The sequence below is a fragment of the Streptomyces sp. NPDC048584 genome (genome assembly GCF_043199595.1).
GTDB lineage: Bacteria > Actinomycetota > Actinomycetes > Streptomycetales > Streptomycetaceae > Streptomyces > Streptomyces edwardsiae.
Map to the genome: position 1 here is coordinate 56,597 of NZ_JBICWF010000010.1, position 114,482 is coordinate 171,078.

Below are 114,482 nucleotides of genomic sequence, written 5' to 3' on the forward strand. Positions count from 1 at the left end.
GGTGGTCGATGCCACGTGTCCTCTGCCCTTAACTGACGAGCGCATCCGGCTTGCCCTTGCTGCGCGGCCGTTCCTCGACCATCTTTCCCCAGACGATCAAGCGGTATTTGCTGGTGAACTCCGGTGTGCACGTGGTCAGCGTGATGTAGCGGCCGGGTCCTTTGAACCCCGATCCCTTCGGCACGGGGTCGAGGACGCTCACATTGCTCGGCGGTGTCACCGGCAGCACCGACGCCATCTTGTAGACGAAGTACTCGTCCTGCGTCTCCACCACGATCGGGTCGCCCGGCTCCAGGCGGTTGATGTACCGGAACGGTTCCCCGTGTGTGTTGCGGTGGCCCGCCAGCCCGAAGTTGCCGGACTTCGCGTCCGGCATCGCCGTCTTCAGCGCGCCCTCCGCGTAATGCCCCACCATGCCCCGGTCGAGCACCTTCTTGCTGCTGATGCCCTCCGCGATCGGCACCACCACGTCCAGCTTGGGAATGTGCAGCAGCGCGAAACCCTGCCCGGGTTCGAACACCCCCGGCTTGCCCTCGCCGCTCGCCCAGTCGTTCTGGAGGTCGCTGGCCTCCTTGCCGGCCTGCGCGTGCGCCCGCACGTTCGTCCACCACAGCTGGTAGGTGACGAACAGCAGCATCAGCACACCGCAGGTGATGAACACCTCGCCGATCGCCCGGCTCGCGACGACCGCCGGACTCGCCTTGCGCGCCCGCGCCTGCCGACGCGCCTCCATCCGCGACAGCGGAGCCCGTGACGTGCCCTCAGAGACGTCGTCGGTTCCCTGGGCGTCCTGCGAGTCCTCCGCCGCCTTCTGAGAGCCTCCACGGCGCCCGTGGCGCTTCCTGGCGGCCTTCCTGCGAGCCGCCCGGCCTCCCGGCTCCGCCGCGGAAGCGGAATCCCGGCGAGCCGTCCGCACCGGGGGAGGCTCGGGAATCCGCAGCGCCACCGTCTCCTCGTCGACCGGCGGCAGATACGCGGTGCTGTCGGAGGCGCCGCCGTAGGAGTCGGACGCCGTGGGGCCGTACCAGCCGTCCTCGTGCGCACCCGTCGCCCCGTACGGCTGCCCGCCGTACGAGGTGCCCTGTCCGCCGGCGCCGTACGCGTCGGCACCGGACTCCCGCTCGGGGCGCAAGGCGGTCACGCCGAGGACCTGCCCACCACCGGGGCGAGCCCCGCCGACCTCGCCACCGCACCCGGGTCGCCGCACTCCGCCAGCCAGTTGGCCAGCATCCGGTGACCGTGCTCGGTCAGCACCGACTCGGGATGGAACTGGACGCCCTCCACCGGGAGTTCACGGTGCCTCAGTCCCATCACCATCCCGTCCGCCGTCCTGGCCGTGACCTCCAGCTCCGGCGGGACCGTGGCCGGTTCGGCGGCCAGCGAGTGATAGCGCGTCGCGGTGAACGGGGAGGGCAGGCCCGCGAAGACGCCCTTGCCCCCGTGCTCCACCGGCGACGTCTTGCCGTGCAGCAGCTCGGGCGCACGGCCCACCACACCGCCGTACGCCACCTGCATCGACTGCATGCCGAGGCAGACGCCGAACACCGGGACTCCGGTGGACGCGCAGTGCCGCACCATGTCCACGCAGACGCCGGCCTCCTCGGGAGTGCCGGGGCCGGGCGACAGCAGGACGCCGTCGAAACCGTCCTGGGCGTGCCCCGTCGACACCTCGTCGTTGCGCAGCACCTCGCACTCGGCGCCCAACTGGTACAGGTACTGGACCAGGTTGAAGACGAAGCTGTCGTAGTTGTCCACGACGAGAATGCGCGCGCTCACTGGTTGTCCACCGTCACATCGTTGAAGGGCAGCAGCGGCTCGGCCCACGGGAAGACGTACTGGAAGAGGACGTAGACCACGGCGGTGATCAGCACGAGTGAGAGGAGTGTCCGCACCCATCCGTTGCCCGGCAGATGCCGCCAGATCCAGCTGTACATGCCGTCCCTTCCGTCGTACCACGGCACCAGACCCACGCCGTACGGCAACAGACTAACGGCGCGACGCCTCCGTTTTCCCGGCCTCCACAGGCTGTGTGAGGTCCGTTCGGGCCCGGGCGCGTGTACTCATATGTACGCGGCGCAGCGCCGATTGCCTCGAAGTCCGTCGATGTTCCACGTGAAACATCGACGGAGGACCGCCGTCTCCTACTCCACCGGCTCCGCGTAGTGCAGGTCCACCGTGCCCGTGTAGCCGGGCAGGGTCACCGTCCCGTTGTCCTCGACCTGCCAGCCGAGCCCGTAGACGTTGACGTACACCATGTAGTTCTGGATCGCGGGCGCGGCAGCGAGCGCCTTCTTCAGCTTCTCCGGGTCCCCGACCGCCGTGATCTTGTACGGCGGTGAGTACACGCGGCCCTGGAGGATCAGGGTGTTGCCCACACAGCGCACGGCGCTGGTGGAGATCAGCCGCTGGTCCATGACCTTGATGCCCTCGGCGCCGCCCTCCCACATCGCGTTCACCACGGCCTGGAGATCCTGCTGGTGGATGACCAGGTAGTCGGGCTGCGGCTCGGGATATCCGGGGAGCTTGGCGGTGGCGTCCGGCGGCGCGTCGTTGAGCGTGACCGTGATCGCCTCGCCGTCGAGCTTCTGGGTGCCCGCACGCTGCTCCAGGTCGGCGAGCTTCTCGTCCTCCGCCTTGGTGCTGCCGTCGTCGCGCTCGGCGAGGGACTCCACGTCCTCTCGCAACGCGCCGTTGGACTCCTCCAGCTCGCCGTTCTTGCGGCTGCGGTCGTGGATCAGGTCGGAGAGCTTCAGCAGCGAGGCGTCCGTGCGGATGTTGGTGCCGTTGGCCGTGTCGAAGCTGGTGAAGAAGATGAGTCCCGCCAGTGCGAAGACACCCGCGGTGAGCACCCGCACGGGCCGGACACGGCGACGGCGGGCAGGACTGGATTCCCGCCCGGGGAAGTCGGCGGAATTGCTCAACGTACCCTTATCTCCTTCGGCGCCGTGGAAGCACTACGCTAACGGACGCCCGGGGAAGCGCTCAGAGTCCCCTTGTACGCTGCTCCGAGCCCGACCCAGAACCCTGCGCGGCCACGCAGCGCATCGACAGGAGAGACCCTCGTGCCGAAGTCACGTATCCGCAAGAAGGCCGACTACACGCCGCCGCCCGCGAAGCAGACGACCGCGCTCAAGCTGACGAACCGTGCCTGGGTCGCGCCGGTGATGCTGGCCATGTTCCTCATCGGGCTGGCCTGGATCGTCGTCTTCTACGTCACCGACGGTTCGCTGCCCATCGACGCCCTGGGCAACTGGAACATCGTGGTGGGCTTCGGGTTCATCGCCGCCGGATTCGGCGTCTCGACCCAGTGGAAGTAGCGCTAGCCGCACTCTGAGCACTTCTCTGCCCAGAGCTGTCCCACAGCTCTGGGCAGGGTTGTCCTCTGAGTTATCCACAGGGCTTGTCCACATGTGGATAGAGAACCCGATCTGTGGATAACCCCATGGACGTTGACGCTGGTGTGACAGAAACACCGGCAACCGAAAATGTGTTCGTCAGCTGCCTGACCTGCGTAAACAAGAGTTGACCAGGCGGTTCGAGGGCGCCTCCGCACCCTGTGCACAAGATCCACCACCGACTGTGGACAAACCTGGTGGTCAGGTTAGCTGCGCCGTCCTCACCACAGTCATCAGGACGACCACCGCCAGCACCAGCGCACAGGTGCCGTACTGCACCAGCGCCCGCCGCTCCCGCGGGGCGTGCACCATGGCGTACCCGATCACGACACCGGCGACCAGGCCCCCGATATGGGCCTGCCACGCGATGTTGCTCCAGCCGAAGGTGAAGATCAGGTTGATCACCAGCAGGGCGATGATCGGGCGCATGTCGTAGTTCAGCCGGCGCATCAGTACGGCGGTCGCGCCGAACAGACCGAAGATCGCGCCGGACGCGCCCAGCGAGGCCGAGGTCCCCGCGGCCAGCAGATACGTCAGCGCGCTGCCCGCCAGTCCGGAGATCAGATAGAGCGCGAGATAGCGGGCGCGGCCGAGGGCCTCCTCCAGCGGTCCGCCGAGCCACCACAGGCTGAGCATGTTGAAGCCGATGTGCCAGATCTCCTCGTGCGTGAACATCGAGGTGACCAGGCGGTACCACTCGCCGTCGGCCACTCCCTCGGTCGGCGTGAACGGCGCCGGCGGCCAGATACCGACCAGCACGAGGTGGTCCAGCAGAGACGACCGGGCCTGAACGGCGAGGAACACCGCCACATTGATCCCGAGCAGGATCTTGGTGACCAGCCGGGGGTCGGCGGCGACGGATCCGCCGGCGATCGTGCGGGGGAGGGCGGCCGAGGGCGCGTGTCCCGTGCCCGAGCCCTTGCGGACGCACTCCGGGCACTGGAACCCCACCGAGGCGTCGACCATGCACTCGGGGCAGATCGGCCGCTCGCAGCGCGTGCAGCGGACACCGGTCTCGCGGTCCGGATGGCGATAGCAGCCGGGGACGCGCTGGGCGTCCTGTGGGCTGCCGGCAGCCTGGTCGTCCATGGGTACCCCTAGGTCGTGTGGAAAAGCCCCGCCCCGCCCATCCTTACGGATGAGCGGGGCGATTGGTTCCCTTCGAGGGCTTTCGCGCTCCGGGGGACGAGGGGTCAGCCCTTGCTGATCTCGCCGAACTCGACCGACTCGATCACGACGTCGTTCACCGGGCGGTCGGTGCGCGGGTTGGTCTGCGCGGCCGCGATGGCGTCGACCACCTTCTGGCTGGCGGGGTCGGCGACCTCACCGAAGATGGTGTGCTTGCGGTTCAGCCAGGCCGTCGGGGCGACGGTGATGAAGAACTGCGAGCCGTTGGTGCCCGGGCCCGCGTTGGCCATCGCCAGCAGGTAGGGCTTGTCGAAGCGCAGGTCCGGGTGGAACTCGTCCTCGAACTGGTAGCCCGGGCCGCCGGTGCCGTTGCCCAGCGGGTCTCCGCCCTGGATCATGAAGCCGCTGATCACCCGGTGGAAGACCGTACCGTCGTAGAGCTTGTCCGTGGACTTCGCACCGGTCTGCGGGTGGGTCCACTCCCGCTCGCCCTTGGCGAGCTCGACGAAGTTCTTGACCGTGATCGGCGCCTGGTTCGGGAAGAGCCGGACCTGGATGTCGCCGTGATTGGTCTTCAGGGTGGCGTTGAGCTGCTCAGCCACGATGTGCCTTCCGTTGTCTTTCCGTGACTCCCTGATCCTCGCACGGACGGGGCACGCAGTCGCCCGCCGTCCCCGCACAGGTGGGCAACCGTGCCGTTCCGGTTGCGGAAAACGGGCTGAGCCGCCCCGCGCCGGGGGCGCATGGCGGGGATCCGTGGCATTGTCGACGGCAAACTCCCTGTTGACCCGAATTCATCCGCTCTCGCACGTGATATCGCGATCGACCGACGTCACCGGCACCCGGATGCCCGTCCGCGCATGCCGCACGACGACCCGACAGGCATGATCCGTAAAAGGGTGGAAAGTCGAAATACCGTACGCCACCGAGGAGGAGGAACCCGTGACCCGCATCGACAGCGTGCGCGCCGCGACCGGTTCGGCGAAGGACAGCGTGCTGCACGCCGCGGAGGCGGTGGCGCCCTACGCCGACACGGCCAAGGTCAGGGCCGCGCACTACGCACAGGAGGCCCGCGTACGGCTCGCGCCCGTGATGACGCAGGCGGCAGGCCAGGCCCGCGTCCAGTACGGCGCCCATGTGCAGCCGTATCTGGAACAGGCCCGGACGCATGTGCCGCCGAAGGTCGACCAGGCCGCCGCACGGACGCGCCAGGCCGCCAGGCAGGCGGCGGACTACTCCCGCCCGAGGATCGAGCAGGCGGTGGCCGCCGCCGGTCCCGCGACGGAGGAGGTTACGGCCCGTGGCGCGGCCGCGCTGGCCGCGCTCCGTGGCCAGGTTTCCGCGCAGCAGATCCAGAAGCTGGTCCGCAAGCAGCGACGGCGGGCGAGGGCCGGCCGTGCCGCCAAGGTGGTCCTGATCGTGGGCGCCGTAGCAGGCGGCGCCTTCGCCGCCTGGAAGTGGTGGGACAAGCAGGCCAACCCGGACTGGCTGGTGGAGCCGCCGGCCGCGACGGACGTGTCCGGGGCAACGAAGCTGACGTCGGTGGACGGCAGCGACGGAACGCCTCTCGACCCGGAGGTCGAGGCCAAGGCGGCCGAGGAGGAAGCCCGGCGCGACGACCAGCCCTGACGCACGACACGGCAACGGCGCGGTGGGGCAGAGGATTTGAAGGCCTTCTGCCCCACCGCGCCGTTTCACGTGAAACACGCGCACAAAAAGACCCCTCCCACCGCGTTTCCGCAGGTGGGAGGGGTCTGAGTGTGGAGCCTAGGGGAGTCGAACCCCTGACATCTGCCATGCAAAGACAGCGCTCTACCAACTGAGCTAAGGCCCCGGAGGGAGACGTCCACCCGTCGGAACCGGATCACGGTGGGCGCTCGGGACCAGAGTACCGGGTCCCCCCGGGGGTTCCGCAAAAAGATTGGGGGTCCCCGTGACCAACCACTCTCCGTAAGATGCTCGGACGTGGTTCGCTACAGCGAACCGCGGTTCTTGGGGAAGCGATGGGGAGACGCAATGGACGCCGCACAGCAGGAAGCCACCGCGAGAGCGCGGGAACTGCAGCGGAACTGGTACGGGGAGCCGCTGGGGGCGCTCTTCCGTAAGCTCATAGACGACCTGGGCCTCAACCAGGCTCGTCTCGCGGGGGTTCTGGGACTGTCCGCGCCGATGCTGTCGCAGCTGATGAGCGGCCAGCGGGCGAAGATCGGCAATCCCGCCGTGGTGCAGCGGGTGCAACTGCTGCAGGACCTGGCGGGGCAGGTGGCGGACGGCAGTGTGAGCGCGGCCGAGGCGACCGAGCGCATGGACGAGATCAAGAAGTCACAGGGGGGCTCGGTGCTCAGCAACACCACGCAGACGACGAGCAGTTCGGGGGCGCCCACGGTCAAGCGGGTGGTCCGTGAGATCCAGTCCCTGCTGCGCTCGGTGGCCGCCGCCGGCGACATCATCGACGCCGCCGACACCCTCGCCCCCACCCACCCCGAACTGGCAGAGTTCCTCCGGGTCTACGGCGCCGGCCGTACCTCGGACGCGGTCACGCACTACCAGTCCCACCAGAACTGATTCCCCGCCCGGCGGCCGACGGGGGTCCGCTGCCGGGCGTTTGCGCGACGGACGGGGGGCATCACAGGGGGAGGGCGACGCACAGCCATGGGTGAGGTCTTCGCCGGCCGGTACGAACTGGCCGATCCGATCGGACGCGGGGGCGTCGGTGCCGTCTGGCGGGCGTGGGACCATCGCCGCCGCCGGTACGTGGCCGCCAAGGTGCTGCTGCAGAGCGACGCCCACTCCCTGCTCCGTTTCGTGCGGGAGCAGGCGCTGCGGATCGACCATCCCCATGTCCTGGCGCCCACCAGCTGGGCCGCCGACGACGACAAGGTCCTGTTCACCATGGATCTGGTCGCCGGCGGTTCACTGGTCCACCTGGTCGGCGACTACGGTCCGCTGCCGCCGTTCTTCGTCTGCACCCTGCTCGACCAGTTACTGGCGGGGCTGGCCGCGGTACACGCGGAGGACGTCGTACACCGTGACATCAAGCCCGCCAACGTCCTCCTCGAGGCCACCGGTACCGGCAGGCCGCGGCTGCGGCTGTCGGACTTCGGCATCGCGATGCGGCTGGGCGAGCCCCGGCTGACCGAGACGAACCTGGTGGTGGGCACGCCGGGTTATCTCGCGCCGGAGCAGCTGATGGGCTCCGAACCCGACTTCCCCGCCGACCTGTTCGCCGTTGGACTGGTCGCGCTGTATCTGCTGGAGGGCGCCAAACCGGACGCCAAGGCCCTCATCCAGTACTTCGCCGACCACGGGACCCCAGGCGCCCCTCAGGGCATCCCCGAGCCGCTGTGGCAGGTGGTGGCCTCCCTCCTCCAGCCTGACCCCGAAGCACGGTTCCGTACGGCCACGGGGGCGCGGAAGGCTCTCGCGGCTGCCGCGGAGCTGCTGTCGGAGCCCGGACCGGACGACGAGCTCATCGAGATCTTCGACCAACTGGGGCCGCTGCCACCGGGTTTCACCCCGGACGGTCCGCTGAAGCGGGCGTCGGGCGTGGGCCCGGTCGGCGGGCGTCCCACCTCGGAGGTCCCCCGTGCCCCGGAGTCTCCGGTAGGGCGGCACGGACCGGAGGGGGAACCGGGCTTCCCGCTGCCCGGCGCCGAACCCGCCACAGGGGTCGGGGCCGGGGCTGGGACCGCCTGGGACCCGGGCGATGTGGACGTCTCCAGCGGCACGGCCAGCCCCGGATCCGTCCACCCGGGCTCTCCCGCAGGCGCCGGGACGGGCGCGGGCACGAGCGCCGGGACCGGCTCGGACGCGTTCGGTACGCACCACAGCCGGGGCACCGGCGGCGCCGTACCCACCGATCCGCGTCTGGGCACCGCCTCCGGTTCCTCCCCGCAACAGCCCGCCCCCTCGGACACCGGAAGCTTCCCGCTGCCGCCGCCTCGCGCCACGCCCGCCTCCTCCCCCGTCCCGGCCGCCCCCGCCGCGCCCCCGGTGCCCGAGCACACCCCACAGGCGCCGGCACAGGCCCAGTACGACGCTCAGCACCAGCCGGCCGGCGCCGCGCCGCACATCTCCCCCCACGACCCCACTCATGCTCTGCGCTCCCCCCTCCCACGGCCCGCCGTACATTCGGACGCCTCTACTGCTGAATACACCGCCCAAGGCTCGCGGGTTCCGCTTCCGGGCGGGGCAATGTCGCGGCACGCATCCACCACCCGCCGGACCCACCGCCGACGCGGCCGCCGCCCCGGCCCTCCGGCGAAGGTGGCCGTCCCCCTCCTGCTCCTGGCGCTGGCCTGCTACGCCGTGGGGTTCTGGGCCCTCACCCGGATCTGACCCCCGTTTCCCCCACCGCCCGCGGCCCTACGGCACGGCCCGCCGCCGAGCCGCCAGCGTCCACACACCGAGTCCCGCCAGCAGCGCGGTGCCGGTGCCGATGCCGCCCACCGCGAGTGCCTGGAACACGGCACCGTCGCCGTCGGTCCCGCCCTCGGCCGCCGCCTCCCGGTCCTGCCCGGTGACCGTGAAGACGTCCGCCGGCACGGGTTCCCCGGCGTATCCGGGCCCGTCCTGGACCGTGCCGTCCACCCGTACCCGCAGCGTCAGCGGAACGGGCCCGTCGCCGAAGGCGTCCGCCACCCCCGCCGACAGGTGCGCCACGAGGTAGTAGGAGCCGGCGAACCGCATCGCCCCGGTCCGACGGTCTACGGCGTGCCGGTTGACGTACTCGACCGGCGGGAGCGGCGCGAGGCTGCCCGCCTTCGAGCCGCCGTCGTAGTCGACGCCGACGTCCACGACGTGTCCGCGTACGGGGTTGTAGAGGTCGAGGTCCAGCGCGGCGGCGACATAGCCGCTGCCGGCCGTGCCGGAGGCGCCGAGTTCGGCGGTGACGTGGAGCTGCTGCCCCCAGTCGACGGGCACCTTGTAGAAGAGGGTCCGGCCGGGGCGGATGTCGTCCCGCCAGACTCCCTGGCCGACGGGCGTGGCCCGGGTGAAGCCCGCGCCGCCGGGGCGGCGTTCGGGGCTCCCGGCGAGGGGCTGGGGCGGGGCGGAGTTCCACTGTGTCGGCGCGCTCGTCGCACCTGCCTTCTCCGGCGCCGGTTCCGACACGGCGGTGAGCTCCATGTCCCAGGGATCGCGGGAGGAGCCCTCTCCGTCCGGGTCGACGCGCTCGACGCTCAGGTAGTACGTACCGGCCTCCTGGCAGAGGGATCTCCTGGGGGAGATCTCCCGCATGGCCCACGCGGCGACGGGGTGCCGGCTGCCCGCGGTGCCGAAGCTCGCCGTGTCGACGTCGCAGGTGCGGCCCTCGCCGTCCTGTACGGACACCTTGACGCCGTCGACGACGGAGGCGGTGCGGCCGGCCGGGGGGACGGCGGTGGCGGAGGCGTAGAGGTTCGTGCTGCCGTCGAGCCTCAGGCGGTAGTGGACCGGGCCGCGCGCCGGAAGGGTGCTCCGGTAGGTCCGGCCGGGCTCCAGCGGCACGGAGTCCGCGATGTTTCCGGCCCCGTCGATGCTCCGCGCGTCCTCGGCGAAGGCGTAGGCCGCGGCGTCGTCCGCGACGGCCTCCTGCCCCGGCAGCACACCGCCCAGCCCCAGCAACGTCGCGAGTGTCACCACGCCCGCGCGTGCGCCGTACCCCGCTCGTGCCGTACCCCGCCGTCCCCTCACGCGCCACCCCTCGTCGTCGCCCGGACGTCGCACCGCGGCCCATCCTGCCCCGCGGACCAGGGCCTGTCCGACGATTCGCGTCGTCGCCCGAAGGGCCGCCGAGAAGTCTCCGGACACACAAAACCCCGACCGCTCGGGCGGCCGGGGTCTGTTCAGCGTCGGATATCGGTACTCACGAACCCGTGGGCACGGAGTCAGTCGCCTCCGTCCACAGATCCTGCTCGGCGCGATCCGCCTGGATCTGGCGGTACACGAGGAGCCCGCCGATGGCGGCCAGTGCGACCAGGAGAAGCTTCTTCACCGCGCGACCTCGTCTTTCTTTGACGTAGGGGACCTCTGCCGCCCGACTATACACACCGGTCGATACCGATCGGTGACCTGCGTCGGCCCTTCCAACTGCCCTCCGGCACCCCGCAGTAGACGCGGAGTACGACCATCCGACCGGAGGGTGATCACATCCGCACGGACGGTCACTTTGACGGCTTCTCCGCCGTATCTGCATCTTTTCACCGCTTATGCGCCCATCCGTGTGGTGTTCATCTGAACATCGACGCGCCGCGGGCGTCGGTCCACCACTTCGCGAGCCACATACACATCATGAGGAAAGTACGCAAATCGCCCAACCCGAAAGTGAGGGGCCATGGCCCGGAACAAGGTCATGAAGCTGTGGAACGCGGTCGTCACCGCCTTCCTCGCACTGTGCACGGCGCTCGGACTCATCACCACGACCGCTTCCGCGGCCGTACCGCAGACGGACGGGACGCGCAACAGCGACAGCACCCCGAACGTGTCGGCGCCGACGACGCCCCTCTGGTCCTGGTCACTGATCAGGGCCCTGCCCCCCACGATGAAACAGCGCATCCACGCCGAGGCCCACGGCAAGTCCCCCAGCTGCCGGCACCGCCCCCTCTCGGACGCGGAACCGGACTCCGACGACTGCTCCGACGGCGCGGAATCCGCCCGCGCGGAGCCGGCCACCGGCCGCATCCCGCTCCAGCGCTGACTTCTCGCCGCCCCCGACCCTCTCGTGCCGTCCCTGCTCCCCGAAGTCCTGGCGAACTTGCGTACAGCACCACGGCACGAGCCGACACCAGAGGACCCCGGTCGACATCCGACCGGGGTCTTCCGCACTGCCCGCACCGGAAACCGCACACCACACGGCACCGCACAGCCGACACCACACCGCCCGGCACGGCACAGTCCCGTCACCGGGACCGTCACCCGGACCATGCATACGAAAGACCCTCAGCCGTTGCCGACTGAGGGTCTTCGTGCTGGTGGGGCTAACAGGATTTGAACCTGTGGCCTCATCCTTATCAGGGATGCGCTCTAACCAACTGAGCTATAGCCCCGCCGCGCTCTGCGGTGTATGTCCCGCGCGCTGACTCCTGAAGATTAGCGCACGACGGGGGCAGTCCCAAAATCGGTTGTCCCAGGGCTGTCACCGCAGGCCGGGCAAGCGGACTGAGCAGGTCACTCGTCCTCGGCGAGCGTCAGCTCGACACCACCCACGAAACCCGCGGAGAGGTTGTAGATGAACGCGCCGAGCGTCGCGAGCGCCGTCGCCAGGACGACGTCGATGACCGCGATGACCGTGGTGAACATCAGGACGTTGGGCAGCGACAGGAACGACTGCAGATCGAAGCCGTTCGAATCGGTGGAGCCGGTCGCCTCGGAGATCGTGCCGCCGACGGTGGAGAAGACGCCCATGGCGTCCATGACCATCCACAGCACCGCCGACGCGACGATCGTGCAGATGCCCAGCGCGATGGAGAGCAGGAAGCTGACCTTCATCACCGACCACGGGTCGGCCTTCGCCACGCGCAGGCGCGCCTTGCGCACGCGCGGGGTGGTGCGTGCCCCGGTGCGGGGACGTCGTACCGCGCCGGTCTGGCCGGCCGCCGTACCGGACTGCGCCGGGTAGGCCTGCGGCGGGTGGTACGGACCCGCCTGCTGCTGCGGCTGCCGTTCCCCCGGCAGCGGTGAGGCCGTCTGAGCGGCAGCGCCCTGCGCGGGCGCGGCCTGCTGCGGGCCTCGGGTGTCCGTCACGGTTCCCCCTTGGGATCCCTGTCTGTCGGACGAGGACGCGTCCGTGGCGGTCGGCTTGATCGCCTTGAGATTGGTCGTGTGCGGATCCGCCGCCCGCGCGGCGGAGCCACGGCTGCCGCCGTCCGTCCCCCTACTGGTACCGGCCGGTCCGGCGCCCGTGGCTCCGCTCACGCTGACTCACTCCTCGTGCTACTCGGACGAGGGCGCCTCACCCTCGTCCGTGCCGGCGGTCGCGGCCCCGTCGGCGGTCTCGTCCACGGCCACGTCGCCGTCGACTTCCTCCGCCTCGCGTCCAGCCTCGGCGTTACGGGCGATGCCGACCACGGCATCGCGCTTGCCCAGATTGATCAGTTGGACGCCCATGGTGTCACGGCCGGTCTCCCTGATCTCGTTGACTCGCGTACGAATCACACCACCCGACAGCGTGATGGCGAGGATCTCGTCGTGCTCCTCGACCACCAGCGCGCCGACCAGCGAACCGCGGTCCTCCACAATCTTGGCAGCCTTGATGCCGAGGCCGCCGCGACCCTGGACGCGGTACTCGTCGACAGCGGTCCGCTTCGCGTACCCGCCGTCTGTGGCAGTGAACACGAACGTACCGGGTCGAACAACATTCATCGAGAGCAGCTCGTCCCCCTCGCGGAAACTCATGCCCTTGACGCCCGAGGTCGCGCGGCCCATGGGACGGAGTGTGTCGTCCGTCGCCGTGAACCTGATCGACTGCGCCTTCCTGCTGATCAGCAGGAGATCGTCGTCGGCCGAGACGAGTTCGGCTCCGATCAGTTCGTCGTCGGCACCGTCCTCCTGCTCACGCAGGTTGATGGCGATCACGCCACCGGAGCGCGGGGAGTCGTAGTCCTTCAGCGACGTCTTCTTCACCAGGCCCGCCTTGGTGGCCAGGACCAGGTAGGGCATGGCCTCGTAGTCGCGGATCGCGCGGATCTGGGCAATCGTCTCGTCCGGCTGGAAGGCCAGCAGGTTCGCCACGTGCTGCCCGCGCGCGTCACGGCCGGCGTCGGGAAGCTCGTACGCCTTCACCCGGTACACGCGGCCCTTGTTGGTGAAGAACAGCAGCCAGTGGTGGGTGGTGGACACGAAGAAGTGGTTGACGATGTCGTCTTCCTTGAGCTTCGTGCCGCGAACGCCCTTGCCGCCGCGCTTCTGGGCCCGGTAGTCGTCGGTCTTGGTGCGCTTGATGTAGCCGCCGCGCGTGACCGTGACGACGATGTCCTCTTCGGCGATCAGGTCCTCGATGGACATGTCGCCCTCGTAGGGGATCAGCTTCGTCTTGCGGTCGTCGCCGTACTTCTCGACGATCGCGGCCAGTTCCTCGCTGACGATGCCTCGCTGACGGACCGGGGAGGAGAGGATCGCGTTGTACTCGCGGATCTTCGCCTGGAGTTCGTCGTGCTCCTGGACGATCTTCTGGCGCTCCAGGGCGGCCAGCCGGCGCAGCTGCATCTCCAGGATGGCGTTGGCCTGGATCTCGTCGATCTCCAGGAGGCCCATCAGGCCCCCGCGCGCGATCTCGACGGTGTCACTGCGCCGGATCAGTGCGATGACCTCGTCGATGGCGTCCAGGGCCTTCAGCAGGCCGCGCAGGATGTGCGCCCGCTCCTCGGCCTTGCGCAGCCGGAAGCGCGTACGGCGGACGATGACCTCGATCTGGTGCGTCACCCAGTGGCGGATGAACGCGTCCAGGGAGAGCGTGCGCGGCACGCCGTCGACCAGGGCCAGCATGTTGGCGCCGAAGTTGGACTGCAGGTCGGTGTGCTTGTACAGGTTGTTCAGGACGACCTTGGCGACCGCGTCCCGCTTCAGCACGATGACCAGGCGCTGACCCGTGCGGGACGACGTCTCGTCGCGCACGTCGGCGATGCCGCCGATCTTGCCGTCCTTCACCAGGTCGGCGATCTTCTGCGCGAGGTTGTCGGGGTTGGTCTGGTACGGCAGCTCCGTGACCACCAGGCACTGGCGGTTCTGGATCTCCTCGACCTCGACCACCGCGCGCATGGTGATGGAACCGCGGCCCGTGCGGTACGCCTCCTCGATGCCCTTGCGCCCCACCACGAGGGCGCCGGTCGGGAAGTCGGGGCCCTTGATGCGCTCGATCAGCGCGTCCAGGAGCTCCTCGTGGGACGCCTCGGGGTTCTCCAGGTACCACTGGGCGCCGGCCGCGACCTCGCGCAGGTTGTGCGGCGGGATGTTCGTCGCCATGCCGACCGCGATACCGGCCGAGCCGTTGATCAGCAGGTTCGGGAAGCGGGCCGGAAGGACGGTCGGCTCCTGGGAGCGGCCGTCGTAGTTGTCCGTGAAGTCGACGGTCTCCTCGTCGATGTCACGGACCATCTCCATCGACAGCGGCGCCATCTTGCATTCGGTGTAGCGCATGGCCGCCGCCGGGTCGTTGCCGGGGGAGCCGAAGTTGCCGTTGGAGTCGACGAGCGGCATCCGCATCGACCAGGGCTGGGCGAGGCGGACCAGGGCGTCGTAGATGGAGCTGTCGCCGTGCGGGTGGTAGTTGCCCATGACGTCGCCGACCACGCGCGCGCACTTGTAGAAGCCGCGCTCCGGGCGGTAGCCGCCGTCGTACATGGCGTAGAGCACGCGCCGATGGACGGGCTTGAGGCCGTCACGGACGTCGGGCAGCGCACGCGAGACGATGACGGACATCGCGTAGTCGAGGTACGAACGCTGCATCTCCGTCTCGAGCCCGACGGGCTCGACACGCATCGTCAGAGCGTCGCCCTCGGGCGTCACAGGAGTGTTCTCGTCGGTCATTGCTGGTGAAGGTCCTTCCTGGTGCGGTCAGCTGAGACCGACTCAGATGTCGAGGAAGCGGACGTCCTTGGCGTTGCGCTGGATGAACGCGCGGCGGGCCTCGACGTCCTCGCCCATCAGCACCGAGAACAGGTCGTCGGCCTGCGCGGCGTCGTCGAGCGTGACCTGGCCGAGCACACGGTGCTCCTGGTCCATGGTCGTGATGCGCAGCTCCTCGGCGTTCATCTCGCCGAGGCCCTTGAAGCGCTGTACGGAGTCCTCACGGATGCGCTTGCCCGCGTTGCGGCCCATCTCGATCAGCGCGTCGCGCTCGCGGTCGGAGTACGCGTACTCGAAGTCGTCCCGGCCCCACTTGATCTTGTACAGCGGCGGGCGGGACAGGTACACGTGCCCGGACTCGACGAGCGGCCGCATGAAGCGGAACAGGAAGGTCAGCAGCAGGGTGTTGATGTGCTGGCCGTCGACGTCGGCGTCCGCCATCAGAATGATCTTGTGATAGCGGAGCTTCTCGATGTCGAAGTCCTCGTGCACACCCGTGCCGAACGCGGAGATCATCGCCTGGATCTCCTGGTTCTGCAGGATCCGGTCGATGCGCGCCTTCTCGACGTTGAGGATCTTGCCGCGGATCGGGAGGATCGCCTGGTATTGCGGGTTGCGGCCGGACTTGGCCGAACCGCCGGCGGAGTCGCCCTCGACGATGAAGATCTCGCACTTGGTCGGATCGTTCGACTGGCAGTCGGACAGTTTGCCCGGCAGCGACGCCGACTCCAGTAGACCCTTGCGACGGGTGAGGTCACGGGCCTTGCGGGCCGCCACACGCGCGGTGGCCGCCTGGATGCCCTTGCGGATGATGTCCGCGGCCTCGTTCGGGTTGCGGTCGAGCCAGTCGGTGAGGTGCTCGTAGACGACCTTCTGGACGAAGGTCTTCACCTCGGTGTTGCCCAGCTTCGTCTTCGTCTGACCCTCGAACTGGGGCTCGCCCAGCTTCACCGAGATGATCGCGGTCAGACCCTCGCGGATGTCGTCACCCGTGAGGTTGTCGTCCTTCTCCCGCAGCAGCTTCTTGTCCCGCGCGTACTTGTTGATCAGCGAGGTGAGCGCCGCGCGGAAGCCCTCCTCGTGCGTACCGCCCTCGTGCGTGTGGATGATGTTGGCGAACGAGTACACACCCTCGGTGTAGCCGCCGTTCCACTGCATCGCCACCTCGAGGGACAGGCTCTTGTCCTTGTCCTCGGCCTCGAGGTCGATCACGCTGGGGTGCACCAGCTCTCCCTTGCGGGAGTTGAGGTACTTCACGAAGTCGACGATGCCGCCCTCGTAGTGGTACGAGACGGCCTTGACCTCGTTCTTCTCGTCCTCGCCCGCCTCGTCCGCGCCGGCGGTGGCCTTCGCCGACTCGCGCTCGTCGGTGAGGTTGATCTTCAGGCCCTTGTTGAGGAAGGCCATCTCCTGGAAGCGCCGGGACAGCGTCTCGAAGGAGTAGTCCGTGGTCTCGAAGATGTCGCCGTCGGCCCAGAAGGTGACCGCCGTGCCGGTCTCCTCGGTGGCCTCGTGCCGTGCGAGCGGCGCCGTGGGGACGCCCAGCTTGTACTCCTGCGTCCAGCGGTGGCCGTCGGTCCTGACCTCCACCGCGACCCTGGTGGACAGGGCGTTGACGACGGAGACGCCCACGCCGTGCAGACCACCGGAGACCGCGTAGCCGCCGCCGCCGAACTTGCCGCCCGCGTGCAGCACGGTCAGCACGACCTCGAGGGCCGGCTTCCCCTCGGAGGGGACGATGCCCACCGGGATGCCTCGGCCGTTGTCCACGACCCGGACGCCGCCGTCGGCGAGGATCGTGACGTCGATGGTGTCCGCGTGTCCGGCCAGCGCCTCGTCGACGGAGTTGTCCACGACCTCCTGCACCAGGTGGTGCAGTCCGCGTTCACCGGTCGAGCCGATGTACATACCGGGTCGCTTGCGGACCGCGTCCAGACCCTCGAGGACGGTGATGGCACTGGCGTCGTACGAGGCGGAACCCTCGCCGTGCGAGGTGCTCACCGCGTCGTTCACGCCGGTGTCGGTGGACGGATTGTTCTCGTTGGGGTTGCCGGAATCGGCCACGAAGCGCCCTTTCTGGCACAGCACGAGCCGGGCTCGTCGGCAGGTTGCCGGAGCGGCTGCGGCATGTTGCGTTGGTAAGCCTTGCTCAGCGTTGCTCAGCTAGTCCCGGACGGTCCCCACGTTCGGGGCGGGATTGTCTTCCAGTCTACCGGTAGCACTGACATCGATGGGGGTTTGCCGGTACCTGCGTTCGCATGTGCCGCCCTCAACCGGCCTCGTCCGACTCCCGATATAGGGAAGGGGGCTCCAAGAGCCCCACGAGGGCACTCAGCGCTTCCGGCCGTCAACCCTTGGCTACTTAGGAGTCAGGTGGCGATTCGCAACCGCGTGCGGCCTTGCGACGAAACGGGCACCGGCGGCACGACAGCACCGGTGAGAACCCCTGATGTGATGTCCATCACGTCTTACTGACGGGCCCGGAACGGCCGCCGGATCACCCGTACGTGTCCCCCGGACCCATGCTTCCGGGAGCGCGCAGAGGCCCGAACCGACGGGTGGGACCACCGGGACCGATGACCTTGATCAGCCGCACGGTGCCGTGCCCCAGATCCTCGTTCAGACGCGCGACCAGGGTCGGCGCGAGCAGCCGCAGATTCGTCGCCCACGCCGTGGAGTCACAGCGCACGACCAGCACCCGCTCGTCCTCGTCGTACCGCTCCGGCTCGCAGTGCTTGGCCACGTCCTCGCCGACGATCTCCGGCCAGCGCCCCATCACCCCGCCCACCGCGGCGGGCGCCTCCCAGCCGCGCTCGGCGAGCAGCCGGTTGATCGCGGGGCCGAGCGCCATCGGATCGCGCCGGTCGGCACGCGCGCCGGAACGCAGACCCCCGCGCCGGACCTGCTTCCGCTGCTGCGCCGCGTCCCCACGCGCGCGCGCCGCCTCCTTCGCCGCGCGCAACGCCACGCGCGCGAGGTCGACACCGGACGGCTCGGGGGCACTGCCGACACCGGTTCCGGGCGTGGACTGGTCGCTCATACGCGTTCCACCGTCCCCTCGGCCACGGTGAATCGGGTACCCGCCAGCACATGGGGTACGTCGTCGTCGACGGCCGCGGTCACCAGCACCTGCTCGCCGGGCGCCACCAGCTCCGCCAGCCGCTCCCGGCGCCGCGTGTCCAGTTCGGCGAAGACGTCGTCGAGCACCAGCACCGGCTCGTTGCCCTCCGCGCGCAGCAGGTCGTACGAGGCGAGACGCAGCGCCAGCGCGTACGACCAGGACTCACCGTGCGAGGCGTAGCCCTTGGCCGGCAACTGGCCCAGCTTCAGCAGCAGATCGTCACGGTGCGGGCCGACCAGGGTGACGCCCCGTTCGATCTCCTGCTTGCGCGCCTCCGTGAGGGCGCCCATCAGCTGCTCGTACAGATCCTCACGCGTGTGTGCCTCGCCGGGCGCGGACGGCCGGTACTCCAGGGCGACCGGGCCGCCGCCCGGCGCCAGCTGTTCGTACGCCTTGTCGGCCAGCGGCTGGAGCGCGCCGATCAGATCCAGCCGCCGCGCCAGCAGCTCGGCACCCGCCTGTGCGAGGTGCTGGTCCCATACGTCCAGGGTCGACAGATCCAGGGTGCGGCCGCCGTGCCGGCGGGCCAGCGCGGCCGACTTCAGCAGTGTGTTGCGCTGCTTGAGCACCCGGTCGTAGTCGGAGCGCACACCCGCCATGCGCGGGGAGCGCGCGGTGATCAGCTCGTCCAGGAACCGGCGCCGCTCGCCGGGGTCGCCCTTGATCAGGGCGAGGTCCTCGGGCGCGAACAGCACCGTACGGACGATCCCCAACACGTCCCGGGGCCTGACCTGCGAGGACCTGTTGATCCGAGCGCGGTTGGCGCGGCCCGGGTTCAGTTCCAGCTCGATCAGCTGCTGCCGCTCGCCCTGCCGGACCTGGGCGCGGATGATCGCCCGGTCGGCTCCCATGCGGACCAGCGGGGCGTCGGAGGAGACCCGGTGGCTGCCCAGGGTGGCGAGGTAGCCGACGGCCTCGACCAGGTTCGTCTTGCCCTGCCCGTTGGGCCCGACGAAGGCCGTCACCCCGGGGTCGAGCGGGACCTCGACCCCGGGGTAGGACCGGAAATCGGCCAGCGACAGATGCGTGACGTGCATGGTCGTTCCGCCGACCTCCCCGGCGTCGCGGACCGCGGAAGCGGTCCTGGATACGGTCCTGTGGATACGGGACGTGCCCTGTGGACTACTTCTTCTCGACCGCGTGGCCGCCGAACTGGTTGCGCAGCGCCGCGATCATCTTCATCTGCGGCGAGTCCTCCTGACGGGAGGCGAACCGCGCGAACAGCGAGGCGGTGATCGCCGGCAGCGGGACCGCGTTGTCGATGGCGGCCTCCACAGTCCAGCGTCCCTCACCGGAGTCCTGTGCATAACCCCGGAGCCCGTCCAGGTGCTGGTCCTCGTCGAGCGCGTTGACCGCGAGGTCGAGCAGCCAGGAGCGGATCACGGTGCCCTCCTGCCAGGAGCGGAACACCTCGCGGACGTTGTCGACGGAGTCGACCTTCTCCAGGAGTTCCCAGCCCTCGGCGTAGGCCTGCATCATGGCGTACTCGATGCCGTTGTGGACCATCTTCGCGAAGTGGCCCGCGCCGACCTTGCCCGCGTGCACCGCGCCGAGGTCGCCCTCCGGCTTGAGGGCGTCGAAGACCGGCTGCACCCTGGCGACGTTCTCCTCGTCGCCGCCGTACATCAGCGCGTAGCCGTTCTCCAGGCCCCAGACGCCGCCGGAGACGCCGCAGTCGACGAAGCCGATGCCCTTGGCCGCCAGCTCCTCCGCGTGCCTCTCGTCGTCCGTCCAGCGGGAGTTGCCGCCGTCCACGACGACGTCACCCGGCTCGAGCAGCTCCGCGAGCTCGTCGATCGTGGACTGGGTCGGCTCGCCGGCCGGAACCATCACCCACACCACACGGGGGCCGCTGAGCTTGCCCACAAGCTCCCGCAGGCTGCGGACGTCGGCGAGGTCCGGGTTGCGGTCGAATCCGAGGACGGTGTGACCCGCGCGGCGAATCCGCTCGCGCATGTTGCCGCCCATCTTGCCGAGGCCGACGAGACCGAGCTCCATCAGTTGTGATCCTTAGGTATGCGACGTGACGGCACGTACGTGCCGGCGTCCGAGCCTAAACCCGGACGCTCGCGCACATCTGTGGGCATACGCGCTCAAACGCTGCCCTCACCTGCGGCTTTGCCCGGTACGACGCTCAGCCGCCGCCGCATCGACATAGCCGCCGGTCCTGTGAGGGAGGCCCCCACAGGACCGGCGGCGGCAGGTCAGCCGCTGAGCCGCACCGGCATACTGCGGCCTTGTGGGGGCCGACCCCCACACCCCCAGCAGCCACCGCGGCGGGGGCAGGTCAGCCGCTGAGCCGCACCGGCATGATCAGGTACTTGTAGGCGTCGTCCGCCTCCGCGTCCACCGCCGGGCGGCCGCTGAGCAGCGCCGGCTTGGTCGACGTGGTGAAGGACAGCTGGGCGACCGGGGAGTCGATGGCGCTCAGGCCGTCCAGCAGGAACGTCGGGTTGAAGGCGATCGAGATGTCGTCGCCCTCCAACTGGGCGTCGACCCTTTCCACAGCCTGTGCGTCGTCGCTGGAACCGGCCTCCAGAATGAGCACACCCTGTTCGAAGCTCAGCCGCACCGGAGTGTTGCGCTCGGCGACCAGGGCGACGCGCTTGACGGCCTCCACGAAGGGCGCGGTCTCGATCACGGCAACGCTGTTGAACTCGGTCGGGAACAGCGTGCGGTACTTCGGGAGGTCGCCCTCCAGCAGCCGCGTGGTGGTACGGCGGCCGGCGCCCTCGAAACCGATCAGGCCCTCACCCGCCCCCGAGCCGGACAGCGCCAGGATCACCTGGTCACCACTGGTCAGCGCCTTGGCGGTGTCCTGGAGCGTCTTGGCGGGCACCAGGGCGACCGCGGAGACCTCCGGGTTCTCCGGCTTCCACAGGAACTCGCGGACCGCAAAGCGGTAGCGGTCGGTGGAGGCCAGCGTGACGGTGTCGCCCTCGATCTCGATGCGCACACCGGTGAGGACGGGCAGCGTGTCGTCACGGCCGGCCGCGATGGCGACCTGCTGCACGGCGGAGGCGAAGACCTCGCCGGGGACCGTACCCGTCGCGTTCGGCATCTGCGGCAGGGCCGGGTACTCCTCCACAGGCAGTGTGTGGAGGGTGAACCGCGAGGAGCCGCACACCACCGTCGCCCGTACACCGTCGGTGGAGATCTCCACCGGCCGGTTGGGGAGGGCGCGGGAGATGTCGGCCAGCAGCCGGCCCGAGACGAGGACGGTGCCCTCCTCCTCGACCTCCGCCTCCACCGACACCCGCGCGGAGACCTCGTAGTCGAAGCTGGACAGGCTCAGCTGGCCGTTCTCGGCCTTCAGGAGCAGGCCGGCGAGGACAGGGGCCGGCGGACGGGCCGGAAGGCTGCGAGCCGCCCAGGCCACTGCCTCCGCGAGTACGTCGCGTTCCACCCGGATCTTCACTGTTGCCGCCTCCTGCTGTTGCCGGCGCTTCTCGCCCTGCCTGGCTTCGTCGTCTGACTCGGTGTCGTCGGCCCTGTGGCGGGAAGGACACCGGGGACCAGTCTGACGCACCGCACTGACAGTAGGTGCCCCTCGGGGTCAAGTCGTGACGAGTGGCAGTCGGGGTCGAGACAGCGAGTTGTGCACAGGACCCGCTTCGAAACGAATTCCTCACTCTCTCTAGTTGGGAGTAGTAGTAGGGCCTGTGGATACCGTGGATAACCTCGTTTTCGCAGGTCAGGCCATAGATTTTGTCCACCGGCCCTGTGGGCGGAGCCCGTGGAAAACCGGGCGTCTCTGTGGAGAACAGAAAGTTCTGCACATGCCGTGCACAGGGAGGGCCGAGTTCTCCCCAGCTCCGTCCCCAGGTATGCGAGGTTTTCCCACAGGCCCCAGAGGCAGCTTGGTGTGACGCCTTTCACTCGCGACGGTGAGAGGGCGCGTCACGTTGCCGAACAGTGGACAGGCATGTGGAGAAGTGGCCGATCGCTGGGGACAACCGGCCCCAGCCTGTGGGTTGCCCGTGGACAACTTGATGCACAGCCTGTGGATCTCCGGATTGTCCACAGGCTGTGGAGATCGTTCGTCCACGTTTCCACAGTCGGTTGACCTGGCCAGATGGTTCCTCGACAGCCTGCCCTGTGGACAGGATCGGGACAACTTCCCGATCCCCAGGATGTGGACGCGAAAAAGTCGCCGAATCTGTGGAGGAAGGCCGTAACCCCGCCCCGAAATCGAACAGCGCGGTCGTGCCGTGGCGGTCGGCGCGGGGACGGGAAGGGCGTCCGAGGGCACGCGGAGTGCCCCCTGCGGGCCGGATGGTGGTCCGCGGACGCCCTTCGGGCGGTCCGGGGCGGCTCACGGGCGGCCTCACGGGCTCCGCGGTGCACAGGCTGTGCACCGCAGAGCCGGAGCACGGAGAAGGGCGTCCCCGGACCGTTCCAGGGACGCCCTCGGTGAAGCCGGTCCGCTCAGCCGGCCTTGATGCGGTTGGTGAGCTCGGTGACCTGGTTGTAGATGGAGCGCCGCTCGGCCATCAGATTGCGGATCTTGCGGTCGGCGTGCATCACCGTCGTATGGTCGCGGCCGCCGAACAGCGCGCCGATCTTCGGCAGCGACAGGTCCGTCAGCTCGCGGCACAGGTACATGGCGATCTGGCGGGCCGTCACCAGCTGACGGCCCCGGGAACTGCCGCACAGATCCTCGACGGTGAGGCCGAAGTAGTCGGCGGTCGCACCCATGATGGCGGTAGAGGTGATCTCCGGCGTCGAGTCGTCGCCGCCGGGCATCAGGTCCTTGAGGACGATCTCCGTCAGGCCCAGGTCGACCGGCTGTCGGTTGAGCGAGGCGAACGCCGTCACCCGGATCAGCGCGCCCTCCAGCTCACGGATGTTCCGCGAGATCCGGGAGGCGATGAACTCCAGCACCTCCGGCGGCGCGTTGAGCTGCTCCTGTACCGCCTTCTTGCGCAGGATCGCGATACGTGTCTCCAGCTCCGGCGGCTGGACGTCGGTGATCAGACCCCACTCGAAACGGTTCCGCAGCCGGTCCTCCAGGGTGACCAGCTGTTTGGGCGGCCGGTCGCTGGAGAGCACGATCTGCTTGTTGGCGTTGTGGAGAGTGTTGAAGGTGTGGAAGAACTCCTCCTGCGTCGACTCCTTGTCCGCCAGGAACTGGATGTCGTCGACGAGCAGGATGTCCATCTCGCGGTAGCGCTTGCGGAAGCTGTCGCCCTTGCCGTCGCGGATGGAGTTGATGAACTCGTTGGTGAACTCCTCGGAGCTCACGTACCGCACGCGCGTGCCGGGATAGAGGCTCCGCGCGTAGTGCCCGATCGCGTGCAGCAGATGCGTCTTGCCGAGTCCCGACTCCCCGTAGATGAACAGCGGGTTGTAGGCCTTCGCGGGTGCCTCGGCGACCGCGACCGCGGCCGCGTGGGCGAAACGGTTGGACGCGCCGATGACGAACGTGTCGAAGAGGTACTTCGGGTTCAGCCGCGCGGTCGGCTCCCCGGGGCCGGCGGCCGGGGCGGGCTGCGCCGCCAACGGGCCGGGTGCGCCGGTGGTGGGCAGGTTCGGGCCGACGGGGCCGCCGCGGTGGACGTGGCCGGAGCCGGACGGCGGCTCGGACCGGTCGCGTCGCGCGTCGCGGCGGTCGTAGTCGCCGCGCGGTGTGTCGTAGTCCGAGCGCTGCTGGTCGTAGGGCGGCCGGTCCATGGGCTGCGGTCGGTAGTCCGGTGCGGGCGAGCTGCCGCCGTACGCGTCCGGTGAGCCGTAGGCGTCCTGCGGGGGCGTGGCGTACGGGTCCCGCTCGGGGAAGCCGAGGCGCTGCTGCTGCCAGCCGTAATCGTCCTGCGCCGGCCGGGGCCAGGTGCCGGGTTCCGGGCGCTGGTACTCGGCCGGGTAGGCGGGGCGGGCGGTGGGGAGCTGATCGCCGGAGGGGCCCTGCTGCTGGTCGCGGCGGCGGCCGTATCCCTCGTAGCCGTCGTACCCGTCGTAGGGCTCGCGCTCCTGCCGGTCGGGCCGCTCGAGGTGGTCGGGGCGGCCGGCCGGGAGCTCGGGCTCCTCGTAGCGCGGCTGCGGGCGGGGCGCCGGAGGGGGGGAGGGGTCGCCGACGGTGTCGTCGACGGTGATCGCGATGCGGATCGGACGGCCGCACTCGCGGCTCAGGGTCTCGCTGACGACAGGGGCGAGACGGCCTTCGAGTACGCCCTTCGCGAACTCGTTGGGTACGGCGAGCAGGGCGGTGTCGGCGACCAGGGCCAGCGGCTGGCAGCGCCGGATCCAGTGCTCGTCCTTGCCCTCGACTCCCTGCCCGCGGCCTTCTCCGAGGAGTTGCTCGAGTACGCGTGGCCACACTGCGGCAAGATCGGCAGGTACGTCAGCCACAGGGCACGCTCTCTCACGGGGTCCCTCGATCGTGTGATGCGAAGGACGGATCGGGATGTAAATCGGGTGGTGGAGGGTCAAGGGAACGAATCGGAGTCCAGTCACGGTAGTCAGCGCGACGGGTACGGTTCAAGTTGTTGTCCCCAGGCTGTGGACAAGTGTCCCCCGGTCGTCGTCGGTTTGACCGAATGGCGCAGCCGCGCGTACCGTAACCAAGTCGAGTTGTCGATGGCTGCTGCCGCCTGCCTCCGATGGGCACAGATCGCGCAAGATGATCGGTCAGCGGTGCACTCGGGCGTAACGCGAGCTACTCGTGGGCGCACGGTGACAGCCAGGACGGCACCCCGCAAAAACCGATTCTTTTCTGGAGCCCCCGAGTGAGCAAGCGCACCTTCCAGCCGAACAACCGTCGCCGCGCCAAGACCCACGGCTTCCGGCTGCGTATGCGCACCCGTGCCGGCCGCGCGATTCTCGCGTCCCGCCGTGGCAAGGGTCGCACCCGTCTGTCCGCCTGATCCCGGTCAGGTCATGACGTCGTGCTGCCCACCGAGAACCGGCTGAGGCGGCGCGAGGACTTCGCGACCGCGGTACGACGAGGACGCCGGGCAGGAAGCCGGCATCTCGTCGTCCACCTACGTAGCGGTGCCACGGACCCGCATGCGCCTGGGGAGAGCGCTCCCCTGTCGCGTGCGGGTTTCGTCGTGAGCAAAGCCGTGGGTGGCGCGGTGGTGCGCAACAAAGTGAAGCGAAGGCTTCGTCATCTGATGCGCGAGCGAGTCGGCCTGCTGCCCCCCGGTAGCCTGGTAGTCGTACGAGCGCTGCCCGGTGCGGGTGACGCCGACCATGCAGAACTGGCCCGAGACCTGGACGCCGCCCTGCGGCGGCTGCTGGGAGGGGGCGCGCGATGAAGTATCCGCTACTGGCCCTGATCAAGATCTACCAGTGGACGATCAGCCCCCTGCTGGGGCCGGTGTGCAAGTACTACCCGTCGTGTTCCCACTACGGCTACACGGCCATCGACCGGCACGGTGCCGTCAAGGGCACGGTACTTACGGCCTGGCGCATCCTGCGCTGCAATCCGTGGTCGCTGGGCGGTGTGGACCATGTCCCGCCGCGCAAGCGCCCGCGGTGGCACGAAATGCTGCGTGACGCCTGGCGTGCACGCAGGGGCGGGACCTCCGCCGCCGAACCGGCCACCGAAGGGCGGACCTCTCCCACAGGCCCGCCGAGTTCTTCGAGCCCGGCCGCAGAGACCCCGTCCCATGCCCAAGGAGCATGATTAGTGGACACGATTGCCAGCCTCTTCAGCTTCATCACGACACCTGTCTCCTGGGTCATCGTCCAGTTCCACAGCGTGTACGGCGCCATCTTCGGCCCTGACACCGGCTGGGCCTGGGGCCTGTCCATCGTGTCCCTGGTGATTCTGATCCGTATCTGCCTGATCCCGCTCTTCGTGAAGCAGATCAAGGCGACCCGCGCGATGCAGACGCTCCAGCCGGAGATGAAGAAGATCCAGGAGCGCTACAAGAACGACCGGCAGCGCCAGTCCGAAGAGATGATGAAGCTGTACAAGGAGACGGGCACCAACCCGCTCTCCTCGTGCCTTCCCATCCTGGCCCAGTCGCCGTTCTTCTTCGCTCTGTACCACGTGCTCAACGGCATCGCGTCGGGTGACACCGTCGGTGTGATCAACGACCGTCTGCTGGAGAGCGCGCAGAAGGCCCACATCTTCGGTGCCCCGCTCGCGGCGAAGTTCACGGACAGCGCGGACAAGGTCGAGGCCCTCAACTCCTCGCTGACCGATGTCCGGGTCGTCACGGCGATCATGATCGTCCTGATGTCGCTGTCGCAGTTCTACACACAGCGCCAGCTGATGACGAAGAACGTCGACACCACGGTGAAGACGCCGTTCATGCAGCAGCAGAAGATGCTGATGTACGTCTTCCCCGTCATCTTCGCCGTCTTCGGCATCAACTTCCCGGTCGGTGTCCTCGTCTACTGGCTGACCACCAACGTGTGGACCATGGGCCAGCAGATGTACGTCATCCACAACAATCCCACGCCGGGTTCCAAGGCGCAGGCCGCCTACCTGGAGCGCCTCACCAAGCACGTCACCCATCACGGCAAGACCCGCAACCGTCGTGAGCGGGCGATCGTCAAGGCGATCGTCGCCAAGGGCCGGGACCGCAACGATCACGAGCGCAAGTTCATCAACGGTCTGAACAAGGCCGGGTTCGCGGCTCAGGCCGACGGCATGGTGATCAAGGGCGAGAGCGCGGTCGCCGCTCAGTCCGAGGACGGTACGCCGACCACCGGGGCAGCCGCCAAGCGGCAGCAGCCCAAGCGGCAGTCCAAGTCCCAGCGCCAGACCGGCCCGGCCAAGGCCGCCGGTGAGCCCACCTCGCTGACCAAGTCCGACGAGCCCGAGGACGCCAAGCCGGCCGCTCCTGCCAAGAAGGACAACGCCAAGTCCACCGGCAGTACACGCAGCAAGGCCCAGTCCGGTCAGCGCAAGGGTCCGCAGCGGCCCAAGTCCCCGTCCAAGAAGTAAGAAGGAGTCCATCCCGTGACGGAAGGCACCACCACCTCCGCCGCCGCCGAGGGTGCAGACACCCTGACCCGCCTGGAGCAGGAGGGCGAGATCGCGGCGGACTACCTGGAGGGTCTGCTCGACATCGCCGACCTCGACGGTGACATCGACATGGACGTCGAGGCCGACCGTGCCTCCGTCTCGATCATCAGCGACGCGGGCGGCCGTGACCTGCAGAAGCTGGTGGGCCGTGAGGGTGAGGTACTGGAGGCGCTCCAGGAACTCACACGTCTGGCCGTCCATCGGGAGACCGGGGACCGCAGCCGTCTCATGCTCGACATCGCCGGTTACCGGGCCAAGAAGCGTACCGAGCTGTCCGAGCTGGGCGCCAAGGCCGCGGCCGAGGCGAAGAGCAGCGGCCAGGCCGTGAAGCTGGACGCGATGACGCCCTTCGAGCGGAAGGTCGTGCACGACGCGGTCAAGGCGGCCGGTCTGCGCAGTGAGTCGGAGGGCGAGGAGCCGCAGCGCTTCGTCGTCGTGCTTCCCGCCTGATCGGCTCTACGTTCCATCGGCCCCGTCTGTTGCGCAGGCGGGGCCGAATTTTGTCAGCCTGATAGTTCTGTGTTCTGGTGTCGGCGCCCGATGTCGGCACGGTACGGAAGGACGGTTCCCCCGTGACCGAGGCAGCGGAGCTTCCCCCCGCGCCCGAGCAGGCGCGCGAGGTGTTCGGTGATCGCTTCACCGATGCGGTCCGCTACGCGGAGCTGCTCGCCGAGACGGGCGTGCAGCGCGGCCTGATCGGGCCGCGTGAAGTGCCCCGCCTCTGGGAGCGGCATCTGCTGAACTGCGCGGTGCTCTCGGAGGTCGTGCCCGAGGGCGTCACGGTCTGCGATGTGGGCTCGGGTGCCGGTCTGCCCGGCATTCCCCTGGCGTTGGTCCGCGACGACCTCAAGATCACACTTCTGGAGCCATTGCTCCGGCGCACCAACTTCCTGACCGAGGTCGTGGAACTGCTCGGTCTGGATCATGTGACGGTCGTACGCGGCCGGGCCGAAGAGGTCATGGGAAAGCTCACTCCGGTGCATGTGGTGACCGCTCGTGCCGTGGCTCCGCTCGACCGTCTCGCCACGTGGGGCATTCCCCTGCTGAGGCCCTACGGCGAGATGCTGGCCCTCAAGGGCGACACCGCCGAGGAAGAACTGAAGAGCGCGGCGACGGCGTTGAGCAAGCTCGGCGCCGTGGAGACATCGATCGTGCATGTGGGCGAAGGCGTCGTGGACCCGATGTCCACGGTGGTACGGGTCGAGGTCGGGGAGAGCCCGGGCGGAGTGCGGTTCGCGGCGAAGCGTGCGAAGGCCGCCCGCACGGGACGAGTCCGGCGCCGACGCTGACAGCGCACGCGTCCGAGTCGGGGGGTGATCTTCCCGGCGGGGTGTGCTCCGTCCTGAGGGTCGGACGTACTCCACACAAGCTGCCAAACCCATGCATGACGGAGTGTCGCGGCAGTGTGACCTCGGCTGCTGTGCATCGTGTTTCACGTGAAACGTCGCTCACTGCTGCACGGCATCATCAGTCGAGGTCGCGCCGCGGCCGAACCCCGTGACCGGAAGCCTCTCGGAGCTCTTGGAGACGATCCCGTTCCCGGCGGACCATCGTCCCCCTCAGGGGGAACCGAGTTGTCCACAGAGGTGGAATTCTCCACAGAACGCCAGGGCTCACTGGTTCATGACCCCGAAGGCATGGGAGGCTCTGTGCATAGCGAGCCTGAAGTCGAGGAGAGTGAATCCTTGCGGTCCGACGCCAACATCGCGGGACCGATGACCGATCCGGTCCCCGGTCCCCGTACCGAGTCCATGGGAGCGGATGTTTCACGTGAAACGCCGCCTCCGATGGACGACACTCCCATCGGTCGTACTGCCCAACTGGCGGTGGAGGCTCTGGGGCGAGCCGGTGAGGGCCTGCCACGGCCCGAGCAGACCCGCGTCATCGTGGTCGCCAACCAGAAGGGCGGTGTCGGCAAGACGACGACCACCGTCAATCTCGCCGCGTCGCTCGCTCTGCACGGCAGCCGTGTTCTGGTGGTCGACCTCGATCCCCAGGGCAATGCGTCCACGGCCCTGGGTATCGACCACCACGCCGAAGTCCCCTCCATCTACGACGTCCTGGTGGAGAGCAAGCCGCTTGCGGAGGTCGTCCAGCCGGTCCCCGATGTCGAGGGACTCTTCTGCGCGCCCGCCACCATCGATCTCGCCGGTGCGGAGATCGAGCTGGTGTCGCTGGTGGCGCGCGAAAGCCGGCTGCAGCGGGCGATCCAGGCATATGAGCAGCCGCTGGACTACATCCTCATCGACTGCCCGCCCTCGCTGGGCCTGCTGACCGTCAACGCGTTGGTGGCCGGCCAGGAGGTCCTGATCCCGATCCAGTGCGAGTACTACGCACTGGAAGGGCTGGGGCAACTGCTCCGCAATGTCGACCTGGTACGGGGACACCTCAACCCCACCCTGCACGTGTCGACGATCCTGCTCACCATGTACGACGGCCGGACGCGGCTCGCGTCCCAGGTCGCGGACGAGGTGCGCACCCACTTCGGTGACGAGGTACTGCGGACGAGCATTCCCCGCTCCGTCCGTATCTCGGAAGCGCCGAGCTACGGGCAGACGGTGCTGACTTACGATCCTGGATCGAGCGGTGCCCTCTCCTACTTCGAGGCGGCACGAGAGATCGCGCTGAGGGGCGTCGGCGTCAGCTATGACGGGTCGCAGGCCCACCTCGGCCTACAACAGAACCATCCGAGCATGGTGGAGGGCGTCCAGTGAGCGAGCGACGGAGGGGGTTGGGCCGTGGTCTCGGCGCACTGATCCCGGCTGCCCCGACAGAGAAGTCGGTGACGCCGCCGATGAGCGGCGCTGTTTCCACGTCTCCTGCGGCGGTGCCGGCACCGCCGAGCGAGCGAGGGGTGGCTGCTGCGCACTTGGCCACGCTGTCGGCCGTTTCACGTGAAACGGATGAGGCTTCGGCACACGTCCCCCCGGCCGTGCCCGCGCCGCCCATGGGTGCGCACTTCGCGGAGATCCCCCTCGACGCCATTACGCCGAACCCGCGCCAGCCGCGTGAGGTGTTCGACGAGGACGCGCTGTCCGAGCTCATCACCTCGATCAAGGAGGTCGGTCTGCTCCAGCCGGTTGTCGTACGGCAGGTAGGTCCCGAGCGCTATGAACTCATCATGGGTGAACGGCGGTGGCGGGCCTGCCATGAGGCGGGACTCGAGGCGATTCCGGCGGTCGTGCGGGCCACGGAGGACGAGAAGCTTCTTCTGGACGCGCTGCTGGAGAACCTGCACCGGGCCCAGCTGAACCCGCTGGAAGAGGCCGCGGCCTACGACCAGTTGCTGAAGGACTTCAACTGCACACAGGACCAGCTGGCGGACCGGATCGGCCGGTCCCGGCCGCAGGTGTCCAACACGCTGCGTCTCCTGAAGCTTCCCCCCACCGTTCAGCGCCGGCTGGCCGCCGGAGTGCTGTCCGCCGGACACGCACGTGCGTTGCTGTCCGTGGAGGACCCCGAGGAGCAGGACCGGCTGGCCCACCGGATCGTGGCCGAAGGGCTGTCGGTGCGGGCAGTCGAAGAGATCGTGACTCTGATGGGTTCACGGCCCCAGAAGGCCCAGCGGTCCAAGGGTCCGCGCGCCGGGGCTCTTGTCTCCCCGGCCCTGACCGATCTGGCGACGCGTCTCTCGGATCGCTTCGAGACACGAGTGAAGGTCGACCTGGGGCAGAAGAAGGGCAAGATCACCGTCGAGTTCGCCTCCATGGAGGACCTGGAGCGCATCCTCGGCAGCCTTGCTCCGGGTGAGGGACCCGTACTCCAGAAGAGTCTGGTGGACGACGACTCCGTTGAGACGGAGGACTGACGCTTCACCGGGTCCCGACGGCTGGCCGATGAACGAGCAGGGCGGACCGTGTCCGGTGTGTACCGGAACACGGTCCGCCCTTTGCTTTTTGGCGGTATCGATGGAATCGCTTCATGGATACGATGCGTTCGGATATGGCGCATCCACCCGACAGCACCTCCGAGAGCGAGGCAGGGGCCATGCGAATGCCCAGCCGCACCGGCCTGGTGAGCGCGGGGCTGGGAGTGGGCGCCGTCAGCGGCTTCATCGGCAGCCTGCTCAGGGAACGAAGCGCTCTGACAGCCGCCCGTGAGGCAGCGGGCGAAGGAAGCGAGGAACAGCCTTCATGGGCCGTCGGCTCGTACCGCTCACGCTGGACAACCTTCCGGACCTCCCCCAGCGCTGCCGCTCGTGTGTCTTCTGGGAGCTCGACCCCGTCAGCGGCGAAGCAGCGGTAGGAGCGGGTACCGCGGCGGAAGAGAAGGAATCGTGGATCTCGGCCGTCCTCCTGGACTGGGGATCCTGCGGAAGAGTCGTCTACGTCGATGACGTCCCCGTGGGCTTCGTCCTTTACGCGCCGCCCGCCTATGTGCCGCGCTCCACGGCGTTTCCCACCAGCCCCGTATCGCCCGACGCGGTGCAGCTGATGACCGCGTTCATCATGCCGGGTTACCAGGGGCAGGGGCTGGGCCGGGTGATGGTGCAGACGGTGGCCAAGGATCTGCTGCGCCGGGGCTTCAAGGCGATCGAGGCGTTCGGTGACGTCCGCTGGCAGGAGCCCGCCTGCCTTCTGCCCGCCGACCATCTGCTGGCGGTGGGCTTCAAGACGGTCCGACAGCACCCTACTCACCCCCGGCTGAGGCTGGAGCTGAGGACGACGCTCTCTTGGAAGGAAGACGTCGAGATGGCGCTGGACCGGCTGCTCGGAGCGGTGCAGAAGGAGCCGGCGTTGCGTCCCCTCTGACGCGCCTCGTACGAAGGGGCCGACCCATCTGGGCCGGCCCCTTCGTGTTTCACGTGAAACATGTGCCGCCGACGAGGCGGTCAGCTGTCACTTGGCGACGCTGATGAACTCCTCGAGGTCGCGGACGATCGCGGCCTTCGGCTTGGCACCGACGATGGTCTTGGCGACCTCGCCACCCTGGTAGACGTTCAGGGTCGGGATGGACATGACGCCGTACTTGGCGGCCGTACCCGGGTTCTCGTCGATGTTCAGCTTGACGATCTCGATCTTGTCGCCGTACTCGGCGGCGATGGCCTCGAGGGACGGGGCGATCTGGCGGCAGGGACCGCACCAGGCGGCCCAGAAATCCACCAGGACGGGCTTGTCGCTCTTGAGGACGTCCTGCTCGAAGGAGTCGTCGGTCACATGCTTCAGGGTGCCGGCCACAGCGGGCTCCTTAACTGGTTGGTGCGTGGGGTGGGCGGGGGTCAGACAGCGGTCTTCTCGGGCTCGGCCTTCTCGCCGTCCGTGAGAGCGGCGAGGAAGCGCTCTGCGTCGAGGGCGGCGGAACAGCCCGTACCGGCCGCGGTGATCGCCTGGCGGTAGGTGTGGTCGACGACGTCGCCGGCGGCGAAGACACCGGTGACGTTCGTACGCGTCGAGGGCGCCTCGACCTTCAGGTAGCCCTCTTCGTCCAGCTCCAGCTGGCCCTTGAAGAGCTCGGTGCGCGGGTCGTGACCGATCGCGATGAACAGGCCGGTCACCGGCAGGTCCGAGAGCTCGCCGGTCTTGACATTGCGCAGCCTCAGGCCCGAGAGCTTCTGGTCGCCCTGGACTTCGGCGATCTCGCTGTCCCAGACGAACGAGATCTTCGGGTCGGCGAAGGCACGCTCCTGCATCGCCTTGGAGGCACGCAGGGTGTCACGACGGTGGACGATCGTCACGGACTTCGCGAAGCGGGAGAGGAAGGTGGCCTCCTCCATCGCGGTGTCACCACCACCGATCACGGCGATGTCGTGGTCCTTGAAGAAGAAGCCGTCACAGGTGGCACACCACGAGACACCGCGGCCGGAGAGCGCGTCCTCGTTGGGCAGGCCGAGCTTGCGGTGCTGCGAGCCGGTGGTGACGATGACGGACTTCGCCTTGTGGACCGTTCCGGCGGTGTCCGTGACGGTCTTGATCTCGCCGGTCAGATCGACGGCTACCACGTCGTCCGGGATGAGCTCGGCACCGAAGCGCTCCGCCTGGGCCCGCATGTTGTCCATGAGCTCGGGGCCCATGATGCCGTCCTGGAAGCCGGGGAAGTTCTCGACATCGGTGGTGTTCATCAGCGCACCACCGGCGGTGACGGCGCCCTCGAACACCAGGGGCTTCAACGACGCACGGGCGGTGTAGAGCGCCGCCGTGTAGCCGGCGGGCCCCGAACCGATGATGATCACGTTACGGACGTCGCTCACGGCTTGATTCCTCGTCTCTGGACTGCGTCTGTCGACCGGTGGAGCTTTTTTCGGAGCTCTCACCCCACCCAACGGATCCTAAGGGGCGTACATTCCCGCCGTGTCCGGGCACACGGACACGGCCCGCTGTCGGCACGGAGAGGGCATATATACGGGATACCACGGAGGACGCAGACGAAGCGTCGGCCGTCAGTGGCGTGTGGGCCGGGCGTCAGGAGCGTGGGTAGGAATGCGTCAGCAGAACCTTCGCGGTGCCGGCCACGGAAGGGTTCTCCACGCAGGTCGCCTCGACGATGTACGCGGTCACACGGGTGGCGTCCGAGACGTCGGGAAGTACGACGAGCATCGCGTCCTTGCCCCTGAAGATTCCGGTCTCCGTGGCGAGCGCCAGGTCATTGCGACCGATGCCGTCGCTGACGCACCTCGGCACGGTGGGCCCCTTGAGAACCTTGGGATTGACGTCGCCGGGGTCCGACTGCGACCCGAAGGTGCGCTCGGGGGCGGATCCCTTCACGTCCCCTTGGCTCTGTGTGAGGAGATCGTCGACCTGCTTCTTCAGCTCGGTCTCGGAGAAGGTGTCCGAGGCGGTGGTCCGGGTGTCCTCGTCCGGCCCGGTGCCCTCGTCCATGGAGGACAGCACCACCGATCCGAGCCCCAGAGCGGCGACCGTGAACACGGTCCCCAGTACGGCGGCCCGACGTCGTCCCCCTCGGACTCGGCCCTTGCGGCCCGGCCCGGTCGTGGAGGAGCGGGGATGCCCGGACGGCCGGTCCTGAAGCGGCGACGTTTCACGTGAAACGTGCGCGTGCTCGTCGTCGGAGGACGCGGGAGAAGCACCATCGGAATCCCCGACAGCTTCGGACTCCTGGGCCGTGGCCCACGGCAGGGACTCCGCGGCCAGTGCGGCATCGATACGGCTCGCCACCTCCACGGGCATCCGCGTCGGAGCCGGAACCGTGCCGAGTAGATCCCGGATCTCCTCGAGCGATGCCTGGACGTCCGCACAGAGCGGGCACCCGTCCAGATGCCGGCGTACATCGGCGCTCCGGTCCGTCGGGAGGAGTCCCTCGATGAGGTCGGAGATCTCCGCGACGTCCGGGTGCTCCGCCCTGTCTGTCGTGGATGTCACGCTCGCCCACCTCCTCCCTTCACCGCAGCCGGGTCGTTCGATCCTGGGTCAGGCGGATCCTTCTGGTGTTGACCCGCTGCGGGTGGGACGGGCGGCCCTTGCGTCCGGTTCCGTCCCGCATCCTGATTCCTGCTCTCGGTGGTGCCGTCCGGCCGCAGATGGGTGAGCAGGGGCAGAAGTCTGGCTCTGCCTCGTGCACAGCGACTTTTCACCGTGCCGGTGGGTACGTCGAGGATGCGGGCGGCTTCGGCGACCGGATAGCCCTGCATGTCCACGAGCACGAGCGCGGCCCGCTGATCGGGCGGGAGGGTGCCCATGGCCTCGATGAGCTGGCGATGAAGGTCGTTGCGCTCCGCGGGCGCGGAGGCGGACTCGGCGGGCTCCAGCAGCTGCTCCAGCCGCTCCGTGTCGTCGACGGGCGCGGTCTTCCGGGCGGCCGCCTTGCGGGCGCGGTCCAGGCAGGCGTTCACCGTGATCCGGTGCAGCCACGTCGTGACGGCCGACTGCCCCCGGAACGTGTGGGCGGCCCGGTAGGCGGAGACAAGGGCGTCCTGGACGGCGTCGGCGGCCTCCTCACGATCCCCGAGCGTCCGCAGGGCCACGGCCCACAGCCGGTCACGGTGACGCCGCACGAGCTCACCGAAGGCGTCGGGGTCGCCCTCCACACGCCGGGCGAGGAGGTCCTGATCACTGACGCCGCCGTAGCTGCCGCCGTCTGCCATCGGACCCCCTCCCCTGGGATGCCGCGCGCTGTCAGCCGAGGATCTTGACGTCGGTGATGGCCTGCTTGTAGCCGGGCTGGCTGTAGTTGACGGAATCCTGGCCGGAGTACGGCATCGCTGTCAGCCACACCAGCACGTAGCGGCTCTTCACCGGCTTGTCGACCGTCACCTTCGCGGACGTGTTGCTCGTCGTCGTCTCACCCAGCTGCTTCATCGAGCTCAACGGTGTGGACGAGCCCAGTGAATCGGTGGCGTACAGCTTGACGGTGGTGTGATCGCCGCCGTAGCGCAGGGAGAGCGTCGCGGCCGACACCTCCTGCTCGGAGCCGAGGTCGTAGACGATGCCGACTCCGGGTTTGATCACTATCTTCGGGCCGTCGGTGTAGCTGTTGGTCCGCCAGCCCGTCGTGGTGCTGTCGTCGTACGTCAGGCCCACATCGTTCGGGTGCTGGGCGTCGCCCCCGGCCACGTACTCCTGTGCCCCCTCGATGCCGATCGGCTTGAGTGGCTTGGGCTTGTCGTCGTTCTTGTCGTCCGTGTCCGTCGTCTGGGTCTGGTTGGTGTCGTCGGACTGCTTGTCCTGCTCCAGGAGGGCGTCCGCGAGCTGCCAGCTACCCAGGCCCAGCGCGGCGATCAGCAGGGCCGAGACGGCCCACTTCAGCGCCTTGCCCGTACGGCTCTGTAGCGGAGGAGGCGGAGCCGGCACCGGCTGCGTGACACCGGGGTGCGGTGCCGGGCGGCCGTAGGTGCCCTGCTGGTACGTCGTGCGCTGGTACTCCGGAGGAGTGGTGAACGCGGGCTCCGGCGGACGGATGCGGGGCATCTCGCCGATCGCCTTCACCAGTTCCTCGGGCGTGGTGCACGCCGACTCGTGACGCGAAGCCGTGGCACCGTCGTTGACGAGCGCGCGCATGGCGAGCTCGGACAGACCGCGGTGGACACCGGCACGTACCTGGTCGGGCGGGATCAGCCCGATGTCCTTCGGCAGCCCCGACATGCCGTAGGCGTCGCTCTCGTACGGCCAGCGCTGGGTGAGCGCCGCGTACAGCAGGGCACCGATGGACTCGGTGTCGGTGCGCTGCGGGCTGTCGGAGCTGATGCCGCGCAGCGCGGCGTTCACCGCGAGGCCACGGATGCGCCACTGGCCGGTGGAGGTGCGCAGGACGGCGTTGGGGTTCAGGCGGAGATGGGCGAGGCCTTCGCGGTGGGCCGCGGCCATGGCGGCGGAGATCTGACTGACCATCTGGTAGGCGTCGTACACCTCCAGAGGGCCGGCCGCGAGAAGCGCGGTCAGTTCGGTGGCGTCGGGGAGCCACTCGTGCACGACGTAGACGACGTCGTTCTCCTCGACGGCGTCCAGGACCTGGACGAACCGCGGATCGCCCAGCAGGGCGGAGGAGCGTGCCGCGGCCAGGACGGACCGGGCACGCACGTGGTCCGCGGGCAGGATGTGCACGCCTACGGCGCGGCGGAGTTTCTCGTCCACGGCACGCCAACTGCTGAACCCGTCCAGACGGGTGACGCACTCCTCGAGGCGGTAACGCCTGGCGAGCTTGTCACCGCTGTGCAATTCGGGTGGCGAGGTCTTCGCGGGGCCGTCGGCCCCGATGTTCTCCTGTGCCTCGTCGCTGTCCGTGTCCCGCTCCCGGTTCTGGGCCACCCCGTCGGCCGTGGACTGGTCCGCCTGTGCGGTCAGCGGCTGCTCGCCGCTGTTGTCTGCCACGTCGACGGCAGCTGTGCTCCGTTCGGCCACCGTCGTTCCCTGCCTCCCCATCCCATGCGCGTCGGCCGGCTTCCGTCGCGCGCCGTTCGACGCCGAGACCAATTGTGCCCACAGTCCGCCGCTATGCACGACACACGATGGCAGACGATGGTTGTGCGCCTACCCCGTGCTTCAGCGTCCAAGGCGTCCGCGCACCATACCGACCAACGAGTTGACTTCCTCGATCCGCATCCGGCGGGCGGCCACGAAGAAGACTCCGAACAGTACGGCCCCACCGGCCAACAGCGCCGCGAACGAGCCCAGGATGCCCTGACCGAGCGTCTGCACGATGCCGTAGCAGGCCGCGCCGCTGAGCAGCGCGGCGGGAACGGAGGCGATGCACAGTCGGGCGTAGGTTCGCAGTACCCGGGCGCCGTCCAGGTCCCCGCCCAGCCGGTTGCGCAGCCGGCGCCACGCGACCCCCACGCCGATCATGTAGGACAGGCCGTACGAGGCGGCCATGCCCACCACGGCCCAGCGGGCCGGAAGCACGAGGTAGCAGATCCCCGAGGCGACCGCGTTGCCCGTGGCCACGATGACCGTGTTGTAGAAGGGGGTTCGGGTGTCCTCGTACGCGTAGAAGGCGCGCAGGACGACGTACTGCACGGAGTAGGGGATGAGGCCGAGGCCGAAGGCCATCAGCATGTAGCCCATGTTGGTGGAGGCACCGGTACCCGAGGAACCGAAGATCAGCGTGCACATCGGGATGCCGAGCGAGAGGAAGCCGAAGGCGATCGGCACGATCGCCACGGCCGTGGTGCGCAGCCCCTGGGAGATGTCGTCACGGACCGCGCCGCCGTCCGCCTCGGCTGCCGAGCGCGAGATGCGGGGCAGCAGGGCCGCCATCAGGGAGACGGTGATGATGGCCTGCGGCAGGCCCCAGATCAGCTGGGCGTTGGAGTAGGCGCTGAAGCCCGTGCCGGCGATGTTCGTGCCCTTGACCGACGCCGTGGCCAGCTGGGTGACCACCAGAGCGCCCGCCTGGTTGGCGAGGACGAACAGGATGGTCCACTTGGCGAGCATGGCCGCCTTGCCGAGGCCGTGGCCCTTCCAGTCGAAGCGCGGGCGGATGCGGAATCCGGTCTCGCGCAGGTACGGAACCATCGCCAGCGCCTGGACCACGAGTCCGAGCAGGACGCCGATGCCGAGCAGCCGCAGCCCCTCCGGCGGGATGTTCGTGACCTTCATCTTCGAGTCCGCGGCGGTGCCGTAGACCCAGATGAAGGTGCCGAGCGTGACGATGATGACGATGTTGTTCAGGACCGGGGTCCACATCATCGCGCCGAACCGGCCGCGCGCGTTGAGGATCTGGCCCATCACCACGTGAACACCCATGAAGAAGATCGAGGGCAGGAAGAAGCGGGTGAAGGTGACGGCGACGTCGTTCGCCGCGGGGTCGTCGGCGACCGAGACGGACAGGGCGCGCACCAGCAGCGGTGCGGCCAGCCACGCGAGTGCCGTGAGCGCGGCCAGGGCCACCATCACCAGGGTCAGCAGACGGTTGGCGTAAGCCTCACCCCCGTCCTCGTCGTCCTTCATCGACCGCACGAGCTGTGGCACGAAGACCGAGTTGAGGCCACCGCCGACGGTGAGGATGTAGATCATCGTCGGCAACTGGTAGGCGATCTGGAACGATTCGCCCAGCAGGGCGAGACCGAGCGCCGAGACGATCATCGCGGAGCGGATGAACCCCGTGAGGCGGGACACCATCGTGCCCGCCGCCATCACGGCGCTCGACTTCAGCAGTCCCCCCGCCCGGCCGCCCTTCTTCGGGGCGGCGGCAGCCGGTTCGGGTGCGGGCGCCTCGGCGACGGGAGGCGGAGTGGCGCCCGCGTAGTGGCCGGGTGTCGAGGACGCCGGCCCCGGCACCGGCGCGTAGGGCTGCCCGCCGCTCACCGACGCGGGGGCCGGGTGCCCGAGGCCCTGCTGCTGGTCGGGGAAGGCGCCGCTCTGCTGCTGATCGCGGAACAGATGGGCGAAGGCGTCCGGCTCCTGACGCCGGTCGCCGGCCTGTCCGACCAGGTCGTCCACGCCCACGAACTGTGTGGTGCGCGGGTCGTCGCCGTACGGCAGGTACTGGGTCGGGCCGTCGGGTTCGGGGGCCGGCGTCGGGGCCCACACGCGTGGGTCGGGGGCGTACGGCGACTGCGGCGGCTGCCCGTACAGCGGCTGCGGGGGCGGGTAGGTGCCCGGAGGCGGCGGCGGGTGGGCAGCGCGGTCGTAGAGCGCCTCGGTGACCGGGTCCTGGGCGGCGAGGTCCTGTGCGCGGTAGGGATCGGGGTCGTAGGCGTCCTGCACGTACATGTCGGCGGATGGCTGCGGCACCTGGTCGTGCCCGGGCGGCGGACCCGCGGGCGGGTCCGACTCGGGGTGGCCCGAGTTGCCCGCGGCATGGCCGCGGTCACCGTCGTACGGCGCGTTCATGGTTACCCCACCTCATCGATCCGGGCCCACGGCCACGACATCCTCAACGGTCCACTCTCTCACCCGTGCCGGACGGGTCTGCGCTTTCCGGTGCGGTGTCCGGTGCCGGGTCACTCGGCTGCTCCGGGCCGTCCGCCCGGGGGTCCGCCACGGACTCCTCGGGGAGACGCTCCTCGGAGGCTTCCGGGTTCTGCGGGGCGTCGGCGTCCGCGGCGTCCGCATCGTTCTCGCCGGTGTCCTCGTCCCGCTCTTCCGCCTCGCGGGCAGCCGCCCGCTTGCGCTGGGTGTACATCCGGAAGCCGGCGAGGACGAGCAACAGCACGCCGCCGCCGATGACCAGCATCACCGTGGCGGTGATCTCGGTGACCTTCACATCGAACGTGACCGGCTCGCCGTACCTCTCGCCGTCCTGCGTGTACAGCTGGGCGACCACCGTCGCCCGTCCGTTGGCGTTGGCGGACGTGGTGAACTTCACCGACTGGCTGTGCCCCCCGGAGACCGTGACGGGCTGCTCCTCGTAGGCGTCCCCGTCGATCTCGAGACGGGTCGGGTTGGTCGAGGTGAGCCGGAGCGTCAGGTGCTCGACGCCCTGCACCAGGTTGTTCTGGACCGTCACGGGGATGGTGGCACTGCGGCCGGAGAGCTTCGTCTCCGACTTGTCGATCAGCCTGACCTGGCCGGTGAGCGTGTCGAGGTAGGCCTCGACGCCGCTCCGGTAGATCGCGGCCTCCGACTGGCGGCCCCGCCACGACACGGACATCCCCCGGTTCAGTGCGCGTCCGAATGGTGTCACCACCCGGGACGGGTCGGAGAGGATCACCTGGAACCTGTCGAGTTTCGACTGGGTCCGTCCGATCTGCTCGAACGTCGCCCGCGGCAGCTCGTGCTTGCGCAGGGACGAGGGGTAGGAGGAGGCCGCGGGGACCTTGGTGGTGGCGGCGGGGTCCGGCTGGGCCTTGGCGGCGGAGGTGAGGTCCTGAGCCTCGGACCAGGTGCCGTCCTGGAGGGCCGTCAGGGCCTCGGCCATCGTCTGGGCCTGGCTCGCCGACGGGGTGCGCTGCGGCGCGACGACGACGCTGCGCTGCTTCCCCGTCTGCAGGCCGAGGGTCAGGCTCTGGGCCAGGAACCGCTGCACCGCGAGCGTGGAGCCGGAAGCCTTGGTCATGTCTCCCTGGAACGCCTTGGACAGCCGCGCGTCCGCGACAACGGCCGTGGTGCCGCCGCCGATGGGCCGTGCCGCGGAGGGCGTGTACGACAGGCCGCCAGTCTCCTCGAAGGTGTCGCTGCGGGCGATCACCTTGTCGGCCCCGGCGGATGTGGCGACCTTGACGATCGACGGGTCGACGGCGCCGTCGACCGGCCAGACGAAGTCCGTGGTGGACTCGACGTGGAGGATCGGCTCCACGGTCCTGGAGGCGACGTCGGTGGCCTCCTTGAGGTGGCTCAGCGAACCGGTGACGGACGTGCCGTTGTGGGCGAGGGAGGCCAGGTCGGGGTCTCCGAACGGCAGCGCGACGACCTCCTTGTCCGCCACGGCCTGCTGCACCTCGGTGAGCCAGCGCTTGGCGACCTCCTGATGGCCGCCGACGACGGTCTGGTCACCCTCGCCGGTCACCTGGTAACGGTCGGTCATCGCCTCGACGGACGCCAGCAGGTCCGGGTCGATCACCCAGGTGACGTCGAGACCCTTGCCGAGTGCCACCATCCGGTCCAGCCGGCCGCCCGGGGAGATCTCCTCGGCGAGATCGTCGTCGTGGAAGAGCGGTGTCTGCTGTTCGTCCGAGCCCGTCTCCGCCGTCATGTGGACGGTGGAGATCAGCGGCCACATGAACGTCGTCTTCGTCTTCGTGTCCGCCTCGTCGGGCTTCCACGGCAGGAACGTCCGCTGGACACCGAGGGGCTGCTCCCACGGCTGGGCGGAGGTCTGCCCGGAGAGCACCACGGCCAGCTCGTAGACGCCGTCCTGTCCGAGATCCAGCTTGTTCACCGGGACCGAGAGGGTGAAGGGCTGTGAGATGCCCGGGGTGAGCTTGTCGAACTTCTCGGTGTACTTGTCGCCGGCGTCCGCGCCGACGGCGCTCTGTATGTCGGTGCTGTTCCGGGCGACGCTGTCGATGCCGGAGCGGGTGTTCAGCAGCGGCCCCACGCTCAGCCCCACGTGGGCGTCGGTGACGGCCTGCTTGCCCTTGTTGGTCACCGTTCCGGACACGGTGACGGTGTCGCCGTCGGTGGGAGCGCCGGGAGTGAGGGTGTCGACCGAGACGGCGACCGAGCCCGTCTCGGAGGCGGCCTGCGACACCTCCGCCCCCGCGGCGTCCGCAGGGGAAGCGGCGCTCAGCTGGACGAGCCCGGCCAGCAGCGGTGCTCCGGCGAGCAGGGCTCCCGTGCGCCGCAGCCGGCGGCGGGCAGGTGAGGGAGTCGTCCCCTGGAAGTCTGCCGGTTCGGCCACGCGCTCGCCCGTCCCTCGTCTTCGTCAGTGGTCGTCGGAATGTGCGTCCACGCATGGTAACGATGCCCGCTGGGAGGAAGTGCCGCGGACCGGTCTCCAAGATCAGGGGAGGCGGGCCTTGTCCGTGTATCGGCGGGGGTGTCCGCGTGCGGTAATGAGGGCGCTGCCCGCCGTTCGGGCCACGTACTCTCTTCTGTTGTGCCGAACGCCAACGAAGAGACCAGTGCCCTGAGCCAGGCGCAGGACCGCGCCGTGAGTGAACTGCTGCGAGTCGCCCCTGTCGCCGACGACCTCGCCCGCCGATTCCAGGAGGCCGGGTTCTCACTGGCCCTGGTGGGCGGCTCGGTGCGGGACGCGCTGCTCGGCCGCCTCGGCAATGATCTGGACTTCACGACCGACGCCCGCCCGCAGGACGTACTGAAGATCATCCGCCCCTGGGCGGACGCCGTCTGGGACGTCGGGATCGCCTTCGGCACAGTCGGCGCACAGAAGGAGGCCCGTGTCGGGGACACCGCCCGGAGCTTCCAGATCGAGGTGACCACCTATCGCTCCGAGGCGTACGACCGCACCTCCCGCAAGCCGGAGGTGTCGTACGGCGACTCCATCGAGGAGGATCTGGTCCGCCGCGACTTCACGGTGAACGCCATGGCCGTGGCGCTCCCGGAGAAGCGGTTCATCGACCCCCACGGTGGCCGCGCCGATCTGGCCGCCAGGGCGCTGCGCACCCCGGGCACGCCCGAGGAGTCCTTCTCGGACGATCCGCTGCGGATGATGCGGGCCGCCCGTTTCGCCGCCCAGCTCGACTTCGAGGTGGCACCCGAGGTCGTCACGGCGATGAAGGAGATGGCGGGGCGTATCGAGATCGTCTCCGCCGAGCGCGTGCGGGACGAGCTGAACAAGCTGATCCTCTCCTCGCACCCGCGCAAGGGCCTCTCGCTGCTCGTGGACACCGGCATCGCCGAGTATGTGCTGCCCGAGCTGCCGGCCCTGCATCTGGAGCGGGACGAGCACCACCGGCACAAGGACGTCTACGACCACACGCTGATCGTCGTGGAGCAGGCGATGGCCCTGGAGGAGGACGGCCCCGATCTGACCCTCCGCCTGGCCGCCTTGCTGCACGACATCGGCAAGCCGCGTACGCGCCGCTTCGAGAAGGACGGCCGGGTCTCGTTCCACCACCATGAAATGGTCGGGGCGAAGATGACGAAGAAGCGCATGACGGCGCTCAAGTACTCCAACGAGCTGGTGAAGGACGTTTCCCGTCTCGTCGAGCTGCATCTGCGCTTCCACGGCTACGGCACGGGAGAGTGGACGGACTCGGCGGTCCGCCGCTATGTCCGTGACGCCGGACCGCTTCTCGGCCGGCTCCACAAGCTGACCCGTTCGGACTGCACCACCCGCAACCGGCGCAAGGCCGCGGCGCTCTCCCGTGCGTACGACGGCCTGGAGGATCGCATCGCGCAGCTCCAGGAGCAGGAGGAGCTGGACGCCATCCGTCCGGACCTCGACGGCAACCAGATCATGGAGATCCTCGGGGTCAAGCCGGGGCCTGCCGTGGGGCAGGCGTACAAGCATCTGCTGGAGCTCCGGCTGGAGAACGGCCCGATGGGGTACGACGCGGCGGTGGCGGCCCTCAAGGAGTGGTGGGCGGGCCAGCGCTGAGGACGCGGAACGGGGCCATGTTTCACGTGAAACATGGCCCCGCGACGAGGCGTGAGGGGTGGTGTTTCACGTGAAACATGGCCCCCCACGTCTGTCCTACTTGTCCTTCAGGCAGAGAAGGAAGCTCTTGCTGCCGTTGGTCTCCGTGTACACGTACTGGAAGTCCTTGGCCTCGGCCTCGCACTTGCTCTGAGCCGTGAGCCCGGAGTGGTTGCCCTCGATCTTGGCGAGCACGGTGTACTGCGCCTTCGCGTCACCGCAGTCGACGACCTCGAGGTCCGGGTCGTTGTCGTCCGTGCTGCCACGGTGCATGCAGTCGCCGACGGCGGCGGTGTTGGCGTCGTCCTTGCTGGCGATCCAGCCGCCGATGGCCACGCCGGCGACGATCAGGACGATGACGATGTTCTTGATCGTCTTGAAGCTGAGCTTGCGGCCCTGCTGCGGCGGCGGAACGGGGGCACCGGGCGGGGGGAATCCGGGCTGGCCCGCCTGCTGCGGGAAGCCGCCCTGGGGCTGGCCGTAGGGCTGCTGCTGGCCCTGGGCGAACGGATTGCCCTGGGGCGGCGGAGTGGTCACTTGGGATCCCCCTAGAACATGGGTGCGTGGCGCGAAAGCCGTGTTGATAAGACGCACGTAAGCTACCGGCCCGCACTGACAACTCAGTAGCCCAATAAAGCTCTGTGGCGTTGATGTGACACTTACTGGCGCTCAAAACGGGCCATAGCCGTAGCTACTGCTCCGTATATAACGGCGATTGTTACCACCAGCGGGACTGATCGGCCGTCCGGCGGGAGCATCAGGGCGGCCACTCCCGCGGCGCTGACGAAGGCCACGTTGAACAGGACGTCGTACAGGGAGAAGATGCGGCCGCGGAAGTCGTCGTCCACAGCGGCCTGGACGATGGTGTCCGTGGCGATCTTCGCGCCCTGGGTGGTCAGGCCCAGGACGAACGCCCCGGCCAGCAAAGGGCCGGAGGCGAAGGGCAGACCGAACGCCGGCTCCAGCAGGGCCGCCGCCGCAGCGCACACCACGATCCAGCGGCCGGGACCGAGCCGTCCCGCGGTCCAGGGGGTGAGTACGGCCGCGGCGAAGAAGCCGGCACCGGACACACCCAACGCCAGCCCCAGCAGGGCGAGTCCCTCGTCGGTGGTCGACGTCAGGGAGTACCGGCAGAGCATCAGCAGCATGACGAGCATCGCGCCGTAGCAGAACCGCATGAGCGACATTGCCGTCAGCGCCCACGCGGCCTCCCTGCGCCGGGGCGTGGCAAGGTGCCGTACGCCCGCCGCCAGGTCGCGAGCGGTTCCATGGAGTGCCGTGGCCAGCCGGGGACGTACCAAGGCGCGGTCGGGGCCGAGCAGTTCCTTCGCCATCCGTAGGGATGCCACGGCCGCGCACAGATACAGCGCGGCGCCCACGAGCACCACGGCCGCGTCGGAGTCGGCGAGAACCAGACGGACGACGAAGGCGAGACCGCCGCCCGCGGTCGCGGCGAGTGTGCCGGCTGTCGGGGACAGGGAGTTCGCGACGACCAGTCGCTCGGTGTCCACCACGCGCGGCAGTGCGGCGGACAGCCCGGCGAGAACGAAGCGGTTGACGCCGGTGACGCACAGGGCCGCGGCGAAGAGGAGCCAGTCGGGCACCCGGCCGAGGATCAGCAGAGCGGTCACCGAGGCCATCAGGGCACGCAGCAGATTGCCGTACAGGAAGACCTGACGGCGGCGCCAGCGGTCCAGGAGGACCCCGGCGAACGGGCCGACCACGGAGTACGGGAGGAGCAGGACCGCCATCGCGGAGGCGATCGACGTGGCCGACGTCTGCTTCTCGGGGGAGAAGACCACGTAGGAGGCGAGCGCGACCTGGAAGACACCGTCGGCGCCCTGGGAGAGCAGCCGGACGGCGAGCAGGCGTCTGAAGCCCTGAAGGCGCAGCAGAACGCGCAGGTCACGGACGACGGCCATGGGGCACAGCCTCACATAGGAAGAGGGTCTCCGGGTCGTACGACCCGGAGACCCCAACTGCCCACAAGGGGAGGTCTTAGCGCTCGACCTGACCCTGGATGAACTTCTCGACGTTCGCACGGGCCTCGTCGTCGAAGTACTGCACCGGCGGGGACTTCATGAAGTACGAGGATGCCGACAGGATCGGGCCACCGATGCCCCGGTCCTTGGCGATCTTCGCGGCGCGCAGGGCGTCGATGATGACACCGGCGGAGTTCGGGGAGTCCCAGACCTCGAGCTTGTACTCCAGGTTCAGCGGGACGTCGCCGAACGCACGGCCCTCCAGGCGGACGTAGGCCCACTTGCGGTCGTCCAGCCAGGCCACGTAGTCGGACGGGCCGATGTGGACGTTTTTCTCGCCGAGGTCCCGGTCGGGGATCTGGGAGGTGACGGCCTGCGTCTTGGAGATCTTCTTGGACTCGAGGCGGTCGCGCTCGAGCATGTTCTTGAAGTCCATGTTGCCGCCGACGTTCAGCTGCATCGTGCGGTCCAGGACGACGCCCCGGTCCTCGAACAGCTTCGCCATGACGCGGTGCGTGATGGTCGCGCCGACCTGGGACTTGATGTCGTCACCGACGATCGGGACGCCCGCCTCGGTGAACTTGTCCGCCCACTCCTTGGTACCGGCGATGAAGACCGGGAGGGCGTTGACGAAGGCGACCTTGGCGTCGATGGCGCACTGGGCGTAGAACTTCGCCGCGTCATCGGACCCGACGGGCAGGTAGCAGACGAGGACGTCGACCTGCTTGTCCTTGAGGACCTTGACGACGTCGACCGGGGCCTCGGCGGACTCCTCGATGGTCTCCCGGTAGTACTTGCCGAGACCGTCGAGGGTGTGGCCGCGCTGGACCTGGACGCCGCTGTTCGGCACGTCGCAGATCTTGATGGTGTTGTTCTCGGAGGCGCCGATGGCGTCAGCGAGATCCAGGCCGACCTTCTTGGCGTCGACGTCGAAGGCGGCGACGAACTCGACATCGCGGACGTGGTAGTCGCCGAACTGGACGTGCATCAGGCCCGGGACCTTGGACGCCGGGTCGGCGTCCTTGTAGTACTCGACGCCCTGCACCAGCGACGCGGCGCAGTTGCCTACGCCGACGATGGCTACGCGAACCGAACCCATTCCGGTTGCTCCCTGTGTGTACGAGTGAGGCCCTTCGACGGGTCTCACGTGGCGGTGTCGTCGGGCGAATCCGGCCGGGGGTCGCCCCCCGGCCGGGGCAGATCGCCCGACGCTCCAGATGTGGTGTCCTGCTGAGCGGTCCCCCCGAGAGCGGGCCCCTTCAGGTCCCGCCCGGCCCGCTCGCTCTCGATGAGCTCGTTCAGCCAGCGCACTTCGCGCTCCACGGACTCCATTCCGTGGCGCTGGAGCTCGAGCGTGTAGTCGTCGAGGCGCTCCCGGGTCCGGACCAGGGAGGCGCGCATCTTCTCGAGGCGCTCCTCCAGCCGGCTGCGGCGACCCTCGAGCACGCGCATACGCACGTCACGCGACGTCTGCCCGAAGAAGGCGAACCGGGCGGCGAAGGTCTCGTCCTCGTACGCGTCCGGGCCCGTCTGGGAGAGCAGCTGCTCGAAGTGGTCCTTACCCTCCGCCGTCAACCGGTAGACGATCTTGGCGCGGCGCCCCGTGAGCGGAGCGGCGAGGGCGTCCTCGCTGGTGTTCCCCGGTTCCTCGATCAACCAGCCGCTGGCCAGCAGCGTCTTGAGGCAGGGGTAGAGCGTCCCGTAGCTGAACGCACGGAACACACCCAGTGACGTATTGAGTCGCTTGCGCAGCTCATAGCCGTGCATCGGGGATTCGCGGAGCAGGCCGAGTACGGCGAACTCGAGGATCCCGGAACGCCGGCTCATCGTCGCCTCCTCTCCTCCGCGGTCGTGCCGTGACGGCCTCATGTGCGGCTCGTCGCCGCCCTTATGCCGAGCTGATGTATCGACTCGATACATCACGACGATAGAACGGCCTTCCGTGTGCGACAAGAGGGGGAAGAGTGAACGGGATCACATCACCGCCTCATCGTGAGCAAGTTGCCTGATTTGAGCTGAACTTCTGTGCTCGGCGGGTTTTGGCGGTGCGTAGTCTGTGCGCCATGCACACCACCGGGAACCGAGTGACGTCTGGGGGACGTCATGGTCCCTGGTGCAGTACGGGTGAATGCGGGAAGCGCCGCATCCGTACTTCGGGGGGACCGGAAACCAGCCGCCGTTTCCAGGCGCGCAAGGGTGCGCCTGCCCGAGGAGTAGTCGTTCGATGAGCGAGCACCGTCGCAAACCGCCGCAGCCGCAGGGAGGCGGACGTGCCGCGGCCCGACGCGGCCAGTCCGGTTCGTCCTCCGGCCGCCGCGCGGCACCGCGAGGCGCCACCGGGTCTGCGTCCGATTCCCATGGGTCGGAATCCCGCGGTTCAGGGGGCGAGGACCGTACGTACGGCAGCCGTGCCGAGGCGCGCCGCGCGGTACAGAGAGGCGGGGGACGCCGGGCCGGCGCCGCGGGCCCCGGCCGGGGCGGGGGGCGCGCAGCCCCTCCCGACAGAAAGCGGATCATCGACTATCCGCGCTATGGCAAGGACGGCTGGCGCCGCTGGACGCCGTCCTGGAAGCTCGTCTCCGGGCTGTGCATCGGGTTCTTCGGCAGCCTGGTCGCGGTGGCGGGGATCGGGTACGCCATGGTGAGCGTGCCCAGCGAGGAGAACGCTCTGGCGCGGTCCGAGAACAACGTCTACTACTGGGAAGACGGGACCCAGATGGTCGCCACCGGCAGCGGCCAGAACCGTCAGAACGTCACGATCGACCGGATCCCCGAAGCCATGCAGTGGGCGGTGATCTCGGCCGAGAACAAGAGCTTCTACGACGACTCGGGCATCGACCCCATGGGTATCGCCCGGGCGCTGGGGAACATGGCCACGGGCGGGGACACGCAGGGTGGTTCGACGATCACCCAGCAGTTCGTGAAGAACACCTACCTGACCCAGGATCAGACGGTCTCCCGGAAGTTCAAGGAGATGTTCATCTCGATCAAGGTGGGCACCAAGCTCTCCAAGCAGGACATCCTCCAGGGCTACCTGAACACCTCGTACTACGGCCGTGGCGCCTACGGCATCCAGGCCGCCGCCCAGACGTACTACGGCAAGGACGCGGTCAAGCTCTCGCCCAGCGAGTGCGCCTTCCTGGCCGCGCTGCTCAAGGGTCCGACGTACTACGACCCCGCCGGCAACCAGAACCTCGACTCCACCGCCACCCCTGAGGAGAACCGTGAGCGGTCCGAGGAGCGCTGGGGCTGGATCCTGGAGCAGATGCACGCGGACGAGCACCTCTCGGACGCCAAGTACCAGGAAGCGATCAAGAAGTACCCCGAGCCCCAGGGCCGTAAGGCGACCAAGGGCATGACCGGCCAGGTCAGCTATCTCGTCGACACGGCGAAGCGCTATGTGCTGAAGAACTCCGACATCAGCGAGGCGCAGTTCGACCAGGGCGGCTACCAGATCTACACGACCTTCGAGAAGAGCAAGGTCGACGCTCTGGCCAAGGCCGTCAAGAAGGTCGAGAGGGAGAACATCGACCCCAAGCGCGAGCTGGACAAGCACGTCCAGTTCGGCGCGGCGTCGGTGAAGCCCAACGACGGTGCGATCGTGGCCCTCTACGGCGGTGCCGGTTTCGAGAACGGCCACTTCAACAACAACGCGGACACCTCGGGTATCCCCGTCGGTTCGACCTGGAAGCCGTTCGTGCTGGCCGCCGCGATGGAACACGGCACGTACAAGACCAATGGTGAAGGTGTCTCACCGCAGAGCAAGTACAACGGTGACGACCATCTGAAGATCAGGAACAACGACGGCTCCTACGTCCTCAAGAAGGACAACACGCCCTTCTTCCAGGAGAACGAGAGCGACTACCCGTGGGGTTACATCACCCTGCGCAAGGCGATGGAGCAGTCCGTCAACACACCCTTCGTGCAGCTCGGCATGGACGTGGGGATGAAGAACGTGGCGAGCGTCGCCGAGAAGTCCGGCATCCTCAAGGACAGCCTCGCAGGCCTCAACGCGTCGTTCGCCCTGGGTACGTCGACCCCCAGCGCCATCCGCATGGCCGACGCCTACGCGACGTTCGCGGCATCCGGCAAGCAGGCCGACCCGTACTCGGTGACCGCCGTCAAGCACAAGGGTTCGGAGCTGCCCGGCTTCGAGAAGCCGCGGGTCAAGCTGGGAATGCCGGAGAACGTCGCACACAACGTCACCGCCACCCTCGAGAACGTGATCGAGAACGGTACCGGCTACCACGCCAAGGACCTGGGGCGTAAGGCCGCCGGCAAGACGGGTACGACGGACGAGAACAAGTCCGCCTGGTGGGTCGGCTACACCCAGCAGTTGTCGACCTCGGTCGCGATGTTCCGTGAGGACCCCAAGAGCCACAAGCTGCTCTCCATGAACGGCACGGCGGGCAAGGACTCCATTCACGGTGGTGACATTCCGACGGAGATCTGGACCGAGTACATGAAGGCCGCGCTGAAGGGCCAGGACGACCCCGGATTCCCCGAGGCCGAGAAGATCGGCGAGATCGCGGACGGGATCGGCGCACCGTCCCCCACTCCGACCGCCACGGAGACCGAGGAAGAGAAGGAGGAGACTCCTTCGGCACCTCCGTCGCCCACGGAGACCGAGACCATCCCGGCTCCGCCCACGGAGACCAGCACGTGCCGGCCGCTCGACTTCAGGTGCGATGACGACGAGGACGACACGGGTGGCTCGGACGCCGGCGGTACGGACGCCGGCGGTACGGACGGAGGGGCGACCAGCTCCCCCGATCCCACCGAGAGCGGTGACCCAGGGACCAGCAGAGGGAACGGAAACAACGGGGGCATCTTCGGTTAGCCGCCGTATCGCCCGGATTGGGTGTTTCACGTGAAACACGGGCCGCCGCACCCGCGGGTGCGGCGGCCCTCGGCATTTCCCCAGCCATGTACGGCAGGATGTGCGGCATGCCCAGTGGAGAATCGACGCAAGCGAGCGTCCACGAGCCGGATCCGGTGCGTCCGACCGAGGAGGACCGGGTCGCCGCGGCCGGCAGTGAGCTGATCGGCGGCCCGCTCGGGCGACGTGCTCTGACCGGGAAGTCCTGGTGGACCCCGGTGCGGGTGATCGCGCTCGTGGCGATCGGGATGTTCGCCCTCGGCCTGGTGCAGAAGGCGCCCTGCTACAACGGTGGCTGGTTCTTCGGCGCCACGTCCCAGTACACGCACGCGTGTTACTCGGACATCCCGCACCTCTACCAGGGGCGAGGCTTCGTCGACGGACTGGTGCCGTACTTCGACAGGCTTCCCGGGGACATGGAGTACCTCGAGTACCCCGTGCTGACCGGCCTGTTCATGGAGGTCGCCGCCTGGCTCACCCCCGGCAGCGGCAGCATCCAGGACCAGGAGCGGTGGTACTGGATGACCAATGCCGGGATGCTCATGGCATGCGTGGCCGTCATCGCCGTCTGTGTGACCCGGACGCACGCGCGGCGGCCGTGGGACGGCCTGCTGGTCGCGCTGGCGCCGGCCTTCGCGCTGACCGCGACCATCAACTGGGACCTGCTGGCGGTCGCCCTGACGGCCGCCGCGATGCTGATGTGGTCGCGGGAGCGTCCCCTGGCCTTCGGCGTGCTCCTCGGGCTCGCCACGGCCGCCAAGTTCTACCCCGGGCTGCTGCTCGTGCCGCTGCTGGCGCTGTGCTGGCGCGCGGGACGTTGGCGGGAGTACGGCACGGCCCTCGGCGGCGCGGCCGTCGCCTGGTTCGTCGTCAACGGGCCCGTCATGCTCTTCGCGTTCGACGGCTGGTCGAAGTTCTACGCGTTCAGCCGGGAGCGACCCGTGGACTTCGGATCCTTCTGGCTGATCCTGGCGCAGAACTCGGACGACCCGCTGAGTACCCAAACGGTCAACACCCTCGCCTCGTCGCTGGTGCTGCTGTGCTGCGTGGGTGTCGCGGCCCTCGCCCTCATGGCTCCCCGCCGACCGCGCTTCGCCCAGCTCGCCTTCCTGATCGTCGCCGCGTTCATCCTCACCAACAAGGTCTACTCGCCGCAGTACGTCCTGTGGCTGGTGCCGCTGGCGGTCCTCGCCCGCCCCAAGTGGCGGGACTTCCTCGTCTGGCAGGCCTGCGAGGTGGTGTACTTCCTGGCCATCTGGATGCACCTCGCGTACACGACCGGCGGGGACGCCCACAAGGGACTGCCCACCGACGGCTATCACTGGGCCATCGGCGTGCATCTGCTGGGGACGCTCTACCTGTGTGTCATGGTCCTGCGGGACATTCTGATGCCGGAACGGGACCCGGTACGCAGGTCCGGCGACGACGACCCCTCGGGCGGGGTGCTGGACAGGGCCGAGGACATGTTCGTGCTCGGGCCTGCGGCCCGTCCGGCGCAGCACGCGGCCCACTTCGAGGGGCCGACGGTCCAATGGGGCAGGACGGGCACCACCGGTGGTTCGCTCTGAGCGAACGCAGCTGAGAGGCGCGCCGCCCTGCACGTCGAAGGCCGTACACGGTTCTCCCGTGTACGGCCTTTTCCGTCGGCGTCGACGATCCGTCAGCGTTCGACGATGCGGTCGAACTGCGTGGTGGTGTGCCGGAGATGTGCCACCAGTTCCTCGCCCACCTGTGGCTCGGGCGCGTCCGAGGGCACGAAGAGGATCGACACCTGCATGTGCGGCGGCTCGGCGAACCAACGCTGCTTGCCGCCCCAGACGAACGGCGAGAGGTTCCGGTTGACCGTGGCGAGGCCGGCGCGGGCAACCCCCTTGGCGCGCGGCATGACCCCGTGCAGGGCCTTCGGGGCCTCCAGGCCCACACCGTGCGACGTGCCGCCCGCGACGACCACCAGATAGCCGTCGGAGGCGGCCTTCTGCTGCCGGTAACCGAAGCGGTCCCCCTTGGCGACACGGGTGACGTCCAGCACCGCGCCCCGGTACTCGGTCGCCTCGTGGTCGCCCAGCCAGAGCCGGGTGCCGATCCGGGCCCGGAACCGGGTCTGCGGGAACTGCTGCTGCAGCCGGGCGAGGTCGTCGGCCTTGAGGTGGCTCACGAACATCGTGTGCAGTGGGAGACGGGCCGCCCGCAGACGGTCCATCCAGCCGATGACCTCCTCGACGGCGTCCGAGCCGTCGGTGCGGTCCAACGGCAGGTGGATGGCGAAGCCCTCCAGCCGGACGTTCTCTATCGCGGAGTGCAGTTGGGGCAGGTCCTGCTCGCTGATGCCGTGCCGCTTCATCGAGGACATCACCTCGATGACCACCCGGGCGCCGACCAGGCCGTACACACCGTCGACCGACGAAACCGAGCGGATGACCCGGTCGGGCAGTGGCACCGGCTCCTCGCCGCGCCGGTAGGGCGTCAGCACCAGCAGGTCACCGCCGAACCAGTCCTTGATCCGGGCGGCCTCGTACGTCGTGCCGACCGCGAGGACGTCCGAGCCCAGCCGGGTCGCCTCCTCGGCGAGGCGCTCGTGGCCGAAGCCGTAGCCGTTGCCCTTGCAGACCGGGACCAGTCCCGGAAACTGCTCCTGCACGTGCTTGTGATGCGCCCGCCAGCGCGCGGTGTCGACGTAGAGCGTGAGCGCCATGGCCGGACCTGGAACCTTTCTCGTGGCTGCGGTGTATCAAAGGTATGGGAGCGAACGGAGTCGCCGGAGCGGCGAAGCAGCGGTCAGCGGCGCGACATGTAGAGGTCGAGCGCCTTGTGGAGCAGTTTGTTCAGCGGGAAGTCCCACTCGCCGAGGTACTCGGCGGCCTGGCCGCCGGTGCCCACCTTGAACTGGATCAGACCGAAGAGGTGGTCGGTCTCGTCCAGCGAGTCGGAGATGCCACGCAGGTCGTAGACGGTGGCGCCGAGCGCGTAGGCGTCGCGCAGCATCCGCCACTGCATCGCGTTCGAGGGCCGGACCTCCCGGCCGATGTTGTCCGACGCGCCGTAGGAGTACCAGACGTGCCCGCCGACGATCAGCATCGTCGCCGCGGACAGGTTCACGCCGTTGTGCCGGGCGAAGTACAGCCGCATGCGGTTGGGGTCCTCGGTGTTGAGGGCCGACCACATGCGCTGGAAGTACGACAGCGGGCGGGGCCGGAAGTGGTCGCGCACCGCCGTGATCTCGTACAGCCGCTGCCACTCGGCCAGATCCTCGTAACCGCCCTGGACGACCTCGACGCCGGCCTTCTCCGCCTTCTTGATGTTGCGGCGCCAGAGCTGGTTGAAGTTCCTGTGCACCTCTTCCAGGGCGCGGTTGGCCAGCGGGACCTGGTAGACGTAGCGAGGCTGGACGTCGCCGAAGCCGGCACCGCCGTCCTCACCCTGCTGCCAGCCCATGCGGCGCAGCTTGTCGGCGACCTCGAAGGCGCGAGGCTCGATGAAGTCGGCCTCCAGGTCGCGCAGACGCTTGACGTCCTGGTCCTGGATGCCCCTCTTGATGGTCGCGGCCTCCCAGCGCCGGATGATCACCGGCGGCCCCATCTTCACCGAGAACGCGCCCTGCTGCTTCAGATGGGCGAGCATCGGCTCGATCCACTCCTGCAGATTCGGCGCGAACCAGTTGATGACCGGGCCCTCGGGCAGATAGGCCAGGTAGCGCTTGATCTTGGGCAGCTGCCGGTAGAGGACGAGACCGGCGCCGACCATCTCACCGGTCCGGTCGTCGAACCAGCCGAGGTTCTCCGAGCGCCATTCCGCCTTGACGTCAGCCCAGGCCGGGACCTGCATGTGACTCGCCGACGGCAGGCTCTGGATGTAGGCCAGATGCTGCTCTCGGCTGATGGTCCTCAGGGTCAGGCTCATTCGGGGCGCTCCTCGGGCTGGTGTGTCCCCATGGGGTCAGGGGCTCCGGCTCTCGCGCGAAGCCTACTGCGCCGTGGGGGCGCCCCGGTTGGGCACACGGGACCTTCGCCCCGGCCCTGCGCCGACCGGGGCGGTCGACGATGTTCGGAAAGGGGGAGTCCGGCGTCGGTCAGAGCCCGCCGAAGAGGCCCCCGTGCGCCATGCCCAGGAAGAACCCCACCGCCGCGGCACCGAGGCCCACGATCAGACCGAAGCGCTCGCGGGTCGTCACCGAGATCCACTGGCCGTACGCACCGGTGACGATGCCCACCAGCCCTGTCCAGGAGCTGAGCAGGTGCAGATGGTGGAACATCGCCGTGACGAAGGCCGTGATGCCCAGCACCAGGGTCACCGCGAGGAGGGTGTCCTGTAGTGGGTGGGACTTGCCGTCCGTGGCGAAAAGGCCTCCGGCGGTGTTGGGTCGCAATGCCTGTGCCATGGGGCACCTCCTGCGAAGGGCGTCGGATCGTAGCGCCATACACACCCGATGTGTACAGATTGACTGTCCCCACAGCCGGATTTCAACCGCAAGGGGCTGTGCGGGTACTCTGTACCGTCTGCACCGGTGTCTGTCCGGACAGAGCCAGCCACAGGTCGGGGAAGGGCCACGGTCCGTCCCGGCCGGTGTGGGAAACCGCCGCCCGGCTTCGATTGTCAGTGGCGGCTGTTTAACTGACAGACGTCGTTGCACAACGCATCACGACCCTCCTGCCACGGAACGACCGTGGCCGCTGAGTCCAAAGGAGGTGGGTTCCACATGCGTCACTACGAGGTGATGGTCATCCTCGACCCCGATGTCGAGGAGCGCGCTGTCTCCCCACTGATCGAGAACTTCCTTTCTGTCGTCCGTGACGGCGGCGGAAAGGTTGAGAAGATCGACACCTGGGGCCGTCGTCGTCTCTCGTACGAGATCAAGAAGAAGCCCGAGGGCATCTACTCGGTCATCGACCTGCAGGCCGAGCCTGCGGTCGTCAAGGAGCTCGACCGCCAGATGAACCTGAACGAGTCGGTCCTCCGGACCAAGGTCCTCCGCCCCGAGACTCACTGAGCTCTTCCGCTCAGCTGATCCCGGGACTCGAGTAGCAGCACAAGCAGCCAGCAGCAAACCCGCCGAGAGGTTCCCCATGGCAGGCGAGACCGTCATCACGGTCGTCGGCAATCTTGTCGACGACCCCGAGCTGCGCTTCACCCCGTCCGGTGCGGCCGTCGCGAAGTTCCGTGTCGCGTCGACTCCCCGCACCTTCGACCGTCAGACCAACGAGTGGAAGGACGGCGAGAGCCTGTTCCTGACCTGCTCGGTCTGGCGTCAGGCGGCGGAGAACGTCGCCGAGTCGCTCCAGCGAGGCATGCGCGTCATTGTGCAGGGCCGGCTGAAGCAGCGGTCCTACGAGGACCGTGAGGGCGTCAAGCGCACGGTCTACGAGCTGGACGTCGAGGAAGTCGGCGCCAGCCTGCGCAACGCCACGGCCAAGGTCACCAAGACCACCGGCCGCGGTGGCCAGGGAGGTTACGGCGGCGGCCAGCAGGGCGGCCAGGGTGGCGGCGGCTGGGGCGGCGGCCCCGGTGGCGGCCAGCAGGGCGGCGGCGCTCCCGCCGACGACCCGTGGGCGACCGGCGCTCCCGCCGGCGGCCAGCAGGGCGGCCAGGGTGGTGGCGGCTGGGGCGGTGGCTCCGGCGGCAACAGCGGCGGCGGCTACTCGGACGAGCCCCCCTTCTAGGGCGGGCCGTACCCACACTTCTTGATCACACAGGAGAAACATCATGGCGAAGCCGCCTGTGCGCAAGCCTAAGAAGAAGGTCTGCGCATTCTGCAAGGACAAGGTCACGTACGTGGACTACAAGGACACGAACATGCTGCGGAAGTTCATTTCCGACCGCGGCAAGATCCGTGCCCGCCGCGTGACCGGCAACTGCACGCAGCACCAGCGTGACGTCGCCACGGCAGTCAAGAACAGCCGTGAGATGGCGCTGCTCCCCTACACCTCCACCGCGCGATAAGGGAAGGGTGACCGACTCATGAAGATCATCCTCACCCACGAGGTCTCCGGCCTCGGTGCCGCGGGTGACGTCGTCGACGTCAAGGACGGTTACGCTCGCAACTACCTGGTTCCGCGGAAGCTCGCGATCCGCTGGACCAAGGGTGGCGAGAAGGACGTCGCGCAGATCCGTCGTGCGCGCAAGATCCACGAGATCCAGACCATCGAGCAGGCCAACCAGGTGAAGGCGCAGCTCGAGGGCGTCAAGGTCCGCCTGGCCGTCCGCTCGGGCGACGCCGGTCGTCTCTTCGGTTCCGTCACGCCGGCTGACATCGCCTCCGCGATCAAGGCTGCCGGTGGCCCCGAGGTCGACAAGCGCCGCATCGAGATGGGCTCGCCGATCAAGACGCTGGGCGGCCACGAGACGTCCGTGCGTCTGCACCCCGAGGTGGCCGCCAAGGTCAGCATCGAGGTTGTCGCCGGCTGAATGCCGCGTGCACGGAAGCAGTGAGCATGGGGGCCGCACCCTTCGGGGTGAGGCCCCCATTGCTGTGTTTCACGTGAAACGGTCAACGGGCGGCGCCCGTGACGATCCAGTGGCCGGAGCGGGTACGGAGCCACAGGGTCAGCATGCGTACGGTCATCATGAGCGTCATCGTGGCCCACAGTGCGGTGAGTCCGCCCCCGAAGGCAGGTACCAGGAGGGCGACGGGAGTGAACACCGCGAGAGTCAGCAGCATCGCCCAGGCCAGGTACGGCCCGTCACCGGCACCCATCAGCACCCCGTCCAGGACGAAGACGATGCCGCAGATCGGCTGCGACAGCGCCACCAGCACCAGCGCTGGCAGTGCCGCGTCCGTGACCGTGGCGTCGCTGGTGAACAGGGGGAGGAACACCGGCCGGGCGAGCACCACCAGCCCACCGAGGACGACACCGACCGCGACACCCCACTCGACCATCCGGCGGCACGCCTCACGGGCGCCCTGTGCGTCGCCGGCGCCCAGATAGCGTCCGATGATGGCCTGCCCGGCGATGGCAATGGCGTCCAGGGCGAAGGCGAGCAGGCTCCACAGGGAGAGGATGATCTGGTGGGCCGCGATGTCGGAGTCGCCGAGACGGGCGGCGACGGCCGTCGCGATCATCAGGATCGCCCGGAGCGAGAGGGTGCGGACCAGCAGGGGAACGCCGGCCTGGGCCGAGGCCCTGATCCCGGCGGCGTCCGGGCGCAGCGACGCCCCGTGTCTGCGCGCCCCACGCAGCACCACGACCAGATAGACCGCGGCCATGCCGCACTGGGCGATGACGGTGCCCCACGCGGAACCGGCGATCCCGAAGCCGGCGCCGTAGACCAGTGCCACATTGAGCACACCGTTGGCGACGAAGCCGGCGATGGCGACGTAGAGCGGCGTCCTGGTGTTCTGCAGTCCGCGGAGGACACCGGTCGCGGCGAGCACGACAAGCATGGCGGGTATGCCGAGCGTGGAGATCCGCAAGTAGGTGATCGCGTAGGGGGCCGCTGTGTCGGAGGCGCCGAAGAGGTCCACGAGGGCGGGTGCCGTGGGAAGGACGACGGCCATGACGGTTCCGCCGAGCAGAAGCGCCAGCCAGATTCCGTCCATGCCCTGCCGGATGGCCGACGGGAGATCGCCGGCTCCGACCCGCCGGGCGACGGCGGCCGTGGTGGCGTAGGCCAGGAACACGAAGACGCTCACGGCGGTCATCAGGAGGGCCGACGCGATGCCGAGACCGGCCAGTTGTGCCGTGCCCAGATGGCCGACGATGGCGCTGTCGGCCATGACGAAGAGTGGCTCGGCGACGAGTGCGCCGAAGGCGGGGACTGCCAGCATGACGATCTCGCGGTCATGCCGCCGTCTCGCGGCTCCGGGCCGCGCGGGGGCCTGTGTCATGTGCACCAATCTAATCGTCCACAGGTAAGAGATGCAAAGGGTTGGAGACCCTTACTTTGTGGCTCTGGGTGTGGGCTTGCGTACACCGTGGGAAGCGATCTTGATCCGACTGGGCAACTTTTTCTTCTGCACAGCCGGTGGACGATGAACCCGCAGGTCAATGCCCTGCTTGCGAGATGGGGGCAAGCTTTTTCACAGGGCTGTCCACCGGCTCGTGCACAGGTTTCGGGGAGTTCTCCACAGCATTGGGCCCGTCGTCCACATGGCCTGTGGATAACCAGATTGGCTGACGGTGCCGACGGGCCTACGGTAGTGCGGCGCTCGCTCCGTCCGCCGGTTTCAAAAACGCCACAAAACCGGCGCGCGCCAAATGGGGCCGGGCGTCTTATTTGTCAGTGCCGTGCCGTAGAACAGAGAGGCATGGCGAGGTCCGTTCCGGCGGACGGGAGGAGGTGGCTCGGTGAGCATTTCCGAGCCCTTGGACGACCCGTGGGCCGACAGCGGACCCAGTGATCGTCTACCCGCCTCCCGGCGCCGTGAGGACCGGGGCAGAGGCCGCGACGAGCAGCACGACCGCGGCAGGGACACCGGCACGTGGGACGGCGGGGGTTCCGCGTTCGAAAGGGTGCCGCCCCAGGATCTGGAAGCCGAGCAGTCCGTGCTGGGCGGCATGCTGCTGTCGAAGGACGCCATCGCCGATGTCGTCGAGATCCTCAAGGGCCACGACTTCTACAAGCCGGCCCACGAGACCGTCTATACGGCCATTCTCGACGTCTACGCCAAGGGCGAGCCGTCCGACCCGATCACCATCGCCGCGGAGCTGACCAAGCGCGGTGAGATCAACAAGGTCGGCGGGGCCTCGTATCTGCACACCCTCGTCCAGACGGTGCCCACGGCGGCCAACGCGGCCTATTACGCGGAGATCGTGCATGAGCGCGCGGTGCTGCGGCGCCTGGTCGAGGCCGGTACACGCATCACACAGATGGGATACGCGGCCGACGACGACGTCGACGAGATCGTCAACCGCGCGCAGGCGGAGATCTACGCGGTCACCGAACAGCGCACCAGCGAGGACTACCTTCCGCTCGGCGACATCATGGAGGGCGCTCTCGACGAGATCGAGGCGATCGGCTCCCGCAGCGGTGAGATGACCGGGGTGCCCACCGGATTCACCGACTTCGACTCGCTCACCAACGGCCTGCACCCGGGGCAGATGATCGTCATCGCCGCGCGTCCCGCGATGGGCAAGTCGACGCTCGCCCTGGACTTCGCGCGGGCCGCGTCCATCAAGAACAACCTGCCGAGCGTCATCTTCTCGCTCGAGATGGGGCGCAACGAGATCGCGATGCGCCTGCTGTCCGCCGAGGCCCGGGTCGCTCTGCACCACATGCGCTCCGGCACGATGACAGACGAGGACTGGACCCGGCTGGCGCGCCGGATGCCGGACGTCTCGGCGGCACCGCTCTACATCGACGACTCCCCGAACCTGTCGATGATGGAGATCCGTGCCAAGTGCCGCCGCCTGAAGCAGCGCAACGATCTGAAGCTGGTCATCATCGACTATCTCCAGCTGATGCAGTCCGGTGGTTCCAAGCGCGCCGAGAGCCGTCAGCAGGAGGTCTCGGACATGTCCCGTAACCTCAAGCTGCTCGCCAAGGAGCTGGAGCTCCCGGTGATCGCGCTCTCCCAGCTGAACCGAGGCCCCGAGCAGCGCACCGACAAGAAACCGATGGTCTCCGACCTGCGTGAGTCCGGCTCCATCGAGCAGGACGCCGACATGGTGATCCTGCTGCACCGCGAGGACGCCTACGAGAAGGAGTCCCCGCGCGCGGGAGAGGCGGACCTGATCGTGGCCAAGCACCGGAACGGCCCGACGGCGACGATCACGGTCGCCTTCCAGGGGCACTACTCGCGCTTCGTGGACATGGCGCAGACCTGACCGGCGTCTGTGCAGCAGCTGCGGAACTTCAGTTCTTGACTTCAAAGTCAAGAATGATGCTAGTGTTCTGATGGTGGGAAGGCCCAAGCAGTTCGACCCGGATGTCGCCGTTGAGCATGCCATGGACGTGTTCTGGCGGAAGGGGTATGCCGGGACCACGCCGCAGGACCTCGTCGACGCGATCGGCATCGGCAAGGGCAGCCTCTACAACACCTTCGGCAGTAAACGCGACTTGTTCGAGCGGGCGCTTCGCTGCTATCGCGACGGCCAGGCCGTTGCTCTCATGGAAATGTTGGAGCAGCCCGGGCCGGTCAAGGTGCGTCTGCGCAAGACGCTGGGGTTCCTCGTCGAGATGGACCTCGCCGACCCGGACCGTCGGGGTTGCATGGCCGTGAACACGGCGGCAGAACTCGCCGCCACGGACCAGGTGGCAACCGAACTTGTCCAGCGCATGTTCGCCCGAACCGAGGACGCCTTCCGCGCGCTGATCGAAGAGGGGCAACGCTCGGGAGAGATCGCACCGGAACGTGATTCCGCAGCCCTGGGAAGCCTGCTGCTGAACACAGTCACGGGCCTGCGGCTCATGGCACGCGTTGCCGAAGGCCCTGATCGGCTTGTCCGAGTGATCGACGCGACGGTCGACTCTCTCTAACCCGAACCGCAGCACTCGCTCCACCTGGGGTGACCGCTGCCCATATTTTGTACTTAGAGTTCAAGAACTGGAGTGTCATGCACCTCAATCTCACCGCCAAGACGGCCGTCGTCACCGGTGCCAGCCGGGGCATCGGGCTCGCCACCGTCCGGACTCTCACGGCCGAAGGCGTTCGCGTCGTCGGCGCCGCCCGCACCATTACGCCCGAGTTGAAGGAAACCGGTGCCTACACGGTGTCGGCCGACCTGAGCACCGCCGAAGGCGTCGCCACTCTCATGGACAGCGCCCTCACCGAGCTGGGCGGCATCGACCTGCTGGTGAACAACGTCGGAGCCGGGGACGATGTGGAGCCCATCGGCTTCCTCGACACCGACGACACTCAGTGGACCCGCATCCTCGACCTCAACCTGCTCAGTGCCGTTCGTGCCGCCCGCGCGGCTCTCCCGAGCCTGATCGAGCGCCGTGGGTCGATCGTCAACGTCTCGTCCATCAACTCACGGCTGCCCGCCGCCGGCCCGGTCGCCTACAGTGCGGCCAAGGCGGCCCTGGCTGCACTCGGCAAGTCCCTGGCTGAGGAGTTCGGGCCTCAGGGGGTGCGTGTGAACACGGTCTCTCCCGGAGTGGTCCGCACTTCCCTGTGGGAGGACCCTGAGGGATTCGGTGGCAAGGTGGCAGCCGGAGCCGGGGCGGAGCATGCCGCGTTCCTTCAGCAGATCCCGGAAGCATTCGACATCACTACCGGCCGCATTACCGAACCTGAAGAAGTGGCGGCCTTGATCGCGTTCCTTCTCTCCGACGTCGCAGGCAACATCACTGGCGCCGACCACATCATCGACGGTGGCGCCATCAAGACGCTCTGAATCACGGAGGCCCACGAGGGCGGGGCTGATTCGCATGGCTGCGGGACGAGAGGCGCTCCGTCCCGCAGCCATGCGAATCGACACGAACCGTGAGACAGAACCCTCCGGCCAAGCACTGAGACAGACAGGACCCCGCAGGTCACAGGGCTGCTCTGTGTCGAGGATCGCGAGATCCTACAGTCTTCCGGGCCCGTGGAGCGCTCACGCGATTAGGGTGGGCCGATGGCGTCGATCAAGCAGGTCCAGATCACCTTCGACTGCGCTGTCCCCGAGCGCGTCGCCCGCTTCTGGTGCGAGGTGCTGGGGTACGTCGTGCCGCCTCCGCCGAAGGGGTTCGACACGTGGGACGAGTTCGACCGTTCGCTGCCGCCCGAGCGTCAGGGTTCGGCGTTCGCCTGCGTGGATCCCACCGGTGTGGGTCCGCGGCTGTTCTTCCAACGCGTTCCCGAGGACAAGGTCGTCAAGAACCGGGTGCATCTCGACGTGAGGGCCGGCACCGGGCTCGTGGGTGAGGAGCGCCTCGCCGCACTCGAGGCCGAATGCGCGCGACTGGTCGCGCTCGGCGCCCAACGCGTGCGAGTGCTGCGTGCCGACGGCTTCAACGAGTCGTGCATCGTGATGCGGGACGTCGAGGGCAACGAATTCTGCCTCGACTGACGGGGAGACGAGCCCTCGGTTCCTGGTGAACTGGGGGCATGACGACACCTCAGGACGAACTGCTGCCCGGCACACGGCGGGCGTTGCTGCACAGGATCGCCCTCGCCCAGAGCGAAGGGCGGGCGCCGTCGCTCGTCGCGGCCGTGGTGCGGGGCGGCAAAGCCGTGTGGACGGCGGCACGGACCTCGGTGGAGGGCCACGCTCCGGACGAGAACGTGCAGTACCGGATCGGCTCGATCACCAAGACCTTCACGGCCGTTCTGGTGCTCCGACTGCGCGACGAGGGGGTGCTCGAGCTCGCCGACCCGCTGGAGAAGCACCTGCCGGGCACGGGTGTGGGCGAGGCGACCCTCGCCGAACTGCTGGCGCACAGCGGTGGACTGGCCGCCGAGACGCCCGGCCCCTGGTGGGAGCGGACCCCCGGCTCCCTGCGCCCCGGTCTGGCCGACGTACTGGGCGAGCGGCCGTCGGCACACCCCGTCGGACGGCGCTTCCACTACTCGAATCCCGGATACGCGTTGCTCGGCGCCCTGGTCGAGAAGCTGCGCGGTGCGCCGTGGGAAGAGGTGCTCCGGCGCGAGGTACTCGAACCTCTGGGACTGCGTCGTACGACCGTGCGCGCGCAGGCGCCGCACGCGGGTGGGTGGGCGGTGCATCCATGGGCCGACGTGATGATGCCCGAGCCTCTGGAGGATCTCGGGGTGATGGCGCCCGCCGGACAACTGTGGTCCACGTCGGGTGACCTGGCGCGCTTCGCGGCCTTTCTGGCCGAGGGGGACGACCGGGTGCTGAGCGCCGGGTCGTTGCGGGAGATGAGGACTCCGGCGGCACCGGTCGAGGCGGCGGACGTGGCGAGCGGCTATGCGTACTGCCTGGGCATGGAGCTCCGTCACCAGCACGGACGCGCCCTCGTGGGGCACACGGGATCACTTCCGGGGTTCCTCGCCTGCCTCACGATCAGCCTGGTGGACGATGTAGGCGCAGTGGTCCTGGCCAACTGCACCTCCGGCCCCGCGCCGTTCACGGTGGCCGCCGATCTCGTCCGGATCGTCGCCGAGGCGGAGCCGCGTCTCCCGGCGCCCTGGGAGCCGCTGCGCGAGGTGGAACCGGCGGTACTGGAGCTGGTGGGCCAGTGGTACTGGGGGACGTCCGCGTTCGTGCTCCGGCTCTCGGCCGATGGTCTCGTCTCGCTGGAGCCCCTGACCGGCAACGGCCGGCGCTCGCGCTTTCGGCCGGAGGAAGACGGCACCTGGGTGGGCCTGGAGGGCTACTACGCCGGAGAGTCGTTGAAGCCCGTACGGCGGCCGGACGGGTCGTTGAGTCATCTGGACCTGGGGTCGTTCGTGTTCACGCGTCAGCCGTACGACGAGGCGGCTCCGGTGCCGGGCGGGGTGGACCCGGCGGGATGGCGGGGTGTCGGCTAGCTCCCGCTCGTGTCAGGGAGTGACCAGGGGTCCTGTTTCACGTGAAACAGGACCCCTGGTCGTTGGGTCACAGCGGCAGTTTGAAGCCCACGTGAGAGGCCGTGAAGCCGAGCCGCTCGTAGAAGCGATGGGCATCGGCGCGGGTCGTGTCGGAGGTCAGCTGGACCAGTTGGCAGCCCTCGCGGCGGGACTCGTCGATCGCCCACTCGATGAGCCGGCGCCCCAGGCCGCCGCCGCGTTCGTCCGTGTGGATGCGGACCGCTTCGATGATCGACCGGGTGGCGCCGCGGCGGGAGAGCCCGGGAACGATCGTGAGCTGCAGCGTACCGACGACACGGCCGCCGCGGACCGCCACGACCAGATGCTGGTTCGGGTCGACGCTGAGACGCTCCAGGGCGGTCAGGTACGGGCCGAGGTCGTCGGGCGATTCGCGCTGCGCGCCCAGGGGGTCGTCGGCGAGCATGCCGACGATGGCGGGGACGTCGTCGGTGACCGCGGCCCGTATCTGCAGATCCGTCATGGCGGCACCCTACGCAGGCACCGGCGCCTTCAGCGTCTCCACGGCCCGGACCAGGGGAGCGAGGTCGGGGTTCTTCGCTGCCGCGTCGAGGGCCTCGCGCAGGGCGGTGTCATTGGTGGGCCGTGCCTCGTCCAGGAGCTTGAGACCGGCCTCGGTGACGTTGGTGTAGATGCCCCGGCGATCGGTGGGGCACAGGTACCGCTCCAGCAGCCCGCGGTCCTCGAGCCGGGTGACCAGGCGGGTGGTGGCGCTCTGGCTGAGCACGACCGCGTCGGCGACCTGCTTCATCTGCAGATGGCCCCCCTCGCCGTCGTGCTGCCGGCTCAGTACGTCGAGGAGGGAGTACTCCCGCACGCTCAGGTCGTGCCCGGACTGAAGGGCGCGCTCGGTGTGGGCCTCGATCCTCCCGTGCAGCAGGGAGAGTGCGCACCAGCCCTGGGCAAGGGCGGTGAGCGCGGGATCCGTGGCTGTCATGGGCCTTTTCCTCCGTCCAGGAGCTGCTGACACCAGGGTAGAGCACGCCCGCAATAGACCGCGCTTGCAAGTAACCCGCGTATGCAACTAATGTGTGGCACGTAAAGCGCTCCTGCAATCTTCTGGGAAGGTCTGTCCCCCATGCCTCTCGCGCTTCTGGCCCTCGCGATCGGGGCCTTCGGGATCGGAACCACGGAATTCGTGATCATGGGCTTGCTGCCCGAGGTCGCGGGCGACTTCGGTGTCTCCATCCCCACGGCCGGCTACCTGGTGACCGGCTATGCGCTGGGCGTCGTGCTCGGCGCCCCGCTGATGACCGTGCTCGGCACCAAGGTCTCCCGCAAGCGGATGCTGATGGTGCTGATGGGACTGTTCATCGTCGGAAACCTGCTCTCCGCACTGGCCCCCACCTTCGGTCTCATGCTGACCGGACGCGTGGTCGCCTCACTGGCCCACGGCGCCTTCTTCGGTATCGGCTCAGTCGTCGCGGCCGACTTGGTGGCCCCGGACAAGAAGGCCGGAGCCATCGCCCTGATGTTCACCGGCCTGACCGTCGCCAACGTCGTCGGCGTCCCACTCGGCACGCTCGTCGGCCAGTCCGTCGGCTGGCGCGTCACCTTCGGCATCGTCGCCGCCCTGGGCGTCGTCGGGCTGGCCGGTGTCGCCGCGCTCGTCCCCGACATGCCCAAGGCCGAGGGCGTACGGCTGCGCCATGAACTGGCCGCACTGAAGAACGTCCAGGTCCTTCTCGCCATGGCGATGACCGTCCTGGGGTTCGGTGGCGTCTTCGCGGCCATCACCTACATCGCGCCGATGATGACGCATGTCACCGGTTTCGCCGACGGCTCGGTCACCTGGCTGCTGGTCCTCTTCGGCCTCGGCATGGTTGGCGGCAATCTCATCGGCGGCAGGTACGCGGACCGCGCCCTGATGCCCATGCTGTACCTCTCCCTGGGCGCCCTCGCCGTCGTCCTCGCCCTCTTCACCCTCACCGCGCACAACAAGGTCGCCGCCGCCGTCACCATCGTGCTCATCGGCGCCCTGGGCTTCGCCACTGTGCCGCCGCTGCAGAAGCGGGTCCTCGACCAGGCACACGGCGCCCCCACCCTGGCCTCGGCCCTGAACATCGGCGCCTTCAACCTCGGCAACGCGCTGGCCGCCTGGCTCGGCGGCATGGTGATCGGGGCCGGCCTCGGCTACACCGCACCCAACTGGGTCGGTGCCGTCCTCGCCGCGAGCGCCCTGGTGCTGGCCTTCTTCTCGGCCGCTCTTGAGCGCCGCGACACCGGGCCCGCCCTCCTGGGCACCGGCTCCATGCCCTCCGAGCGGCCGGCCGCCGTCTCCAGCTGACCCCCCCGACCGACGGGTGCGGGGCCAGGGCCGTCCCCGTATCCACCGATTCCCCCGACTTCGCTCCCGACCACAAGGAGAACCACCTCATGAGCACCACCGCCGTCGCCCCGCTCTCCACCACGGACGCCGAAGCCCTGCTCGCCGCCGCGGGCCAGGCCGCGGAGGCGGCAGGCGTCACGGTCAGCGTCACCGTCCTCGACGCCGGAGGGCACCTGCTCGCCTTCCGCAGGGACGACCGCGCCGTGCTGATCTCCGGTGAGACCAGTACCCGCAAGGCGTACACCGCGCTCCAGTTGAACGCGCCCACCGCCGACCTCGTGGACGCCGTGCAGCCCGGCGGCCTCTTCCACACCCTGCCCACCGCACTCGACCGGCCGCTGCTGTTCATCGCCGGGGGCGTGCCCGTCCGCCGTGACGGGCGGCTGATCGGCGCGGTCGGTGTCGGCGGCGGTGCCCCCGAGCAGGACCACGGCTTTGCCACGGCCGCCGTGGAGACCCTCGCCTGACGACGGCGCCCACCGGACGTGACGACGCCGGCCCCGAAGCTCCGGGGTCGGCGTCTTTGTGTCAGATGTGTCAGGTCGCGGCGACCGTCACCGGAGCGAACCGTCGGCTCCAGTCCCCGGGCAGTTCGGTGATCCCGTACGTCATGACCGCGTTCGACGCGACGGAGGCCAGCCCGTGGTCCTTGGCCCAGTTCAGCAGTTCCCCGTGCCGCACGTCGATGTCGGTGCGCAGCGGCCGGCCGGTGCCGGCGGCGAGGGAGGCGAGCAGCGCCTGGGCCGTCGCGGTGTCACGCGCGATCAGCGGGCCCACGACATGGGTCTCCATGTTGGGCCAGGCGGCCGCGTACCCGGTGATCCGCCCGTCCTCCTCGGCGACCCGCAACTGATCGGAGAAGGCGGGCAGGCGGGTGATGATGTGTGTGCGGTCGGCGCCGAAGACGTTCTCGTCGAGCCGAACGATGGCGGGGAGGTCCTCCCCGGTCGCAGCCCGGGTGGTGACGGCCCCCGGCCGGTATCCCGCGGGCGCGAACTGGCCCCGCAGCATCTCCGCACGGCCGGTGACCTTGAAGCCGAGCTCCTCGTAGAGCGGCCGGCCGAAGGGGGTCGCGTGCAGGGTGAGGGGGGTGGTGCCCATCGCGGAGACGATGTAACGCATCAGACGGCGCCCCACACCCCGGCGGGCGTGCCGTGCGGCGACCAGAACCATGCCGATGGCCGCGAGAGCCGGCTGCGCGCGCGGCCCGTACTCGGTGACGACGCAGGCGGCGACCAGTCCACCCTCGGGATCGTCGACGCCGTAACCCTTCCCGGCTGCAAGGAGGAGGCCCCATTTGTGCTCCTCCCGTGGCCACCCCCGGTCCTCGGACAAGTCGGCACAGGCGGTGAGATCGCGGAGTGTCAGACGGCGGATGGGCAGAGAGGCAAGGGAAGGTGTCGGCACGCAGGTCAGGCTGTCCGACGGGAAGCTTCTGCGTCCACCCGTTTCGGGAGACTCGTGCGACCTTTTGGCCATCGCGCGACCGGCGGCGGCACGTGGACACGGGTGCACATGTTTCACGTGAAACATGTGCGAACGGTGCGTGGCCGGCTCCTTCCGCCGGGAGACGCGGTGAGCGGGGCTCGCTAACCTCGTCGCTCATGGCGAGGCTTCATCTCTTCGATCTCGACGGCACGCTGCTCCATGGAAGTTCGGCACCCGTGGAGATCTCGCGGCAACTGGGGCTGGAAGCCGAGGCGATCGCCCTCGACCGGGCGATCTCGGCTGGTCTGATCGGGCCGCCGGAGTACGCCGTCCAGGTGCACACGCTCTGGGCGGGTCTCACGGAGGTCCATGTGGCGGCCGCGTTCGAGGCGGCGCCCTGGCTGACCCGTATCCGTGACGTCTGGGCGGATCTCACGCGCAGGGGAGACCACTGCGCCGTGGTTTCCCTGTCGCCGTCCTTCTTCGTGGAGCGGCTCACCGGCTGGGGCGCTCACGCGGCCTACGGCTCACGCTTTCCCGCGGTGCCGTTCACGGAGCCCGTGGACCCGGCCGGCGTTCTCAGCGCGGCGGCCAAGGTGGGGATCGCCGACCGTCTGTGCGCGGAGTTCGGGGTGACCCGCGCGGACTGTGTCGCCTATGGCGACTCGATGTCGGACAAGGACCTGTTCGGCGCGGTGCCGGTCTCCGTCGCGGTCAACGCGGACCGGCATCTGACCGGTCTCGCGACCCACTCCTATACGGGGCGGGACCTCTGGGAAGCCTACGAACTGGTGCGAGCCGCATAGCGGCCGGACTTCATCCCAGGTCGGGGGCGTGCATGGCGCGTACGCCCTCGATGTTGCCGTCCAGGTAGTGCCGCAGCGACAGCGGTACGAGATGGACGGAGGCGATCCCGACGCGGGTGAACGGCACGCGGACGATCTCGTACTCCCCGGTGGGTTCGTCGACCTCCGGGCCGTGCCGCAGGGACAGGTCCATGGATTCCAGGCGGCATACGAAGAAGTGCTGCACCTTCACGCCGGTGGCACCGCCGTCCTCACCGATGTGCTCCACGGTGTCGACGAAACACGGCACGACGTCGCCGATCTTGGCACCCAGCTCCTCGTACACCTCGCGGTGCAGGGCGTCGACGACGGTCGAGTCCTCCGGCTCGACCCCGCCGCCGGGGGTGACCCAGTAGGGATCCACGCCGGGTTTGGTGCGCTTGATCAGGATCAGGTTCTCGCCGTCCAGCAGAACGGCTCGGGCGGTGCGCTTGACCACGGGTCGGACGGTCATGGAGGAAATGTGGCCCGGCTGGTTCCACGTGAAACATCACGAGGACGTACCGTCCGGCTTTGTGGAGGCACACCGGCGCGTCAGCACCAGCCGGCGGCCGCCCGCTCCAGCCGCTCATGGGCCCGCGCGATGTGCGGCATCGCCAGCGTGCCGGTACGGACCGCCAGGAAGTAGGTGCGCAGCGGGGGAACCGTCGGTTCGTGCAGGGCCACCACGTCGCCCAGCGCCAGGGCGGCCGCGCACAGATAGCGGGGCAGTACCGCCAGCCCCGCGCCCGCTGCGGCACAGGCCAGCACCGCGCGCAGATCCGGGACGACCACCGTGCCCGGAGCGATGGGACGGGAGTCGAACACGGAGGCCCAGTAACGGGCGACGAAAGGCAGCGACTCGTGCACCTCGACCACCGGGACGCGCTCCAGCGCCGAGGGGCCCGCGTGGCGGAGCGGGCCGGGGCCGATCCGCTCGGCCCACGGTGGAGCGGCGACCAGTACGTGCTCCTCGTCGCAGAGCGCAGTCGCCGAGAGCAGCGCGCCGCGCGGGCGGACCGTGCTGATGGCCAGATCATGATGTCCCGCGGCCAGCCCTTCCAGGGACTCCTCGGCGGTGCCGAAGGAAGCGCGCAGGGCGAAGCCCTGGCCGTCCTCGCCGGTCAGCTCCGTGAGCGCCGGCAGCGCCCGCTCGGCGGTGAACTCCGGGGGCCCGGCCAGATGCAGCGTCCGCAGGGGGGAGTCCTCCTCCAGCCCGGACTCGGTGATCTCCACCAGGGCGTCGAGATGCGGCGCCGCCTTGTGGGCGAGCTCGTCCCCGATGGTCGTCGGTGTCACCCCACGCGCCTGCCGCAGGAAGAGAGGGCGCCCCAGCTGCCGTTCCAGTGTCCGTATCTGCGAGGTGACGGCGGGCTGGGAGAGGCCGAGCAGGGCAGCGGCACGGGTGAAGGAGCCGGCCCGGTGCACGGTCACAAAGGCCCGCAGCAAGGCCAGATCCACGGCACTCCCTCTCTCGTCAGCCCTCGCAGCGGCCTGGACGCGCCCAACTATAAATAAGTCGATAGGACGCTGTCGCTACGGTGATTGGACACTGACACTGTGTCAACTAGCCTTGGTCGCGCGGTTCTTCGCGCGCAGAACCGAGGACGGTCCGAGCCACGAGGGGGGAGGCTCGGACCGTCCGCGCGGTGCCCCGGGCGGCCGGCGGCCCGGTCCGGAGCGACCGGTCAGCCGGCCGACTCGTCCAGGGCACGCAGCACGTCCGCGATCAGGTCCTCGGGGTCCTCGGCGCCCACGGAGAAGCGGATGAAGCCCTCGGGCACCGCGTCCCCGCCCCAGCGCCCGCGTCGCTCCGCCGTGGACCGTACGCCGCCGAAGCTCGTCGCGTCGTCCACCAGCCGCAGCGCTTCGAGGAAGCCGTCCGCACGCGCACGCGTGGGCAGCGTGAAGGAGACCACGCATCCGTAGCGCCGCATCTGCCGCGAGGCGATCCTGTGCGACGGATCGTCGGGCAGCCCCGGATAGCGCAGCCCGGTGACGTCGGACCGATCCCGCAGCGCCCGCGCGAGCGTCAGCGCGGTGGCGTTCTGCCGGTCGACGCGCAGCTGGAGCGTGGCGATCGAGCGGTGCGCGAGCCAGGCCTCCATGGGCCCGGGGACGGCCCCGACGATCTTGCGCCAGCGGCGTACGGCGGTCATGGCCTCGCCGCTGCGCCCGGTGACGTATCCCAGGAGTACATCGCCGTGCCCGGTGAGCTGCTTGGTGCCGCTGGCCACCGCGAAGTCGGCGCCGAGCTCCAGCGGACGCTGGCCCAGTGGCGTGGCGAGGGTGTTGTCCACGGCGACCAGGGCGCCGCGCGCGTGCGCCGCCTCGGCGAGCCGCCGTACGTCGCACACGTCAAGACCCGGGTTCGAGGGCGTCTCGATCCACAGCAGCTTCGCGCCGTCGAGGACGCCGAGCTGGGCGTCGCCGCCCGTGGGCGCGGTCCGCACCTCGATGCCGTACGTCTCCAGCTGGGCCCGCACCAGGGGCAGGGCCTGGTAGCCGTCGTCCGGGAGGACGACGGCGTCGCCGGCACGCAGCTGCGAGAAGAGCACCGAGGAGATGGCGGCCATGCCGGAGGCGAACACCAGGGTCTCGACATCGTCTTGGCCGGGTGTCTCCAACTCCCCGATGGCCCGTTCCAGCAGTGTCCAGGTCGGGTTCTCGTCCCGGCCGTAGGTGTACGGGCCGGTGGGGTCGCCCGGCAGGTGGAAGTGGGCGGCGAAGACCGGTCCGGGCAGGGTCGGCTCGTGCTTGACCGGCTCAGGCAGCCCGGCCCGCACCGCGCGCGTGCCCTCACCCGCCCCGCCCGGTGGCGCCTGCCCCTGGTCCGCGCCCGTCGTCGAATCGTTCATGCCGCCTGCCCTTCCACCTGCTCGCGCACGGCGGCGAGCAGACCGGTGCTCGCCGCCTCCACCATCTCAAGACATTCGTCGAAACCCTCCGCGCCCCCGTAGTAGGGGTCCGGCACATCGAGATCGTCGCCGGCGGCCGGATCGTAGGACCGCAGCAGACGCACCTTGTCCGCGTCCCGTTCCGTGGGCGCGAGACGGCGCAGTGCCCGGCGATGGCCGGAATCGAGCGCGATGACGAGATCGAGGCGGGCGAACCAGGCCGGGTCGAACCGCCGGGCGGCGTGGCCGGCCTGGTAGCCGTTCTCCCGCAGCACGGTCACCGTGCGGGGGTCGGCGCCCTCGCCCTCGTGCCAGCCGTCCGTACCGGCGCTGTCCACCTCGACCAGGCCGTCGAGGCCGGCCTCGGCCACCCGCGCGCGGAAGACGGACTCGGCCATCGGGGAGCGGCAGATGTTGCCGGTGCAGACGAAGCAGACGCGGTAGGTCATCGGCCTCAGTCCCCGTCGGGCAGGACGACGTTGAGCGCCCAGGAGACCACGGAGATGATCAGACCACCGAGGACGGCCGTCCAGAAGCCCTCCACGTGGAAGCTCAGATCGAGCTGGTCGGCGAGCCAGGAGGTGAGCAGCAGCATCAGCGCGTTCACCACCAGGGTGAACAGTCCGAGCGTCAGGATGAGCAGAGGAAGGCTGAGGAGCTTCACCAACGGCTTGACCAGGGAATTCACCAATCCGAAGAGCAGTGCGACCAGGAGCAGCGTGCCGATCTCCTTGCCGGTGCTGTCACCGGTCAGGGTGATCTTGTCGAGCAGCCACACCGCGACCGCCAGGGCGCCCGCGTTGGCGATCGTCTTGACTAGGAAATTCATCATGTGTCTGATCGTGGCAGACACGATCGGGCTCGGGCAGTGAGGTAGGGGCGGGACTAGGCGATGAAGGCATTCCGGCTGGACGAACTGGAGGCGGAACGGGCCGCCAACGACGGGGCATACCTGCAGTTCCTGCGCGAGCGGAACATGTCGGTCGGCCTCTACGCCCTGGACGCCGGTGTCCAGGACCCGCAGCAGCCGCACAGCCAGGACGAGGTGTACTTCGTCGTCAGCGGCCGCGCGTCGATCACGGTCGGCATGGAGACGACCCAGGTGGCCCGCGGCAGCGTCGTGTACGTACCGGCCGGAGTGGCGCACAAGTTCCACCACATCAGCGAGGACCTGCGGGTCCTGGTGGTGTTCTCTCCCCCCGAGAGCTGAGGAGAATCCTCGGGGTTCCCTAGGGGAACGGTCAGGGGAGGACAAGGGGTCGGAGGTCTCCACCGGGGCACCTGCCGCCCTAGCATCGAGTGCAGGACATCATCGACGCGACCCGGCACTCGGCGGGCGGAGAGGTAAGGACGAGGGCGATGCGAGAGATCTTCGCGGGACTTCCGTGGTGGGTGAAGTGGATCGCGGTGCCGGTCATCGCCCTGGTCGTGTTCGGCGGGCTGATAGCGAGCGTGGTCGGCTTCGTGATCGGACTGCTCTTCAAGGTGCTGGTCTTCGTGGCGCTCGTCGGCGGACTGATCTACGTCGTACGCAAGTTCACGTCGAGCTCCTCGTCACGCGGTGACTGGTGAGCCGCGGGGGGCCGGTGGGGCGGTGACGGGGGTCATCGGTTCCCTCGGGCGGGGGAAGTTTCTCCGGCGGGCCGTCCACGTGCGGTGACAGCCCGTTAGAGTCCGGAATTCGACGCGGGGACGATTCCCCGTGAACGGCGACCCCCCACCCGTGTTCTCCGCACGGGCTGCCCCCTCGCGCTACGGGAGTGACCCTTGGCCACGACTGGCACCGGCTCCGCACAGCTGACCGCGGTCCCTCCGCAGCCCCGCTCGCCGGCGCCCACCGCACCGGCCTCCACCGCGACGCTCATCGGTTCCGTGCAGCGGGCCGTACGCCTGCTGGAGACCGTCGCCGGGCACGACTACGGGGCTCCCGCGAAACAACTGGCCCGCGAGACCGGGCTGGCGCTCCCCACCACGTACCACCTGCTGCGCACCCTGGTGCACGAGGGTTATCTGCGCCGCGACAAGGGGCTGTTCTTCCTGGGGGAGGCGGCAGCACGGCTGAGCAGCGGCGGAGCCGAGCAGAAACGTCGCAGCACCATGGCCGACACCCTGGCCCACTGGCGGGACGCGACCGGCGCCCCCGTGTACTACGCCGTGTACCGCGACGGCGAGATCGACGTTGTCGGCGTCTCCGACACCCCCGGCAATCCCGCGGTGGAGGAGTGGGCCGACTTCCGGGAGACCGGGCACGCCCACGCCATCGGCCAGTGCCTGCTCGCGCAGCTCGACGACGACGCCCGCCGCGACCACCTCGGCCGTCATCCCGTGCGGCCCGTCACCCCGTACACCGTGCGGGACGACCACAGTCTGCTCAGACGCCTGGAACGCGCGCGGCGCTCGCAGCCGGTGGTGGAGCGTCAGGAGTACGCGCTGGGCACGGTCTGCGCGGCGATCCCCGTCTCCATCGGCTCCATGGCCGCGGCGGTGGCCATCTCGCTGCCCGCCCACCAGGCCGACCGGCTCGCCCCCGCGGCGCGGCGACTGCAGGCCGAGATGGGGCACCTCATCGGGTCGCTCACACTGTCTATCAGTATCTGAAAAATCACTCCTTGTGATCTGCTGTGTACTTTCAGCAAGATTCCCTTTGGTGTCAGGATCCATGCCCGGCCAGTCCGCGGCGAATGACGGGGTAGGCGATGCGCGAATCCGTACAGGCAGAGGTCATGATGAGCTTTCTCGTGTCGGAGGAGCTGTCCTTCCGCATCCCGGTGGAGCTCCGCTACGACACCTGTGATCCCTACGCCGTACGGCTGACCTTCCATTTGCCCGGAGACGCCCCCGTGACCTGGGCGTTCGGCAGGGAGCTGCTGATCGACGGTGTCGGCAGGCCGTGCGGGGAGGGCGACGTACGCGTCTCGCCCGTCGACCCCGACGCGCTGGGCGAGGTGCTGATCCGGCTTCAGGTGGGCGCCGATCAGGCTCTCTTCCGTTCATCGACGGCCCCGCTCGTGGCCTTCCTCGACCGCACCGACAAGCTGGTGCCGCTGGGCCAGGAGGGGGCGCTCGCCGACTTCGACGCCCATCTCGACGACGCGCTGGACCGGATCCTGGCGGAGCAGAGCGCCGGCTGAAGCGTTACGCCGACCGGGTGGCGGAACGCTTCAGCGCGTTCTGCCCCGCCCTACGGGCCGTCAGCGCTTACGGCGTCTGCCCCGCCCGCCGCGCCCCGCAGGGCGGGCCTCCGGTACCTTCCCGGGCCCCTGTGCCGGCTCCTGCGCCTGTCCGTGGCCCTGAGTCCGTGCCTGTGCCGTCGGGCGGTCGGCCGAGACCACCAGCGCGGCCAGCGCCGTGGTCACCGGCACCGAGGCCACCAGGCCGATGGAGCCGATGAGGGTACGCACGATCTCCTCCGCGACCAGCTCACTGTTGGCGACCGTCCCCACGCTGCTCTGTGCGATGGAGAACAGCAGCAGGAGCGGCAGCGCGGCACCGGCATAGGCGAGGACCAGCGTGTTGACCACCGACGCGATGTGGTCGCGGCCGATCCGGATGCCCGCGCGGTACAGCCCCCGCCAGCCCGTCGACGGGTTGGCCTCGTGCAGCTCCCAGACCGCGGACGTCTGTGTGACCGTCACATCGTCGAGGACACCGAGCGAACCGATGATGACGCCGGCCAGCAGCAGGCCGCTCATGTCGATCCCCGGATACAGCCCGTGGATCAGGCCGGTGTTGTCGTCGGTGTTGCCGGTCAGCGCGGCCCAGCCGATGAACACCGAGCCCAGGATGCCGATCAGCAGCAGTGAGATCAGCGTGCCGAGCACCGCCACCGAGGTCCTCGCCGACAGCCCGTGACAGAGGTACAGAGCGATCAGCATCATCGCGCTCGCCCCCACCACCGCGACGATCAGCGGATTCGACCCCTGCAGGATCGCTGGCAGGATGAAGAAGTTGAGCACCAGGAAGCTGATCGCCAGCGCCACCAGCGCCATCACCCCGCGCAGCCGTCCCACGGCCACGACGGCGAGCGCGAAGATGCCCGCGAGCAGTGCCATCGGGAAGCGCCGGTCCACGTCGGTGACCGAGTACTGGAGGTCCCGGGGCGCGGAGGGCTCGTAGGCCACCACGACCTTCTGGCCCTCGCTCAGCTGCCGGGACTGGTCCGGCTGCACGATCTCGTCGAACGTACGGCCCTTGTCGTCGCCGGTGTCGACCCGGATCGTCGCCTTCTTGCAGGTGCCGTCCGCCTGCTGCTGGGCGGAGGAGCCCTCGGCGGTGGAGGTGTCGCCGGTGGGGACGCCGGCGGAGCCGTTCACGGACTGGCAGCTCAGCTCGACCACCTTGGTGACCGTGGCGCGCTGCGTCTGCCGGTCGAAGCCGACGCCGGTGCGCTCGTGCGCCGGGGCCCCGCCCGGCCACAGCACGGCGAGTCCGATCAGTACCGCCGCGGCGAACGGGATCAGGATCGCCGCGATGACCTTGCGCAGATGCCGGGAGACGGGCGCAGCCGGACCGTGCCCGTGGCTGTGTCCGTGCCCGTTCCCGTGTGCATGGCCGTGCACGTGGCCGTGACCACCGTCGTCCGCGGCACCGGGTGGTCGCGATGGTTCGGGGGGCGGAAACGGAGGAGGTTGAGTGGGCGTCACCGCCCGATCATCGCAAGAACGGGGTGAGGCCCTCTGTTCACCGCGCCAGAAAGGACGCTAGCGTGGAGGCGCTTTTGTACACGCGGGAGCTCGGAGCACCGGGCTGAGAGGGCGCTGACCTCCGTCCCAGCGATGTTTCACATGAAACGTCACCCCAGGCTGAGTGATGTTTCACACGGAACGTCGGCAGACGGAAACCGCTGCGTCGACCGCCGAACCTGTTACCGGGTAATGCCGGCGTAGGGAGTAGGTCTCATGACCAACAAGGACGCACGCACGCCTGCCTCCGCGCAGAACTCCGACCGGGAGGAGACCGCGGAGGCAGGGAAGTCCATCGGCTGGCACAAGGCGTATGTCGAGGGCACCCGCCCCGACCTGCGGGTGCCGGTCCGTCAGGTGCACCTCACCAACGGGCAGTCGGTCAAGCTGTACGACACCTCGGGCCCGTACACCGATCCACTCGTCGACACCGATGTCCGCCGGGGCCTGGCTCCGCTCCGGGAGAACTGGATCACCGCCCGCGGTGACACCGAGGAGTACGCGGGCCGCCCCGTCCGCCCCGAGGACGACGGGATCAAGCACACCGCCCCGCGCGGGGGACTGCGCAACCTGGACGCCGTCTTCCCGGGCCGGCCGCGCCTGCCGCGCCGGGGCCGGGAAGGCCGGGCGGTCACGCAACTGGCGTACGCGCGCCGGGGCGAGATCACGCCCGAGATGGAGTACGTGGCCATCCGGGAGAACGTCGCGCCCGAGGTGGTCCGCGAGGAGATCGCGGCGGGCCGGGCGGTGCTGCCGGCCAACGTCAACCACCCGGAGACCGAGCCGATGATCATCGGCAAGCGGTTCCTGGTGAAGGTCAACGCCAACATCGGCAACTCGGCGGTGACGTCCTCCATCGAGGAGGAGGTCGAGAAGATGACCTGGGCGACCCGCTGGGGTGCCGACACGGTCATGGACCTCTCCACCGGCCGGAACATCCACACCACCCGCGAGTGGGTGCTGCGCAACTCCCCCGTTCCGATCGGCACCGTGCCGCTCTACCAGGCATTGGAGAAGGTCGACGGCCGGGCCGAGGAGCTGACCTGGGAGATCTACAAGGACACGGTCGTCGAGCAGGCCGAGCAGGGCGTGGACTACATGACGGTCCACGCGGGCGTGCGCCTCGCGTACGTACCGCTCACCGCGAACCGCAAGACCGGCATCGTCTCCCGGGGCGGCTCGATCATGGCCGCCTGGTGCCTGGCGCACCACAGGGAGTCGTTCCTGTACGAGAACTTCGAGGAACTCTGCGAGATCCTCGCCGCGTACGACGTCACCTATTCGCTCGGCGACGGGCTGCGGCCGGGTTCCATCGCGGACGCCAACGACGAGGCGCAGTTCGCGGAGTTGCGCACGCTCGGGGAACTCAACACGATCGCGAAGCGTTTCAACGTTCAGACCATGATCGAGGGCCCGGGGCATGTCCCGATGCACAAGATCAAGGAGAACATCGACCTTCAGCAGGAGATCTGCGATGAAGCCCCGTTCTATACGCTCGGCCCGCTGACGACGGACGTCGCGCCCGCGTACGACCACATCACGTCCGGCATCGGTGCCGCGATGATCGCCTGGTGGGGCACGGCCATGCTCTGCTACGTCACGCCCAAGGAGCACCTGGGCCTGCCCAACCGTGACGACGTCAAGACCGGCGTGATCACCTACAAGATCGCTGCCCACGCCGCCGACCTCGCCAAGGGCCACCCGGGTGCCCAGGAGTGGGACGACGCGCTGTCCGACGCCCGCTTCGAGTTCCGGTGGGAGGACCAGTTCAACCTGGCCCTCGACCCGGACACCGCACGCGAGTTCCACGACGAGACCCTGCCGGCGGAACCCGCCAAGACGGCGCACTTCTGCTCGATGTGCGGCCCGAAATTCTGTTCGATGAAAATATCCCAGGACATCCGCCGTGAGCACGGCGGAAGCCGGGCGGAGATCGAGGAGGGGATGGCGCAGAAGTCGAAGGAGTTCGCGGCGGCGGGCAACCGCGTGTATCTGCCGATCGCGGACTGACCGTCCCCCGGGCGCGCCGGCGGACGGGAGGGGCCGGCCCGCCGCCCCTCCCCTTCGGCGGAGCGGGTGGGCAGACTGGCCCCATGACAGCGAGTCCGATGAGCAAGGGGTCCAATCGTCCCGTCGAGGCACGCGTGGTGCGTGTCGAGCTCGCCTGGGCGGCCGGGCCCGGTGTGCCCGACGTCGATGCCTCGGCGCTGCTCCTCACGGCGGCCGGGCGGGTGCGGGACGACGGGGACTTCGTCTTCTACAACCAGCCACGTCACGCGTCCGACGCCGTGACCCATCTCGGGAAGCGCAGCGGCGCCGGGGAGACGACCGACACCGTGCGGGTGGACCTGGGCGCGGTGGAGGAGGGGGTCGAGCGGATCGTGCTGTGCGCGTCGGCGGACGGCGGGACGTTCGGGCAGGTGCCGGGGCTGCTGCTCAGAGTGCTCGACGCCGGGTCGGGGAACGAGCTGGCCCGGTTCGACATGGCGGCCGGGACGGAGACGGCGTTCATCGGCGGAGAGCTGTACCGGCGGCAGGGGGCCTGGAAGTTCCGGGCGGTGGGGCAGGGGTACGCGTCCGGGCTCGCGGGGCTGGCCACGGACTTCGGTATCTCCGTGGACGACACGGCCTCGCACGCGGCCACACCTTCGGGCTCACCGGTCGTACCGGCCTCGCCCGCGGCCACCACGCCCCCGGTCTCTCCGATCCCGCCGCCGCCCGCCCCTCCCACAGCGCCGGCCGCCCCCGTGCCGGCCGCCGGGCCCCAGCCGGGGGCCCCGCGGCTCACCAAGGGTGAGGAGCGGCTGCCCGTCGACATGCGGAAGCGGTTGTCGCTGCGCAAGGAGCAGGTGGCGGTCAGTCTGCGCAAGCACGGGGCCGCCGGGGTCACCGCGCGCGTCATCCTCGTACTCGACGCCTCCGGATCCATGTCCTTCCTGTACTCCAAGGGAGTCGTGGCCGACGTCGTCGAGCGGATGGCGGCGGTCGCGGCGCAGCTGGACGACGACGGGGAGATGCAGGCATGGACCTTCGCCTCGAACCCGGCCCGGCTGCCCGACCTGCGGCTCGGGGAGCTTCCCGAGTGGCTGCGGCTGCATGTGCGCGTGGGGGAGGTGGGCCTCTTCCGGCGCGGACGGAAGAAGGGGCTCGAGCCCAGTCAGGTCGACATGCGGGACGTGGGCATCCAGAACGAGGAGCAGAAGGTCATCGCGGAGGTGCGCGCCTTCGTCCGGGACCATCCCGCGTCCGCCCCGACCCTCGTCCTGTTCTTCTCCGACGGCGGCGTCTACCGCGACAAGGACATCGAGCGCGAGCTCCGCGAAGCGGTGGAGGAACCCGTCTTCTGGCAGTTCGTGGGGCTCGGCAAGTCCAACTACGGCGTGCTGGAGCGATTCGACACCCTCCCGGGCCGCCGCGTCGACAACGTCGGGTTCTTCGCCGTCGACGACATCAGCACCGTGCCGGACGCGGAGCTGTACGACCGTCTGCTCTCCGAGTTCCCGCAGTGGATCACGGCCGCGGGACGGGCGGGGATTCTCTGAAACCGAATCCCGGTCCGCCCCTCGGCCTGTCCACTCGCTACTCCGGCTGGTGCTCCGGCCCGCCGAAGTCCGGGCTCGAGTAGTCCGGGCTGGAGTAGCTGGGCCGGGTGCCACGGGCCGACCCCTCCTCCGGACTGGAGAAACCCGGCCGGTCGTACCCGAGATGCGGCATACGGCCGGACCGCGCGGGCGGTGCCGTGTGCTGCAGCGCGGCGGCGGTCGCCGGGTCGGAGAGGGCGTCCCGCAGGAACGGCAGGATCCCCCGCTCCAGCAGGGCCTCGTGCCAGGCCTCCCTGGCCCGGGTGAGCTCCCCGTCGCTTTCCCGGTACGGCCCGCCGAGCGCCGACGGCTTGTTGCGCAGAGCCGTGAGCAGCAGACCCGCGCCGGCGACGAGGATGGCGACCGCCGTCACCGCGCCGAACACCCACCCCGTGGTGAGCATGGTCCGGGCGAAGGCGGCCTCCGGGTCGAGCATCCGCAGGATGTAGCCGACGAGCAGGAAGATCGCGGCCGCTGTCCCGGCCAGGACGGGAGCCAGGACGGCGACCACGGCTACGGCCCCGGCCCCGGCGGTCTCGGCGACCTCGCCCATGGTGGCGGCGAGCCCCACCGCGTTCGACCCCGGCTCGGTGACGCCGGACTCACGGACGGACGGAGTGGACGGCGCCGGTGGACGGCGCAGTTCCTCGCGGACCTTCACGTAGTGCTGGTACTCGGTCGCCGCGGCCGTCGTGATGATCGCGGTGGCGCCCAGCGCCATCGTGCGCAGTTGTTCCGAGTTGAGCCGTTGTCCTACCGCGGCCAGTTCCGGGTGGTGTGGTGCGGAGCGCAGCGCCTCATCGAGAATCCGCTCGTAATCCTGGCGGTCCTCGTTCAGCAGGTGCTGCGGAACGCTGTTCATGTGCATCCCCCGATGCTCCGTAGGGCTTGGGGCTCGGCATGCTGACGAGCCGTCGGGCAGAAACGGAGGGGAGCCTGCTACGGATAAGCCGATGGTAGAGCGGTGACGGCACGCGGTGACAGAGGATTTACCGAAATTACCTGCCGAGAAATGAGTTCCCGGGCCGCCGGATCACGGTCCGGGGAACGCTCAGGTGTCCAGCGGCAGTTGCTGGACCAGGAGTTTCCCGGCCATGGTGACCCCGCCGTCCATCGCGATGGCCAGTCCGTCGGCGTAGACATGAGGTCCGGTGACCACGGGGCCCCCGTCGTCCTCGCCCTCCTCGGAACCGACTTCGCCCAGCAGATACGGAATCGGGCTGTGGCCGTGAACGACCCGGGTGCCGCCGTACGTATCCAGCAGGGAGCGCACCGCGTCGGCGCCGCCCTCGTCGCGGAAGGAGAACCGCTTGGTGAACTTGCGGAACAGGTCCCAGACCTCGTCGGCGTCGTTGCGGGTGATCGTCTCGCGGACGGTGTCGTTGACCTCTTCGATCGAGCGGCCGTAGTCGAGGTAGGCGGTGGTGTCCGAGTGCAGCAGGAGGTGGCCGTCTACCTCCTCGACGGCGTCGAGGCGGGCCATCCACTGCAGGTGGTGGTCCTGGAGGCGGTCCATGTCGGTCTTCTGGCCGCCGTTGAGCAGCCAGGCCGCCTGGAAGGTGGCGGTGCCCGCGCCGGAGTTGACGGGGGTGTCGCCGAACCGCTTGGCGCCGAGCAGCAGCAGCTCGTGGTTGCCCATGAGGGCCTTGCAGTAGCCGCCGGCCGCGGCGGCCTCGGCGGACAGCCGCATCACGAGATCGATGACGCCGATGCCGTCCGGGCCGCGGTCGGTGAAGTCGCCGAGGAACCACAGCCGTGCCGTACCGGCGCACCACTGGCCCGCCGCGTCGAGCAGGCCCTGCTCCTGGAGGGCGGCCACCAGTTCGTCGAGGTAGCCGTGGACGTCACCGACCACGTACAGCGGGCCCTGGCCGGTGGCGGGCTGTGGAGCGGGGACGGACGCGGGGTCGACGGTCACCTGAACAGTGTCACCCCGATTGATGACGGGGAGATCCCGCTGGGTGGGTGTGTATCCGTCGGGGTAGGCCGCCTCGGCGGGAGGGACGACGTCACCGGGGTGCGTGCTCTGGGCGTACGGACCGGTCTCGTGGACGTACGCGGGCACCCGGAAGTCACGCACCGTCGCAGTGCGCTCCACCTCGGGTCCCTGACCGGCCCCCTGAGTCATCGACCCCTCCACCATCGCGCCGCTTCTGCACCGCGTCGGACTGCCTGGTCGCAGCGGCCCGCGGTGTGTGGGCCCATCATAGGAATGCGGATCGCGCCGTGTGATGACCCAGGGGTGGTGAATCGGAGCAAGACCCCGGTTCCTCGCGGCATTCGTCCCGTTTGAGCCGGTCTTCGTCCGCCTCCGCCACCGTCGCCGCCGCGCGCCGTCCGCCGGTGAACGGCCCGCCGTGTTCCGGGGGGACGGTCCTGTTTCGAGCGGAGGGGCGAACCGGGGGCTTCTCCGTTTCCGGTCCGCGGAGGCGGTGCCCCGGCCCCGGGACACCGCCGTTGCGGACCGGCCGCGGAACCGCCGCTTCCCCCCTCCGGAAGCGGAGGCTCCACTCTCCGGGCTGCGATCCGGCCCGCGAGGGCCCGCGATCCGGCCCGCGAGGGCCCGCGATCCGGCCCGCGGGGGCCCGCGATCCGTGCCGCAGGCACCCCACGTTCCGGCGTCCGATACCTCGGCGTCCCGACGGTCGGCACTTCCCGCGCCCTGTCGTCCGGTTCCGGGACCCGACGGCCGCCCTCCGCGTCACCAAGCCGCCGGGGCTCCACGTTCCGGCGGCGGGTACCTCGTGGTCCCGATCTCCGGCATCCCACGTTCCGGCGGCAGGTACCTCTGGGTCCCGACCTCCGGCATCTCACGCTCCGGCGGCAGGTTCTTCGGCGTCCCGCCTCCCGACCGCCGAACCCCTGGCATCCGCAAGCCCTTCGCGTCCGGACCGCCGAGCCCGTCGCGTCCGGAAGCCCCCGGTCCCCCGCCTCACGACCCCTTCGGTGACCTCGGTGGGCTGACCGTCGTGCGGGGTGGACGTCGTTGTGACGAGGTGCGCACGATCAGCTCCGTCGGTATGACCTGCTCCACCGGCTGGTCCGAGTCCAGCCCCTCGATGGCGTCGATGAGCAGCTGGATCACCGCCGTACCGATACGGCGCGGCTTCAGGGAGAGCGTGGTGACCGGCGGTTCCGTGTTGGCGTAGACCGTGGACTCGCTGCAGCAGACGAGCAGCAGGTCGTCCGGGACGCGCAGGCCGTAGCGGCGGGCGGCGGCGAGCAGATCGGTGCCGTTCGGATCGAACAGGCCGTAGACGGCGTCCGGGCGGTCGGGCCGGGCGAGCAGCCGGTCGGCGGCGACGGCGCCCGCGCACGGATCGTGTGCCGGGTAGGCCTCGTAGACCGGGTCCTGGCCCACGCGCTCGCACCAGCGCAGATACGCGGTGGTCGACAGGTGGGTGTACGTGTCGGTCGTGGTGCCGGTGAGCAGGCCGATGCGGCGCGCGCCGGCGTCGGCGAGATGGTCGAGGATGCCCATGACGGCGGCCTCGTGATCGTTGTCGACCCAGGCGGTGACCGGCAGCGAGCCGGCCGGGCGGCCGTCGGAGACGACCGGTAAGCCCTGGCGGACCAGTTCGGTGACGACCGGATCCTGGTCGGAGGGGTCGATGACGACCGTGCCGTCCAGGGCGACGTTGGACCACACGTCGTGGCGGGAGGTCGCGGGGAGGATCACGAGCGCGTAGCCGCGGGCGAGCGCGGCGGAGGTGGCGGCCCGTGCCATCTCTGCGAAGTACGCGAACTCCGTGAAGGTGAAAGGTTCATCCCCGTACGTCGTCACGGTCAGACCGATGAGTCCGGACTTCCCCGTGCGCAGCGTCCGGGCGGCGGCAGAGGGGCGGTACCCCAGTCTGTCGGCCACCTCGCGGACATGGCGCCGGGTGGCGTCCGGGAGCCTGCCCTTTCCGTTGAGGGCATCGGAGACGGTTGTGATGGAGACTCCGGCGGCGGCGGCCACGTCCCTGATGCCCGCTCGTCCCGGCCTGCTGCCTCGGCGTGAGGTTTCCGCGCGGCTCACCTGGTGCTTCCCTGCTGCTGTCATGGCGAGCCGATAGTAGGGCTCATGCGGTGGGGTAGGGCGGACGCATATGCATGCGTTGACAGGCACGTTTCTGCAAGATCATCACACCCCAATTGCCTGGGAAATCAAGGAGGTTGAACGTTCCAATACCAGGAAGTGACGTGCCGACGCATGCGGGCCTGGCCTGGGTGCGATGTTGCGAAGAGGTCTCAACTCACCTTCACGGGGGATGCGCGCCACGGCGCAAGCCACCGGCGCATAGATATATGTGCGGCGCGCCCCTGGGGCGCACGCCCTTCGTACACCTACGGGCGAAGTTGCCCCGTTTCCGCGGTCACGGACGAGGCGGGCGCCGGCACCCGCCCCTCTCGTGCTCAGCGGCGCCTTCTCTACGCAGCGGCGCCGAATCCTCATAAGGTGAGCAGTATTGGATGTCGGCGGCGGACACGGGTGCCGCCGGTCTTCGCGAGGAGGACTGCGGTGAGCGAGACGAGCCCCAAGCTGCGCGCCGAGCTGGAGGGGATCCCCACGTACAAGCCGGGCAAGCCGGCGGCGGCCGGCGGACCGGTGGCGTACAAGCTGTCCTCCAACGAGAACCCGTATCCGCCGCTGCCGGGCGTGATGGAGGCCGTGACGGCCTCGGCGTCCTCCTTCAACCGCTACCCGGACATGGCGTGTACGGCCCTGATGGCCGAGCTCTCCGAGCGCTTCGCGGTCCCGGCCTCCCACCTGGCCACCGGCACCGGCTCGGTCGGCGTCGCCCAGCAGCTGCTGCAGGCCACCGCGGGCCCGGGCGACGAGGTGATCTACGCCTGGCGGTCCTTCGAGGCCTACCCGATCATCACGCGGATCAGCGGGGCCACGCCCGTCCAGGTGCCGCTGACTCCCGGCGATGTGCACGACCTCGACGCGATGGCCGAGGCGATCACCGACCGCACCCGGCTCATCTTCGTCTGCAACCCCAACAACCCGACCGGCACGGTGGTGCGCCGGGCCGAGCTGGAGCGTTTCCTCGACCGGGTGCCGAGCGACGTCCTGGTGGTGCTCGACGAGGCCTACCGCGAGTTCATCCGGGACACCGAGGTACCCGATGGTGTCGAGCTCTACCGGCAGCGGCCCAACGTCTGCGTCCTGCGGACCTTCTCCAAGGCGTACGGCCTGGCGGGGCTGCGCGTCGGCTTCGCCATCGCCCACGAGCCGGTGGCGGCGGCGCTGCGCAAGACGGCGGTGCCCTTCGGCGTGAGCCAGATCGCCCAGGACGCGGCGATCGCCTCGCTGCGCGCCGAGGACGAGCTGATCGGCCGGGTCGGCTCGCTGGTGTGTGAGCGCAACCGGGTGATGGACGCGCTGCGGGACCAGGGCTGGACGGTGCCCGAGACCCAGGCCAACTTCGTGTGGCTGCGGCTGGGGGAGCGCACGGTGCCGTTCGCGCAGGCGTGCGAGCAGGCCGGTGTGGTCGTCCGGCCGTTCGCCGGGGAGGGCGTGCGGGTCACGATCGGCGAGACCGAGGCGAACGACATCTTCCTGAAGGTGACGGAAGGGTTCCGCAAGGTGATCTGACCAGCGCAGACGTTCCGGCGGCCGACGGTTGATCCGTCGGCCGCCGGTGTTTTTCCACAAGATCCGCGCACGGGGGTTGACGTCACAGGGGACCCCCCTTCCCGGTCAGGAAAGCGGTAGGTCATAATTGCTTGTGAATGTGAACGCGTTCACAAGCGCATCCCGTTTTTCTCCGAGATGTCGAGGGACGAAGCGGGATCAAGCGGCCGCCGCGACCACGGCGAAGTTAGGAGCGACGACGTGGATCTGGCTCTGGCGCCGGAGACCCTGGCGCGATGGCAGTTCGGTATCACCACCGTCTACCACTTCCTCTTCGTACCCCTGACGATCTCGCTCGCCGCCCTCACCGCCGGGCTGCAGACCGCCTGGGTGCGCACGGAGAAGGAGAAGTACCTCAGGGCGACGAAGTTCTGGGGCAAGCTCTTCCTGATCAACATCGCGATGGGAGTGGTCACCGGCATCGTGCAGGAGTTCCAGTTCGGCATGAACTGGTCCGACTACTCGCGGTTCGTCGGTGACGTCTTCGGAGCCCCGCTCGCCTTCGAGGCCCTGATCGCCTTCTTCTTCGAGTCCACCTTCATCGGCCTGTGGATCTTCGGCTGGGACAAGCTGCCCAAGAAGATCCATCTGGCCTGTATCTGGATGGTCTCGATCGGCACGCTGCTCTCCGCGTACTTCATCCTCGCCGCCAACTCCTGGATGCAGCACCCGGTCGGCTACCGGATCAACGAGGAGAAGGGCCGCGCCGAGCTCACCGACTTCTGGCTGGTGCTCACCCAGAACACCACCCTCAACCAGGTCTTCCACAGCTTCTCGGCGGCCTTCCTGACCGGCGGCGCCTTCATGGTGGGCATCGCCGCGTTCCACCTCATGCGCAAGAAGCACATCCCGGTGATGCGGACCTCGCTCCGGCTCGGCCTGGTCACCCTGGCGGTCGGCGGCCTGTTCACCGCGATCAGCGGCGACACCCTCGGCAAGGTCATGTACGAGCAGCAGCCGATGAAGATGGCCGCCGCCGAGGCCCTGTGGGACGGCGAGGAACCGGCACCCTTTTCCGTCTTCGCCTACGGCGACGTCGACGAGGGGCACAACAAGGTCGCCCTGGAGATCCCCGGCCTGTTGTCCTTCCTCGCCCACAGCGACTTCGACTCGTACGTGCCCGGCATCAACGACACCAACAAGGCCCTGCAGGAGAAGTTCGGCCCCGGTGACTACAAGCCCATCGTCCCGGTCGCCTACTGGGGCTTCCGCTGGATGATCGGCTTCGGCATGGCCTCCTTCTCGCTCGGCCTCCTCGGGCTGTGGCTCACCCGGAAGAGGTTCCTGCTGCCGGCCGCCCACCGCACCGGGGAGGACGAGGTCCCGCACCTGGTGCTGTTGAAGAAGCCGCTTGGCTCCCGCCTCACCCGGCTCTACTGGCTCCTCGCACTGTGGACCATGGCGTTCCCGCTGATCGCCAACGCCTGGGGCTGGATCTTCACCGAGATGGGCCGCCAGCCCTGGGTGGTCTACGGCGTGATGCAGACCCGGGACGCGGTCTCCCCCGGCGTCTCCACGACCGAGGTCCTCATCTCGATGTCGGTCTTCACCCTGCTCTACGCCGTCCTGGCCGTCATCGAGGTCAGGCTGCTCGCCAAGTACGTCAAGGCGGGCCCTCCCGAGCTCAGCGACTCCGACCTCAATCCGCCCACGAAGCTCGGCGGCGACCTCCGTGACGCCGACAAGCCGATGGCCTTCTCTTACTAGGCAGAGGGAGCCGCACCGTCATGGAACTGCACAACGTCTGGTTCGTCCTCATCGCCGTCCTGTGGATCGGCTACTTCTTCCTGGAGGGCTTCGACTTCGGGATCGGCGTCCTCACCAAGCTGCTCGCCCGCGACCGGGCCGAGAAGCGGGTACTGATCAACACCATCGGCCCCGTCTGGGACGGCAACGAGGTGTGGCTGCTCACGGCCGGCGGCGCGACCTTCGCCGCCTTCCCCGAGTGGTACGCCACACTCTTCTCCGGCTTCTACCTCCCGCTGCTGGTCATCCTGATCTGCCTGATCATCCGCGGAGTCGCCTTCGAGTACCGGGCGAAGCGGCCGGAGGAGAACTGGCAGCGCAACTGGGAGACGGCGATCTTCTGGACCTCGCTGCTCCCGGCGTTCCTGTGGGGCGTGGCCTTCGGGAACATCGTGCACGGCGTGAAGATCGACGCCGAGTTCGAGTACGTGGGCAGTGTCTGGGACCTGCTCAACCCGTACGCCCTGCTGGGCGGCCTGGTCACCCTGATGCTGTTCACCTTCCACGGCACCGTGTTCGCGGCGCTGAAGACGGTCGGCGAGATCCGGGAAAGGGCGCGGCGGCTGGCCCTGCGCGTCGGCCTCCTCACGGCCGTGCTTGCGCTGGCGTTCCTGCTGTGGACCCAGGCCGACAGCGGTGACGGCACCAGCCTGGTCGCCCTCGTCGTGGCGGTCGCCGCGCTGGTCGTCGCCCTGCTGGCGAACCAGGCGGGACGTGAGGGCTGGGCCTTCGCGCTGTCCGGCGTCACCATCGTGGCCGCCGTGACGATGCTCTTCCTGACGCTGTTCCCGAACGTCATGCCGTCCACGCTCGACGCGGACTGGAGCCTGACCGTCACCAACGCCTCGTCCAGCCCCTACACCCTGAAGATCATGACCTGGCTCGCGGTGATCGCCACACCCGTGGTGCTGCTCTACCAGGGCTGGACCTACTGGGTGTTCCGCAAGCGGATCGGCACCCAGCACATCGCCGACCCCGTGCACTGAGGGTGTGTTTCACGTGAAACCGATCGACCCGCGCCTGTTCCGGTACGCCCGTGCCACCCGTGGCTTCCTGGTGGCGGTCGTCGGCCTGGGGGTTCTCGGGGCGGCGCTGGTCATCGCCCAGGCCATGCTCATCGCCGAGATCGTGGTGGGCGCGTTCGAGGACGGGCTGTCCGCCGGTGCGCTCGGCACTCCCCTGCTGCTCCTCGTCGTCGTGGCGGCCGGCCGTGGACTCGTCGGCTGGCTGACCGAGCTGGCCGCCCACCGGGCGAGCGCCGCGGTCAAGTCGGAGCTGCGGGGACGGCTGCTGGAGCGGGCCACGGCGCTGGGACCGGGCTGGCTGGACGGACAGCGCACCGGATCGCTGGTGGCGCTGGCCACCCGTGGGGTCGACGCCCTCGACGGCTACTTCTCCCGCTACCTTCCCCAGTTGGGTCTCGCGGTCGTCGTCCCGGTGGCGGTGCTGGCGCGGATCGTCACCGAGGAGTGGGTCTCCGCGGCGATCATCGTTGGCACCCTGCCGCTCATCCCCGTCTTCATGGTGCTGATCGGCTGGGCCACCCAGTCCCGGATGGACCGGCAGTGGCTGGTGCTGTCCCGGCTGTCCGGTCACTTCCTCGACGTCGTCGCCGGACTGCCCACGCTGAAGGTCTTCGGACGGGCCAAGGCGCAGGCGGAGTCGATCCGGCGGATCACCGACGACTACCGGCGGGCGACCATGCGGACGCTGCGGATCGCCTTCATCTCCTCCTTCGCCCTGGAACTGCTCGCCACACTCTCGGTGGCACTGGTCGCCGTGACGATCGGCATGCGGCTCGTGTACGGCGAGATGGACCTCTACACCGGCCTGCTCATCCTGATCCTGGCGCCCGAGGCCTATCTGCCGCTGCGGCAGGTCGGCGCCCAGTACCACGCGGCCGCGGAGGGCCTCGGGGCGGCGGAGGACATCTTCTCGGTGCTGGAGACACCGGTGCCCGCCGCCGGAACGGGAGAGCTGCCGACGGGCGACCTCACCTTCGAGGACGTGACGGTCCGCCACCCCGGCCGGTCGGAGGACGCGGTGCGGGACGTGTCCTTCACCGTCGCGCCCGGGGAGACCGTCGCGCTCGTCGGACCGAGCGGCGCCGGCAAGTCGACCCTGCTGAACGTGCTGCTCGGGTTCGTCCGGCCCACCGGGGGCCGGGTGCGGATCGGGGGAACCGATCTCGCCGGACTCGACCTCGCCGAGTGGCACGCCCGCGTCGCCTGGGTGCCGCAGCGGCCCCGTCTGTACGCCGGGACGATCACGGAGAACGTACGCCTGGCCCGCCCCGACGCCGACGACGACGCCGTACGGCGCGCCCTGCGGGACGCCGGGGCGCTGGAGTTCGTGGACGAGCTGCCCGACGGCGCCCGGACCGCGCTCGGTGAGGACGGGGTGGGACTGTCGGCCGGACAGCGGCAGCGGCTCGCGCTGGCCCGTGCGTTCCTCGCGGACCGGCCCGTCCTGCTGCTCGACGAGCCCACGGCCGCACTGGACGGTGCCACCGAGGCCGGCATCGTGGCGGCGGTACGGCGGCTGGCGGCCGGGCGGACCGTCCTGCTCGTGGTCCACCGGCCGGCGCTGCTGGCCGTCGCCGACCGGGTGGTGCGGCTCACCGAACCAACCCCTACGAGCCAGGGTGAGGCCCCGCGCCGGGAGAGCGGCACCGCGACGGCCGGCTCGGTGAACCCCGTACCGGACGGTGAAACCGTCGCGCACGAGCACGGGGGATCGGTCCAGGGCGGTGTCCTCGCCCGCCTCCGCGCGCTCTCCGGCGCCCGGCGGGGGCGGATCACCCTCGCGCTGCTGCTCGGCACCCTCGCCCTGGGCAGCGCGGTCGGGCTCATGGCGACGTCGGGATGGCTCATCTCCCGGGCCTCGCAGCAGCCGCCCGTGCTGTATCTGATGGTGGCCGTCACGGCGACCCGTGCCTTCGGCATCGGGCGGGCCGTGTTCCGCTACGCCGAGCGGCTCGTGTCGCACGACGCCGTGCTGCGCATGCTGGCCGACACCCGGGTCGCGGTCTACCGGCGCCTCGAGCGACTGGCCCCCGCCGGACTGCGCGGCACCCGCCGGGGCGATCTGCTGTCCCGGCTGGTCTCCGACGTGGACGCGCTCCAGGACTACTGGCTGCGCTGGCTGCTGCCCGCCGGCTCCGCCGTCGCCGTCTCCGCCCTGTCCGTCGGCTTCACCGCCTGGCTGCTCCCCGAGGCCGGGGCCGTGCTCGCCGTCGGACTGCTCGCGGCGGGCGCCGGAGTGCCCCTGCTGACCGGCGCCGTGGCCCGGCGGGCGGAAGGCAGGCTGGCCCCGGCGCGCGGCATCCTCGCCACCCGCGTGACCGATCTGCTCACCGGCACCGCCGAACTGACCGTCGCCGGCGCCCTGCCCGCGCGGACCGCCGAGGCGCGGCGGGCCGACAGCACGCTCACCCGCATCGCGTCACGCGCCGCCACCGCCACCGCGCTCGGCGACGGGCTCACCGCGCTGATCTCCGGCCTGACCGTCGTCGCCGCCGCGCTCGTCGGCGTGCAGGCCGTAGCCACCGGACGGCTCGACGGAGTGGCCCTCGCCGTGGTGATCCTCACCCCGCTGGCCGCGTTCGAGGCCGTCCTCGGGATGCCGCTCGCCGTGCAGTACCGGCAGAGGGTGCGCCGTAGCGCCGAGCGTGTGTACGAGGTCCTGGACGCCCCGGTGCCCGTGCGCGAACCGGCGACGCCCCGGCAGGCGCCCGCCTCGCCGTTCCCGCTCGTGCTCAAGGGGCTGACCGCCCGGCACCCCGGTCAGGACCGGGACGCGCTCGCCGGGCTGGACCTGACGCTGGAGCGGGGCCGCCGGATCGCGGTGGTCGGCCCGTCGGGCTCCGGGAAGACGACGCTCGCGCAGACACTGCTGCGGTTCCTGGACGCCGGCTCGGGTTCGTACACACTGGCGGGGGTGGACGCCCAGGCCCTGGACGGCGACGACGTACGGCGGCTGGTCGGACTGTGCGCGCAGGACGCGCATCTGTTCAACTCCTCGGTACGGGAGAACCTGCTGCTCGCCAGGAAGGACGCCGGCGAGGACGAACTGCGCGACGCGCTCCGCCGGGCCCGGCTGCTGGAGTGGGCCGACAGCCTGCCCGAGGGGCTCGACACGCTCGTCGGCGAGCACGGGGCGCGGCTGTCCGGCGGACAGCGGCAGCGGCTGGCGCTCGCCCGGGCGCTGCTCGCGGACTTCCCCGTGCTGGTCCTGGACGAACCCGCCGAACACCTCGACCTGCCGACCGCCGACGCCCTCACCGCCGACCTGCTGGCCGCCACCGAGGGCCGTACGACGCTGCTCATCACCCACCGGCTGGCCGGTCTCGAGGCCGTGGACGAGGTTGTGGTGCTGGACGAGGGACGGATCGTGCAGCGCGGGCCGTATGCGGAACTCGAGGCCGTGCCGGGTCCGTTGCGGGCGATGGCCCGCCGGGAGGAACAGGCCGGGCTTCTGGTGGCGGCGGGCTGACCCGGCGTCAGGCTCGGATGGCCGGGCCGCCGTTCGGGGGCACCGCTGGTCCGTACGGGGCGGACGGTCCCCCATGTGTACGACGTGAACAGGACCGTCGCCGGGGGCGGGGGCCAGGATCGCAGTCATGCGCTTCACCCGCCGCCATCCGCTGCTCGTCGCCGTGTCACTGTGCGCGCTCGCCGTGCTGGCCGCCCGGCCCGCCGACGGCGACGGCTCCCACACCCCAGGCCACGGCTCCGTATCCGGCATCAGCGCGGAAGTGGCGCGGCTCTATGCGGAGGCGGAGTCGGCGACGACGCAGTACGAGGCCGGCCGCCGCGAGGCGGAGAAACAGCGGTCCACGGCGCAGGCGCTGGAGAAGCGGCTCGACCGGGAGCGGCGGGAACTGGCCGGTCTGCACAAGGATCTGGGCCGGATCGCGAGCTCCCAGTACCGGGACGGAGGCGGGCTGCCGCTCACCGCGCACATGCTCCTCGCCGACGACCCGGAGGAACTGATGCGTGGTCAGCGGGCCGTACGGCAGGCGGAGGTGTCGCTCGACAAGGCCGTGGGCAGGAGCGAGCGCGCCGAGACCCGGCTCGCCCGCGACGAGGCGAAGGCCGCGGCGGCGTGGCGGAGGCTGGAGACGAGGAACACGGAACTCGCCACCCTGCAGCGGGGCATCGAGCGGAAACTCGAAACCGCCCGTGGGAAGCTCCAGGGGCAGGCGGACGCCTCGGTCGCGGCCGGTGCCTGCCGCGGCGCGGTCCGTCTCGACCAGCCGGAGACATGGTTCGGCAGCCGCTGGGTGGCCCCGGTGGAGACGTACGAACTGTCCGCCTCCTACGGCAGCGGGGGCACGCGGTGGGCGAACCGGCACACCGGGCAGGACTTCGCGGCGCCGATCGGCACACCGGTGCGGGCCGTGGGCACCGGGGAGGTGGTGAAGGTGTCCTGCGGGGGCGCCTTCGGCATCGAGATCGTGGTCCGGCACCCGGGCGGCTACTACACCCAGTACGCCCATCTGGCCGCCGTCGCCGTCGACCAGGGCGACCGGGTGTCGCCCGGACAGTGGATCGGCCAGTCCGGTACCAGCGGCAACTCCACGGGGCCGCATCTGCACTTCGAGGTGCGGGTCACGCCGGAGATGGGGTCGGCGGTCGATCCGGTGCCGTGGCTGGCCGGGCGCGGGGTGACGCTGTGAGCTACCGGCGTTCGTCCAGCAGCCGTTCGATGACCACGGCCACCCCGTCGTCGTTGTTGGCGACCGTGCGGCCCGAAGCGGCGGCGATCACGTCCGCGTGGGCGTTGCCCATCGCGTACGAACGGCCGGCCCAGGTCAGCATCTCGACGTCGTTCGGCATGTCCCCGAAGGCGACGACCTCCTCGTGGGAGATGCCGCGCTCGGCGCAGCACAGGGCGAGCGTGCTCGCCTTGGACACCCCGGGGCCGCTGATCTCCAGCAGGGCGCTGGGGCTGGAGCGGGTGACGTTCGCGCGGTCACCGATGGCGATCCTGGCCAGGGTGAGGAAGGCGTCGGGATCGAGGTCGGGGTGGTACGCGAGGATCTTGAGCACCGGCTCGCCGGCGGTGGGGGAGCCCGGCGCCAGCAGCTCCTCGGCGGGGGCGAGGATGTCGGGGACCTCCATGTGCAGCTTCGGGTACGCGGGCTCCTGGTTGAAGCCGAATGTCTGCTCGACGGCGTACACGGTGCCGGGGGCGGCGTCACGCAGCAGCCGTACGGCATCCAGGGCGTTCTTCCGGGGCAGCTCGCGCACCTTCACGAAGCGGTGCGCCCCGGGGCCGCCGTGCAGGTCGACGACGGCCGCGCCGTTGCCGCAGATGGCGAGGCCGTGACCGTGGACGTGGTCGCTGACCACGTCCATCCAGCGGGCCGGACGACCGGTGACGAAGAAGACCTCGACGCCCGCCTCCTCCGCCGCGGCGAGCGCGGCGACGGTGCGCGGGGACACCGACTTGTCGTCGCGCAGCAGGGTGCCGTCGAGGTCGGTGGCGATGAGCCGCACAGGGGTGGCGGCTGCCTGGGTCTCGGGCTGTCGGGTCGCTGAGGTCACCCGGCCATTGTCCCGCATATGCCCGCACGGCCGTGCGGGGCCCCGCACATCTGAGTGGTTACCGTCGTCACCGGCGGCCCACGCCGCCGGCTCGTCCACCCGGATCACCGCAACTGCGCCGGTGCCTCCATGGCGATCCGTTCGAAGACCTTCTGGTCGGCGGCGAAGTCCGAGTCCGGGATCGGCCAGTGGATCACGATCTCGGTGAATCCCAGCGCGGCGTGGCGGCCCGCGAAGTCGACGAACGCGTCCAGGGACTCCAGCGGCCGGCCCCGGTCCGGGGTGAACCCGGTCAGCAGGATCTTGTCCAGCTCGGTCACGTCCCGTCCGAGCTCGGCGCAGGCGTCGGCCAGCTTCTCCGCCTGGCCGCGAATGGCCTGAACCGACTGCTCGGGCGTGCCGTCCTCGAAGAGCCGGGGGTCGCCCGTCGTCACCCAGGCCTGACCGTGCCGGGCCGCGAGCCGCAGCCCGCGCGGCCCGGTGGCCGCCACGGCGAACGGCAGCCGGGGCCGCTGTACACAGCCCGGAATATCGCGTGCCTCGTGCGCCGCGTAGAAGTCGCCCTCGTACGACACCGAGTCCTCGGTGAGCAGCCGGTCGAGCAGGGGGACGAACTCGGCGAAGCGGTCGGCGCGCTCGCGGGGCGTCCACGGCTCCTGGCCGAGCGCCGTGGCGTCGAAGCCGGTGCCGCCCGCCCCTATCCCCAGCGTGACCCGCCCGCCGGAGATGTCGTCGAGGGAGATGAGCTCCTTGGCGAGGGTCACGGGATGCCGGAAGTTCGGCGAGGTCACCAGGGTGCCCAGCCGCATCCGCTCGGTGACGCCCGCGGCGGCGGTCAGGGTCGGTACGGCGCCGAACCAGGGCCCGTCCCGGAAGGTACGCCAGGACAGATGGTCGTAGGTGTACCCGGAGTGGAAGCCGAGTTCCTCGGCACGCACCCACGCCGAACGGCTGCCTTCGTGCCAGCGGCGATAGGGGAGGATCACGGTGCTCAGACGCAGGCTCATGGCACCGAGCCTATGCGCCGCAGGGCGTTTCACGTGAAACATTCGCCCCGGGGCACGTCTGTCACCGTGCCCCCGTCACCGCACGCGGCCGCTCAGCCACGGGGTGAGGACGATCATGGGGATGAACTCCTTGTGGGTCCGGTCTCCCGGCATCGGCACGATCAGGAAGTAGCCCGGAGGGAAGCGCCGTGCCCTGACGTAGGCCAGTCCGTCGAACAGGGAGCGCAGGAAGGCGGGCACGTCGTCGCGGGGGACGTCGGGACACTCCACGCCCTCGACGTCGATCAACGCGTCGTCCTCGGGATAGAGCCGCACGCTCACCCGGGGCGCCCCGCCGAACTCGACGAAGGCCTCATGGGGGAAGGAGCCGTCCGGGTCGGTGCTGACGCCGACGCCCGCCGCGGTGCGGCGCGAGGTCTGGTCCGCGCCGATGTCATGGGTGACGTCGATCTCGCGCTCGTAGGTGTCGGCGAGCGCCCGGAGCGCGGTGACGGCGGCCTCGGTGCTGGGCAGGTGGTCCATACCGCCGATCATGCGGCTTTCAGTGTCTCCCGGGAAAGCGCAGATACCGGCTCGGTACCGCCCGGGTCAGCCATACGCCGTTCGCGCTCACATGGAAGACATACCCGTCGCGGTGCATGGCGGCGGTGTCCACGGAGAGCACCACGGGGCGGCCCCTGCGGGCCCCCACCCGGGTCGCCGTCTCGCGGTCGGCGGAGAGGTGCACATCATGCCGGTTCATGGGCCGCAGCCCCTCGGCGCGGATCGCCTCGAGGTTCCCGGCGACGGTGCCGTGGTACAGGTACGGCGGCGGGGTGGCCGCCGGCAGCCCGAGGTCGACCTCGACGCTGTGGCCCTGACTGGCGCGGATCCGTGTGCCCTCGACGGCGAAGCGCCGCTTGTCGTTGGCGGCGACGACATGGTCCAGCTCCTCCCGGGTGAACCGGAAGCCGTGCGCGGTCGCCGCGGCGATCAGCGTCTCGATCTCGACCCAGCCGCCCTCGTCGAGGGTGAGGCCGATCCTCGCGGGCTGATGGCGCAGATGTTTGGAAAGGTACTTCGACACCTTCACGGTGCGTCTTTCGTCCATCCGTTCAGAGTGCCGGGAGAGACGCGTGTCACGCGATTGATTTAGCCGCGAAGGTTTGATCCACAGCCAAGTGCGGTTATCCACAGGCTGATTGGCGTGTGCTGTGGACAACTGAGCCCGGGTAAGCGGTTGTTCACATCGGCGGTTTCACTCGCGCGATTCTCCGCAGTGCTCCCGGCATCCACCGCGCCAGCGCATACGCCGTCCGCGCCTCCGGCGTGACCGGTACCACCGCCTCGTCGCGTGCCACCGCCCGCAGGATCGCGGCCGCGACCTTCTCCGGCGGGTAGTTCCGCAGCCCGTACAGGCGCGCCGCCCGCCTCCGCAGCCGCCGCTCCTCCTCGGCGTCCACGCCCGCGAAGCGCGCGGTGGAGGTGATGGGTGTGTTGACGAACCCCGGGCAGATCGCCGTCACGCCGATGTCCCGGTCCGCCAGCTCCGCCCGCAGGCACTCGCTCAGCATCAGCACCGCCGCCTTCGAGGTGCTGTAGGCGGGCAGCGCCCTGGACGGCTGGAACGCCGCCGCCGAGGCCACGTTGACGATGTGGCCGCCCTGCCCGCGCTCGGCCATCAGCCGCCCGAACAGCCGGCAGCCGTGGATCACTCCCCACAGATTGACGTCGAGGACCTCCTTCCACTCCCGAGGTGTGGTGTCGAGGAAGGAACCGCCCAGCCCGACGCCCGCGTTGTTCACCAGCACGTCCACGACGCCGTACTCGGCGGTGACCCGCTCGGCGAGCTTCTCCATGGCCTGCTCGTCCGAGACGTCCGCCGTCTTCGCCCAGGCAGCGGCCGCGCCGCGCTCGCGGGCCTGCTCCGCGGTACGGGCCGCGGCCTCCGCGTCCCGGTCCACGGCCAGCACGCGCGCGCCCGCCTCCGCGAACGCCAGCGCGGTCGCCCGCCCGATGCCGCTGCCCGCCCCCGTGACCAGGACCAGCTGCCCGCCGAAGCGGTCGGCGTACGGGCCGGGAGCCGTCACCTCCGACGTGCCGCCCTCCACGGACGTCACGAACTCGCCGATCCACGACGCCAGCAGGTCCGGGCGGGTGCGCGGTATCCAGTGCCGGGCCGGCAGCGTCCGCCGGGTCAGCCGCGGCGCCCACCGCTCCAGATCCTCGGAGAGCCGCTCGGAGAGGAACGCGTCGTCCAGCGGCGTGATGAGCTGCACGGGCGCGTGCGCGTGGGCGTCCGCGCGGGGGCGGCGCAGCCGGGAGCGCACATTGTCCCGGTAGAGCCAGGCGCCGTGGGCCGCGTCCGACGGCAGGGACGGGGCCGGGTAGCCGCCGTCGCCGGGCACCTTCTCGAGGCGCTCCAGGACGCGCGGCCAGTACCGGCCGAGCGGGCCGCGCCAGGCGAGCTCGGGCAGCACCGGTGTGTGCAGCAGATACACGTACCAGGACTTGGCGCCCTGCCCCAGCAGCTGGCCGACCCGGCGCGGGGTGGGCCGCTTCAGACGGGCGCCGATCCAGTGCCCGAAGTGGTCCAGGGACGGCCCCGACATCGACGTGAAGGAGGCGATCCGTCCCGCGGCGCGCCGCACCGTGACGAACTCCCAGGCCTGTACCGAGCCCCAGTCGTGCCCCACCAGATGCACCGGCCGGTCCGGGCTGACCGCGTCGGCGACCGCCAGGAAGTCGTCGGTCAGCTTCTCCAGGGTGAACCCGCCGCGCAGCGGGCTCGGCGCCGTGGACCGGCCGTGGCCCCGGACGTCGTACGCCACGACGTGGAACCGCTCGGCGAGCCGGGACGCCACCTCGGACCACACCTCCTTGCTGTCCGGGTAGCCGTGCACCAGCACCACCGTCGGCCGCCCGCTCTCCCCCAGCTCCGCGACGCACAGCTCGACCCCGCCCGTACGCACCCGGCGCTCCCTGGCCTGCGCCCACACCGTCCCCGACAAACCGTCACCCCCCGTGGCCCTGACTGCGCTACGTGCCCGTAACGTGACACGGCGAATCTCGCAGCCGGTCGTCCCCGGCGTCAATAGCGGGTCTCCCGGCTGTGGATAACTCCCGGCAAGGGGATTCCCCTACGGGCCCGTACGACTCCAGACGGACCCCAAGACGGCTCTCCGGTCTGACGACCGCAGTGGTACGGGTCACTACCGTCGTGGATGTGACTGTGATCGCGACCGAAAGCCTGAGCAAGCGGTTCCCCCGGGTGACCGCACTTGACCGGCTCTCCGTGGACGTCGGGCCCGGTGTGACCGGACTCGTCGGAGCCAATGGAGCCGGCAAGTCCACACTGATCAAGATCCTTCTGGGTCTGTCCCCCGCCACCGAGGGCCGCGCCGAAGTGCTCGGCCTCGATGTCGCCACGAAGGGCGCCGCCATCCGCGAACGGGTCGGCTACATGCCGGAGCACGACTGCCTGCCGCCGGACGTCTCGGCCACCGAGTTCGTCGTGCACATGGCGCGCATGTCGGGTCTGCCGCCCACCGCCGCGCGGGAGCGCACCGCGGACACCCTGCGCCATGTCGGCCTGTACGAGGAGCGCTACCGCCCCATCGGCGGCTACTCCACCGGCATGAAGCAGCGCGTGAAGCTCGCGCAGGCCCTGGTCCACGACCCCCAGCTGGTCTTCCTGGACGAGCCCACCAACGGACTCGACCCGGTCGGCCGCGACGAGATGCTGGGCCTGATCCGCCGCATCCACACCGACTTCGGCATCTCGGTCCTGGTCACCTCCCACCTGCTGGGCGAACTGGAGCGCACCTGCGACCACGTCGTCGTGGTCGACGGCGGCAAGCTGCTGCGCTCCAGCTCCACCACGGACTTCACCCAGACGACCACGACCCTCGCGATCGAGGTCACCGACACCGACGAGCACCCCGACGGCACCCGCGCGGTGCGCGACGCGCTCCACGCGCGCGGGGTGACAGTCGAGGACGGCAGCGGCCTGCCGGGCGCCGGACACATCCTGCTGCTCACCGCGCAGGGCGAGGACACCTACGACCTGGTCCGCGACATCATCGCGGACCTCGGCCTCGGCCTGGTGCGCATGGAACAGCGCCGGCACCACATCGCCGAGGTCTTCAAGGACAGCGACGAGAACAGTGACCGGAACAACGACGAGCAGCGGAAGGAGGCGGTCGGCCATGGCAACTGAGCAGTCCACGCGGACACCGGCCACTGCGACGGGTGACACCCGTATCCACAACATCGGCTACCGCTCCTACGACGGCCCCCGCCTCGGCCGCTCCTACGCCAGGCTCTCGCTGTACTCGCAGTCCCTGCGCGGCGCCTACGGCCTCGGCCGCTCGGTGAAGTCCAAGGTGCTGCCGATGCTGCTGTTCGTGGTCATGTGCGTGCCCGCCGCCATCATGGTGGCCGTCGCCGTCGCCACCAAGGCCAAGGACCTGCCCGTCGACTACACCCGCTACGCGATCATCATGCAGGCCGTCATCAGCCTGTACGTCGCCTCGCAGGCACCCCAGTCCGTCTCGCGCGACCTGCGCTTCAAGACCGTACCGCTGTACTTCTCGCGGCCCATCGAGACCGCCGACTACGTCCGCGCCAAGTTCGCCGCGCTGGCCTCGGCCCTGTTCATCCTCACCGCCGCGCCCCTGCTGGTGCTGTACGTCGGCGCCCTGCTGGCCAAGCTCGACTTCACCGACCAGACCAAGGGATTCGCACAGGGACTCGTCTCCGTGGCACTGCTCTCGCTGCTCTTCGCCGGCCTCGGCCTGGTCATCGCCGCCGTCACGCCGCGCCGCGGCTTCGGCATCGCGGCCGTCATCGCCGTACTGACGATCTCCTACGGCGCCGTCTCCACCCTCCAGGCGATCGCGGAGGTCCAGAACAGCGGCGACGGCATCGCCTGGATCGGCCTGTTCTCGCCGATCACCCTCATCGACGGCGTGCAGTCCGCCTTCCTGGGCGCGACCTCCGCCTTCCCGGGCGGGGTGGGCCCGAGCACCGGTGAGGGCGTCGTCTACGTCCTGTTCACCCTCGGCCTGATCGCCGCCTGCTACGGCCTTCTGACCCGCCGCTACCGGAAGGTGGGACTGTGACCACACTCTCCATCGACCACGTCTCCCGCTGGTTCGGCAACGTGGTCGCCGTCAACGACGTCACCATGACCATCGGCCCCGGCGTCACCGGCCTGCTCGGCCCCAACGGAGCCGGGAAGTCCACCCTCATCAACATGATGGCCGGCTTCCTCGCCCCCTCCACCGGCACCGTCACCCTCGACGGACAGCAGGTGTGGCGCAACGAGGCCATCTACAAGCACATCGGCATCGTCCCCGAACGCGAGGCGATGTACGACTTCCTGACCGGGCGTGAATTCGTCGTCGCCAACGCCGAACTCCATGGTCTCGGGGCCAAGGCGGCACAGAAGGCGCTCGCCACGGTCGAGATGGAGTACGCGCAGGACCGCAGGATCGCCACGTACTCCAAGGGCATGCGGCAGCGCGTGAAGATGGCGTCCGCGCTGGTCCACCAGCCGTCGCTGCTCCTTCTCGACGAGCCGTTCAACGGTATGGACCCGCGCCAGCGCATGCAGCTGATGGACCTGCTGCGGCGCATGGGCGACGAGGGCCGCACCGTGCTGTTCTCCTCCCACATCCTCGAGGAGGTCGAACAGCTCGCCTGGCACATCGAGGTCGTCGTCGCCGGCCGGCACGCGGCCAGCGGTGACTTCCGCCGGATCCGCCGTCTGATGACCGACCGGCCGCACCGTTATCTGGTGCGCTCCAGCGACGACCGCGCGCTCGCGGCCGCGCTGATCGCCGACCCGTCGACGTCCGGCATCGAGGTCGACCAGGCCGAGGGCGCCCTGCTCATCCAGGCCGTCGACTTCGGCCGCTTCACCGCCCTGCTGCCGAAGGTCGCCAAGGAACACGGCATCCGGCTGCTCACGGTCTCGCCGTCCGACGAGTCCCTCGAGTCCGTCTTCTCGTATCTCGTCGCGGCGTAGGAGGCCCAAGATGTACGACCCCACAGTCGCCCGGCTCACCTACCGGGCCCTGCTCGGCCGTCGCCGGGCCCTCATCCTGGGCGCCCTGCCGCTGCTGCTGATCGCGATCTCCCTGGCCGTGCGCGCCCTCGCCGGCGCCGACGACCAGACCGCGGCGGACGTCCTCGGCGGGCTCGCGCTCGCCACCATGGTGCCGATCATCGGTGTCATCGCCGGAACCGGGGCCATCGGTCCCGAGATCGACGACGGCTCGGTGGTGTACCTGCTGTCCAAGCCGATCAAGCGGCCGACCATCATCTACACCAAGCTGATCGTCGCGATCGCCGTCACCATGGTGTTCTCGGCGGTGCCGACCCTGATCGCGGGCTTCATCCTCAACGGCAACGGCCAGCAGGTCGCCGTCGCCTACACCGTGGCCGCGCTGGTCGCCTCGATCGCGTACGCGGCACTGTTCCTGCTGCTGGGTACCGTCTCGCGGCACGCGGTGGTGTTCGGGCTGGTCTACGCGCTGGTCTGGGAGGCGCTGTTCGGCTCCCTGGTGCCGGGTGCGCGCACGCTGAGCGTTCAGCAGTGGTCGCTGGCGGTGGCGCAGAAGGTGTCCGGCGGTGAGCTGGTGACCTCGGACGTGGGTCTGACGACGGCGACGGTGCTGTTGGTCGCGGTGACCGTGCTGGCGACGTGGTACGCCGGGCAGAAGCTGCGGTCGCTGACGCTGGCCGGGGAGGAGTAGGCGGTCCTCGCCGGATTATTCGGTGGCGTCGGTCTTCTCCGGCGGGCAGAGTGGTGTCCGCATCGCCGGGAAAGTCCGGCGCCGATTGCCGGGAGGGGAGCGGGGGGTGTCCATGCACGGCATGTCCCGTTCCTGTCAGGGCAGCTTGTGGGGGGACTCCGGAGTTGTTTCTGCTGCTCCGTTGAGTCCGTCCGTACAGGGGCTGTCCGGGGCGGCCGCTTCGAGCACGCGCATCTGTGGCGCGTGGGCCGCCCTTCCCTGGTTTCGCCTCTTCTGAGGCGGTGCTGCGGGTGGGGGCGGGTGGGGTTGCGGTTGCGCAGCCCGGCGCCTACGGGGTGCTTCCCCCACTCTCGGCCGCGCTCGGGCGGGAGGTGCCCCCCCCGCCCACCCGTGCCGCCCTGGAGGTGCCTCCCAGGCCGTTCAGACACTGGGGAGGCACGATTGCCCGCAGTAACGCGGCCAGGGCGCCGTGGTTACGGGAGAAGGTGTTCCAGGGTCTGCGCGATGCCGTCCTGCTCGTTCGAGGTCGTCACCTCGTCGGCCACCGACTTCAGGTCCTCATGGGCGTTGGCCATGGCTACGCCGTGGGCGGACCAGGCGAACATCGGGATGTCGTTGGGCATGTCGCCGAAGGCGATCGTCTCCGCGGCCTTCACGCCCAGCCTGCGCGCGGCCAGCGACAGGCCCGTGGCCTTCGAGAGGCCGAGCGGGAGCAGTTCGACGATCCCCTCGCCCGCCATGGTGACGGTGACGAACCCGCCCGCGACCCGGGTGGCCGCCTCGGCGAGCTCGTCCGACGTCAGCCGCGGGTGCTGGATGTACAGCTTGTTCAGCGGCGCCGTCCACAGGTCGGACGCCTCCGTGAACGGTGTCGCCGGGAGTGCGCCCTTGACCTCGTACCCGGGGCCGACCAGCACATCGCCGTCCAGACCGTCACGGCTGGCCGCCAGGTACAGCGGGCCGACCTCCGCCTCGATCTTGGCCAGCGCCACCCCGGCCAGCTGCCGGTCCAGGGTCACCGACGTCAGCAGGCGGTCCGCGCCGGCGTCGTACACCTGCGCGCCCTGGCCGCAGACGGCGAGCCCCTCGTAGCCGAGGTCCTCGAGTATCGGGCGGGTCCAGGGCACCGCGCGGCCGGTGACGACGATGTGCGCGGCGCCCGCCGAGGTGGCCGCGGCGAGCGCGTCACGGGTGCGGCGGGAGACCGACTGGTCCTCCCGCAGCAGCGTGCCGTCGAGGTCCGTGGCGATGAGCCGGTAGGGAAAGACGGTGCTCACTTGCTGACCGGCTCCAGGATCTCCCGGCCGCCCAGGTACGGACGCAGCACCTCGGGCACGCGCACGGAGCCGTCGGCCTGCTGGTGGTTCTCCAGGATCGCGACGATCGTGCGCGGTACGGCGCACAGCGTGCCGTTGAGCGTGGCCAGCGGGCGCACCTTCTTGTCCTCACGGACGCGGATCGACAGCCGGCGCGACTGGTACTCGGTGCAGTCCGAGGTCGAGGTCAGCTCGCGGTACTTGCCCTGGGTCGGAATCCACGCCTCGCAGTCGTACTTACGCGCGGCCGAGGAACCCAGGTCGCCCGAGGCGACGTCGATCACGCGGAACGGCAGCTCCAGCGACGTGAGCCACTGCTTCTCCCACTCCAGCAGCCGCTGGTGCTCCGCCTGTGAGTCCTCCGGGGCGACGTACGAGAACATCTCGACCTTGTCGAACTGGTGCACGCGGAAGATGCCCCGGGTGTCCTTGCCGTGCGAGCCGGCCTCGCGGCGGAAGCAGGGCGAGAAGCCCGCGTAGCGCAGCGGCAGCCGGTCGGCGTCGAGGATCTCGTCCATGTGGTAGGCGGCGAGCGCCACCTCGGACGTGCCGACCAGGTAGAGGTCGTCCTTGTCGAGGTGGTAGACGTCCTGGGCCGCCTGGCCGAGGAACCCGGTGCCCGCCATCGACTGGGGGCGCACCAGCGCGGGGGTCAGCATCGGCGTGAAGCCGGCGGCCGTGGCCTGCGCCATCGCGGCGTTCACCAGGGCGAGCTCGAGCAGCGCGCCGACGCCGGTCAGGAAGTAGAAGCGGGAGCCCGAGACCTTGGCACCCCGCTCGACGTCGATGGCGCCGAGGAGCTGGCCGAGCTCCAGGTGGTCCCTGGGCGCGAAGCCCTCGGCGTCGAAGTCGCGGATGTCTCCGTGCGTCTCCAGCGTGACGAAGTCCTCCTCGCCGCCGACGGGGACGGCGGGGTGGACGAGGTTGCTCAGCCTGAGCAGCAGTTCCTGGGTCTCCGTCGCGGCGGCGTCGCGGTCGGCGTCGGCCGCCTTGACGTCGGCGGCGAGCTGGCCGGCCCGCTTCAGCAGCTCGGCCTTCTCGTCACCGGAGGCCTTGGGGACGAGCTTGCCGAGCGACTTCTGCTCGGCGCGCAGCTCGTCGAAGCGGACGCCGGACGACCTGCGCCGCTCGTCGGCAGACAGGAGGGCGTCGACGAGCGCGACGTCCTCTCCACGGGCGCGCTGGGAAGCGCGCACACGGTCGGGGTCCTCACGAAGCAGGCGAAGGTCAATCACGCGGTCAAGGCTACCGGTGCGGGGCGACGCCTCACGACTCACTATTGCGGTGTCATGGCACACGTTCCGCCATGGGGCAAATGCGCAATATGTTCCGCAAGGTCAATGAATGCGCCACTTCCCCCGGAACGGGTAGGTTCGCGGGCTGCCGGTTGACCTGACTTCCCTGCGGTGAGCGGAACTTGGGCTTCGGTTGTCCACAGGCGTTCACCCTGCAGGGGAAGTTATCCACAGGGTGTGGGGAAGATCTGTGGATGCCGGAATCGATCACTCCGAAATGCTTGATCACCGTCGAGGATTCCCGGGACAAACTCCTCTCTTCACCACTTTTGGGTGGAAAGAGCTCACCTCAAAGGGTTGACCAAAGGAAAAGGGTGGACGAAGGGTGAGGGGCGGGGCGATAAACGGGATCATGGCCCGTGGGCCGATTTGTCGACCCAATGCCGCTTCGGTGTCGACTTGTCCCCAGGTAGAGAAGCGGGCCTGTGGATAACTTCTGTGGACAATGAAAATCAGCAGGTAGGACTGGCCCCTACGGCGCCGAAAGATGCCCCAGGGCCCGTCAGAACCGCCCGTCCTGGCACCGGGCGACCCAGTCCGCGGCCCCCACGAACTCCTCGTCCGACGTCCCGGGGAACGGCGGCCGCACCTCTCCCGGACGCACATCCGCGCGCGGGTACGAGCCGAGGAAACGCACCTGCAGACAGATCCGCTTGAGTCCCATCAGGGCCTCGGCCATCCGGCGGTCCGAGATATGGCCCTCGGCGTCGACGCAGAAGCAGTAGTTGCCGATCCCGGCGCCGGTCGGCCGGGACTGGAGCAGCATCAGGTTGATGCCGCGCGTGGCGAACTCGCCCAGCAGATCGCGCAGACCGCCGGGGTGGTCGTCGCGCTGCCACAGCACCACGGAGGTCTTGTCGGCGCCCGTGGGAGCGGCGGGCCGGGCGGGACGGCCCACCAGGACGAAGCGGGTCTGGGCGTTCTCAGCGTCGTGGATCCCCGTCTCCAGGGCCTCCAGGCCGTACCGGGCGGCCGCGAACTCACCGGCGAAGGCGGCGTCGTACCGGCCCTCCTGGACCAGTCGCGCACCGTCCGCGTTGGAGGCCGCCGACTCCCAGACGACGTCCGGGAGATGCGTCTTCAGCCAGTTGCGGACCTGCGGCTGGGCGGCCGGGTGGGCGGTGACCGTCTTGATGTCCGACAGCTTGGTGCCCGGACGGACGAGCAGCGCGAAGGTGATCGACAGCAGCACCTCGCGGTAGATCATCAGCGGGGTGCCCGCGACGAGTTCGTCGAGGGTGGTGGTGATACCGCCCTCGACCGAGTTCTCGATGGGGACGAACGCGGCCTCGGCCTCGCCGACGCGCACCGCGTCGAGCGCGGACTGCACGGACACGTATGGGATCAGCTCACGGGTGGCCGCCTCGGGAAGCGTGCGCAGGGCGACTTCGGTGAAGGTGCCCTCTGGACCGAGATACGCATAGCTCGCTGGCATGACCTCACCCTAATGGGCCCGGCCGACGGCATCTCCCGATGCGGCCCTCAGGAGTGAGCCGGAGCGGTTCTCACCCCTCCAGCAGTCGCTGGCCCACATACTCGCCCTCCGCCGCGCCGCCCGGCACCGCGAACAGCCCGCTCGACTCGTGGCGTACGAACGGCGTGAGGGCGTCGCCGCGGTCGAGCTTGCGCTGCACCGGTACGAAACCGCGCACCGGATCGGCCTGCCAGCAGATGAACAGCAGGCCCGCGTCCGGCACCCCGTCCGTGCCGATGCCGTCGTGGTACGAGAACGGGCGGCGGAGCATGGCCGCGCCGCCGTTCTGATCGGGCCGGGTGATCCTCGCGTGGGCGTTGAAGGGGACGACCAGGTTGCCCTGCGAATCGGTCTTCTCCAGGTCCATGTCGGACGTCTCGGTCCCGCCGGACAGCGGTGCCCCGTCGGACTTGCGGCGCCCGATGACGCCCTCCTGCTCCTTGACCGACAGCTTCTCCCAGTCGTCCAGCAGCATGCGGATACGGCGTACGACGGCGTAGGAGCCGTTCGCCATCCAGGCGGGCTCGCCCTGCTCCGGGACGAAGATCCGCTGGTCGAAGTCGGAGTCGGCGGGCTTGGGGTTGCGGGTGCCGTCGACCTGGCCCATCAGATTGCGGGCGGTCATGGGGCGGGCGGTGGCACCGGGTGAGCGGTTGAAGCCGTTCATCTGCCAGCGCACCCTGGCCGCCGAACCCGCGTCCTTCTGGACGGCGCGCAGGGCGTGGAAGGCCACGAGGGCGTCGTCGGCGCCGATCTGCACCCACAGATCGCCGTTGCTACGGGCCTTGTCGAGGTGGTCGGAGGAGAAGTCGGGCAGCGGGTCCAGGGCGACCGGGCGCCGCTCCTCCAGGCCGGTGCGGGCGAAGAAGCTGTGGCCGAAGCCGAAGGTGAGGGTCAGGGCGGAGGGGCCGGCGTCGCCGGCCACACCGGTGTCGTCCTGCGCGCTGGGCTCGCCCGCCATCAGTCGGCGGGCGGTGTCCGACCAGCGGCGCAGCAGGGCGGCCGCCTCCTTGCGCCCCGCGCCGGCGGCGAGGTCGAAGGCGATGAGATGACCGCGGGCCTGGAGCGGCTGGGTGATGCCGGGCTGATGTTTCACGTGAAACGGGACCTGGCTGTCGCCGACCGAGGTCAGGGGGGTGGCACCGGCGGGCGCCGACGCGTATCCCACGGCCCCGCCGGCCGCCCCGAGGGCGAGCCCGGTGGCACCGGTCGTGCCGAGCAGTCGGCGTCGGGTGATGCCGTGGCCGACGGTCCGGTCCCCTTGCTCCTCCTGGGGCGGTTCGGGGGTCCGGACCTGCGAAATGGACTGGTCGGGCATGGTGGTTCAGCCGATCTTCGCGTTCTTCGAGACGGTCACCTGGTCGATGTCGGAGGTCCGCACGGTCACCTCGACCTTCCAGTCGCCCGTCATGGGGATCTGTACGCCACTCGCCGACCAGTGTCCGGTGGTGATGCGGTCGGGGGCCACGGGCAGCGGCCCGATGTCCTTGGCGTCGAGGGTGAGGGCGATCTTCACCTCGGGGACGTCGAAGGGCCGGCCGTCCGTGCCCTCCACATAGACGTGCATGGTGTTGTCGCCGACCCGGGCGGGGTCGAGGTCGACCGTGACGACGCCCTTGCCCTTCTCGCCGCCGGTGTCGAAGGACATGTTCAGCGTCACCGCGCCGGTGCCCTGGCCCGTCGAGGGGGTCGAGGAGGACGACGAGGAGGTGGCCGCCTTGGCGTCCTGCTCCGTACGTCCGGGCTCCGTCTGGGTCAGTACGGTGGTGACGGCGAGCAGGACCACGGCTATGCCCGCTTCGGCGAGGACGGAGCGACGCAGTCCGAAGCGGTCCGGGTCGGCGTCCCGCAGCCGCTTCTGCCGGGCGCTCTCCACCGCGGCGCGCTGCCGCGCGAGCTGAGCGGCGCGGGCGCCGTCGCCTTCGCCGGCCCCCGCAGTCCCGGAAGCTCCGGGGTCACCCTTGCCGGACCTGACGGCCCCGGACTCGGCCTTCGCGGCCCCGGAGCCGGCCACGCCGGACTCGGCAGTCCCGATCGCGGCAGCCCCGTTCCCGGCAGTCCCGGAGCGGCCCTTCCCGGACCTGATGGTCACGGCGTCGCCCTTTTCGGACCCGGTCTCTTCGACGCCGGTGGCACCGGAGTCGGCCTCGTCCGAGCCCGAGCCGGCCGTCCCGGAGCCGGCCTCCCCGGCCCGGGCACTTCCCGAACCGGCCTTGCCGGCCCCGGCAGCCCGGTCGGCCTCGGCGGACTCAGCCCCGGCAGCCCTGCCTGCCGCCACCGGCTGCTTCTCCTCGCGGCCGCGATCCGCCACCGTCGCCGGCCCCGCCGCCAGCCGTGCGGTCCAGCGGCGGGAGACGGAGGCGGCCGCGACCATGAGCGCCACCAGGACGATCTTGACAAGCAGCAGCTGCCCGTACCGGGTGTCGGTGAAGGCCGACCAGGAGCCGAGCTGACGCCAGCTCTGGTAGACGCCGGTGACGACCAGTGTCACCACGCTGCCGAAGGCGAGCCGCGAGAACCGCTGGACGGTGTCCTGGCCGACCGGGGTGTCGGCGGGCGCCCGGTAGAGGGCGACGAGCAGGGTGGTGAGTCCGCCGAGCCAGGCGGCGACGGCGAGCAGGTGGAGCACGTCGACGGGCATGGCGATACCCGGCTGGAGCCCCTGGGAGGCGTGCTCCGACATGGCCCAGCTCGCGGCGATCCCGGCCGCAACGACCGTACCGCCGATCGCCAGCCCGAAGGTCAGGTCCCGCTTCTCCTCGTCCTCCCGCTTGTCGTAGGCGCCGAACAGCACGGCGATGAACAGGGCCGCCGCGGCGAGCAGCAGCAGCCGGGACACCAGTGCCGCGCCGGTCTTCGTCTGGAGCACGTCCCCGAGCAGGGACAGGTCGAAGACGTCGCCGACCGCCCCGGAGGTGGTGTAGGAGCCGCGCAGGAGCAGCAGCGCGAGTGTGGCGCCGGTGAGCGCCAGCCATCCGGAGACGACCAGCCGCTGGACCGCCCGCACACCGGCGCCGCGCCCCCAGCAGGCGAGCACGAAGGCGGCCCCGCCGGCCATGACGACGAAGCCGGCGTAGGACACGTAGCGGCCGATGCCGTAGAGCCAGCCGATCAGACCGTCGTCGGAGGCCTGCGCGGAGACCGAGACGGTGGTCTCGGAGGGGGCGCCGATGGAGAAGGTGAAGGCACCGGCGACGGGGTGGCTGTCCGCGGAGACCACCTGGTACGCGACGGTGTACGTGCCGTCGGGCAGCCCGCTGAGCAGTCGCACGGTGTAGGTCGTGCCGCTGGGGTTGGCCGGCTCGCCCTTGTCGATCCGCTTGCCCTTGGGGTCGAGGACGCGCACGGCGTCGTCGCTCACGGCGATCTGCTCGGAGAAGGTGAGCGAGATCTGGGCGGGCGCCGTGTCGACCACCGCCCCCTGCCCGGGGTCGCTGCCGGTCAGCGCGGCGTGCGCGGAGGCGGGAGCGGCTCCGGCGAGGAGCGCGCCGGTGACGGCCAGGAGCAGCAGCACCAGGGTCCGCACGCGGGGGGCGATGGTCTGGGTCACAGGGGTGTCTCCCTCAGTGTCCGGTCTTCGGGGAATAGGTGGCCGACTTGACCGGGATCTCGACCGTGACGGGGTCGGACCGGTCGAAGGTCAGCTCGACGGAGACCTTCTGGCCTTCCTCGGGCTTCCGCTTCAGCCGCTCGAACATCAGATGGTTTCCGCCGCTCTCCAGCACCAGGCTGCCGTGCGCCGGGATGTCGAGGGACTCGGCCTCCCGCATGGCCCCGTCGACGGTGCGGTGCACGGTGACCTGGCCGGCGGCGTCGCTGCTGACCGAGGTGAGCCGGTCCGCGGTGCCGCCGTCGTTGGTGATGGTGAGGAAACCGGCGGCCATGTCGGACACCGGCTGCGGCATGTACGCGGAGCCGACGGACAGCGCCGCCTCGCCGCTGCCGGACCCGCCGCAGCCGGCCAGGGCGAGCGCCCCGGCGGCGACGAGGGCCGCGACTGCCGGGCGCCTCACGGGTTCTCGCCCTTGATGAGCTTGGGCAGATCCTTGGTGTAGTCGTCGACGGTGGCGTCCTCGCCGTAGAGGACGTAACCGCCGTCGGTCTTCGGAGAGAAGGCGATGACCTGGGTGCCGTGGTCGGAGACGGTCTTGCCGTTGTCGTCCTTGCGCGGCGGGTCGATGGAGATGCCGAGGGTGCGCGCCCCGGCCTGGATGGTGTCGAAGTCGCCGGTCAGACCGACGACCTGGGAGTCGATGCCCTTGAGCCAGGTGCCCAGGGCGGCGGAGGTGTCGCGTTCGGGGTCGGTGGTGACGAACACGATCCGCAGTGCGTCCTGCTGGTCCTGGGGCAGCTGCTTCTTCGCCACGGCGAGGTTGTTCATCGTCAGCGGGCAGACGTCGGGGCAGTGCGTGTAGCCGAAGTAGATCAGCGTGGGCCGGCCGGCGGTCTCCGCGCGGAGGTCGTACTTCTTGCCCTGGGTGTCGGTGAGCACGAGGTCGGGCTTCTCGAACGGCTTGTCGAGGACGGTGGCCGCCTTCTGGGAGCCGGCCTCCTCGGACACCACGGCGACGGGGGTGCCGCTGTCGCCGTTCCCGCTGCCGCAGGCCGAGAGAGTGAGGGAGGCGACGGCGAGCAGGGCCGCCGCCGCGAAGGTCTTGTTGCGCATGAAGGGTCCTGAGAGGTGAGTGCTCCGGCGCGCACCGGAACCGGCCACGGGGCCGTGAGCGGCCCGGTGCGCGCCGTCGAGCGGAGAGAAATGTCAGGCGGTGGTGCGCCGACGGCCGGCGAGTACGCCGTAGGCGACGCCCGCGGCACCGACCACGATGCCGACGACGCCCAGGACGCGGGCGGTGGTGTCCGTACCGCCGGAGTCGCCCTCGTCGGCGGAGGCGGAGGTCTCGGCCGAGGCGTTCTCGGCGCCCGCGGTGTCCTCCGCGTCCTTGTCGGCCGCGGCGCCGTGCGAGTGACCGTCCTCGGTGGCCTCGGACAGGGCGAGCACGGGCGCCGGGTGTTCCGGCTCCTCCTGGCCCTCCTGCGGCACCTCGATCCAGCGGACGACCTCCTTGTTGGAGTACGTCTGCAGGGCCTTGAAGACGAGTTCGTCGGCGTCCTCGGGCAGCGTGCCGACGGAGACCGGGAACTTCTGGAAGAAGCCGGGCTCGATGCCGTCGCCCTTGGCGGTCCAGGTGACCTTGGAGACCGCCTCGTCGATCTTCTTGCCGTGCATCTCGAGCGGCTTGTCCAGCTTGGACTTGGTGACCTTGACGTCCCAGCCGTCGACCGGCTGCGGCATCACGGACGCCAGCGGGTGGTCCGTGGGGAACGTGATCTCGAGCTTGGTGGTCGAGGCGTTGTCCCGCTCGTTGGGGACCTTGAAGTCGACGACCGCGTAGCCGCCCTTGGCGGCCGTGCCCTCCGGCTGCACGCTCACGTGCGCGAAGGAGGGGGTGGACACGGCGAGAACGGCGACACCGGCGACGGCAGCGGCGGCGGCGATACGGGAAGCCTTCATGGCAGAAGCACTCCGCTTCGATGAGGTTGTTGACGGTGAGGGATGTGCCGCGTGTGCCGTCGGACGGCCTCCATGGAGCACGGCCGGGAGCACACGGAAAAGCCGCACGCGCGTGCCGCACACCGGCGCCCCTCTCCGTGGTGGAACCCGGAGCGGCGCGTCAGGCGGCGAGAGCGAGTGCGGTGCCGGCGGCGGGCGGGCCCCGGCGGATCACCGTGTGCTGGAGTGCGGGGGTACGGGGCAGGGGCGGTGCGAGCAGCGCGGTGCGCGGCATGCGCGGGGCCCCTTCCGGTGCTCCCGGGAGTCCGGCGCGCAGGGCACGCACCAGGGTGAGCGCCGCGCGGAGCGACCGTACGAGGGCGCCCTCGGCGACGCCGTGCGCCGACAGTTCGGTCAGCCGCAGCAGCGCCAGATCACCGCGGCGCAGCAGCCATCCCGCGGCGAGCGCGGCGAGGACGTGGCCGAGCAGCATCGGCAGCGACGGCAGCAGCGACGCCGGGGCGACCGTGGCGGTCTCCGCGTGGGCGGCCCCGGCGTGGTGGATCCGCGCGTCGGTGAGGACACGTTCGGCCTCGGCTGGGCTGATTCGGGCCGCGGCGGTGCCGCACAGCAGCCGCGCGGCCCGTTCGACCAGCGCCGCGTCGGAGAGCGCGGACGACGAACCCGGGGCGGGCACACCGTGCTGCCCCAGGCCGAAAAGCATGTGCAGGGCCGTCTGACCGCCTGCCAGCAGCGCCGCGATCCCCGGCAGCGATCTCGCCCGTCCGGCGAGCGGCACCGCGACCGCGACGGCCCCGAGGAATCCCGCGCCCAGTGTCCACAGGGGGACGGCGGCGCAGGAGGCGACGGTGTGGCCCGCCCCGGCCAGCACGACGCAGACCGCGGCGAACACCGCGGCCCGCAGGATCCGGACTTCGTGTCCGGAGCGCGCCGTGCGCGGGTGGGGGGCAGTCATGGCGCGCCCATCATCGCACCGGTCCACCGGTCGTCGTACGGCAGGTCCGCAAGATGAGGTACGCCCGGAAGATCACATCTGCGACAGGGCGCCCCACATACACCGATCGGCCGCACGACACACCCGCCATATGGGCGGTGTCACGTCAACTGCACGCTTACCGACGGGCACTCAGGGCAATACGTAACGGTATGTCGAGCCGCAGCCAGGAGGCTGGAGCATGAGCATCTGGTGGTCACTCCATCTGCGCCGCGATGCCGCCAGCGTGCCGCTCGCGCGGCGCCTGCTGCTCGGCACCATGGAGACCGCGGGCGTCGACCCGGACATCTCCTACGACCTCTCCGTCGCCCTCAGCGAGGCCTGTGCGAACGCGGTGGAGCACGGCGGGGACACCGCGCGGGGCGCCATGTCGGAGGCGTACCGGGTGACGGCCTACCTCGACGGCGAGAAGTGCCGCATCGAGGTCGCCGACACCGGTCCAGGCTTTCCCGGCGCGACCGGGAGCCGCCCCCGGCAGGCGCCGGCCGACGCGGAGCACGGGCGGGGTCTTGGGCTCATCCAGGAGCTCGCCGACCACGTCCACATCGGCAACAAGCCGGGCCGGGGTGGCACGGTGGTCAGCTTCGACAAGATCCTCAAGTGGCGCGAGGACGCCCCGCTCGTCGCGGTGTAGCGAAGGCCGGGCACACACGCGTGCACCCGGCCTCCGTGTCCCTGTGCGTCAGCCCTTGAGGCCCGCCATCCACGCCTCGACCTCGTCCGACCGCCGGGGCAGCCCGTCGGACAGGTTCCGGTTGCCGTCCGCGGTCACCAGGATGTCGTCCTCGATGCGGACGCCGATGCCCCGGTACTCCTCGGGCACGGTCAGATCGTCGGCCTGGAAGTACAGGCCCGGCTCGACGGTGAGCACCATGCCGGGTTCCAGCGTGCCGTCGACGTACGTCTCGGTCCGCGCGGCGGCGCAGTCGTGGACGTCCATACCGAGCATGTGACCGGTGCCGTGCAGCGTCCAGCGACGCTGCAGGCCGAGCTCCAGCACCCGCTCCACCGGGCCTTCGACCAGGCCCCACTCGACGAGCCGCTCGGCCAGCACGCGCTGGGCGGCGTCGTGGAAGTCGCGGTACTTGGCGCCGGGCTTCACCGCCGCGATACCGGCCTCCTGGGCGTCGTACACGGCGTCGTAGATCTTCTTCTGCAGCTCGTCGTACGTGCCGCTGATCGGCAGCGTGCGCGTGACGTCGGCGGTGTAGTACGTGTGCGTCTCCACGCCGGCGTCGAGGAGCAGCAGGTCGCCGGAGCGGACCGGTCCGTCGTTGCGCACCCAGTGCAGCGTGCACGCGTGCGGGCCGGCGGCGCAGATGGAGCCGTAGCCGACGTCGTTGCCTTCCACGCGGGCGCGCAGGAAGAACGTTCCCTCGATGTAGCGCTCGGAGGTGGCCTCGGCCTTGTCGAGGACCTTCACGACGTCCTCGAAGCCGCGCACGGTGGAGTCGACGGCCTTCTGCAGCTCGCCGATCTCGAAGTCGTCCTTGACCAGTCGCGCCTCGGAGAGGAAGACCCGCAGCTCCTCGTCGCGCTCGGCGGTGACCTTGTCCGTCAGCGCCGCCTCGATGCCGGCGTCGTACCCGCGCACGACCCGCACCGGGCCGGTGGCCTCGCGCAGCGCGCCGGCCAGCTCGCGGACGTCGGAGGCGGGGATGCCGTAGAGCTGCTCCGCCTCGGTGAGGGAGTGCCGGCGGCCGACCCACAGCTCGCCCTGCCCGTCCAGCCAGAACTCGCCGTTCTCACGGTCGGAGCGGGGCAGGAGGTAGATCGTCTCCTTGTGGCCGCCGGCCGTGGGCTCCAGGACGAGGACGCCGTCCTCGGTCTGGTTGCCGGTGAGGTACGCGTACTCGACGGACGCGCGGAAGGCGTACTCCGTGTCGTTCGACCGCGTCTTCAGGTTGCCCGCGGGGACGACCAGACGCTCGCCCGGGAACCGGGCGGAGAGCGCCGAGCGGCGGGCGGCGGTCTCGGCGGCCTGGGGGACCGGCCGCAGGTCGTGCAGTCCGGTGTCGGCCCAGCCGCTCTTCATGTTCTCGGCCAGCTCGTCGGACACGCCCGGGTACAGGCCGTTCTTGCGCTGCTTGACGGGCTCCTCTTCGGCAGTCTCCGGGGTCTCCGGCAGCTCCTCCGCCACGGTCATCCTCCTAGATACGGCACTGGACCACCCCCCATCGTACGGTCGTACGGAATCGGCCGAACGGGGCACGGACCGGTGGCGCGGAGGGACGGGCGCGGCTACTCGAACCGCGCCGCGAGCAGGACGACGTCCTCCCTGGACTGCGTCGTGTCCGCTCCGTCGGGCAGCACCGCGCGAAGGACGTGGTCGGCGACGGCGCCGGGGTCGTGGCGCAGGGCCTTGGGAACCCCCGCCGCGGCCGCGTGCAGCCGGGCGAAGGCGCGGTCGGTCGGGTCGCCGGTGCGGTGCAGCAGCCCGTCGGTGTACATCAGCACCGTCTCCCCCGGCTCCGCCTGGACCTCCACACTGGGCGCCTCCCAGCAGGCCAGCATGCCCAGGGGAGCGGATACCGACGTCTCGACGAACTCGGTGCGGCGCTCGCCGAGCAGCAGCGGCGGACTGTGCCCGGCGCCCGCCAGCGTGATCCGGCGCAGCGCGGGTTCGCAGTAGCCGAACAGGGCGGTGGCCGACCGGGCGGGTTCGGTGAGCCGGAGC

Annotated in this window: 105 protein-coding genes, 2 tRNA genes and 1 riboswitch (2 of these 108 running past the window's edge); of the genes, 45 read left to right on the forward strand and 62 right to left on the reverse strand. The window is 69.6% G+C overall.

Annotation, left to right across the window (positions count from 1 at the left end):
• From ACGFR9_RS22365 to ACGFR9_RS22385, 5 genes are all read right to left on the reverse strand, one after another.
• Positions 1-15: the beginning of a class E sortase gene (locus tag ACGFR9_RS22365; protein WP_393211384.1), read on the reverse strand. 750 nt of this gene lie to the left of the window's left edge; only the first 15 of its 765 coding nucleotides appear in the window; its start codon is at positions 13-15; the stop codon falls past the left edge of the window.
• A 13-nt stretch (positions 16-28) separates the two neighbouring features.
• Entirely contained in the window at positions 29-1,141 is a 1,113-nt protein-coding gene (locus ACGFR9_RS22370; RefSeq protein ID WP_393211387.1) for a class E sortase, read from the reverse strand.
• Positions 1,138-1,776: an aminodeoxychorismate/anthranilate synthase component II gene (locus tag ACGFR9_RS22375; RefSeq protein ID WP_393211390.1), complete on the reverse strand. Its 639-nt coding sequence runs from the start codon at positions 1,774-1,776 to the stop codon at positions 1,138-1,140. Before ACGFR9_RS22375 ends, ACGFR9_RS22370 begins: the two co-directional genes overlap by 4 nt.
• Positions 1,773-1,934 (reverse strand): hypothetical protein, encoded by a 162-nt coding sequence (locus tag ACGFR9_RS22380; RefSeq protein ID WP_311641629.1) that lies wholly within the window; start codon positions 1,932-1,934, stop codon positions 1,773-1,775. Before ACGFR9_RS22380 ends, ACGFR9_RS22375 begins: the two co-directional genes overlap by 4 nt.
• A gap of 207 nt (positions 1,935-2,141) precedes the next feature.
• On the reverse strand, positions 2,142-2,921 hold the full coding sequence (locus tag ACGFR9_RS22385) for a DUF881 domain-containing protein (RefSeq protein WP_393211393.1): 780 nt from the start codon (positions 2,919-2,921) through the stop codon (positions 2,142-2,144).
• Between the two features lie 141 nt (positions 2,922-3,062).
• Here ACGFR9_RS22385 and crgA point away from each other — a divergent pair, with 141 nt between their 5' ends.
• Positions 3,063-3,317, forward strand: a complete 255-nt coding sequence (gene crgA, locus ACGFR9_RS22390; RefSeq protein ID WP_030857015.1) for a cell division protein CrgA — start codon at positions 3,063-3,065, stop codon at positions 3,315-3,317.
• A 279-nt stretch (positions 3,318-3,596) separates the two neighbouring features.
• Here the strand turns inward: crgA and ACGFR9_RS22395 are convergent, their stop codons facing one another.
• Positions 3,597-4,484, reverse strand: a complete 888-nt coding sequence (locus ACGFR9_RS22395) for a rhomboid family intramembrane serine protease (RefSeq protein WP_393211397.1) — start codon at positions 4,482-4,484, stop codon at positions 3,597-3,599.
• Between the two features lie 104 nt (positions 4,485-4,588).
• Positions 4,589-5,125 (reverse strand): peptidylprolyl isomerase, encoded by a 537-nt coding sequence (locus tag ACGFR9_RS22400; RefSeq protein WP_030215381.1) that lies wholly within the window; start codon positions 5,123-5,125, stop codon positions 4,589-4,591.
• Between the two features lie 340 nt (positions 5,126-5,465).
• Here ACGFR9_RS22400 and ACGFR9_RS22405 point away from each other — a divergent pair, with 340 nt between their 5' ends.
• Positions 5,466-6,152: a DUF5324 family protein gene (locus ACGFR9_RS22405; protein ID WP_393211400.1), complete on the forward strand. Its 687-nt coding sequence runs from the start codon at positions 5,466-5,468 to the stop codon at positions 6,150-6,152.
• Positions 6,153-6,284: 132 nt separating this feature from the next.
• Here ACGFR9_RS22405 and ACGFR9_RS22410 read toward each other — a convergent pair.
• Positions 6,285-6,357: transfer RNA gene (locus ACGFR9_RS22410), tRNA-Ala, on the reverse strand.
• Positions 6,358-6,539: 182 nt separating this feature from the next.
• On the opposite strand from ACGFR9_RS22410, the gene ACGFR9_RS22415 reads away from it, so the two are divergent.
• Positions 6,540-7,088 carry a DNA-binding protein gene (locus ACGFR9_RS22415; RefSeq protein ID WP_030215388.1) on the forward strand — a complete coding sequence of 183 codons (549 nt, stop codon included), beginning with the start codon at positions 6,540-6,542 and terminating at the stop codon, positions 7,086-7,088.
• Positions 7,089-7,175: 87 nt separating this feature from the next.
• A complete protein-coding gene (locus ACGFR9_RS22420; protein WP_393211403.1) occupies positions 7,176-8,861 on the forward strand; it encodes a protein kinase in 1,686 nt (561 codons plus the stop codon).
• Between the two features lie 27 nt (positions 8,862-8,888).
• Here the strand turns inward: ACGFR9_RS22420 and ACGFR9_RS22425 are convergent, their stop codons facing one another.
• Positions 8,889-10,196 (reverse strand): hypothetical protein, encoded by a 1,308-nt coding sequence (locus ACGFR9_RS22425; RefSeq protein WP_393211406.1) that lies wholly within the window; start codon positions 10,194-10,196, stop codon positions 8,889-8,891.
• A gap of 172 nt (positions 10,197-10,368) precedes the next feature.
• Entirely contained in the window at positions 10,369-10,497 is a 129-nt protein-coding gene (locus ACGFR9_RS22430) for a DLW-39 family protein (protein WP_003999697.1), read from the reverse strand.
• Positions 10,498-10,836: 339 nt separating this feature from the next.
• On the opposite strand from ACGFR9_RS22430, the gene ACGFR9_RS22435 reads away from it, so the two are divergent.
• The gene (locus ACGFR9_RS22435) at positions 10,837-11,199 is read left to right on the forward strand and encodes a DUF6344 domain-containing protein (protein WP_393211408.1); all 363 of its coding nucleotides are present in this window, start codon (positions 10,837-10,839) and stop codon (positions 11,197-11,199) included.
• 272 nt (positions 11,200-11,471) lie between these two features.
• Here ACGFR9_RS22435 and ACGFR9_RS22440 read toward each other — a convergent pair.
• The 9 genes from ACGFR9_RS22440 to dnaA form a co-directional block, all read right to left on the reverse strand.
• Positions 11,472-11,548 (reverse strand) — tRNA-Ile (locus tag ACGFR9_RS22440).
• A 121-nt stretch (positions 11,549-11,669) separates the two neighbouring features.
• A complete protein-coding gene (locus tag ACGFR9_RS22445; RefSeq protein ID WP_393211411.1) occupies positions 11,670-12,416 on the reverse strand; it encodes a DUF3566 domain-containing protein in 747 nt (248 codons plus the stop codon).
• An 18-nt stretch (positions 12,417-12,434) separates the two neighbouring features.
• Positions 12,435-15,026: a DNA gyrase subunit A gene (gyrA, locus tag ACGFR9_RS22450; protein WP_393211414.1), complete on the reverse strand. Its 2,592-nt coding sequence runs from the start codon at positions 15,024-15,026 to the stop codon at positions 12,435-12,437.
• Positions 15,027-15,068: 42 nt separating this feature from the next.
• Positions 15,069-17,129 carry a DNA topoisomerase (ATP-hydrolyzing) subunit B gene (gyrB, locus tag ACGFR9_RS22455; protein WP_393211417.1) on the reverse strand — a complete coding sequence of 687 codons (2,061 nt, stop codon included), beginning with the start codon at positions 17,127-17,129 and terminating at the stop codon, positions 15,069-15,071.
• Positions 17,130-17,562: 433 nt separating this feature from the next.
• Positions 17,563-18,105, reverse strand: coding sequence for a DUF721 domain-containing protein (locus ACGFR9_RS22460; RefSeq protein WP_393211420.1), 543 nt, complete (start codon positions 18,103-18,105; stop codon positions 17,563-17,565).
• Positions 18,102-19,223, reverse strand: a complete 1,122-nt coding sequence (recF, locus tag ACGFR9_RS22465; protein WP_393211423.1) for a DNA replication/repair protein RecF — start codon at positions 19,221-19,223, stop codon at positions 18,102-18,104. The genes ACGFR9_RS22460 and recF overlap by 4 nt, the downstream gene beginning before the upstream one ends.
• Before the next feature lie 85 nt (positions 19,224-19,308).
• Entirely contained in the window at positions 19,309-20,184 is an 876-nt protein-coding gene (gene gnd / locus ACGFR9_RS22470; protein ID WP_393211426.1) for a phosphogluconate dehydrogenase (NAD(+)-dependent, decarboxylating), read from the reverse strand.
• 289 nt (positions 20,185-20,473) lie between these two features.
• Positions 20,474-21,604, reverse strand: a complete 1,131-nt coding sequence (gene dnaN / locus ACGFR9_RS22475; protein ID WP_030215404.1) for a DNA polymerase III subunit beta — start codon at positions 21,602-21,604, stop codon at positions 20,474-20,476.
• Positions 21,605-22,614: 1,010 nt separating this feature from the next.
• Positions 22,615-24,531 (reverse strand): chromosomal replication initiator protein DnaA, encoded by a 1,917-nt coding sequence (gene dnaA, locus ACGFR9_RS22480; RefSeq protein WP_393211428.1) that lies wholly within the window; start codon positions 24,529-24,531, stop codon positions 22,615-22,617.
• 377 nt (positions 24,532-24,908) lie between these two features.
• Between dnaA and rpmH the strand changes: the two genes are divergently transcribed.
• From rpmH to ACGFR9_RS22525, 9 genes are all read left to right on the forward strand, one after another.
• Positions 24,909-25,046 carry a 50S ribosomal protein L34 gene (rpmH, locus tag ACGFR9_RS22485; RefSeq protein WP_030215407.1) on the forward strand — a complete coding sequence of 46 codons (138 nt, stop codon included), beginning with the start codon at positions 24,909-24,911 and terminating at the stop codon, positions 25,044-25,046.
• A gap of 21 nt (positions 25,047-25,067) precedes the next feature.
• The gene (gene rnpA / locus ACGFR9_RS22490) at positions 25,068-25,439 is read left to right on the forward strand and encodes a ribonuclease P protein component (RefSeq protein ID WP_393211431.1); all 372 of its coding nucleotides are present in this window, start codon (positions 25,068-25,070) and stop codon (positions 25,437-25,439) included.
• Positions 25,436-25,810: a membrane protein insertion efficiency factor YidD gene (yidD, locus tag ACGFR9_RS22495; protein WP_311641595.1), complete on the forward strand. Its 375-nt coding sequence runs from the start codon at positions 25,436-25,438 to the stop codon at positions 25,808-25,810. Before rnpA ends, yidD begins: the two co-directional genes overlap by 4 nt.
• 3 nt (positions 25,811-25,813) lie before the next feature.
• Positions 25,814-27,082, forward strand: coding sequence for a membrane protein insertase YidC (gene yidC / locus ACGFR9_RS22500; protein ID WP_393211434.1), 1,269 nt, complete (start codon positions 25,814-25,816; stop codon positions 27,080-27,082).
• Positions 27,083-27,097: 15 nt separating this feature from the next.
• Entirely contained in the window at positions 27,098-27,613 is a 516-nt protein-coding gene (locus ACGFR9_RS22505) for a protein jag (RefSeq protein ID WP_393211437.1), read from the forward strand.
• A 122-nt stretch (positions 27,614-27,735) separates the two neighbouring features.
• A complete protein-coding gene (gene rsmG / locus ACGFR9_RS22510; RefSeq protein ID WP_030215416.1) occupies positions 27,736-28,452 on the forward strand; it encodes a 16S rRNA (guanine(527)-N(7))-methyltransferase RsmG in 717 nt (238 codons plus the stop codon).
• A gap of 348 nt (positions 28,453-28,800) precedes the next feature.
• Positions 28,801-29,877, forward strand: coding sequence for a ParA family protein (locus tag ACGFR9_RS22515; protein WP_393211440.1), 1,077 nt, complete (start codon positions 28,801-28,803; stop codon positions 29,875-29,877).
• Complete coding sequence (locus tag ACGFR9_RS22520) at positions 29,874-30,971, forward strand: ParB/RepB/Spo0J family partition protein (protein WP_393211443.1); 1,098 nt, start codon at positions 29,874-29,876, stop codon at positions 30,969-30,971. Before ACGFR9_RS22515 ends, ACGFR9_RS22520 begins: the two co-directional genes overlap by 4 nt.
• 325 nt (positions 30,972-31,296) lie before the next feature.
• Entirely contained in the window at positions 31,297-31,914 is a 618-nt protein-coding gene (locus ACGFR9_RS22525) for a GNAT family N-acetyltransferase (RefSeq protein WP_393211446.1), read from the forward strand.
• Between the two features lie 87 nt (positions 31,915-32,001).
• On the opposite strand, the gene trxA is transcribed toward ACGFR9_RS22525, so the two are convergent.
• From trxA to ACGFR9_RS22560, 7 genes are all read right to left on the reverse strand, one after another.
• Positions 32,002-32,340: a thioredoxin gene (trxA, locus tag ACGFR9_RS22530; RefSeq protein ID WP_030215428.1), complete on the reverse strand. Its 339-nt coding sequence runs from the start codon at positions 32,338-32,340 to the stop codon at positions 32,002-32,004.
• A gap of 41 nt (positions 32,341-32,381) precedes the next feature.
• The gene (trxB, locus tag ACGFR9_RS22535; protein ID WP_393211449.1) at positions 32,382-33,350 is read right to left on the reverse strand and encodes a thioredoxin-disulfide reductase; all 969 of its coding nucleotides are present in this window, start codon (positions 33,348-33,350) and stop codon (positions 32,382-32,384) included.
• A 211-nt stretch (positions 33,351-33,561) separates the two neighbouring features.
• Positions 33,562-34,479 (reverse strand): anti-sigma factor family protein, encoded by a 918-nt coding sequence (locus tag ACGFR9_RS22540; RefSeq protein WP_393211452.1) that lies wholly within the window; start codon positions 34,477-34,479, stop codon positions 33,562-33,564.
• Positions 34,476-35,201 carry an RNA polymerase sigma factor SigM gene (gene sigM / locus ACGFR9_RS22545; RefSeq protein ID WP_393211455.1) on the reverse strand — a complete coding sequence of 242 codons (726 nt, stop codon included), beginning with the start codon at positions 35,199-35,201 and terminating at the stop codon, positions 34,476-34,478. The genes ACGFR9_RS22540 and sigM overlap by 4 nt, the downstream gene beginning before the upstream one ends.
• Before the next feature lie 31 nt (positions 35,202-35,232).
• Positions 35,233-36,954 carry a protein kinase family protein gene (locus ACGFR9_RS22550; RefSeq protein WP_393211458.1) on the reverse strand — a complete coding sequence of 574 codons (1,722 nt, stop codon included), beginning with the start codon at positions 36,952-36,954 and terminating at the stop codon, positions 35,233-35,235.
• 141 nt (positions 36,955-37,095) lie between these two features.
• Positions 37,096-39,387, reverse strand: coding sequence for a murein biosynthesis integral membrane protein MurJ (gene murJ, locus ACGFR9_RS22555; RefSeq protein WP_393211461.1), 2,292 nt, complete (start codon positions 39,385-39,387; stop codon positions 37,096-37,098).
• Positions 39,388-39,430: 43 nt separating this feature from the next.
• Positions 39,431-41,836: a DUF6049 family protein gene (locus tag ACGFR9_RS22560; protein WP_393211464.1), complete on the reverse strand. Its 2,406-nt coding sequence runs from the start codon at positions 41,834-41,836 to the stop codon at positions 39,431-39,433.
• Positions 41,837-42,034: 198 nt separating this feature from the next.
• Between ACGFR9_RS22560 and ACGFR9_RS22565 the strand changes: the two genes are divergently transcribed.
• The gene (locus ACGFR9_RS22565; RefSeq protein WP_393211467.1) at positions 42,035-43,498 is read left to right on the forward strand and encodes a CCA tRNA nucleotidyltransferase; all 1,464 of its coding nucleotides are present in this window, start codon (positions 42,035-42,037) and stop codon (positions 43,496-43,498) included.
• Between the two features lie 96 nt (positions 43,499-43,594).
• Here the strand turns inward: ACGFR9_RS22565 and ACGFR9_RS22570 are convergent, their stop codons facing one another.
• The 4 genes from ACGFR9_RS22570 to ACGFR9_RS22585 form a co-directional block, all read right to left on the reverse strand.
• Positions 43,595-44,074, reverse strand: a complete 480-nt coding sequence (locus ACGFR9_RS22570) for a hypothetical protein (protein ID WP_393211470.1) — start codon at positions 44,072-44,074, stop codon at positions 43,595-43,597.
• Between the two features lie 122 nt (positions 44,075-44,196).
• Positions 44,197-45,459 carry an MFS transporter gene (locus ACGFR9_RS22575; protein WP_393211473.1) on the reverse strand — a complete coding sequence of 421 codons (1,263 nt, stop codon included), beginning with the start codon at positions 45,457-45,459 and terminating at the stop codon, positions 44,197-44,199.
• 76 nt (positions 45,460-45,535) lie between these two features.
• The gene (locus ACGFR9_RS22580) at positions 45,536-46,618 is read right to left on the reverse strand and encodes an inositol-3-phosphate synthase (protein ID WP_311643690.1); all 1,083 of its coding nucleotides are present in this window, start codon (positions 46,616-46,618) and stop codon (positions 45,536-45,538) included.
• 44 nt (positions 46,619-46,662) lie between these two features.
• Positions 46,663-47,346 carry a PadR family transcriptional regulator gene (locus tag ACGFR9_RS22585; protein WP_393211476.1) on the reverse strand — a complete coding sequence of 228 codons (684 nt, stop codon included), beginning with the start codon at positions 47,344-47,346 and terminating at the stop codon, positions 46,663-46,665.
• 397 nt (positions 47,347-47,743) lie between these two features.
• Between ACGFR9_RS22585 and ACGFR9_RS22590 the strand changes: the two genes are divergently transcribed.
• The gene (locus ACGFR9_RS22590) at positions 47,744-50,359 is read left to right on the forward strand and encodes a transglycosylase domain-containing protein (protein WP_393211479.1); all 2,616 of its coding nucleotides are present in this window, start codon (positions 47,744-47,746) and stop codon (positions 50,357-50,359) included.
• A 98-nt stretch (positions 50,360-50,457) separates the two neighbouring features.
• Positions 50,458-51,966: a glycosyltransferase family 87 protein gene (locus ACGFR9_RS22595; protein ID WP_393211819.1), complete on the forward strand. Its 1,509-nt coding sequence runs from the start codon at positions 50,458-50,460 to the stop codon at positions 51,964-51,966.
• A gap of 92 nt (positions 51,967-52,058) precedes the next feature.
• Here ACGFR9_RS22595 and ACGFR9_RS22600 read toward each other — a convergent pair whose 3' ends face one another.
• From ACGFR9_RS22600 to ACGFR9_RS22610, 3 genes are all read right to left on the reverse strand, one after another.
• Positions 52,059-53,090 carry an alanine racemase gene (locus ACGFR9_RS22600; protein WP_393211482.1) on the reverse strand — a complete coding sequence of 344 codons (1,032 nt, stop codon included), beginning with the start codon at positions 53,088-53,090 and terminating at the stop codon, positions 52,059-52,061.
• Positions 53,091-53,173: 83 nt separating this feature from the next.
• Positions 53,174-54,295 (reverse strand): lipid II:glycine glycyltransferase FemX, encoded by a 1,122-nt coding sequence (locus ACGFR9_RS22605; protein WP_393211485.1) that lies wholly within the window; start codon positions 54,293-54,295, stop codon positions 53,174-53,176.
• 169 nt (positions 54,296-54,464) lie between these two features.
• Positions 54,465-54,773 carry a hypothetical protein gene (locus tag ACGFR9_RS22610; RefSeq protein ID WP_393211488.1) on the reverse strand — a complete coding sequence of 103 codons (309 nt, stop codon included), beginning with the start codon at positions 54,771-54,773 and terminating at the stop codon, positions 54,465-54,467.
• Positions 54,774-55,091: 318 nt separating this feature from the next.
• Here ACGFR9_RS22610 and rpsF point away from each other — a divergent pair, with 318 nt between their 5' ends.
• The 4 genes from rpsF (at position 55,092) to rplI (ending at position 56,797) form a co-directional block, all read left to right on the forward strand.
• Positions 55,092-55,382 (forward strand): 30S ribosomal protein S6, encoded by a 291-nt coding sequence (gene rpsF / locus ACGFR9_RS22615; protein ID WP_030215468.1) that lies wholly within the window; start codon positions 55,092-55,094, stop codon positions 55,380-55,382.
• A gap of 76 nt (positions 55,383-55,458) precedes the next feature.
• Positions 55,459-56,052, forward strand: a complete 594-nt coding sequence (locus ACGFR9_RS22620) for a single-stranded DNA-binding protein (protein ID WP_393211491.1) — start codon at positions 55,459-55,461, stop codon at positions 56,050-56,052.
• A gap of 43 nt (positions 56,053-56,095) precedes the next feature.
• Complete coding sequence (rpsR, locus tag ACGFR9_RS22625) at positions 56,096-56,332, forward strand: 30S ribosomal protein S18 (RefSeq protein WP_003949403.1); 237 nt, start codon at positions 56,096-56,098, stop codon at positions 56,330-56,332.
• 18 nt (positions 56,333-56,350) lie between these two features.
• Positions 56,351-56,797, forward strand: coding sequence for a 50S ribosomal protein L9 (gene rplI / locus ACGFR9_RS22630; RefSeq protein ID WP_393211494.1), 447 nt, complete (start codon positions 56,351-56,353; stop codon positions 56,795-56,797).
• A gap of 82 nt (positions 56,798-56,879) precedes the next feature.
• Here the strand turns inward: rplI and ACGFR9_RS22635 are convergent, their stop codons facing one another.
• The gene (locus ACGFR9_RS22635) at positions 56,880-58,217 is read right to left on the reverse strand and encodes an MATE family efflux transporter (protein ID WP_393211497.1); all 1,338 of its coding nucleotides are present in this window, start codon (positions 58,215-58,217) and stop codon (positions 56,880-56,882) included.
• Between the two features lie 460 nt (positions 58,218-58,677).
• Between ACGFR9_RS22635 and dnaB the strand changes: the two genes are divergently transcribed.
• From dnaB to ACGFR9_RS22660, 5 genes are all read left to right on the forward strand, one after another.
• Positions 58,678-60,156, forward strand: a complete 1,479-nt coding sequence (gene dnaB, locus ACGFR9_RS22640; RefSeq protein ID WP_393211500.1) for a replicative DNA helicase — start codon at positions 58,678-58,680, stop codon at positions 60,154-60,156.
• Positions 60,157-60,229: 73 nt separating this feature from the next.
• Positions 60,230-60,808 (forward strand): TetR/AcrR family transcriptional regulator, encoded by a 579-nt coding sequence (locus tag ACGFR9_RS22645; protein ID WP_393211502.1) that lies wholly within the window; start codon positions 60,230-60,232, stop codon positions 60,806-60,808.
• A gap of 77 nt (positions 60,809-60,885) precedes the next feature.
• Positions 60,886-61,668 carry an oxidoreductase gene (locus ACGFR9_RS22650; protein ID WP_393211505.1) on the forward strand — a complete coding sequence of 261 codons (783 nt, stop codon included), beginning with the start codon at positions 60,886-60,888 and terminating at the stop codon, positions 61,666-61,668.
• 222 nt (positions 61,669-61,890) lie between these two features.
• Positions 61,891-62,325: a VOC family protein gene (locus ACGFR9_RS22655; protein ID WP_393211508.1), complete on the forward strand. Its 435-nt coding sequence runs from the start codon at positions 61,891-61,893 to the stop codon at positions 62,323-62,325.
• A 38-nt stretch (positions 62,326-62,363) separates the two neighbouring features.
• Positions 62,364-63,749 (forward strand): serine hydrolase domain-containing protein, encoded by a 1,386-nt coding sequence (locus tag ACGFR9_RS22660; protein WP_393211511.1) that lies wholly within the window; start codon positions 62,364-62,366, stop codon positions 63,747-63,749.
• A 67-nt stretch (positions 63,750-63,816) separates the two neighbouring features.
• Here ACGFR9_RS22660 and ACGFR9_RS22665 read toward each other — a convergent pair whose 3' ends face one another.
• Together ACGFR9_RS22665 and ACGFR9_RS22670 are read right to left on the reverse strand one after the other, a co-directional pair.
• The gene (locus ACGFR9_RS22665; RefSeq protein ID WP_393211514.1) at positions 63,817-64,269 is read right to left on the reverse strand and encodes a GNAT family N-acetyltransferase; all 453 of its coding nucleotides are present in this window, start codon (positions 64,267-64,269) and stop codon (positions 63,817-63,819) included.
• Positions 64,270-64,278: 9 nt separating this feature from the next.
• On the reverse strand, positions 64,279-64,743 hold the full coding sequence (locus ACGFR9_RS22670; protein ID WP_393211517.1) for a MarR family winged helix-turn-helix transcriptional regulator: 465 nt from the start codon (positions 64,741-64,743) through the stop codon (positions 64,279-64,281).
• Between the two features lie 141 nt (positions 64,744-64,884).
• Between ACGFR9_RS22670 and ACGFR9_RS22675 the strand changes: the two genes are divergently transcribed.
• The gene (locus tag ACGFR9_RS22675) at positions 64,885-66,093 is read left to right on the forward strand and encodes an MFS transporter (protein WP_393211520.1); all 1,209 of its coding nucleotides are present in this window, start codon (positions 64,885-64,887) and stop codon (positions 66,091-66,093) included.
• A gap of 89 nt (positions 66,094-66,182) precedes the next feature.
• A complete protein-coding gene (locus tag ACGFR9_RS22680) occupies positions 66,183-66,602 on the forward strand; it encodes a heme-binding protein (RefSeq protein WP_393211523.1) in 420 nt (139 codons plus the stop codon).
• A 70-nt stretch (positions 66,603-66,672) separates the two neighbouring features.
• Here the strand turns inward: ACGFR9_RS22680 and ACGFR9_RS22685 are convergent, their stop codons facing one another.
• Positions 66,673-67,542 carry a GNAT family N-acetyltransferase gene (locus ACGFR9_RS22685; protein ID WP_393211526.1) on the reverse strand — a complete coding sequence of 290 codons (870 nt, stop codon included), beginning with the start codon at positions 67,540-67,542 and terminating at the stop codon, positions 66,673-66,675.
• Positions 67,543-67,739: 197 nt separating this feature from the next.
• On the opposite strand from ACGFR9_RS22685, the gene ACGFR9_RS22690 reads away from it, so the two are divergent.
• Positions 67,740-68,369, forward strand: coding sequence for an HAD family hydrolase (locus ACGFR9_RS22690; protein WP_393211529.1), 630 nt, complete (start codon positions 67,740-67,742; stop codon positions 68,367-68,369).
• 10 nt (positions 68,370-68,379) lie between these two features.
• On the opposite strand, the gene ACGFR9_RS22695 is transcribed toward ACGFR9_RS22690, so the two are convergent.
• From ACGFR9_RS22695 to ACGFR9_RS22715, 5 genes are all read right to left on the reverse strand, one after another.
• Positions 68,380-68,862: an NUDIX domain-containing protein gene (locus tag ACGFR9_RS22695; protein ID WP_393211532.1), complete on the reverse strand. Its 483-nt coding sequence runs from the start codon at positions 68,860-68,862 to the stop codon at positions 68,380-68,382.
• A gap of 80 nt (positions 68,863-68,942) precedes the next feature.
• On the reverse strand, positions 68,943-69,848 hold the full coding sequence (locus ACGFR9_RS22700) for a LysR family transcriptional regulator (RefSeq protein ID WP_393211535.1): 906 nt from the start codon (positions 69,846-69,848) through the stop codon (positions 68,943-68,945).
• A 227-nt stretch (positions 69,849-70,075) separates the two neighbouring features.
• Positions 70,076-71,245: a cystathionine gamma-lyase gene (locus tag ACGFR9_RS22705; protein WP_393211538.1), complete on the reverse strand. Its 1,170-nt coding sequence runs from the start codon at positions 71,243-71,245 to the stop codon at positions 70,076-70,078.
• Positions 71,242-71,733: a low molecular weight protein-tyrosine-phosphatase gene (locus tag ACGFR9_RS22710; protein WP_393211541.1), complete on the reverse strand. Its 492-nt coding sequence runs from the start codon at positions 71,731-71,733 to the stop codon at positions 71,242-71,244. Before ACGFR9_RS22710 ends, ACGFR9_RS22705 begins: the two co-directional genes overlap by 4 nt.
• Before the next feature lie 5 nt (positions 71,734-71,738).
• Positions 71,739-72,116, reverse strand: a complete 378-nt coding sequence (locus tag ACGFR9_RS22715; RefSeq protein WP_393211544.1) for a phage holin family protein — start codon at positions 72,114-72,116, stop codon at positions 71,739-71,741.
• A 60-nt stretch (positions 72,117-72,176) separates the two neighbouring features.
• Here ACGFR9_RS22715 and ACGFR9_RS22720 point away from each other — a divergent pair, with 60 nt between their 5' ends.
• The 4 genes from ACGFR9_RS22720 (at position 72,177) to ACGFR9_RS22735 (ending at position 74,415) form a co-directional block, all read left to right on the forward strand.
• Complete coding sequence (locus tag ACGFR9_RS22720; RefSeq protein ID WP_030215511.1) at positions 72,177-72,494, forward strand: cupin domain-containing protein; 318 nt, start codon at positions 72,177-72,179, stop codon at positions 72,492-72,494.
• Between the two features lie 149 nt (positions 72,495-72,643).
• Entirely contained in the window at positions 72,644-72,856 is a 213-nt protein-coding gene (locus tag ACGFR9_RS22725; protein ID WP_007492480.1) for a DUF5326 family protein, read from the forward strand.
• Positions 72,857-73,051: 195 nt separating this feature from the next.
• Entirely contained in the window at positions 73,052-73,882 is an 831-nt protein-coding gene (locus ACGFR9_RS22730) for an IclR family transcriptional regulator (RefSeq protein WP_393211548.1), read from the forward strand.
• 98 nt (positions 73,883-73,980) lie between these two features.
• On the forward strand, positions 73,981-74,415 hold the full coding sequence (locus ACGFR9_RS22735; RefSeq protein ID WP_030215520.1) for an SsgA family sporulation/cell division regulator: 435 nt from the start codon (positions 73,981-73,983) through the stop codon (positions 74,413-74,415).
• Positions 74,416-74,475: 60 nt separating this feature from the next.
• On the opposite strand, the gene ACGFR9_RS22740 is transcribed toward ACGFR9_RS22735, so the two are convergent.
• Positions 74,476-75,927, reverse strand: a complete 1,452-nt coding sequence (locus ACGFR9_RS22740; protein ID WP_393211551.1) for a YibE/F family protein — start codon at positions 75,925-75,927, stop codon at positions 74,476-74,478.
• A 72-nt stretch (positions 75,928-75,999) separates the two neighbouring features.
• Positions 76,000-76,190: riboswitch (TPP riboswitch) on the forward strand.
• On the opposite strand from ACGFR9_RS22740, the gene thiC reads away from it, so the two are divergent.
• Positions 76,183-77,976, forward strand: coding sequence for a phosphomethylpyrimidine synthase ThiC (gene thiC / locus ACGFR9_RS22745; protein ID WP_393211554.1), 1,794 nt, complete (start codon positions 76,183-76,185; stop codon positions 77,974-77,976). (Overlaps the previous riboswitch by 8 nt.)
• 83 nt (positions 77,977-78,059) lie before the next feature.
• Positions 78,060-79,508 carry a VWA domain-containing protein gene (locus tag ACGFR9_RS22750; protein WP_393211557.1) on the forward strand — a complete coding sequence of 483 codons (1,449 nt, stop codon included), beginning with the start codon at positions 78,060-78,062 and terminating at the stop codon, positions 79,506-79,508.
• A 37-nt stretch (positions 79,509-79,545) separates the two neighbouring features.
• On the opposite strand, the gene ACGFR9_RS22755 is transcribed toward ACGFR9_RS22750, so the two are convergent.
• The 3 genes from ACGFR9_RS22755 to ACGFR9_RS22765 form a co-directional block, all read right to left on the reverse strand.
• The gene (locus ACGFR9_RS22755) at positions 79,546-80,415 is read right to left on the reverse strand and encodes a hypothetical protein (protein WP_393211560.1); all 870 of its coding nucleotides are present in this window, start codon (positions 80,413-80,415) and stop codon (positions 79,546-79,548) included.
• A 183-nt stretch (positions 80,416-80,598) separates the two neighbouring features.
• Positions 80,599-81,690, reverse strand: a complete 1,092-nt coding sequence (locus tag ACGFR9_RS22760; RefSeq protein ID WP_393211563.1) for a metallophosphoesterase — start codon at positions 81,688-81,690, stop codon at positions 80,599-80,601.
• A gap of 789 nt (positions 81,691-82,479) precedes the next feature.
• Complete coding sequence (locus ACGFR9_RS22765) at positions 82,480-83,592, reverse strand: LacI family DNA-binding transcriptional regulator (RefSeq protein ID WP_078620913.1); 1,113 nt, start codon at positions 83,590-83,592, stop codon at positions 82,480-82,482.
• A 459-nt stretch (positions 83,593-84,051) separates the two neighbouring features.
• Between ACGFR9_RS22765 and hisC the strand changes: the two genes are divergently transcribed.
• The 5 genes from hisC to ACGFR9_RS22790 all read left to right on the forward strand — a co-directional run bounded on the left by hisC (position 84,052) and on the right by ACGFR9_RS22790 (position 92,596).
• Positions 84,052-85,131: a histidinol-phosphate transaminase gene (gene hisC / locus ACGFR9_RS22770; RefSeq protein ID WP_393211566.1), complete on the forward strand. Its 1,080-nt coding sequence runs from the start codon at positions 84,052-84,054 to the stop codon at positions 85,129-85,131.
• 240 nt (positions 85,132-85,371) lie between these two features.
• Positions 85,372-86,877 (forward strand): cytochrome ubiquinol oxidase subunit I, encoded by a 1,506-nt coding sequence (locus ACGFR9_RS22775; RefSeq protein WP_393211569.1) that lies wholly within the window; start codon positions 85,372-85,374, stop codon positions 86,875-86,877.
• 20 nt (positions 86,878-86,897) lie between these two features.
• Positions 86,898-87,902: a cytochrome d ubiquinol oxidase subunit II gene (gene cydB / locus ACGFR9_RS22780; RefSeq protein ID WP_393211572.1), complete on the forward strand. Its 1,005-nt coding sequence runs from the start codon at positions 86,898-86,900 to the stop codon at positions 87,900-87,902.
• 13 nt (positions 87,903-87,915) lie between these two features.
• Positions 87,916-91,410 carry a thiol reductant ABC exporter subunit CydD gene (gene cydD / locus ACGFR9_RS22785; RefSeq protein WP_393211575.1) on the forward strand — a complete coding sequence of 1,165 codons (3,495 nt, stop codon included), beginning with the start codon at positions 87,916-87,918 and terminating at the stop codon, positions 91,408-91,410.
• A 127-nt stretch (positions 91,411-91,537) separates the two neighbouring features.
• Positions 91,538-92,596, forward strand: a complete 1,059-nt coding sequence (locus ACGFR9_RS22790) for a peptidoglycan DD-metalloendopeptidase family protein (RefSeq protein WP_393211577.1) — start codon at positions 91,538-91,540, stop codon at positions 92,594-92,596.
• A 1-nt stretch (position 92,597) separates the two neighbouring features.
• Here ACGFR9_RS22790 and ACGFR9_RS22795 read toward each other — a convergent pair whose 3' ends face one another.
• From ACGFR9_RS22795 to ACGFR9_RS22815, 5 genes are all read right to left on the reverse strand, one after another.
• Complete coding sequence (locus tag ACGFR9_RS22795; protein ID WP_393211579.1) at positions 92,598-93,485, reverse strand: HAD hydrolase family protein; 888 nt, start codon at positions 93,483-93,485, stop codon at positions 92,598-92,600.
• A gap of 86 nt (positions 93,486-93,571) precedes the next feature.
• Complete coding sequence (locus tag ACGFR9_RS22800) at positions 93,572-94,474, reverse strand: LLM class flavin-dependent oxidoreductase (protein ID WP_030215552.1); 903 nt, start codon at positions 94,472-94,474, stop codon at positions 93,572-93,574.
• Between the two features lie 75 nt (positions 94,475-94,549).
• Positions 94,550-94,996 (reverse strand): hypothetical protein, encoded by a 447-nt coding sequence (locus ACGFR9_RS22805; protein WP_393211582.1) that lies wholly within the window; start codon positions 94,994-94,996, stop codon positions 94,550-94,552.
• Positions 94,997-95,015: 19 nt separating this feature from the next.
• Positions 95,016-95,564, reverse strand: a complete 549-nt coding sequence (locus ACGFR9_RS22810; protein WP_393211585.1) for an RNA 2'-phosphotransferase — start codon at positions 95,562-95,564, stop codon at positions 95,016-95,018.
• A 133-nt stretch (positions 95,565-95,697) separates the two neighbouring features.
• Positions 95,698-97,464, reverse strand: a complete 1,767-nt coding sequence (locus ACGFR9_RS22815) for an SDR family oxidoreductase (protein ID WP_393211588.1) — start codon at positions 97,462-97,464, stop codon at positions 95,698-95,700.
• Positions 97,465-97,640: 176 nt separating this feature from the next.
• On the opposite strand from ACGFR9_RS22815, the gene ACGFR9_RS22820 reads away from it, so the two are divergent.
• The 4 genes from ACGFR9_RS22820 to ACGFR9_RS22835 are packed head-to-tail and all read left to right on the forward strand — an operon-like array spanning position 97,641 to position 101,214.
• Entirely contained in the window at positions 97,641-98,672 is a 1,032-nt protein-coding gene (locus ACGFR9_RS22820) for an ABC transporter ATP-binding protein (protein ID WP_393211821.1), read from the forward strand.
• On the forward strand, positions 98,662-99,576 hold the full coding sequence (locus tag ACGFR9_RS22825) for a membrane protein (protein WP_030215571.1): 915 nt from the start codon (positions 98,662-98,664) through the stop codon (positions 99,574-99,576). Before ACGFR9_RS22820 ends, ACGFR9_RS22825 begins: the two co-directional genes overlap by 11 nt.
• Positions 99,573-100,484, forward strand: a complete 912-nt coding sequence (locus ACGFR9_RS22830) for an ABC transporter ATP-binding protein (RefSeq protein WP_393211590.1) — start codon at positions 99,573-99,575, stop codon at positions 100,482-100,484. The genes ACGFR9_RS22825 and ACGFR9_RS22830 overlap by 4 nt, the downstream gene beginning before the upstream one ends.
• A 10-nt stretch (positions 100,485-100,494) precedes the next feature.
• Positions 100,495-101,214, forward strand: coding sequence for an ABC transporter permease (locus tag ACGFR9_RS22835; protein ID WP_311643752.1), 720 nt, complete (start codon positions 100,495-100,497; stop codon positions 101,212-101,214).
• Positions 101,215-101,687: 473 nt separating this feature from the next.
• On the opposite strand, the gene ACGFR9_RS22840 is transcribed toward ACGFR9_RS22835, so the two are convergent.
• The 9 genes from ACGFR9_RS22840 to ACGFR9_RS22880 form a co-directional block, all read right to left on the reverse strand.
• Entirely contained in the window at positions 101,688-102,491 is an 804-nt protein-coding gene (locus ACGFR9_RS22840; protein WP_393211593.1) for an HAD family hydrolase, read from the reverse strand.
• Complete coding sequence (gene serS, locus ACGFR9_RS22845) at positions 102,488-103,765, reverse strand: serine--tRNA ligase (protein WP_393211595.1); 1,278 nt, start codon at positions 103,763-103,765, stop codon at positions 102,488-102,490. The genes ACGFR9_RS22840 and serS overlap by 4 nt, the downstream gene beginning before the upstream one ends.
• A 562-nt stretch (positions 103,766-104,327) precedes the next feature.
• Positions 104,328-105,260: a prephenate dehydratase gene (gene pheA, locus ACGFR9_RS22850; RefSeq protein WP_393211598.1), complete on the reverse strand. Its 933-nt coding sequence runs from the start codon at positions 105,258-105,260 to the stop codon at positions 104,328-104,330.
• A 70-nt stretch (positions 105,261-105,330) separates the two neighbouring features.
• Positions 105,331-106,617 carry an iron uptake transporter deferrochelatase/peroxidase subunit gene (gene efeB, locus ACGFR9_RS22855; protein WP_393211601.1) on the reverse strand — a complete coding sequence of 429 codons (1,287 nt, stop codon included), beginning with the start codon at positions 106,615-106,617 and terminating at the stop codon, positions 105,331-105,333.
• A gap of 6 nt (positions 106,618-106,623) precedes the next feature.
• Positions 106,624-108,849, reverse strand: a complete 2,226-nt coding sequence (locus ACGFR9_RS22860; protein WP_393211603.1) for a copper resistance CopC/CopD family protein — start codon at positions 108,847-108,849, stop codon at positions 106,624-106,626.
• Positions 108,850-108,862: 13 nt separating this feature from the next.
• The gene (locus tag ACGFR9_RS22865) at positions 108,863-109,312 is read right to left on the reverse strand and encodes a copper chaperone PCu(A)C (protein ID WP_393211606.1); all 450 of its coding nucleotides are present in this window, start codon (positions 109,310-109,312) and stop codon (positions 108,863-108,865) included.
• Positions 109,309-109,965 (reverse strand): SCO family protein, encoded by a 657-nt coding sequence (locus ACGFR9_RS22870; RefSeq protein ID WP_393211608.1) that lies wholly within the window; start codon positions 109,963-109,965, stop codon positions 109,309-109,311. The genes ACGFR9_RS22865 and ACGFR9_RS22870 overlap by 4 nt, the downstream gene beginning before the upstream one ends.
• Before the next feature lie 93 nt (positions 109,966-110,058).
• Positions 110,059-110,811 (reverse strand): YcnI family protein, encoded by a 753-nt coding sequence (locus ACGFR9_RS22875; RefSeq protein WP_393211609.1) that lies wholly within the window; start codon positions 110,809-110,811, stop codon positions 110,059-110,061.
• Between the two features lie 160 nt (positions 110,812-110,971).
• Positions 110,972-111,766 carry a hypothetical protein gene (locus ACGFR9_RS22880; protein ID WP_393211611.1) on the reverse strand — a complete coding sequence of 265 codons (795 nt, stop codon included), beginning with the start codon at positions 111,764-111,766 and terminating at the stop codon, positions 110,972-110,974.
• A 220-nt stretch (positions 111,767-111,986) separates the two neighbouring features.
• Between ACGFR9_RS22880 and ACGFR9_RS22885 the strand changes: the two genes are divergently transcribed.
• Positions 111,987-112,439, forward strand: a complete 453-nt coding sequence (locus ACGFR9_RS22885; protein ID WP_393211613.1) for an ATP-binding protein — start codon at positions 111,987-111,989, stop codon at positions 112,437-112,439.
• A 48-nt stretch (positions 112,440-112,487) separates the two neighbouring features.
• Here ACGFR9_RS22885 and ACGFR9_RS22890 read toward each other — a convergent pair whose 3' ends face one another.
• Together ACGFR9_RS22890 and ACGFR9_RS22895 are read right to left on the reverse strand one after the other, a co-directional pair.
• Complete coding sequence (locus ACGFR9_RS22890) at positions 112,488-113,945, reverse strand: aminopeptidase P family protein (RefSeq protein ID WP_393211616.1); 1,458 nt, start codon at positions 113,943-113,945, stop codon at positions 112,488-112,490.
• A gap of 101 nt (positions 113,946-114,046) precedes the next feature.
• Positions 114,047-114,482: the 3' end of a PP2C family protein-serine/threonine phosphatase gene (locus ACGFR9_RS22895; protein ID WP_393211619.1), read on the reverse strand. The gene runs 1,076 nt beyond the window's last position; the window shows 436 of its 1,512 coding nt (coding positions 1,077-1,512); its start codon lies off the right edge, out of view; it ends in the stop codon at positions 114,047-114,049.

Bases quoted from the DNA above. Each gene is read 5' to 3' on its own strand.
- ACGFR9_RS22380 (WP_311641629.1), bottom strand. From the start codon at position 1,934: ATGTACAGCTGGATCTGGCGGCATCTGCCGGGCAACGGATGGGTGCGG.
- ACGFR9_RS22395 (WP_393211397.1), bottom strand. From the start codon at position 4,484: ATGGACGACCAGGCTGCCGGCAGCCCACAGGACGCCCAGCGCGTCCCC.
- ACGFR9_RS22415 (WP_030215388.1), top strand. From the start codon at position 6,540: ATGGACGCCGCACAGCAGGAAGCCACCGCGAGAGCGCGGGAACTGCAG.
- ACGFR9_RS22420 (WP_393211403.1), top strand. From the start codon at position 7,176: ATGGGTGAGGTCTTCGCCGGCCGGTACGAACTGGCCGATCCGATCGGA.
- ACGFR9_RS22435 (WP_393211408.1), top strand. From the start codon at position 10,837: ATGGCCCGGAACAAGGTCATGAAGCTGTGGAACGCGGTCGTCACCGCC.
- gyrA (WP_393211414.1), bottom strand. From the start codon at position 15,026: ATGACCGACGAGAACACTCCTGTGACGCCCGAGGGCGACGCTCTGACG.
- ACGFR9_RS22460 (WP_393211420.1), bottom strand. From the start codon at position 18,105: ATGAGCGACCAGTCCACGCCCGGAACCGGTGTCGGCAGTGCCCCCGAG.
- recF (WP_393211423.1), bottom strand. From the start codon at position 19,223: ATGCACGTCACGCATCTGTCGCTGGCCGATTTCCGGTCCTACCCCGGG.
- gnd (WP_393211426.1), bottom strand. From the start codon at position 20,184: ATGGAGCTCGGTCTCGTCGGCCTCGGCAAGATGGGCGGCAACATGCGC.
- yidD (WP_311641595.1), top strand. From the start codon at position 25,436: ATGAAGTATCCGCTACTGGCCCTGATCAAGATCTACCAGTGGACGATC.
- ACGFR9_RS22515 (WP_393211440.1), top strand. From the start codon at position 28,801: ATGGGAGGCTCTGTGCATAGCGAGCCTGAAGTCGAGGAGAGTGAATCC.
- ACGFR9_RS22525 (WP_393211446.1), top strand. From the start codon at position 31,297: ATGGGCCGTCGGCTCGTACCGCTCACGCTGGACAACCTTCCGGACCTC.
- sigM (WP_393211455.1), bottom strand. From the start codon at position 35,201: ATGGCAGACGGCGGCAGCTACGGCGGCGTCAGTGATCAGGACCTCCTC.
- murJ (WP_393211461.1), bottom strand. From the start codon at position 39,387: ATGAACGCGCCGTACGACGGTGACCGCGGCCATGCCGCGGGCAACTCG.
- ACGFR9_RS22575 (WP_393211473.1), bottom strand. From the start codon at position 45,459: ATGGCCGTCGTCCGTGACCTGCGCGTTCTGCTGCGCCTTCAGGGCTTC.
- ACGFR9_RS22580 (WP_311643690.1), bottom strand. From the start codon at position 46,618: ATGGGTTCGGTTCGCGTAGCCATCGTCGGCGTAGGCAACTGCGCCGCG.
- ACGFR9_RS22585 (WP_393211476.1), bottom strand. From the start codon at position 47,346: ATGAGCCGGCGTTCCGGGATCCTCGAGTTCGCCGTACTCGGCCTGCTC.
- ACGFR9_RS22590 (WP_393211479.1), top strand. From the start codon at position 47,744: ATGAGCGAGCACCGTCGCAAACCGCCGCAGCCGCAGGGAGGCGGACGT.
- ACGFR9_RS22595 (WP_393211819.1), top strand. From the start codon at position 50,458: ATGTGCGGCATGCCCAGTGGAGAATCGACGCAAGCGAGCGTCCACGAG.
- ACGFR9_RS22600 (WP_393211482.1), bottom strand. From the start codon at position 53,090: ATGGCGCTCACGCTCTACGTCGACACCGCGCGCTGGCGGGCGCATCAC.
- ACGFR9_RS22605 (WP_393211485.1), bottom strand. From the start codon at position 54,295: ATGAGCCTGACCCTGAGGACCATCAGCCGAGAGCAGCATCTGGCCTAC.
- ACGFR9_RS22610 (WP_393211488.1), bottom strand. From the start codon at position 54,773: ATGGCACAGGCATTGCGACCCAACACCGCCGGAGGCCTTTTCGCCACG.
- rpsF (WP_030215468.1), top strand. From the start codon at position 55,092: ATGCGTCACTACGAGGTGATGGTCATCCTCGACCCCGATGTCGAGGAG.
- ACGFR9_RS22620 (WP_393211491.1), top strand. From the start codon at position 55,459: ATGGCAGGCGAGACCGTCATCACGGTCGTCGGCAATCTTGTCGACGAC.
- rpsR (WP_003949403.1), top strand. From the start codon at position 56,096: ATGGCGAAGCCGCCTGTGCGCAAGCCTAAGAAGAAGGTCTGCGCATTC.
- rplI (WP_393211494.1), top strand. From the start codon at position 56,351: ATGAAGATCATCCTCACCCACGAGGTCTCCGGCCTCGGTGCCGCGGGT.
- ACGFR9_RS22635 (WP_393211497.1), bottom strand. From the start codon at position 58,217: ATGACACAGGCCCCCGCGCGGCCCGGAGCCGCGAGACGGCGGCATGAC.
- ACGFR9_RS22650 (WP_393211505.1), top strand. From the start codon at position 60,886: ATGCACCTCAATCTCACCGCCAAGACGGCCGTCGTCACCGGTGCCAGC.
- ACGFR9_RS22655 (WP_393211508.1), top strand. From the start codon at position 61,891: ATGGCGTCGATCAAGCAGGTCCAGATCACCTTCGACTGCGCTGTCCCC.
- ACGFR9_RS22660 (WP_393211511.1), top strand. From the start codon at position 62,364: ATGACGACACCTCAGGACGAACTGCTGCCCGGCACACGGCGGGCGTTG.
- ACGFR9_RS22665 (WP_393211514.1), bottom strand. From the start codon at position 64,269: ATGACGGATCTGCAGATACGGGCCGCGGTCACCGACGACGTCCCCGCC.
- ACGFR9_RS22670 (WP_393211517.1), bottom strand. From the start codon at position 64,743: ATGACAGCCACGGATCCCGCGCTCACCGCCCTTGCCCAGGGCTGGTGC.
- ACGFR9_RS22675 (WP_393211520.1), top strand. From the start codon at position 64,885: ATGCCTCTCGCGCTTCTGGCCCTCGCGATCGGGGCCTTCGGGATCGGA.
- ACGFR9_RS22680 (WP_393211523.1), top strand. From the start codon at position 66,183: ATGAGCACCACCGCCGTCGCCCCGCTCTCCACCACGGACGCCGAAGCC.
- ACGFR9_RS22690 (WP_393211529.1), top strand. From the start codon at position 67,740: ATGGCGAGGCTTCATCTCTTCGATCTCGACGGCACGCTGCTCCATGGA.
- ACGFR9_RS22695 (WP_393211532.1), bottom strand. From the start codon at position 68,862: ATGACCGTCCGACCCGTGGTCAAGCGCACCGCCCGAGCCGTTCTGCTG.
- ACGFR9_RS22705 (WP_393211538.1), bottom strand. From the start codon at position 71,245: ATGAACGATTCGACGACGGGCGCGGACCAGGGGCAGGCGCCACCGGGC.
- ACGFR9_RS22710 (WP_393211541.1), bottom strand. From the start codon at position 71,733: ATGACCTACCGCGTCTGCTTCGTCTGCACCGGCAACATCTGCCGCTCC.
- ACGFR9_RS22715 (WP_393211544.1), bottom strand. From the start codon at position 72,116: ATGATGAATTTCCTAGTCAAGACGATCGCCAACGCGGGCGCCCTGGCG.
- ACGFR9_RS22720 (WP_030215511.1), top strand. From the start codon at position 72,177: ATGAAGGCATTCCGGCTGGACGAACTGGAGGCGGAACGGGCCGCCAAC.
- ACGFR9_RS22725 (WP_007492480.1), top strand. From the start codon at position 72,644: ATGCGAGAGATCTTCGCGGGACTTCCGTGGTGGGTGAAGTGGATCGCG.
- ACGFR9_RS22735 (WP_030215520.1), top strand. From the start codon at position 73,981: ATGCGCGAATCCGTACAGGCAGAGGTCATGATGAGCTTTCTCGTGTCG.
- thiC (WP_393211554.1), top strand. From the start codon at position 76,183: ATGACCAACAAGGACGCACGCACGCCTGCCTCCGCGCAGAACTCCGAC.
- ACGFR9_RS22750 (WP_393211557.1), top strand. From the start codon at position 78,060: ATGACAGCGAGTCCGATGAGCAAGGGGTCCAATCGTCCCGTCGAGGCA.
- ACGFR9_RS22755 (WP_393211560.1), bottom strand. From the start codon at position 80,415: ATGCACATGAACAGCGTTCCGCAGCACCTGCTGAACGAGGACCGCCAG.
- ACGFR9_RS22760 (WP_393211563.1), bottom strand. From the start codon at position 81,690: ATGGTGGAGGGGTCGATGACTCAGGGGGCCGGTCAGGGACCCGAGGTG.
- ACGFR9_RS22765 (WP_078620913.1), bottom strand. From the start codon at position 83,592: ATGACAGCAGCAGGGAAGCACCAGGTGAGCCGCGCGGAAACCTCACGC.
- cydB (WP_393211572.1), top strand. From the start codon at position 86,898: ATGGAACTGCACAACGTCTGGTTCGTCCTCATCGCCGTCCTGTGGATC.
- ACGFR9_RS22790 (WP_393211577.1), top strand. From the start codon at position 91,538: ATGCGCTTCACCCGCCGCCATCCGCTGCTCGTCGCCGTGTCACTGTGC.
- ACGFR9_RS22795 (WP_393211579.1), bottom strand. From the start codon at position 93,485: ATGCGGGACAATGGCCGGGTGACCTCAGCGACCCGACAGCCCGAGACC.
- ACGFR9_RS22800 (WP_030215552.1), bottom strand. From the start codon at position 94,474: ATGAGCCTGCGTCTGAGCACCGTGATCCTCCCCTATCGCCGCTGGCAC.
- ACGFR9_RS22805 (WP_393211582.1), bottom strand. From the start codon at position 94,996: ATGGACCACCTGCCCAGCACCGAGGCCGCCGTCACCGCGCTCCGGGCG.
- ACGFR9_RS22810 (WP_393211585.1), bottom strand. From the start codon at position 95,564: ATGGACGAAAGACGCACCGTGAAGGTGTCGAAGTACCTTTCCAAACAT.
- ACGFR9_RS22825 (WP_030215571.1), top strand. From the start codon at position 98,662: ATGGCAACTGAGCAGTCCACGCGGACACCGGCCACTGCGACGGGTGAC.
- ACGFR9_RS22835 (WP_311643752.1), top strand. From the start codon at position 100,495: ATGTACGACCCCACAGTCGCCCGGCTCACCTACCGGGCCCTGCTCGGC.
- pheA (WP_393211598.1), bottom strand. From the start codon at position 105,260: ATGCCAGCGAGCTATGCGTATCTCGGTCCAGAGGGCACCTTCACCGAA.
- efeB (WP_393211601.1), bottom strand. From the start codon at position 106,617: ATGCCCGACCAGTCCATTTCGCAGGTCCGGACCCCCGAACCGCCCCAG.
- ACGFR9_RS22870 (WP_393211608.1), bottom strand. From the start codon at position 109,965: ATGCGCAACAAGACCTTCGCGGCGGCGGCCCTGCTCGCCGTCGCCTCC.
- ACGFR9_RS22875 (WP_393211609.1), bottom strand. From the start codon at position 110,811: ATGAAGGCTTCCCGTATCGCCGCCGCCGCTGCCGTCGCCGGTGTCGCC.
- ACGFR9_RS22880 (WP_393211611.1), bottom strand. From the start codon at position 111,766: ATGACTGCCCCCCACCCGCGCACGGCGCGCTCCGGACACGAAGTCCGG.
- ACGFR9_RS22885 (WP_393211613.1), top strand. From the start codon at position 111,987: ATGAGCATCTGGTGGTCACTCCATCTGCGCCGCGATGCCGCCAGCGTG.